Raw genomic sequence first — 89,036 nt, forward strand, 5'->3', positions numbered from 1 at the left:
TATTAGGCACCAATTCAACACCGGCTCGGTTAAGTCGAGAAATCACCACATCGTATTTTTCTTTTAATTCCAATTCGCGAATTTTTTTGCCTAATACAATTTCATTCGTGACCACTAAACGTTCAACGTGTAAATCAGTACCTTTTGTTGAAAGGGAGATATCGACAATATCGCCAATAACGAGTCGTGCTTTTTCAAGTGCTACTTTTGTACCCACTAAGTGCAAAACATCATTGAGTTCAATTGTGGTTGATTCTTTAGGTATTGAAAGTTGATTACCTCGCTTTAAGCGTGAACAAATAATAGCGCCTTCGGTGATTGCTGGAATTTGAATGAAGGTGAGGCCATTTAAATTAGGGTTACGAACGGCAACATTGAGTGTTTGTAAGCCTTCTTTTTTGTCGCCACTGTTAGAGTTGTAAACTGTTGCTTCTTGATCAATGTTAACTTTGAATATTAATCGTAATAGCCACATTGTAATAAGAATGCCACAAATACCAAAAGGATAAGCGACGGCGTAACCCATACCCGTTATATCTAATAAATCTGCAGATATGCCAAGCTCTGATAAAATTTGTTGTCCAGCACCTAATGCCGGAGTATTTGTGACAGCACCAGAATAGATCCCCAATAAAATAGGGAGTGGTACATCAAAAACAACATAAAGCATGATCGCGACTAAACAGCCTAATAATACGACCAGTGCAGCAAAACCATTGAGCTTTAAACCAGAGCTTCGTAATGATGCAAAAAAGCCTGGCCCGACTTGAATACCAATGGTGTAAACAAATAAAATCAAACCGAATTCTTGAATAAAATGTAAGGTATGTGCATTTAAAGTAACGCCCATTGTTTCGGTATAATGACCAACAATAATTCCGCCAAATAATACGCCACCAATACCTAGACCAACGCCTTTAATGCGCCAGTTTCCCATCCATAAACCGAGTACGGCTACCAGTGATAATATACTGATAGATAAAGCAATATCACTCATAACAAGCATCTCCTTGCTAATGTTAAAAATCCATTTATGTGTACTATAAATACGCGCGTATATTTGTACGACAAATTAGACTTAAATGTTATGCCTTTTTTATGGAAATGGGGTTGAGTTGGAATAATTTACTGCAAATAGAATGATGAGGGTGATGTTTGACTGATATTGATGGAAAGATGATTAAGATTGGGGTAATGCGGTTATAAAAGCTTAATATTGTAAATCCGTTATTGTTGGTGATTTAGTTAGAGATGAAAAAATACCTGTCATTGACAGGTATTTATAGCCGAATATTCAAATAATGATTATTTGTTTTTTAGATAATCAATAGTAGCAGCTAAATCTTGTATGTTTTTATGTGCACTGGTATTTACAAGGTATTTACCATTAATCAGGAATGCTGGCACTGATTCTAGCGCTGCGTTACGGACAATATCTTCTGATTGTTGGAACATCTTAAAGACTTCTTTTTGTTGAACTTCTGTTAGTTCATAAGGGCTCTTTAAGTTGTTATCATGGAATATTTTATCTACTGCGGTTTTACGTTGTTCAACACTCATATCTTTTGGTGAGTCTTGTACAAATGCAAATAATTGCTCAACTAATGCGTGGCTTGGTTTGTTATCTGTTTGTACCATTGCAGCATAGAAAATAAAGGCGGCTTTTTGAGCACTTTCATTAAAAATAACGTGAACTTGTTTAATATTGCTATTGGTTAGCTTCTTTATTTCAGGAAGAATGCTTTCCATTTTACGACAATGGCCACAAGACAGAGAAAAAATCTCAGTAATACCTTTCATTTCTGGCATTGGAGTCGGGATCACTGAATATTGATCACCTTCTTGTGGTGTTTTTGAATCAGAACATCCTGATAATGCAAACACAGTAAAGAGTAGAACAAAAAAAGCTTGATAAATACGTTTCATATTTCAGTACTTTTATTAAAAATAATCTTTCTATTATGTCTATAAATTGCTAAAAATGCATCGATAAAATAATAAAAACCATAAAAAATGTGCTACTTAATCCATTTAAGCATAAATAATAAACGTTTATTAATATTGCTTTGTTATCTCTAATTGAGAACAAATATCTCCGTGTATTACATTATATAATCAGCTATTATTAGCGGCTTTTTTGCCGCATGTGAGTGTTAATCGATGTACATTGGATTTGATTATGGAACCGCGAATTGTTCGGTTGCAGTGATGGAAGACAGTAAGCCTAAACTTTTACCATTAGAGAAAAATAATCAATATATTCCGTCGACCTTATGTGCACCGACACGAGAAGCCGTGTCTGAATATTTGTATCGTTTTATGGGAATTTCACCATCAAACAGTGTTGGTGAGCAGATTTTACGTCGTGCCATGGCTTTTAATCGTGAAGAAGATATAGAGGTTGTTGCGGGTGACCTACAATTTGGTCAGGCTGCGCTTGATCTCTATCTTGATGATCCTGAAGAAGTGTATTACGTCAAATCACCAAAGTCTTTCTTAGGTGCGAATGGTTTACGTGACGGCCAAATTAGTTTTTTTGAAGATCTTGTTTGTGCAATGATGGTGAATATTAAGCGAACGGCAGAGCAACATTTACAGAAAGATATTACCAGTACCGTTATTGGACGTCCGGTAAATTTTCAAGGGATTGGTGGCGAGAGTGCTAACCAACAAGCGGAAGGTATTTTATCACAAGCCGCTAAGCGAGCAGGTTTTAAAAATGTGTGCTTTCAGTTTGAGCCTGTTGCAGCCGGGCTTGAGTATGAATCAACATTAACCACCGATAAAACAGTGCTGGTGGTTGATATTGGTGGTGGTACAACTGACTGTTCATTAATTAAAATGGGACCGAGTTTTCGTAACCTTTCTGATCGAAGTTCAAGTTTATTGGCGCATAGTGGTCAGCGGGTTGGTGGTAACGATCTGGATATTCACTTAGCGTTTAAGCAATTAATGCCACAATTTGGTTTAGGTAGTAAAACGGTTCGTGGTATTGATATGCCGTTTAATCAGTTTTGGAACCCGATTGCGATTAATAATGTTGCAGCCCAAACTGAATTTTATGGTGATGCTAATTTACGAGCATTAGAAAGACTTCGGCATGATGCTGCTGATCCACAATTATTGTCGCGATTAATACATGTTTATCATGAAACCTTAGGGTATCAGATTATTCGCCACGCAGAAGAAGCCAAAATCGCGTTATCTAGTCAAGTACAACACACGGTTAATATGAAGGTAATGCAAGATTTGTTTAAAGTTGATATTTCAGCGCAACAACTGGCAGAAGCAATAGAAACGCCAAAAGAGAAAATGCGAGAGCTTGTTGTTGAAGCAATGGCGCAAAGTAAAATTGTGCCTGATGTTATTTTTATGACGGGTGGAACCGCTCGTTCACCTATTTTACGCCAATGTATTGAACAGCAATTACCTAATATTCCTATTGTAAGTGGCAATTATTTTGGTTCAGTCACTGCAGGTTTAGCGCGTTGGGGAGAACGTTGTTTCGGTTAATGGGTCTGATAATAATAAAAATGCCTGCATTTATAATGCAGGCATTTTTAAATAGAAAGATAAATAGATAATTGCTAGGTAGGCTTTGGAGCATAGGCTGAGCACCAACCGTTAATATTAACGGTTTTTCCTGGAAAGATAGCACAGGGTTGCCAGTTACTATTATTTGTATCATTACGAATTAGAAGGCAGTTTTTACATTGTTGGCCTTCAATATTTGATTCATTAACATATTTAAGTACGCTTGCTTGTGGATTGTTTTCTTCAAGGTGAGGAAGTTCAGCGGCAGAAACTGAGCGTATTAGATACTTATTATCGAGAGTCAGTCCGATTAACCCAGCAGCCGTTAATTGTAAAAAACGACGTCGTGATGATTTTTTCACCATAATACCTACCTTATTCGTTATATTGAATAACTACATTAGCTTTGCTCATTTGAACATAAATAAGTGTGCTAATAGTCTTGAGTAATATGCTCATTTTTTATTATTAAAGAGTAGTCTATAGAATATAAAATAGGCTAAAAAAAACAGTACTATCATGTTAATTTATTGAGTGATAATTATTATCATTTAAGCGATAATTATCTTTAAATAAATGATAATCATATGAAATAACAATCAAACGGTGTTTTAATGATTTAATTATATGTTTATAAAGAAATTAATAATAATGGATTATTGGCGGTATGTAATATTCCATTTTCGGTGTCTTTATTTATTGTTTTATTTCAGTCTTAATGTAGAAAATGCATAACTATAATTTGTAGCTGCTTTTTACTTTATATTCATTACTAATAAAACGGTATAGCGTCATTATTCTGGTTATTTCACATTGGGGCGAAATAACATTAAGAAATATACGTGTTTAGATTAGTTTTACCTGAAATCTTTCAAGGAGCAGCATATGTCTGACGGGAACGTATTTAAACAACCAAAACCGTTCTATTTGATATTTTCAATTGAATTCTGGGAACGTTTTGGTTTCTACGGTATGCAAGCAATTTTAACTGTTTATATGGTTAAAATTCTTGGCATGTCAGAAACCGCTTCTTTTACTTTATTTGGTGCTTTTTCAGCATTGGTATATGGCTCTGTTGCTATCGGTGGCTGGGTAGGGGATAAAGTTCTCGGAACAAAAAGAACCATTCGATTAGGCGCTATGGTGCTTGTTGTTGGTTATGCCTTATTAGGTTTATCTGCGACCAGTGGTTACGGTGGTTCAGATCTTATTTATATCGCAATGGGCTTTATTACTATGGGTAATGGCTTATTTAAAGCTAACCCATCAAGCTTATTAGCAAAAGTTTATGGTAAAGATGATCCTCGTCTAGATGGTGCATTTACAATGTACTATATGGCTATCAACTTAGGTTCGTTTTTCTCGATGCTATTATCACCATGGATCGCAGAAAGATTTGGTTATGATTTTGCCTTTGGTGTCAGTGCTGCAGGTCTTGTTATTACCCTTATCAATTTTTTTATTAGTGGTCATATTGTTAAAAATATCGGTTCTAAACCTGATATGAAACCTGTTAATAAAATATATTATATGGGTGTTGTTATTGGTGCCGTTGCGTTGAGTTTTGTTAGTTCTGTATTATTACAACATCTGTTTTATGCGCATGCTATTTTAATTGTTGTTGGTACGACTATTGTAGGGTTGTATTTTAAAGAACTCTTCTCAACATCAGGTCTTGAACGTGCAAAAATGTTTGTTGCGTTTGTACTGATGTTACAAGGTGTTGTATTTTTCGTTCTTTATTTCCAAATGCCAACGTCACTTAACTTCTTTGCGATCCATAATATCTCGCATGATTTATTTGGTATAAGAGTTGCTCCTGAACAGTTTCAAGCACTTAACCCATTATGGATCATGATTGCGAGTCCAGCACTTGCGATGATTTATAATAAATATGGTGATCGTTTCTCTATGCCATTTAAATTCGCATTGGGTATGGTGTTATGTAGCTTGTCATTCTTAGTATTAGTTCTTGGTGCGCATTTTGCCAATAGCGACGGTATTGTTGATTCAAATTGGCTTATTGTTTCTTATGGTTTCCAATCTATTGGCGAGTTGTTTGTGTCTGGTCTTGGTTTAGCCATGGTTGCTCAACTTGTACCACAACGAATGATGGGCTTTGCGATGGGTATGTGGTTCCTAACATCAGCAACAGCCGCTGTTATTGCTGGTTGGGTTGCGACGCTAACTGCAGCGCCTGCAAACGTTGTTGAACCGCATCAGACACTAATGTTATATAGTCATGTGTTTGGTATTATTGGTTACTCTACTGCGGGTATTGCAATTTTCACTATGATTATTGCACCTAAGCTAACGCGTGTTATGCGCGGTGAAGACACTTTATCAAAAGTGACTGCTGCATAATTATGAGCTAATGTTACTTAGTATCGATTAGTAAAATGTTCAAATGAAACGGGTGCCGACTGATAAAGTCATTGGCATCCGTTTTTTTTTGTCATAATGCGAGAGCAGAGCAGGAAGAATAACATTCATCGATATTTATGTTGGCAACATAGTAATGATTAAATCTCATTATTATCTAGTCAATGGTGTTGCTGTTGAAGAGACTAGAATGCGATATAGAAGGATTTGCGACAAGACTGTCGTTAGAGGGTAGAGAGATATGATGAACAGCTTACGGCAAGCGAGAGACGGTTTAATAAGTAATAGTATTAAGAAGAAACAAAAAAGCCTCAGTATCACGTTTGAAGTGATGAACTGAGGCTTTTTATTGCGCGTTAATAAATTAGCTTACTGAGATTGGATCGCTATTTTCACGCTGTGATTTTAGGTTTGCAAAGTATTGTTGGGTTTCATCAATAACAACATGGCGTAATACCACTAAACCAATCAGGTTTGGAATCGCCATTAAACCATTAACAATATCAGCAATAACCCAAATCATATCTAACTGCATGAATGCGCCACTGGCGATAAGCACTAAGAAAACTAATTTGTAAGGCATAATCGCTTTTACGCCAAATAAATAAGTAATACAGCGTTCACCGTAGTAGTTCCAACCCAAAATAGTAGTAAAGGCAAAGAACATTAAGCCAATGGATACCATTAATGGGCCATAATAAGCAGAATTCAAACCAGCAGCAAAGGCATGTGTCGTCATTGTTGCGCCAGCAAAATCACCTGTCCATGCACCAGTAACCACAAGGGTTAAACCCGTCATTGTACAAATGATGATAGTATCAAAGAACGTTCCCGTCATTGAGACTAAGCCTTGGCGTACACATGAATTTGTTTGCGCAGCAGCCGCAGCAATTGGCGCACTGCCTAATCCTGATTCGTTAGAGAACACACCTCGTGCAATACCCGATTGAATAGCTAACATCATTCCGGCACCTACAAAACCACCAGTAGCCGCATGACCAGTAAAAGCTGATTGAATAACGGTTTCAATTGCAGCGGGTAGTGCGTGGAAATTAGTACCTAAAACAATTAAGCAGGCCATAATATAAAAGCCAGCCATCAATGGTACAACCGTGCTTGCTACTTTTGAAATCGATTGAATACCACCTAATGTTACTGTCGCAACTAAAAGCGTTAATATAACAACGGTAATTTCTTTGGGTGCATTCAGTGAAATATGTGCAGCTTCCACAATCGCATTCGCTTGCGGAAAGGTACCTATACCAAAACAAGCAACACCGACGGCAAAAATAGCAAACAGTTTAGCAAGCCATTTACTACCAACGCCTTTTTCAAGGTAGTACATTGGACCACCAAGAATTTGACCATTGGCATCAATTTCACGGTATTTAACGGCTAATAAGCATTCTGCATATTTTGTTGCCATGCCAAACAAAGCAGCAAGCCACATCCAAAATAGCGCGCCTGGGCCACCTAATTTGATTGCAGTTGCAACACCAACAATATTACCTGTACCTATTGTGGCAGATAAAGCAGTACACAAAGCAGCAAAACTTGATACATCACCTTCACCGGAGCTATCTGGATCTTTTTTGCCACCAAACACATATTGCAATGCGAGTGGTAAATAGCGGATCTGGATAAAACCAAGTCGAATTGTGAGGTATAAACCTGTACCTACTAATAAAATTAATAGGGGAGGCCCCCAAATAAAGCTATCTAATGTGCGTAGAAAATTAAAAATTGTGTCATGTAGTGGATTCATTATTCCTCCTTCAACGTACAAAGGAAGAGATATAGAACAACAGGTAAGTGTTAGTTACAGAATGGCTTCTTGTTGCTGCTCTTATCTCCTCTGTCCTTTTGCCTGAGAGTTTCACCGTAATATGCTACGGTTTGCTCCTTCGGCGCTCGATTTAACGAGTCTCTCCAGAGGCTCCTCCAATAACAGTCCATACCTATTGCATTACTGCAACGTGGTGCCTGAAAGATTTACGAGTCAAAACATGATGGGATCATATCGTTTTTCGCTTACTTCTTCGGCGGGCCGACGTGTTATGCCATAATGGCATTCGTCAATGGCCGCTCTCCTGCTATCTTCATCGGAACTCATTTCGACCGTAATGTTAGGGGATAAAAATGTGATTGTCAGCAAAAAAGTAAAAAAAAAAGCGCTAGCTAAATAAAATAAGCCTCAGATGTAAATAAAAAGAATATTCCGTATAAAAATAAACCAGCCAAATAGGTATCAGTTATGTCAGCATAATTGATATTAGTAGCAAGTTATACTTGATAACTAAGGATTTAAATTATTATCGAGTATAGTGATCAGTTCGTTATTGGCGTCAGATGTAATTTCCCAACCAAATACTCCGCCAAGTTTGTGTTTCTTTGCGTAATCAGCTTTTGCTTTAAGGGACCGTTTATCTTCAAAGCTAATATATTCTTTATTTTTTTGATTATAGAGTACAGCGGCCTCTGCATGTTGGTCATAGAAATAGCGATAACCTAATTTGGGGTTGTTGATAAAATACTTACTGATATCACTGTAAGTAAAATATCCAGGATCTTTAATATCAGATCCTTTTTTTAATCCACCTTGGCTCTGTAAATTTTCAAGTTTGTCGGGAGATATAAGATCAACGCCTTGCCAGCCTCTGCCATAAAAAGAACTACCAATAATAATCTTATGTGGATCAACCTTTTTCCCTATTAGTGTTTTGATTAGATTATCGACAGAATTATTATTTGGTGTATTGGGGGTACTGTATAAATTACTGTGATGACCAACGATGTTATCCCAGTTACCTAAGAAATCAAAGCTCATTAAATAGAGTTGATCTAAATGATTAGTAACCTGCGCCCAATTGATACCCGGTAAGGTTTTTGTGTCAGCATTGATGGCTGCCGAAAGTTGGTATTGACGGTTATGCTGACGACCAAGATCGTCTAATTTATGGCGTAATCCTTCAATTAAAAGACTATAAGCTTGTCGTTCTTGGATGACTTGATTTTGTCCTTTACCGGATAAACCATGACCACCAGGATATTCCCAATCAATTTGGATACCATCAAAAAAATCATATTTAGTGATTAAATCTACAGCAGTATTGATAAATGTTTGTCGATAAACAGGATTAACAGCAACCGTATGAAAAGGCTCTGAAAGGGTCCAACCACCAAAACTTGGAAGAATATTTAAGTGAGGGTGTTTTTCTGATAACAGCTTTAACTGACCAAAATTTCCTTTATAGCTGACGTTAGTTGCAGTTTCACCTGTGAGTTTTATTTGTAATGCTGCATATTCATCGAGAATAATAGCGGTGCCAATAGGTTTATCTTTACATTGAGTTTTGATGATTTTTTTGATGTTATCTGGTGATGAATCCACAGGACCACAGACGGCTAGAAAAGCATAGATAAGATGAGTTAATTTTTCAGCTGGAATCATACTTGCGGAATACGGATTATTGGGTGTATAAATTTTCCAATCAGGATAATAAGCGGCAACGACATAAGGACGTTTATGCTCAGCAGCATGAGCAATATTTATTTGAAATAATAGGCTACAGGCTAACAGTAAAGATACATAAAAGGGGCGAATTGTAGCTAAAAATGGAATCATTTACATTTAATTAATTTATAAGATTAGGCTGCATTATTGACCATATTATAAAATACAGAAAATCGTTTGTTATTTTTATTCGATATGCGTCACAAAACAATGGTTAATTTTAATGGTTGTGTGAGTCAGGCTAAGTTATAGAATTTTAGATATTCTTTCTGATTATCGTTTTATTTTTCATTGGTATATTGATGTAATAATGCTGAAATCTAATATTTAGAACAACAGATACTGTGATATTCCATTACTTTATTAAGAGTATGTATTTATATTCTTATTTAAATGTATAAATACAGTTGTATATTTAAAGTGTAATGTTGGATAGCGAAATGCGTTAGTCGTCGTACTAGGGGGTAATGTGATTTGGGTTAATTGCTGCCATAAAGAAAAATATACTAGTGTTAAAAATAATCTTATTAAATATCATAATGTTTTAGATGTTTCACCGTATGAGTTATTATTAACAATGTCAGGAAATGAATTGATATTTATTGAAATTGAGAACTCACAATCTAATGGTTTTAAATTATTGAGGATTATTAAACAGCATTATTCTATTGTTAAAATTGTGATTGTTTACCATGAGTTAGATTCTGAATTAGCCATTGTGGCTTTACGTGCTGGTGCAGAAGATATTTTAGTTGCGAGTGCGAATAGGCAAAAAATTGATAGTTGTTTAAGTCGACTACATACCCATAGAGAAGATATCATTGTAGGTGATGATCTGTCACAACGTGAACGCTCAATATTACCAGCATTATCAATCATTGATAATGATATTAGTGCACCATTGCGTGAAGATGAGTTAGCGAAAGCGTGTGATTTTTCTGCCACTTATTTTTCTCGATTATTCCATACGACAATGGGTGTGACATTAAAACAATATATTATTCAAAAGCGGTTAGATTTAGCGTGTGGATTATTAAGTTCTGATCATGAAAAAATTGCATCAGTGGCTACTTCTGCAGGATTTAAAGATGTGTCTTATTTTTCTCGAGTATTTAAAAAACATATAGGCTGTTCACCAGGAAAATTTCGTTCAAATAATGATAAAGAATCATCGTAGATGGATGATTATTTACAGTTTATATTAGAGTTGTTTCTAATTAGAATAGACTTCTTTTGATGATTTGAGTAATGACAATATTTGATGAATTACTTGGTACTAACGATAGCTGCTCGAGAGTAGAAATAAAAAAGGCATCGACAATTGTCAATGAAATTACACCCTGATCAAGGTGGGTCTCAAGCATTAATCGCAGTATGCAATAATACAGAGCCTTTTCATCGTAAATACTATTATTAAAAATAGGGCATAATAATAAAATATATTGTATATCAGGAGTATTAAATGGATTTATCAGCGTATCAAGGGATTATATTTGATATGGATGGCACATTAGTTGATTCAATGCCTACTCATATTAAAGCATGGCAGCAGACATGTCATGATTTTGGATTGCCATTTGAATGTGATTGGTTTTATTCAATGGGTGGATCACCCACGATTAATACCGCGATAGCATTATTAAAAAAATATAATATTGATGCAGATCCTCAGTTATTGGTTATGAGTAAATTACGCCATTTTGATGATATCAACCATAAGGGCGATATTATTCCTGCGACATTTTCCATATTGAAACAACAAAAAGCAATAAACAAACGTATTGCTGTTGGTACAGGGTGTTATCGTTACCATGCTTTAGAAATACTAACGACATTAGGTATTCTGCCTTTACTTGATGTAGTCGTTACTGCAAATGATGTTCAGCGCCATAAACCATTACCTGATACCTTTTTGGAAGCGGCACGAGCATTAGGCATACCACCAGTACAATGTGTGGTATTTGAAGATACAGAATTAGGTTGCCAAGCGGCACATGCTGCAGGTATGGATTGTTACCGAGTCCGTGATGGGATAATTGGTGAATTTCGAGCTTTTAAACAGTAAGGTTTAGCCATATAGATAAATACGTTATGCTGGTGGCGTTTTTTTACTTACTAGTGATGTCATTATGACTAAACATTCATCGCCTGAACATCCTCAACATCAATTATCTGAAACTCGTTTTTGGATTCAACGTTTAAGCAAAACATCTATTCGCGCATTACATATCTTAGGTGTTGCCATATCGAGTGGCGGTTTTATTTATCATCTTGATAAAGCGCTATGGCTCAATTGGTGGTTATTAGCCATGTTCAGTGGTGTCTTAATGATGGTACAAGAAATTTATCGTTCAAAGTTGTGGTTAATTCAACTTAAGGGCGTATTAACCTTTATTAAATTAGGATTACTCGCTTCAATTGCTTTGCTTCCACAGCAACAACCCAATATTTATATTACAGTATTATTACTTTCAGTCTTTATTGCTCATGGACCTGCAGGATTACGGCATTACTCGATTTGGCATCGAAGGGTTATTGATGAACCTCGAAAGAGAAGGCGAAATAATCTGAATGGATAATAAAAAGCCGTTAGTTGATCTTGTCACTAACGGTTTTTATTACAATAGAATCAGCGAAAATACATCATAGTTAGTACACTAAAAGGAATGAGTTAATAAAGGTGTTAGGAATGATAAAATATGGAGTGTTGTATGTATTGTTAGCAGTTGTATGTGCTGGTGCGGTAATGATAGCTGATCGAGTTAATAATGATCATTCCTTGACGGGAACTAAAAACACATTGTCTTTAGATAATGATAAAGATCGTGCCGAATTTGCGGCGGAAATTGTACGTAAATATATATTAAAGCCAGATCAATCTTTACCGATAAGTGAAGATGGTTTGTTTCCTTATCTTTATGGGTATGCAGATTTAAATAATAACGGTAGTGATGAAGTTTTTATTCTTATGCAAACTGAAGAATATTGTACTAAAACAGGTTGTCAGGGATACCTGTTTAACCATACTCAGAAAAAATTAGCACAATGGGTAAATATCTACCAACCGATTTTATTGGCCGATGAATCACATAATGGCTGGCGTGATATTTTAATTGCTGACGATAATAAAATGTACCGTATTGAATATAATGCAGGTCATTACCTCACTGATATAAGCAAAGCACCTGAGTTTAATAATCGTCAGCAAGCATTAGTGGCTGTTGGGCTTGCACTTGATAGTCAATATTACCGCAAAGGTGGTAGTAATCTAGCGCTTAATTATTCGCAACGTATTTTTGATTGCCAACAATGTTTTTTATTTAGCTTTAATCGATATGATGAATCGGATAATGATTTTTATTTAATAGTTAATACGAAAGATAAAACGGTGAGTATGTATCCTTGATTTTTATTACGGCATAATAATCCACAGCTATTGCAATGCAAATATTGTATCTATATGTTACAAAGAGTAAATATATAATACGTTTATTTTCAGCAGGTTATAATAGTAAGGGCTTTTTTTTAGATTTGTTTATTTACCGCATATGACTATTGCTTATAGCGATAACTCAATATATATATACAGCTAATATTTATAATAAAAATAACTTATTGGACGTGTATTGTGGTAAATAAAAAATTGATTGTGTTGGCTATATCATCGGCTCTTTTGATGGGGTGTAATGGCGGTAGTGATTCAAGTGATCCTATTCCTCCACCACCGGTTGTTGATCCTGATACATCAGAACCACCACCCATTGTTGATCCTGATAAACCAGAGATTTTACCTCCCGTAGTTGATCCTGAAACGCCTGAGATTATCCCACCTGTTGATCCCGATAAACCAGAGATTTTACCACCCGTGGTTGATCCTGAAATACCTGAGATTATTCCCCCTATTGATCCTAATAAACCAGAGATTTTACCTCCAGTAGTTGACCCAGAAGATCCTGATGTTGTTCTGTCTGCAACAGGTGTGTTTTCACTTAATGGTGGTATGAATTTTGGTACGAGTGTCATTTGTAATGATTCACCCGCTACTGATTTTATTATCGAGCATAACGATACGATTAAATGTTCATTTGATAATATCGAATTAGCGACATTTACTGCGGTTCAATTGCAAACAACTAAGTCCGGCTCTAAAGAAAAAACTAAATTACTGACACTTGCTGAATCAGATCGCTTTGCTGCTTTTGCTGATGATGCCCAACGTCAAAATGCAGTTGCTAATACACAAGCATTATTGAATAAAATGGCTGTTGTAAGCGGTAAAGTGATTGATTTTAAATTGTCAGATATTGACCAAGTACGGTTTAATCTTTTCTATAATACTGATGATATATTGCTGCCAACCGCTGAATTTAATGCGTTGATTAGAGATAAAATTGACGAAAGTACAGAAACTGACAGCAAACCATCAACTCATGAACCTGAATCACAACCGGTTGTGTCACCAGGAACGAGTAATGATTTAAACAGTGGTTTTGTAAGTGCTAATGCCGAGCAAAATTTAAGTTACCAGCCAACCAAATTTATCTTAACGGAAGGCTTTTTACGTGATCTTGATGGTCAACCTATTGTCGGCGTTGATTATTACAGTCCATCAGGGCGAGGGCAAACTGATGCTGAAGGTAAATTTAGTTTTAGCTGGGGTGAAAGTGTTGCCTTTGGTGTTGATACCTTTGAGCTAGGTGAACTTAAAGCCAATAAAACCCAATTTACGGTGACAGATCTAGCTGAAGGGCATGCTGGGCGTAATATTGTTCGTTTATTACAGCGCTATTCTGACGCTACTGATCATATTCAGATTTCTGAGCGTGTTCATAACGTATTTGCTCAATACCCTAATGTGATTAATGAAGCGTTAAATATCGAGTTGTCTGAGTCAGTACAATTGAATGATGGTACTGGTGCGTTAAAACCTGTTGCTGGTGAGTTTGATAAGCAATTTGAATCAGGTTTAGCACAGCAGATTGATAGCGCAATTTGTGGTGATACTTGTAAGGCAAATGTGGCTTTCTCACCCTTGTCATTTCCGCGCACTGCAACAGTAACCGATAAGAATATCCAAGCGGATATTAATAAGCTTTGGGGTGCAGGGGCTGAGGCGATTACAGCTGGCTGGAAACCCGTTAATAAATTCCACGTGTTTACTGATTCAACATGGTTTTATGGTAGTTCTGGTGGTGCTCGAGGTCAAAGTTCGATCAATATATCTAATCGTGCTTTTCCTATTTTAATGGCGCGTAATGATAATAACTATTGGATCAAGTTTGGTGATAAAAAAGCGTGGGATGAAAAAAGCCTAGCGTATATTACTGAAGCACCATCAATAGTTGAGCCAGAAAAGGTTGGAGCAGAGACTGCAACGTTTAACTTACCGTTTATCAGTATTGGTGAGTTAGGAACCGGTAAAATTATGATGGTGGGTCATAATCGCTATAACAGCATTTTGGTCTGCCCTGATAGCTATAGTTGGAACGGCAGTGTTGATAAGAATGGTGTGTGTAGTCAGCGCGGTGCTGATTCAATGGATAGCCCTGATATGAGTAACTTCTTTACTAATACGTTCCGTTACTTATTAGGCGAGAGTTATAGTCATTCTGCGGATCCTATTACTGTTGGAACCAATATATCACATGTTTATTTCCGTCAAGCAGGGCAAAAGGTTGGTCGCTCCGCAGAATTTAAAGCAGATAAACGCTTTAAGTTAAATATTGAACAAGTGACTGATTTTAGTTCGATTGATCCGGAAACAATGCCATTAGTGATTCTTAATGGATATGAATTTAATACTATTACAAGTGGTTATACTATTCCGACTGTTGCTGATATCAGTAAGCCTAAACTAACAGAGCAAGATGTTTCTGGCTTACTCAGCTATGTTGAGCGTGGTGGCAATATACTTATTATGGAAAGTATTACTTCTCAACCTAAAGATGAGTTTGCTCGTTTATTAGATGGTGCGGGTTTAGCACTTAATGGACACTCAGTGATTAATAGTGGCCCTAATGGTTATCCTGATCGTGTACGTGAACAGCGTGAATATGGTTTTTGGGTCATTGAACGTTATGCGGCTATACAGGGTGAGGATAATAAACCCGCCTTGCCTTATACGATAAATGCAGATGGTTCTGTGAATTGGGATTTTATTACCAATAATAAACCCGATGATAAACCCAAATTAGAAGTTGCAAAGAAAACCATTACTAACGATGACGGTACAAATGTTGAATTATTAGCTTTTATTGATACATATAATAAAACACCAGCACAAATTAATATTGCAAAACAGCAGCTATTGGATGAATTTGGTTATTCGGAGTGCCAGCTCGGCGATTATCACTATGAGGTTAACTGCTTAGAATATCGACCAGGGACAGGTATTGCGACTGATGGTGGCATGTATACACCACGTTACCAAGAATTAGATCTTAATGAAGCCACAGCGAAAGCAATGGTAAAAGCGGCAGATCTTGGGACAAACATTGAACGTTTATATCAGCATGAATTGTATTTCCGCACTAAAGGCCATAAAGGTGAACGTCTAAACAGTGTTGATCTCAATCGTATTTACCAAAATATGACGGTATGGCTGTGGAATAAAATTGATTACCGTTATGAGTCTGGTCTTAATAATGATGAATTAGGTTTTGAACGTTTTACTGAATTCCTAAATTGTTATGGTGATACAGCCGATAGTCAAATGGCGTGTAGTGCAGAGTTAGGTCAAAGCCTTATTGATAACAACATGGTTTATGGTGCGAATAGCGATGTAAATGCAGAATACCAAGGCTGGATGAACCCAAGCTATCCGCTTAACTATATGGAAAAACCATTAACGCGCTTAATGCTGGGCCGTTCATATTTTGATTTAGATATTAAAGCCGATATTCGTCAATATCCGGGTGAAGCCAAAGGTTCATCGTCAGCCAATGTGGATGTTGATTTATCAAGTAATACCGTTGCATGGTACGCGGGTAATCGTCAATCAACAGGTCAATGGGCTGTGGCACATCAGCCATTTACTATTTCAGTACAAGGAAATAGTAACCCAGTGACGGTGACCGTTGCTTTAGCTGACGATCTAACTGGACGTGAAAAGCATGAGTTAGGTTTACAACGCCCACCGCGTGTATCTAAATCATTCACATTACCTGCTGGTGGCTCGAAAGAGTTTACTGCGCCGTACGGTGGTTTGATTTATGTCTCAGGTAATGAAACAGGAAATGTTACTGTTAACCTAAATGGAACCGTTGCTGCACCATGGTATAAAGATAATGCTTGGGTAAACCCTCAAGATTCAGTGGCTCCAATTGGTGAAATTGAATCGAATAGCTTTATTTATACTGCTGCGTCAAAAAATCTACAAGCGAGTAATTATGGTGGTAGTCCACAGCAATTCGCACAAGAGTTAGATGTTTTTGCCGAAGATTTAAATGATTTTTATGCGCGTGATGAAGTGAAGGGTGAAGGTACGGGGCATCATCGTAAAGTAACGGACACGGCATTACCAAATAATAAGCATCATGTAGTTAATGATGTCGCTATCTCTATTGGTGCGGCACACTCTGGTTATCCGGTTATGAATATCAGCTTTGATACTAAAAGTAGTGATATTAAAATGTCACCGCTAAACAGTTGGTTGTTATGGCATGAAGTCGGTCATAACGCAGCTGAAGCACCATTTAGTGTTGAAGGTTCAACTGAGGTTACTAACAATATTCTGGCACTTTATATGCAGGATAAACATCTTGGTAAAATGGCGCGTGTTGAACAAGATATTCGTATGGCACCTGATTTTGCTAAATTAGACTATGCTTGGGCAGCTGGTGGTAATGGCGAACGATTAGTGATGTTTGCTCAATTAAAAGAGTGGGCTGAAGCTGAGTTTGATATTACTAACGTTATTATTGGAAAGTTACCTAGTTATTACGTTACTGATGTTGATGGCATGAAGGGCTGGAATTTATTTAAACTAATGCACCGTCTAACGCGTGGTGGTTTAGAAGACAATATGCAATTACCAATACCGAATGCTTGTCACTCAACACCAGGTTTGAGTAAAGGTGATCAACTAATGGTATGTGCATCTTATGCAGTACAAGCTGATTTAAGTGGTTTCTTTGATGCTTGGTCTCCAGGTTCAAAAGCGTATATGGTCCCTGGGGCGACAGAACCTTCTTACGAAGGGGGCATTACACCTGCGGGTCGTGCAGCAGTCAAAGCATTAAAGCTTGATGCACCAAAGCATGATCCATTACAAATTAATTCAGTGACAGTACGTCAAATGAATTAAATAACGTCAATATATACATCAAAAAAATAAAACCGCGTATCTGAATGATGCGCGGTTTTTCTTTATTAATAACTAAATATTACGTTTTCTATACAACAAATGCCCGCTGATATAGCATCCATGCGGTAAGTTGTTGAATGTCTTTTTCGATTAGTGCGCATAGCATATCTTCAGGGATCGGTGCTGTTTCTGTATAAAACGGCGGCATCTCTCCATGCTTACAACGATCAGGAAATGTTTGTTTGATCCATTGTAATTGGTTGACCCAACGATCTGTAGATTGTGGTTTATCTGATTGAATACCTAATTTTGTCGCTAATAATAATGCATCATTTAAACGTTGAATTAATACTAATAAGCTTAGCCAGTCTTTCGATGTACGAGGACTTAAATTAGGTTCTTTAAGTAAATTCATCACTTCGCCATTTAATGAATAATAACGTTGCTGGCTTTGGTATAAGTTAATTTTTTGTTCCCATTGCGGTTTGTTTAGCACTGCAACATATAAGATTTGGGAATTTATCATGCTGGCAGTATGACGATCTAACCATGTCATTGTCCAACTTGGTGCAATGAAATAGTTCACTGAAAATGCAATAGTTACCCCAAATAAGGTGTCGATAATACGATAAAAAGACACATAAGTATTATCTGGGGATAACAAGCTAATCGCGAATACAATCATTGATGTTAGCCAAAACACATGGATGTCGTAACGTTCTTTGTGGTATGACGTAAAAGAAAAGAAGACGGAAATACTGGTTAGTAACAGAAGGTATTGTGGTGGCACAAAATATAAGCAGATAAAGCAATAAATCCCCCCTAAAGAGGTACCAGAAAAACGGCTCCAAATTCGGTGGTTAGTGACTGCCATTGATGATGTTAGTAATACAATAAATGCCGTTAGTGAAATCCAATAGCCTTGTGGGAGGTGGTAAAATTCAGTTAAAAATTGAGTTACCGCTAATGTAACCGCAATTTTACCAGCATGGCGCCATTCTTTAGAATTAAATTTGAGAGCAAGACGGAAATCACTGATAAATGCTTCACTGTCATTAGTAAATAAATAGATATTTTTACTGTTATCGGGTGATGCAAAAGTATCAAAGTTATAGCAGCGTTTGAATTTTTCTATTATATCAATAATATATATTGTATTTGTGTATTCATTCGTTGCAAATGTTGCGGTGATTTGTTGTTTGTTTTTTAATTGCTCGGAGGCTTTTTCTATCCACTCAAACAGTTTAATGCGTGTTGTTGTATGAATATCAAAGCTGAGTACTCGCTCTAAACAAATAATATATTCAGACATTTCTAATAAACGTTGTAGTTCTATTTTTATTTGTAGGGCGCGTTTAGATGATGATACAGAATTACTATAATACGCTAAATTGTGGGCACTTAGATAAAAGAACTGTCGTTTTGCCGCTAGCTGTGCTTCATTATTAGATAAACGTAATTCATTAAGCCAATCAGCCAATGCGTTGTGCACAGTTACTGTGTGTTGATGCAATATACGTCCTTTAAAAAAAGGCCATAGCATTAAAGATGAGAGCGTTACACAAAAGCCAGCAAAGACATTAGCCATAAGAACAATACTTAAACTATCGCCGACTGAGGCAAAGTGAATCGCCATAATGTAGATAAAGCCAAAGTTATAACCAAATAGACGAATGTGAGGGCGTTGGTTAGACATTAAGCCATAAAGGATAGCAATTGAGCATAATGTAATCGCACTTAACCACATATCACTAAAGACTAAAAAAGCTAAATAGGTTGCAATAACGGTGATTAGTATTGAAATAGACAGTATTTGTAATCGTTTTAAATAGGGTAGATTTCGCGCTTGGACCCCGAGTAACCATGCTGTAATTAGGCCAGAGATCCCGGCACTAGTGAAACCCAAGCTATAAAATACACCTAGGCTAACTAACATTGGAACAGTTATACGAATAGAATCGGGGATGTCTGCAGCATTGGAAAACCAGCGGCTAAACATAGTCGTTAACGTTGTTATTTTCATTATGGCGGCTTGTTAATAGTGAAATATGCAGATACGACAAAAATCAGTTGAGAAGTAAAACTAGATAAGTCATGAAATATAATAAATTGTGCAATACAAGTAATGCGTTGTTACAAAAGGTCATTAATGAAAAAGAGAGGCAGTGCATCGTGTGAAGCACTGCTTTTTTCATTTAATTAGGCTGATTGTAATAACAATTTGCCCAGGTAATTCATTGCAAATGCAGCATCTTGTGCTGCTGTATTTACTTTTTTGATTAATTGTTGTGCGCGTTCATCATCGTCTTTTAAACTGATTTGTATTTTTTTAACCAGTTGTTCTGCCATTTCTGTTTTTTGTTTACAGTCATTAAATAACGCAGAAATAACTGAAATATCGATGTCACCACCTTTATCGAATAAATCGGCAGCAATGTTATATACCGTATGAAATTGATTAGCTGTATCTTTTTTCCCAGCCTCAGCTTCTTTAGCCCACTCCGTAGACCATGTCTTAAAAATAACGGCAATTTGTGGGTTAGGTTGCACTTTTATTGGTTGCATTATGTAGTCCTTGAAGTGGTTATAACTAGCATAGTAATGCAGCTGATAACGGGTTTAAAGAGCAAATTTTAGAAAGTGACAGCATTGAGTGAATTTCATTGTTATTGATTTTTTTTTAATCAATAAGTGAGGGTTAACCATACAATATTGAGTGTGGTATCACATAATTTAGTTATATATACCGTTTTACATCAAGATCTTTGCGAAATGGCTTGCATGCGACACTGTAACGTTTTACGTTAAACATAGCCCTTGGCAGTAGTGATAGCCAATAGGTGCTAAGGAGAAACTCATGATTAATGTGAACTTCGAATTGGCAAACCAAGCATATGCTAAAGTGCTAATGTATCCTTATGGTGGCGAAATTGAACAACATGAATATACAGCACTGCGCGCCTTCCGTTGGGATTTAGCACGGGCTGGCAAGCCAATTGATCAAGTTTTTGATTTAAGACTACAAGCAAGCGGTTATCGAAAAATAGCCTCACAGCCTGCAAAAGCCCATCGTCCACTTCCTGCGTGTGTTTTAGCACAAATGAGTGAAAGCTGGAAAGGCCAACATGGTTACTTATAATGTTTGATTATACTTAAGGCTAAAGAATATATTTCTTTAGCCTTTTTATTTTTATTTAAAGAATATTGCTATATTTAAAATAAAGATAAAAAACCAGCCATTACTGACTGGTTTTAATATATAGATACTATTTGATTGTTTTATTTATTAAACGTATTGCCATTTGCTTCTCGTGCTTCTGCAATAGTGTCAGGGTGCCACGCTCCTTCAATATCTTTCAGTTCTTTAAACTTAGAGCGATCAAATTCTGGTGTTTTACCTGCTTTAAGCTGTTCTTCATAATCTTTGATGACTTTAATAGCCAATCCAGAAAGGAAGATAAGGGCAACAATATTGACTAATGCCATTAAGCCCATAGAAACGTCAGCTAGACTCCAAACAACAGGTAGTGAAGCAACAGCACCAAACATTACCATGCCTAATACACAAAGGCGGAACAACAATAGGCCTTTTTTTGTATTACCGTTTAAGAACATAATATTTGTTTCTGCGTAGGTATAGTTTGCAATAATCGATGAGAAACAAAATAGTAAGATAGCAGAAGCAATGAAATAAGTTGTCCAATCACCTAGTTGGTTGCTTAATGCTTGTTGAAGCAAACCAATGCCAGTTGCAGCATCAGGAGAGTTCATTACCCCTGAAAGCATGATCATTGCAGCTGATGCAGTACAGATAACAATAGTATCAACAAACACACCTAGCATTTGCACAAAGCCTTGCGATGCTGGGTGGTTAGGGTTTGGTGTTGCACTTGCTGCTACGTTCGCTGCAGAACCCATACCGGCTTCATTTGAAAACAGACCACGCGCAATACCACTTTGCATTGCTTGTGAAGCGGTGAAAGCGACACCACCAGCAACAGCTTCATGCCAACCAAATGCACTCTTTACAATCAGTGCTAGTACAGCAGGCAGCTCTGTAATATTCATTGCAACAATAACGAGTGCGATAGCTAAATAACCTACTGCCATAATCGGAACAATTTTTGTTGATGCTGTCGCAACGCGGCGTAAACCACCCATAATAAAGAAGGCAGTAAAGATAACAATCACAATACCTTGCGTCGTTTCATCCCAACCAAAAGAGTGGTGTAGTGCGTCTGTGATGGTATTTGCTTGAACGGCATTAAAGACAAAGCCAAAAGCAATAATAAGGCAAATTGAAAAAAGAGTACCCATCCAGCGCTTGCCAAGACCTTGCTCCATGTAATAAGCAGGTCCACCACGGTATTGACCGTCAACATCTTTGACTTTGTAAACTTGAGCAAGGGTTGATTCAATAAATGCAGTCGCCATTCCAAAAATAGCGATTAGCCACATCCAAAAAATAGCGCCTGGACCACCAATGGTCAGCGCAACTGCAACACCGGCCATATTACCGGTACCAACACGTGCTGCCATTGACGTACAAAAAACTTGATAAGAGCTAATGCCATTTTCTATTTCACGGCCGCTTTTTAATACTTCGATAGAGTGACGGAATTGACGTATTTGGATAAAACCAAGACGAACACTGAAGTAAATTCCTACACCAACTAATAAATAAACGAGAAGTTGGCCCCATAAAACGCCGTTTACTGAAGCAATAATCGCCATTAAGGTGTCATTGATTGATCCCAGTATATTTCCATTCGTAGAAGTCATATTTTTTCCTGTTAATAAAACTATGCAACCTTAAAAGGCTACTTAGTGAAGAGGAACATTCATTACTTGTGAGTGCTCTTGCTATCGGTTTCTATAATAGGTTTTTTATTGCTTATAATGTGTAATATATACATCCATAATTTATTACAATTATTAAACATGTAACCGATTTCATTGCCGTCTAAGACGATGCAAGGTAGCACAAAAAATCAGAAATCCAAGGAGACTTATATCACAAAAAAAGAATTATTACTATGTAACACGTTACATTGTTAATAGGGCTTTGTATTTTTATTATTTATAATCAATGGGTTATAAATATTTGTGAATGGGGTTAGATAAAGGGTATTGTACGGCGTGCATTATCGTATGTTGAGATTTTGCCATTAAAAAAAAGAGTATTTGAATTCTTAATCACTAGATTATTAATTATTTTTCGGTGAGATTGTTTATGAGGAGCATAGTAATAAAGGCATCTAGAATAGAAATAGGTACTAAAGTAAGTAGAGAGCAAGATAATACATTGCTCTCTTAATAATGTCATAAAAACCAAATATGAGAATAGTTACTTTCCAGCAGCTTCAATATGTATTTTCTTATGACAATTACCGTAGAAGGGACGTCCTTTAGGTCCTGATTCAAGTAGCTCTTGGAGGTTACTGTTAACATTAAATGATTTTCCGATATTCAACCGTACTTCATTTAAGTATTTACCTTGGCTACAAGCTAAGCTTATACGGTCAACGGCATTTGCACCAAAGTGAGAGATAAGATTTTTCTTAAAACTGGCGGTTGAGACATTTTTACCAATATTGGTTTTGATAAATTGACCAATCGCAGAGGCATCTACTTTTTCAACCAGTTTCGTTGCTGTTAAAAAGTAGTCATTAGCGTCGAGGTTTTGACAAACACCGTGTTTTTTCCACTCATATTCACCAAATTTTGTTTGGTAATAAAAATTGGGCATCCATGGCGCAATATCTTTTATTGTTGATGCTGAAAGATCTAAGCGAGCATAGCGGTCACAATAGCCATATTTTGTGCCACAACTGGCTTTATTTGGCCATAACCCATGTAGCGTTAAATTAGTAATGTTTAATTTACCGTCATTAATTGCCGTACATTCAGGCTTATTACCTTTGTAGTTAACATGTTCACAAAATCCAGGTTGCCATGTTAATGCTAATACATATGAATCAAAGTCATTACGGGTGTCACAACTTTTTGATGACGCCTTGAATGAAGTAGAAGTCGATGTAGAAGATTTAGAGAGATCATCACTATTAAACTGTGTTGTACCACATGATTTACTGACCCAGCGCATTGCTGGAGATGCATTAGGAATAAGTATTTGTACCCAATCAAAATCTTTTTTATTAATGGATTTTATTGCATATTGTTTATTGTTTACTAGTTGGGTGTTATCAGGATTAGTTTGTTTACGAAAAGATTGATAAGCCTCACATTGGCCATTTGAAGTAAAGTTACCTGATGAATGAATTGATGCATTGGCAGCAAAGCTAGATAAGGAAATGATATTACCGACAATAACGGTAACTAAAAGAGAATTAAGACGCACAATTTGCCTACGATTGAATGATAATTTAAGGCTAACTATAGTTGATTATTACATTTTTATTAAGGGGTATAAGGTAGGGCACAGAATAATTAGATGTGATGTTGTGCGAAAAATAGCGTCAAAAAAGAACATACATACGATTTAAAGTGAATAAATTGACGATTTTTTTAAATTAGTGTTCACAATAAAGCTAACTCAGAGTAATATTCACAGAAGTAGCGTCCCCTGTTACACGAAAATGAAAAGATCAATTATAATAAAAGAGTCTTTAATGTGAACATACTCACTTTAAAGAGTATTGGTAGGTAAACACCAATCTCATTTATTCATCTGAGGTTATTAATTTCATTTAGCTAAATATAGAACAATGTTAATTTTTATCATTAAGATTGTTTATTTTATCAATGCATGCTTAGCAATTTTCATGTTAAAGCAGATTTGTATTATTATCCGAGGTTATTAATGGACAGTTTCGCAGCTGCAGAAAAAGCGCTCAGTGCGATGTTAAAAAGTGTAGAAGCAGGCGGTGAAGTTAAAGAAGCCCGCGTTGACTACCGTCAAATTTTAATTGATTTTGCCGATGAAGTTCCAGGACGCCAAAAAGCAGTAATCAAGCGTATTCCCCTACAGAAAATAAATAACCTAATTGCTGTATTACACGAATTTAAGCAAGAATCTCGTCATTCTCGTATGATTGAGCTTTTAGCAATGATGGAAAAAGATGATGTATTACCACATGATCTTGTTATTAAAGAACTACCTAATCAAGCTTAATAGCGATATAAATCAATAATTAAGCCTTATATCTGATTATTTTAATATAATTATATTTATACTGGCAGGGTGTTTTAATACTATATTTATCGAGTAATTTCGATTACAGCCTTCTTATTTTAATATAGTAAATTGCATTTTTATATTGATCACTTATTCAGTATACAGAGTTCATTATATTGGCTCTGTATACTCTTGTCTGATCTAATGCTTTTAAATAAGCATATTATGCATGCTGTATTTTATCTTCAATATCTAGCCTTCCTATCATACATAGATCATAATTAAACGTTGTTTTATTTTAAATGTGCTATTTGGTAAGCCTTTAATTTATAAAGCGACTTGTTTATGTTATTAATAAATATTATTTCGATTAATTGATCATTAAGGATTTTATGTGGGTAATATAAACTGTGATGAACCTTTTATTAATGCTCAACACATTACTAAGTTTTATCGTAACAAAAAAGCATTCGAAAACATTAGTTTTAGTTTATCTAGTGGGCAAGTTATTGGTTTGCTTGGACATAATGGTGCTGGTAAATCAACGTTAATTAAAACGTTATTAGGAATGCATAGTTGCGCTGGTGAATTAAGTATTTTTGGTCTGTCACCTGAAAAACACCGTGACAAAATAGTTGAAAATCTTGCGTATATTTCTGATGCCGCCATGTTACCTGAATGGATGACGGTGAAGCAATTAATGACATATGCAACAGGTGTACATCTTCGCTTTGAACAACAAAAAATGCAGCAATATTTAGCTCAAACTAATATTAATATTCACAGTAAAATAAAAACATTATCGAAAGGTATGAAAGTACAGTTACATTTGGCGCTGGTAATGGCTACAAACGTCAATGTACTTATTTTAGATGAGCCGACTCTTGGACTCGACCTAATGTACCGCTCAACATTTTATCGAACGTTGATGGCGTGGTTTGCTGAAGGTGAGCGTGCATTAATTATCGCGAGTCATGAGGTTAATGAAATAGCCCATTTATTAACTGATGTTTTAGTGCTTAAAAATGGTCAAGCTGTATTACAAGCCTCTCTATCCTCATTGGAAGCGGAGTTTACGATATTATCTGTGAATGATGATCATATTGTTGCCGCAAAACAATTGAATCCATTAACGGTTAATTGTCAATTAGGTCAATATCGACTTTTATTTGAAGGTGCTGATGTTTCTCAATTGGCATTGTTAGGGGATATTAGTCAACCTAGTCTTGCTGATATATTTTTAGCGAAACAGCAGGAGTCAATATTATGAAACAAAGCTATACCTTAGTAAAAAATGAATTATTAGAACATACAATCCTTATACGATTGCCGTTGTTTTTAGCGTTATTTGCTGCTGTATTAGTTGTAATAGTATTGAGCAATATTAATAATTTATCTTTTAATATTCAAATGAATGGTATTGATGGTTGGCAACCACCGATGACATCATCATTTGCTGGTGTTATCGGCTCTGTGTCCTTTTTTATTGCTGGTATTGTGTCCTTACTGAGCTTTTTTACTTACTCTGCGAGAGCGCTCGCAAAGGAGCGTAAAGAGGGTAGTTTAGCTTTCTGGCATTCAATGCCGGTGAGTGATGGTAAAGCAATTGCCATTAAGATATTTGTGGCATTAATTATTATTCCATTATTGTCTTCATTACTATTGTTGTTTATCGATGTCACCGTATGGATAGTCGCTATGTGGGTTATGCCTGCCGATATGTTAGTAGAAAACTCACTTTCTTTGGCTGCGATGGGTTTACATTGGGGGCAGTTTATTTCAATGATGGCGGCGATGAGCTTAGCGTTATTGCCTATTGTTTGTATTATTTTTTGTGCTTCTCAGTTAACGGAACATCCATTATTAGTCTTGTTTGTTGCAATGACGCTGGTTAAGTTCATTAGTTACATGTTGTTTGACTCAATGGCGATAGGTGTTTGGTTAAACCGTGTCAGTAATTTGGCGTTTAATATTTTAACCAGTGAACACCCTTGGCAAACATTAGGAAGTGTAGGTTCGATAACATTATTTGGATTATTGATTATTGCGGTAGGGTTATTTAAGGTTAGTGTTTATCTGCGGAGTGGTGATTAATTGTAACGGCTTAATATTTGGTTATTTAAAAGAGAATGCAGAGCTACATTCTCTTTTATTTTACTTTTGATTGAGCCATGATTATTTTATTTCATATATACATTCATTCAGTATATCGGCTCAATGATAAAGTCTATGTTTAATAATTAAGCTGCAGAAACAGACTCAATGTATTGTACTTCATTTTTATATTTACGAACATTACGAGATAGCGTGCCTTTTGGTAGCTCGTAACGCTTCTCTGCTTCGTAGCTTGATAGCCCATCAAAAACCACGGCTGCAACAGCAACACGCTGATTTTCTGACTTGAAGATACGTTGTGCGATTAAATCATATTGTGTATTAGTCATAGTCTTGCCTATTTAAATTTTTTGGAGTGGGATTATGGTCGTTCCAATACGTCCACTCAATGCTTGAAAAACGGTCGACCTGTTATCTATTATAACAAGTAAACAAATGCTGTTAGCAAGACAATAGCAATATGAACCTTAACAGAAGATTAATAGAATTATTTTTATTACTTAATTTAGACGTTAAAATGAAAAATTTTAATTTAAAGCCTATTTTTTTAGGTAAAAGGCCAATAATTACGGCTTATTTTTAAATAGGGAATATTAGATTGAATATATGTGGTGAAATAAAGGGAGGTGCGACCTCCCTTTGTTAGGTTATTTTTAAATTAATTAGCCAATAAGACGTAATCCATTAGGCAATGCATCACCAAACACCCGTTTCGTTTCTTCCTCTGTCAATATTTTGACCTCAGATACCATTTCGATCCAACTGGCAGGTGCTTTGCTTTGTTTTAACTTAGTAATGACTTGTTGGCGTAGTTCATCATTAATGTCTAATGTGCGATCCCCCGTCATTCGTGTCATCATTACCGCCGCAAAGCCAATGTATGATTCTTTACGCCAATCATAATTCATTAGCTCTGGTAAGCAGTAAGAGACATGCTCCGCGGACAATAGGTTATGAGCACTGCCATAAAATGGTGAGCGGGTTGCAATACGACCAATAGCCCACCAATGCGCTTGTGCATATTGTGTTTTCTGTAGGCGACCAAATAACCACTCAATCAGCTGTAGCTTCTTATCAAATGGTAAGTGCTCTAAAGAGGCCGCTAAGCGTACCATGTCTTCGTAGCTACGCTCTTGTAGCTCTTTATTAAGCTTGGCGTTACGACTTGCGCCAGGCGTAATATACTTAGCAAGATCTTTATAGATAAGCAGTTGCTGCTCTTGGGTTAAACCGCCAGAGACGCGACGCCAGAATGTCCACCAATCACACCATGTTTGAGTATTGGTATCAAATTGAATGCCATGTTGGTATAGCGGCCAAATTTGTTCCATACGGTATTCATCAGCAGGGTAGCCAAAGCCAGGGCGCATAGTAAAGCCCGCGAGCTTTAACCAGTTACGTTCATGGAGATCCGAGCGGCGGCGGCGTTTTTTACTATCAAGTAATGCATTGGCAAGTTCACGTAAACATGGTGTTTCCCATGCATCACGTTTACCTAAGATTTTATCGAGATCATTACGCAGTGTTTTAACCGCTTTATTGTTATCGGTGGTTTTCGTCCCACCAAAGACTTTCTTAACGGCATCAATTGCTTCTGGCATTCTCGCTGGGAGTTCACTTTCAGCTAGCGTGCTATCACTGTCATCATTACCACGGTTTAAACGGGCTAAGTCTTTACGAATAGCAAATTCAACTTTCCAACGCTTGGCATTATCGGTAAGACTGACTGCTTCAATTTGCAGCGTACCCACTTCTGTTAGCTGGCAAGCGAGTGTTACTTCTTCACGATCTTTTTGGTTCGCAGCCAGTTGGTCACGGTCACGATCACTGTCTAAGGTCGCAATAAAAGGCGGTAGATTAATATAACCATCACCTAATATTTCAATCAGTTCACCGACATCGTGATGTTTATCATTGGTAGAAGAAACTAAGTTAAACCGTACTGGTTCACCTAATGTTAGTGCAAATTTGCGGTGGGTTAGCGTGACTTCAATCCCTTCTTCAATCCCTTTAGGTAATAAGCAGATACCTTGTTTGGTGCCTTTATTTTCACCAATAGTTAAGAAGAACGAACGGGCTGAGCCACCACCAATTTTGAGTTGTGCGCCATGACGGGCTTTGGCATAAGCGACAGCACCAAATGCAACGGCTAAATCAGGGTGTAAGTTTTTCAGTTCAGTGACGGGAGTGCCACGCCAGCGAGAGATAATATCTAGCGTACGCGCTGACAGTAGGGGGCTGTTAAACACACCACCATTGAGCAGTACGGCAACCGGAATTGCAGGTTGATCATCACTAATAACGATTGAATCTGGATGATGCAGGTTAAAATCATTAAACGCTTCACGGCATACATTGTCATGCAGATCAATAAACTGCGCGACATGCTTACTGATAGCAGGATCTGCCGCATAGGGAAGTCCAAACTCAACCATCGCCGCTTGGCGTTGATTAGGTTGATCTGTAAATGCTGTGATAGGGAAAAAGCCATCAAGGGCGATGCTATGCACTTCTTCACGGTTTAACTCAATACTTTTAGCACCACCAATCAAACGTGAGCCACTGCCTAGCATGGTTACTTTGGCGTTGTCTGGTGCATTGCCTGATAATAACTTTTCTTTTACTTTACGCGTTTGCTGAATCAGCTTTGATAACGCAGCTTGGCTGAGTTTTTTAGATTCGCCATGTAATCGTTGTTCGGCAACGTGTGCTAATGCTAAATCGAGATTATCGCCGCCTAACATTAAGTGATCGCCGACCCCAATACGATCAAGGGTCAATTTACCGTCATCAGTACCGACTTTGATTAAACTTAAATCGGTTGTACCACCGCCGACATCGCACACCATTAATAATGGAATGTCTTTTAATAATTCATCGGCATGTTGACGGTTTTGGGCATACCAGTCGTAACAAACCGCTTGTGGCTCTTCAAGGAGTAATACTTTTTGCAATCCAGCCAGTTCCGCAGCTTCTAATGTCAGTGTGCGTGCTGATTCATCAAAAGAGGCAGGAACAGTAATTACAACTTCTTGCTGTGCGAGTAAGTCATTTTTATGGTGGTAATCCCATGCTTGACGCACATGGTTAAGGTAACTAGCACTTGCAACGACCGGAGAGACTTTCTTTACATCAGACGTTGAGGCCGTTGATGACCACGGTAGAATGGCTTCGTTACGATCAACATGTTGATGAGATAACCAACTTTTAGCACTAACAACTTGGCGACCTTCCACTTTTGCACCTAATTCACGTGCAAATTCACCAATAATCACACTTGGAATTTCACCTGCGACAGGTTCAGCATTCCAAGGTAATACCAGTTGTGTTGAATCCATTTCGCCTTCCGCGGGATGATAACGGAATGACGGTAATAGTGGTTTACGCGCAACTTCACCCGGTGCAATTAATTGATCAATTTCAAAAATATGCATTGGACTTGTTTCTAACGTATCTGTGATTTCACAATAAGCGACAACGGTGTGTGTTGTACCAAGGTCAATACCAACGAGATAACGTGGAGAAGATGAAGACATGCTGGCTCCATAAAATAATTGAGATGAGAATATAGCCAGATGAGAAACGTTTGATGTGTCAGTGTGTTGTGGGTAAGAAATAGGTGAAAGCATACCCCTGACATGTTTCATTGGCTGGTGGATAGATAAATAAACGGCGCACTATAAAGTGCGCCGTTGTGCGAACAATTATGCTTCGCGGACGTCAAATTCAACTTGCCATTTCTGACCATTATCGGTCGCAATAGCTTCAAGACATAACATGCCTAATTCTGTCACATGTGACGCTAGTTTGACAGGGATCACTTCACCAGCAGTACGACCTTTAGATACAGGTAGTGTCATTTGAATTGCTGGTAATTGTTCCATTTCTTCTGGTTGCCACCAATCAAGGTGCGTACCTGCAACATCATCACGACGTACAGTTGAACCAAAGAACTTAAATTGTACTGGCTGGCCGATAATCAAACCAAATTCCTGGCTTGGTACATCAGCTTGACTGCCTTCTTCCATACCAAAAGGAGCAACACATAATGCTTCTAGTGGCGGTTCCATACCAGGAATAGCAGGCATTGCACTTTCAATACCAACGTAGTAACTACTTGCGATACCACCACGAATACGTACACCTTTACCACGACGTACAAAACCGTAGTATGAAGCACCACTTGCAACGGCAAGATCAAGATCAAGCCCTGAAAGTAGTTTAGCTTCTGTAGAACCAGCTGTTGTTAGCCAGCCATTAATCGTTGTTAAGAGACGATCTGACAATAATGAAGATTTAAGTACACCACCATTGAACAAAATAGCGGTTGGGCGAATAAAGCCTTCGTGCTGTTGTTCATATTGTGCAAATAGTTCTTCAACTGCTTGGCTTTGACGGCTTAAGAAACTTGCTACATGGCGTGATACCGCTGCATCTTGTGCATATGGTAGACCCATTTGGGTTAATGCGCCGCGAGCTGTTTGTACGGGTAATTCTTCAATAGCAGTTTGAGGGAAGAAACCTTCAACTAGCGTTTGTTGAACTTCTTCTTGGGTTAGTTCAGTTTGTAATGTACCACCCAATAATTTAGAACCACGGCTTGGAACAACAATCGGCATAGATTGTAATTTCGCATCGTTCAGTAATGCTTCTTTCGCATCACGACATGCATGCGTAATAGCCAATACTTGCCATGGTTGTAATTGTTTGCCTTCTTGCGCAAGCTTCATCTTTAAACGATAAGCGAGAGCAAGATCCATGTTGTCACCACCCAAAAGGATGTGATCGCCAACTGCAACACGGTTAAGGGTTAAATTACCGTCTTCTTCAGTAACAGCAACTAACGATAAATCTGTCGTACCACCACCGATATCGACCACTAGGATGATATCGCCAACAGCGACTTGGTCACGCCAGTTATCGTCGTTATTCTTGATCCAGCTATAAACCGCTGCTTGTGGTTCTTCAAGCAGAGTAAGGTGTTTAAAGCCAACGTTACGTGCCGCTTCTGCGGTTAATTCACGCGCAGCAGGATCGAACGATGCTGGTACCGTGAGTGTTACGTCTTGATCACAAATAGGCGTTTCAGGATGTTGGAAATTCCACGCATCAGCCATGTGCTCAAGGTATTTTTGGGTCGCCTCTAATGGCGAGACTTTAATGACTTCTTCTGGGCTATTCAGTGGTAAGAATGCGTCACGACGATTTACGCCACCGTGGCAAAGCCAACTTTTAGCACTGGAAATAAGACGAATAGGGGTCTTACTACCTAAGTTTCGCGCCATTGCACCAACAATAGCATTGGGTTTTGCATTCCAAGGAAGTGCAGTATCACCTTCAGCTAACTCTGATTCATGAGCTTGGTACATAAATGACGGTAATTGATTTTTTTCTTCCACATTACCAGGAGTGGTTAATTGTGGAATCGCCATTACGGTGACGTCAGCGTTTTCATTTTCAAGATCAACATAAGACAGCACACAGTGTGTTGTGCCTAAGTCAATACCCACGCTGTAGCGATGTTGTTGTGTTTCTTGCATTATAGTTCTACCTCAGCGGCTGCGATGATATGTACATCATGGCCTTCTGCCAATTTAGGCAATTTAACATTTGTCACTTTCCAACCGCGATGGATTAAAGTGCCATTAAATGGTGCTTCACCAACGACGTTACCCATTAGGCGTACTTCAGAGGCGTTAAATCCTTTGGGTAGGGTAATACGTGACTCTTCTTCTTCTGCACGAATAGGTGCGAAGCTAAAGTATTCATTAAGTACTTTTTGACCACCTTCATGAATAACACGAGCGGCAGCACCAATATCAGCATCAGCAAAGCCTTTAAGATCTTCTTTCATAAAATCAATAAAGCGTGCGTCTTGTTGCAAAAGTGACAGTAGCTGGAGTGCTGAATCTGGTGTTGATGTTTTTAGTTTTGGTTCAACTTCTACTTCAACAATTTTCTCAACAATTTTTTCTACTTCAACAATTTTTTCAACAGGTTTCTCGACGATCTTTTCAACGATTATCTCGACGGGTTTTTCAATCTCAACGATCTTTTCTACTTCAATCTCTTTTTCAACAATTTTTTCGATCTCAACAGGTTTACCTTTTTTCATTAGATACATTAACAAAAAGATCACTGCTAATGCGCCTAAGATTGCGTGCCCCATGTCGATACTCTTTGGCATCGCCGACAAATCTACGTGCATCGCTGATAATTCAGTGAGCATATTGGAAAAATCAAAAGCCATATTTGTTTACTCTTAGCGGTTAAAGGTCGATTCGTGAAACGTTCTGTTAGAATCAGCTTCAAATAATTGAATGAATCTTAGCATAGACCTTTTAAAAACGTGTTATCTATACAAGGTTTTATCTTCTAAAATCTTGAATAGAAGGTCTCTTCGCTTAAATTACAGTCAAAATATTAAGTTAAATACAATGAAGTTCTGCATGATTTTTAATGGAAAAGATTACCTGCTTTATATATGGAGGCAGTTAAAAACGATTTCAAGCTAACTGGTTGTATTAAAAGATCAACCGAGATTAAATTGTGATAGATACCTGAAGAGCTGAAACTTTACTTGAAATTTGTTGTTCGGTGATGGTTCAATACGGCAATTGGCAGTGAATTGCCTAAACGGTTAGAGAGACTAGCCGTTTATTTCTTTATAAAATAGGTCAAGATATGTCGTCTGATTATACTGGCAGCAGTGCCGCTTATGCTCGTCAAGAAGCGGGTTACCGTGAAAAAGCATTAAAAATTTATCCTTGGGTGTGTGGTCGTTGTTCGCGTGAGTTTGTTTATTCAAACCTACGTGAGTTAACCGTTCACCACGTCGATCATGATCATACTAATAACCCTCAAGATGGTAGTAACTGGGAGTTATTATGCTTATTTTGTCATGATCATGAGCATGAGAAATACACCGATGCTGATAATGGTCAGAGCAGTGTGATTCGTGCGGGTGAAGATGATCACCAAGCCGCAACGTTTAATCCGTTCGCTGATCTTAAAGCGATGATGGAAAAGAAGAAATAATATAATACGCGAATAAGAATTAGATGTTGTTATTGATTATAACAGCAAAGAAAAGCCAGCAATTATTATTTGAATGCTGGCTTTTTTATTGTTACTTTTTGTCGTGTTGCTCTATGTGGTTAAGCTAACGTAATTAAGTGCCTAAAATTTGTAGCGGCAAGCTAAGTAAGCTGTCACCTAAGCTCGCAAAATACGTAATAATACCCATAAAAGCAGCGACAAGGCTGACATACCATATCGTTGAGAAAATTTGACCGTAGCGATCTAACGGTAATAAATGACTTTGGTGACGTTGTCGCCATTCAAAGATGATTTCTAAACTGCCCATGATCAGTAGAAAACCAAATAATGTTAGCCCTAGGCGATAGCTTAAAATTACGCCTACAACAGCCGCTAATGCACAAGCAATAATACCTATCTTACTGTTCATTGAAAAACTAATGCTTTTTAGAACATGACCGCCATCGAGTGGTAAAATTGGCAATAAGTTAAACAAATTTAACAGCGCATTAAAGACGGCTAAGCCAGCAAAGAACATTTCCCCGGTGATCCAATAGGCAATCATGCACGCTAATGACATGATTAAACCAAATGCAGGCCCCATGATTGAAATCACCACATCTTGCCAGCGAGTATTAATTTTCTCGTCGCTTAATGCTAATCCACCCAAGAATGGAATTAAGTAAATACCTTTGGTTTTCATGCCAAAATATTTCATGGCACGAATATGACCGTATTCATGGAACACTAAACAAGCCAGTAATGCTAATGCAAATTGAATTGAAAACAGCCATGAATAAGCCGCGAGACTTGCAGAGGCGAGAACGACTTTAATTAATTTAGCACTTTTGAGTGCTTTCATGCCTAAGGATGCTAATCCAATTAAGCTGAATCGTTTCTCTGGGACGATCACTTGTTGTGGTTGCTGACGTTCAATATCTTTGTCATTACGCTCACCTTGTACAATCATTTGTTGATCTGCACTGGCTTGATAATGAATCAAAAATGGTTGCCAACTTAACGTACCATTAAGCTGACATTGAATAGTCTGTTCATTATTTGATAACTCAAACTGATGTGTAAATTGATCAGTATCCGTTGGCGCTGCTGCAATTTGAGAGACGAGGGTATTATCCCAAAATAATTGTTGCCATCCCGCCATTGAGCCTTCAAGTCGCAGGGGCTTACCTAAAAAATCGATAGCCAATAATTCCAATGCATTATCCATAAAGTAAAAAAAGATAAGAGGATTATACGGGAAAAAGCAGAATGGACGAGTCTATGTTACGGGTTGTTACATATTACACATTATAAGATGTTAGAATTTGGATTAGCCGTAAATAACTAATTGATAATCAATAAATTTAATTATGTAGTACATGTTGGTTGGTTGTTTTACGAACATTTCATTTAAGTGTTAAACATATTTATTTGTATTTTTAAAGGAAAGTTCGCTTTGCCTCTATTTTAGTAATAATTAGCAGTAAATTGACGAGTTTTACTTTTTACAATCATCGTTAGGCACTATTATAGGTACCTATCTAAATTATTATATTTTTTGTATTTTTTGGGATAAAAAATAACGAAAAAATAGGTCACAATATCGCATGAGTTCTAAAATTAAACCTGTATTTACACGATCATTACTTCACCCTCGTTATTGGGGTACATTAGCATTAGTAGGGTTAATGTATTCACTTAGTTTACTTCCTTATTCGGCTCAATTATTTTTAGGAAAGCATATTGGCCGTTTAGCGATTAAGTTAATGAAAAAGCGTCAACATATCATTCATCGTAATCTAGAATTATGCTTTCCATTAATGAGTGTGAGTGAACGAGAAAGTTTACTTAAAGAAAATATTGATAACACGGGATTAGCACTGTTCGAAACAGGAATGGCATGGTTTTGGTCTGATGCACGTGTTTGTCGTCATGTTACGATTAAGGGCATGGAGCATATGGAGCAATTAGAACGTGAAGGTAAAGGCGCGTTAATGGTTGCGGTGCATTCAATGAACCTTGAGCTTGGCGCACGTGCTTTTGGTATTAAAAAAACAGGTATGGGTGTTTACCGTCCTAATAATAATCCGTGTTTTGATTATTTCCAATATCAAGGTCGTTCACGATCTAATCGTACTTTAATCGATCGGAAAGACGTTAAAGGTATGCTGAGAGCATTAAAAACAGGTGAACGAGTATGGTATGCCCCTGATCATGATTATGGTTTACGTCGCTCAACATTTGTACCTTTATTTGCGGTTGAGCAAGCATGTACAACAACAGGAACCAGCTTATTAGTTGATGCCTCAAATTGTGCGGTGGTGCCATTTACCATGGTACGTGATGATGATTCAGGTCATTATACGTTAACAATATGCCCGCCAGTTGAAGGCTTTCCTCATAAAGATTCTGATGCAGCAGCAGCATTTATTAATAAGATTGTAGAGCAATCTATTATGGCGGCACCGAGTCAATATATGTGGTTACATCGTCGTTTTAAAAATCGTCCAGAAGGGCAGCCAAGCCTTTATTAATTAAGCGATATTATAATATAACCCAGCTTATATCATTTGTGATCAGGTGGTTGAGAGTGTTAGTTGAGCATAATAAAAAACCGAGCTTTTAGGGCTCGGTTTTTTTTTGATTTATTTTAGGTGCTGTCGTTATTGTGCTAGAGAATAAAAAATAGCAGAAATAGACATTAAACCAATAACGGTAACAAAAATATTACTGATAGCCCCTGAGTATTTTTTCATCGCGGGTACTTTCTTTATCGCATACATTGGCATAATAAACAGTAACATCGCAATAATTGGGCCACCTAAGTTTTCAATCATACCTAAAATACTTGGATTAAGCGTCGCAACGGCCCAAGTTGTAAGAAGCATGAATAAGGCAGTGAAGCGATTAAGTGTTTTATTTGAGATTGTTTTATTATTATCTCGTGCAACTTTATGAATAATGCCATTCAAACCTTCACTTGCACCTAAATAATGGCCTAAGAAAGATTTTGTTATCGCGATAATTGCCACAATAGGTGCAGCATAAGCAATAACTGGGGTATCGAAATGGTTCGCTAGGTAAGTCAAAATTGAGGCATTTTGTGCTTTAGCTTCGATAAGGTTGGCAGGCGTTAAGCTTAATACGCAACTACAAACAAAAAACATCACCGTAATAACCATCATAATATGGGCGCGTAATAAAATACGAGAGCCTTGACGTTCGGCGTTAGCACCATATTCTTTTTCTTTAGCTACTGCGAATGAAGAGATAACTGGTGAGTGGTTAAACGAAAATACCATTACAGGTAAAATTAGCCATACAGCCATTATTACCGTACTGCCACTGCCATTTTGAGGAATAATATCGGTAAAAATAGCATTGTTCCAATGAGGAACAAGATATAACGCGAGCATAAGTAAAACAGCAACAAAAGGGAAGACTAAAATACTCATCGCTTTTATGATCAGTTGCTCACCTAAACGAACAATAGCCATTAAAACTAAAATTAATATTAAAGCGAGAATTGCACGCGCTGGTGGTTCGATACCTAATTGAAATTTCATAAAACTTTCAACGGTATTGGTCAAAGCAACACTATAAACAAGCAAAATAGGGTAGATAGCAAAGAAATATAATAAGGTAATAATTTTACCCATATTTTTACCAAAGTGCTCTTCAACCACATCGGTAATATCGGCACCGGGAGTCGCACTTGATAATACAAAACGCATCATTGCTCGGTGAGCAAAAAAGGTCATTGGTAATGCTAAAATCATCATTACGATAAGGGGAATTAAGCCACCAATCCCAGCATTAATAGGTAAAAATAAAGTGCCAGCACCAACTGCTGTGCCATATAAACCGAGCATCCATACGGTATCACTTTTACTCCAGCCGAGTTTTTGGGTATTGTCGGTTGTTGTTGCAGTCGTTTTCTGTTGTGCGGTGCCCATTATGGACATCTCCTTTATTTCATTTTCAGTCAATGTGTACTGAATAAGTTGAGTCGCACAACAAGCGAATTAATAGTAATTTACAACAATCATTTTTGTTATAAAAAATGAACATTCCGTGATCGTATAAGCATATCCGTGCTAGTTATCGTTGTTGCTGCTCTTTATCCTATTATGTTAGTAACAAAGAATGAAAAGTAATTAACCATTATTGAAGTGCGTGGATTATAGAGTATAAGTATGCTTTGCAACAATTTTTGCAAATAAAAAAAATTCGTTTGCTTGAAAAGTATACTTTTGCGTAATGGTTATGTTGCTAGTGTTGTGATGTGGTTTTTAAGTGAGGTGTTTTTGAGTGTTTAATGTTTCACTTGTGTTTTGTTTTGTATTTGTATGACGTATTTGCGCATAACAGTAAAGTATAATTTTAATAATTACAGTTTAAATGTTATTACTATTTTTAAAGATATTCAAAAATAGTTGAATGAAAAGGTAAAAAAAAGAAGCGATAATACGCTTCCTTTATGCTGTTTACAGTGTTTAGTCACGGAAATTATCAAATTGGAATGGTTGACCAAGATCTTGTGCACGAACTAATGCCATTGTAGCTTGCAAGTCGTCACGCTTTTTAGCTGTTACACGTAGCTTTTCACCTTGAATTGCTACTTGCACTTTTAATTTAGCGTCTTTAATCGCTTTTACCAATTTTTTAGCATTAGTGGTTTCAACACCTTGCTTAAATTCAATGTTCTGTGATGCTGTTTTACCTGAGAAATTGATTGATTTACGCTCAAGAGCATTGGCATCAACACCACGTCTTGCAAGGTTACCACGTAAAATTGCCACAATTTGATCAAGTTGAAATTCTGATTCTGAGGTGATTTTTACGATTTCTTTGTTTAATTCTACGTTGGCTTCAACACCACGAAAATCAAAACGAGTGCTAATTTCTCGAATTGAATTATCTACCGCATTTTTGATTTCTACGGTATCTACTTCGGAAATAATATCAAAACATGGCATGTTATTGGCCTCTAATCTGAAGATGGGAAATATATCCCGTTATAAATTAACGTGTACATTATACCGTTAATTAACAATGAGGAAAGGAGCAACAATGTACTGGTGCTCCTTTATTGTATTAAGATGTTAAGCGGAAGATTATGCGTTGGCGTCTTTAATTGCACTAGCCAGCATATCAAGCATTACTAACGTATCATTCCAATCAATACATGGATCTGTAATTGATTGTCCATATACAAGTTCATTTTCTTTACCGCTGATTACCGTTTGATTACCTTCTTCAATAAAGCTTTCTGCCATAATGCCAGCAATAGATTGGCTACCATTACGAATTTGCTCACAAATATCAGCCGTTACATCAAGTTGACGTTTATGTTGTTTTTGGCAATTACCATGGCTAAAGTCGACAATTAACTTTGGTGTTAATGAAAATTCAGCTAACGTTTCGCAAGCTATTGCAACATCTTGTTGGTGATAATTGGGTATCTTGCCACCGCGAAGAATAATATGCCCATATGGATTGCCTGCAGTGCGATAAATTGTCATTTGACCATTTTTATCGGGTGAGCAAAACAAATGTGATGCACGTGTGGCACGAATAGCATCAATCGCAATTTTAATATTGCCATCAGTGCCATTTTTAAAGCCAACAGGGCAAGACAGTGCTGATGCCATTTCACGGTGAATTTGAGATTCAGTGGTGCGGGCACCAATGGCTCCCCATGTAATAAGGTCTGCAATATATTGACCGGTGATCATATCTAAAAATTCAGTCGCAGTGGGTAACCCTAACGCATTAATATCAATTAATAATTTACGCGCTTTGTGTAAACCTGTAGCGAGATCAAGACTTCCATCTAAATGTGGATCTGAGACCAAACCTTTCCAGCCAATAACGGTACGCGGTTTTTCAAAATAAGTGCGCATAACGATCAAAAGCTGGTCTTTATATATTTCTTGTACAGCAACAAGGCGTTTCGCATAGTCTATAGCAGCGTCGGTGTCATGAATTGAACATGGCCCTACAATCACCAAAAGACGTGAATCTTTACCTGATAGGATGGATTCTACTTGCTTACGTGCACTATCAACATGCACAGCAATAGCATCTGTCATTGGTGAGGCTGTTTCTACTTCTGCTGGGGTCGGCATAAGACCGAGACTTATTGTGCGAAGTTCATCTGTTTTCATTGGCATAATAGTGTGCCTACCTTGGTATCTCTGTAATAACCCCGTTAAGATAGCCCAAATCATCATTGGAATAAACCAAACTTGTGATAACAAATAGGTTTTTAATGAGTAATTGTGGAAATTGTTTACCGAAAGGGTGATTTTGCATGCAATTATTAATCAACATAAACCTGATGGCATATAGTTTGAAAATTGAATCATTGTTATTAAATAACGTTTTATTCTTGCTTGAAAATTAAACACACAGTAATGTCAATAATTGCCTATTTAATACATTAAGATTGATAGGTACTCGGCTTTTTAACATGGAGGTACAGGTGGAGTATGACAACACAAACTGAATTATTGTTGACAACAACAGCGGTGTTGCACAATGCGCAACAATTAGCGGCGCTAAATAGTGAGGGAATTGGGTTAGTATTATTAGATGATCTTATTGCCACCTCTGTGGCTATTCATCCATTAGTTTTTACCCAACAGAATTTTTTATCTGATGCGACTCAGCAAGCGTTACAACAAAAAATAGCCGAGCAATATGGTCAACAGACTGTCGCGTTGGCTGAATATTATGTTGCTATACTGACTGAGTTATTAGTATCAGCAGCAAGACAACAAGGATCTGCGCCACTAAAAGTACAATTAGCAGGGGCTAATGCCGAATGCCGATGCCAACTATTAGGTGCCGAACTAGAAGCCACTGAAATTAATCCACAATTAGGATTACGCGGTGTGAGTCTTTATGCTGACGTTAATTATAAGGCCAGTTTTGCGTTGCAATGTGAGGTAATTAAGCGTGCTCGGGCAGCTGTCGGTGGTGACACGATTGAATTGGTAGTACCGTTTGTACGTACTTTTAGTGAAGCGGCAACTATAATTGATTTGTTGGCTGAACAAGGTTTATGCCGAGGCGCTAACGGATTAAAAGTTCATATGCTTTGTTCTGTGCCTGCAAATGCATTATTAGCGGATACGTTTATTCATTATTTTGATGGTTTTGTCGTGGATGTTACGCAATTAGCACAATTGGCATTAGGACAAGACTTTGCCAATGCCAAGCTTCATTATCAAGTAGATACTCAAAATGATGCGATAATAACACTATTAAAAATGTTGTTAGTTGTTGCGGGGAATGCATCAAAAGATCATAATATTTATTATGATGCTATTTCACAAGCGCCACGTTTACAACAGTGGCTGATAGATCATGAAGTGACAACGGTTATTTGTTAAGAAGAGAAACCTGCGCTATTAATTAATAACGCGGGTTTATTATTTGTTCCCCTCTTATTATTACTATTATTTAACACACTAATTTAAAATAGTGCAAAATAACTATCGACAGCTGAGAAATTATTGGTTTTTGATGAGTCTCGGTGGTAATCAGGTAGAAATTAATACTTTTTTATTTTAATGAAAATCAGAATAAAACCGATTATTGGCAACTAAAAAAAACATCTAGAGTTTTTAATAAACAATGCATTTAAATCCTATTGACAAGTTAACAATATAAAATATCAACAGTGTTTGTTTCCTGATTTTTAAATATGATGACTTAATCGACATAATAAAAAAAAACGTGTTACTGTATTACCTTGTTATTTCATTTCTAATAACAATAAGAATATATTTTCGTATGTTGATTTTATGATTCTAATCCTTTCCATTTGAATTATGTGTTTATAACGTCACCTATTAATTTTGTTATAAAAAGGACACGACGACTAACATGAATACATTAAAAATAGGAGTCATTGGGACTTCAAGAAAAGAAGATGAACAACGATATCCAATTCATCCAGAACATTTACTTCGAATCCCTAAAAAACTTCGTCAACAACTTATTTTTGAAGAAGGTTATGGTGCTGCATTTGGTATTTCAGACTCAAAAATTGCAGATTTAACAGGAGGCATTGCTAGTCGTCACGACTTATTAGCTAACATTGGTACGGTTATCATTGCTAAGCCAGTATTACAAGATTTACAAGAACTACGCGAAGGTGGAACACTATGGGGATATGTACATTGTGTACAACAAGAAGATATAACTCAAATAGCATTAGAGCGTAAACAAACACTGATTGCCTTTGAAGATATGTACACCTGGTCTCCTGATGGTCAAGTAGGTCGTCATACATTCTATAAAAATAATGAAATGGCAGGCTATTGTGCCGTATTACACGCTCTACAATTGAAAGGTATTGATGGACATTATGGCGATCAGCGTAAAGCAATAGTGTTTGGTTTTGGTGCTGTTAGTCGTGGTGCTATACATGCACTAAAGGCGCATGGTTTTAGGGATGTCACTATCTGTACTCAGCGTTCACTCAATGAGGTGCGAGAAGAAATACTCGATTGTAACTATGTTAGAATCCGAGGAGGTAATGATACAGAAGAACGCATGGTTGTGATTGATTGTGATGGAATAATACGACCATTAAAAAATCTTATAAATGAAACCGATATTATCGTAAACGGCACATATCAAAATACAGAAAAACCCACAAACTTTATTCTTGAGTCTGAATGCAAATATCTCAAACCTAATAGTTTAATTATTGATGTCAGTTGTGATGAAGGCATGGGATTCTTTTTTGCGAAACCAACCACATTTAAAAATCTAACGTTTAAATATAAAACGATAGATTATTATGCAGTAGATCACACTCCGAGTTATTTATGGGAAAGTGCTACTCGTTCAATTTCTGCAGCATTAATTGTTTATTTACCTAATATATTAGCTGGCCGTGATAGTTGGTATGAGAATAATACTATTCAACAAGCAATCAACATTGATAATGGTGTAATTGTTAAGTCTTCTATTTTATCTTTTCAAAAACGTGAAAAAGAATACCCTCATAAATTTTTAAATACAGCTAAAGATTTAGCCTGATTTTCATAAAAAATACTGTATATATTATTAAAAATAAAATAAATGTTTATTATAATAAATAGATTTCAAATAAATCTATTTTAGATTAAACATTCAAGAAAATAGCCATAAAAAATATTTAAACAGTAGTGTTTTATTATTTAATTAGTACAGATGTCACATTAATAATAATACCTTTCTTTAGGCAGTGTTTACTCTGCCTTTTTTAATTGTTTTTTGTTATATTTTTTGTGAGGAAAAGGGTGGTAAATAAAAAATCGCATTATCTATACTTAAATAAGTAGATCTCACTCGCAATTTAATTTATTTAAAAAACGAATATATTATAAATAACATGTTTATTAATTATGATATCAATTTTTAAATTTCTGCGATGTTCGTTAACAAGCTAAATATTAGATCAATAAAAACATAACTATAATTAATCACTAAATAACAGGCATAAAAAATGCCGGCCATAGCCAGCATTTTTATTATTTATCAGCGAGGATAAATTATAAAGCTACAACGTTTGCAGCTAGAAGACCTTTAGGACCTTCTGATACTTCAAAAGATACTTTTTGGCCTTCAGCTAATGTTTTGAAGCCATCTGAAGAAATAGCAGCGAAGTGAACGAATACGTCAGCACCGCCATTGTCTTGAGAAAGAAAACCAAAACCTTTTGCTTCGTTAAACCATTTTACTAGACCAGTTGTTTGATTAGACATGTAATGTTCCTTATATAAATATGATTAATTAACCGCCAAAATGCGATGTGCTAAGTGGTTAAATTATTAATGTCGCTGCCAATACAAGGGAAACACTGAAGTACAAAACGATAACGTTGATGTAGCTGAAGGTTTAACTGTTACTTGGTGTTGCATTTAATAACTCTCTAAACAACAGAGCATGGCATATAATACCACCTGATTATTTCATGTACATCTATTTTTATTAATAAGGATATTATTCTTGATTAATTTTTTTTAACCCATTGAAGTATATGAGTAATATCAGACCTAAAAATTCAATCTAATTTCAAAAAATCTTCTCTATACTCAAATTTATGGAATTGAAAAACAAAATAGAGAACGTTTATTTAATTTGCGCTGGAAAAATGGTTAGCTTGTCTTGAATGTGGTGCCCAATTACCATCGATGCTCGAAAAATTATTAACATTGGTTGAGTATCGGTGGTAATCAGGTATTTTTTAAGATAGAGATAGTGGATTTACTGATTAATAATTCGCAATTGAATAATAAGTGCATCAAGTCGACTAATAAACTGACGAGTTAGCCAAAAATAGCCATAGATACCCAGCGAATTAGCCGCGTCATTAGGTGATATTTCTTCTGCCATTATTGGGAGAAGATCTATATTCGGTAATGTATCTATACCCGCTAAGCTACTATGATTAGCCGATGCCAGCTCTAATTGCGTTAAAATAGTAATAATATGTTGTTGATATTGTTTTAGATCTGTTTGAGCTAATAATTGACGTCGACTGATATCTGAACTCCAATGCGTTTCAATTAATTGTTCAGTAACACTAATTAATGAGCGTTGTACCGTAATAATAGTTCGATAATGACCCGAGAGTTTATGCCTTTCTTTTTGCACATTAGGTAATAGAATGATCATTTTCATGTGTCGTTCTAATACTTCACGTTTCATGACATTTAACTGCCTAAGACTCAACATATGAGCCGAAGCATGCGCTTGATAAAGTTGACGTAATGCGCGTAAATTTTGATTAAACAGTAAATTCCAGCCTGTTATCGCACGAATAGGCATTAACATTGAAAATGCAATAGCAATCAAACTGCCAATAAGAATATTAGCGACACGCCATAATGCGACGTTGACTTCTAAAGATGTGTTGCCCTGATAAGAAACAATAATTAACGTCATTACGGCTAAAAAGAAGAAATAAATATTCTTACCGTGAGATTTTAAAGAGAGTAAGAATACCCACGCTAACATCCATACCGGAATTAGGTAATCAAACTGATCGGGAAATAAGACGGTTAATAACCCTAATATTGCCCCTAATAATGTCCCACCAATACGTTGAAAACCTTTATAAACAATGGCTCCAGCATAAGGTTGCATCATAACGACAATTACAGTAACCGGTCCCCACATGGAATGAGGAACGGGTACGATGGAATAAAAGGCGAGCGTGAAAGCAATCGCTAATGTTACCCGTAAAGCATGAGAGAATTGTGCATGCGATATTAATAATGCTTTAAGACGTAAATACATGGTGGAGCCTATAACAACTTAGTAGAAAGAGATAAAAATAAGTAATCGTGTATTTTTTCATTATTGTTAATATTCTGCAATAGAATAATAACTATAGTATTAACGATGAATGACTTGACGAGGAATGACCTCAATATTCGGTTCATAGTTTCCTTTTATTGCTTCAAGTGCTAAAGCTAACGCCTTATCAGCAATAAGCTCAAATTGTTGCGGTAATGACTGTATTTTATTCGGTAAAAAATCCAATAGGCGGTTATCACCAAACGTTGCGAGATAAGTATGACTCATTAGTTGGGGATTTTTAAGCAGACAATCAAGCACACCTTCAAATAAAGTATAAGACGTCGCTAATATCGCATCAGGAAAACAATCATCATCAATCCATTGTTGAACCATACGTTGCCCATTTTGCTGACTAAAATGCTCCCCATAACTCATAATAGTCTTTACGGGGTGTGGATGACGTTTTACCGCAGCGGTAAAGCCTTGTTGACGTTCTTTTGATACCCCTAAATCAGGCACTGCGCCAATTAGACCAATACTATTAATCGGATGACTTAATAGTGATTGTGTTAGTTGATAGGCTCCTTCTAAATCTTCGCTAATAATAGATGCAAAGAATTCGTCATCTAATGCGCGGTCAATAGCAATTACAGGTACACCATGAGCTTGAATCTTTCTATAAAAATGATTATCTACCGCTAATGAACTCGCAACAATTAAAGCATCAGTACGACGACTGAGTAGCATATCGGCGACTTTCATCTCTGTTTCAGGATCATCATCAGAGCACGATATGATCATTTGATATCCCGCTTTGCGCGCATTACGCTCTAATAATTTAGCAATTTTGGCATAACTGCTATTTTCTAAATCAGGAATAATTAGCCCAAGGGAATGGCTATTTCCAAGACGAAGTGACGTCGCGGCATGATCGGGGCGATAGTCATGTTCTTTAACAATGGCCATAACCTTATGTTGGGTTTTTTCACTGATACGATATTGTTTCGCTTTACCGTTAATAACGTAGCTTGCTGTTGTTCGAGACACACCAGCGAGTTTTGCGATTTCATCTAATGTCATTGTTGTTGTCCATTGTCAGTGTATAGGAAAGCGCCAGCGTGTTAATAGGCTAGATTGTTATTTGTTAAATATAAGTTTGTGCGCTTGATCATATATTCACTTAATGCATACTTATCAATGTTTGCAATTCTAGCTGAAACGATTCAGTATGCAAGCTGAAAGGATTCAGCAAGGTGTTAAATGTATGTTCGAGTAGCGAGAGTATTATTTAATACAGGGCATTTTTATTTACCATTTTGCTGAAAGGATTCAGTTTATTATTAATACAGGCCAGAAAATATTAATAATAAGCTGATAGGGTTAACCCATAGTTTTAAATAAATAGAACCATAAATAGCAATGATCTCACAGAGCATTGAATTGGAGAGTTACATGTTATCACTGTCTAAAAATGATATAGCGATGCAACAAGTCGCATTGAATAAAGAAGATGCCATTAAAGCGTTGGCGGCTGATCTTGAAGCAACGGGATTAGTACAGACAGGGTATGTCAATGGCATGCTTGCCCGTGAGCAACAGAATTCAACATATTTAGGCAATGGTATTGCGATCCCACATGGTACGACTGAAACCCGTGATTTAGTTAACCATACCGGAGTGAAAATTCATCACTTTCCACACGGTGTGCCATGGGGTGATGATCATACGGCTTACATTGCGATAGGGATTGCCGCTAAATCAGATGAGCATTTAGGTATTCTAAAGCAATTAACCAAAGTGTTATCAGCAGATGGTGTTGAAGATAAATTACGTCATTGTGAATCTGAACAAGCGATCATTACCGTACTTCTTGGTGACGAACAACAAGAAGCTGAATGTAATGCTGAGCTCATTTTGAAGCAATTTCCTGCGCAAGATTTATTACAGTTAACCGCTGTTGCTGCGGGATTAATTAAATACCAAGGATTTGCAGAAACTGCCACCGTGACTGATGCGATTAGCCAAGGGGCAAGTTATTTAGGGCAAGGCTTATGGTTGGTTAAAAGTAATAAGCAGGTTAAACGTACTGCGATTTCAGTGGTAACACCGCAAATACCTTTTGAAGAATTAGGTCACCCTGTGGCGGGTATGATCATGATCGCGGCCAATAATACGGCCCAGAAAGCGAACCTTGAGTACCTCACATCTTTGATTTATCAAGGTAAGATTGCTCAATGGTTAGCATCATCAGCGCAAGAAATGGTAACCGCGCTGACGCAAGTCGCATTAGAAGGCAATCAAGCTATATTTACGATTCGTAATCCCCATGGTTTACATGCTCGTCCTGGTGCAATGTTAGTTAATACCACCAAGAAATTCGATGCGGATATTCAAGTGGTTAATATCACTAGCGACAGTAAGCCCGTTAATGCTAAAAGTTTAATGAAAGTGATTGGCCTTGGTGTGAAATGCGGTAATGAATTGCAATTTACCGCACATGGCAGTGATGCAGACGCGGCATTAACGGCAATCGGTCAAGCTATTGCTGATGGCTTAGGCGAAAAACTATAAGGATCGCAGCAATGACAATTTCAACCTTACAGATAGAGACACAAACCATGCACCATGTTGTTAAACCTAAAGTTGTCGCGGTAACACTCAACCCAGCATTAGATCTTACTGGCAGTTTAGCGACCATTTCGCTAGGCCGTGTCAATGTGGTTGAACACGGTAATTTACATCCTGCGGGTAAAGGCGTGAACGTTGCTAAAGTCTTAGCAGAGCTTGGTGCTGATGTGACAGTAACGGGTTTATTAGGTGCTGATAACCAAGAACCTTTTTGCCAATTGTTTGAGCAAATCGGCGCAACAGATAAGTTTATTCGCGTGGCGGGTGCAAGCCGAATTAACGTTAAATTAGTCGAAAAAAATGGTCAGGTGAGTGACATTAATTTTCCTGGCGTTGCCGTTACAGCTGCCAATATTTTAGCCTTTGAAAAAAAATTATTTGAATTAGCAGTAACCCATGATGTGTTTGTGATTGCAGGTAGCTTGCCACAAGGTATTACCCCGGATATGTGCGCTAATTGGTTAGAAAAATTACATCAATTGGGCAAAAAAGTATTGTTTGATAGCAGTAAATTAGCATTAGAAGCAGGTTTAGAAGCCCATCCGTGGTTGGTTAAACCGAATGATGAAGAACTGGCTGAATGGGCAGGACAAGCATTAGAAACGCAACAACAATGTATGGATGTTGCAGAACAAATTGCAGCTAAAGGGATCACGAATGTTGTGGTATCACTCGGTGCAAAAGGGGTGATGTGGCTTAACCATGAAGGCTGGTTACATGCTCAACCGCCAAAAATGGACGTAGTGAGCACCGTTGGCGCAGGCGATACTTTAGTTGCTGGTTTATGTTGGGGCGAACTTAATCAACATTCAAAAGCACAGTCATTACAATTTGCGACGGCATTATCAGCAGTAGCGGTGACACAAGTGGGTGTTGGTGTTGAGAATATCAATAAAGTTAATGATATTGCTAAACATGTCATTGTAACTCAATAGCTTAAGTACATAGAGCTTAATCTCATCATTGCTTAACGACAGAAGAACATGTGAAGCAACATTGACCAAGGTGTAAATATGAAAATAGCATTAGTAACAGCTTGTCCTAGCGGCATCGCAACCACCATTATCGCCGCGGGTTTATTAGAAAAAGCCGCCGCAGAACTACAATGGCAAGCAAGCATTGAATGCCAAACTGCATTTAATCCCACTAAAACGCTGACTCAACAACAGATTGATGATGCTGAAGTGATCATCATTGCGACGGGCACAGCGATTGATAATTCACGCTTTGTGGGTAAAAAAGTTTATCAAGCGGATATCACGACCTGTTTTGAAAATACCAAAGCATGGCTAACAGACGCAGTTACACAAGCACAATTATTAACAGCAGCAACGACTCAACCTGTCGTTGATGAAAGCGACAATACGGTTAAGAAAATTGTCGCGATCACCGCTTGCCCAACGGGTGTTGCTCATACGTTTATGGCAGCAGAAGCGTTGACAGAAGAAGGCCAGCGTCAGGGTTATGAGATTAAAGTTGAAACCCGTGGTTCCGTTGGCGCTAAAAACCAATTAACAGATGCGGAGATTGCAGCCGCTGATTTAGTGATTATTGCAGCAGATATTGAAGTAGATTTAGCCCGATTTAATGGTAAAAAACTCTATAAAACCAGCACAGGTTTAGCACTCAAGAAAACCAAACCAGAAATTGAAAAAGCCTTTACAACCGCCACTGTATATCAACATTCTGGTAATACTAACGCTCAAAACACAGATACAAAAACTGAAAAATCAGGGCCGTATAAACACCTAATGACAGGTGTATCTTACATGTTGCCATTAGTGGTAGCTGGTGGTTTATCCATTGCCTTATCGTTTGTATTTGGTATCGAAGCCTTTAAACAAGAAGGCACGTTAGCCGCAGCCTTAATGACCATCGGTGGTGGCTCAGCGTTTGCGTTAATGGTGCCAGTATTGGCGGGTTTCATTGCATTCTCAATTGCCGATCGCCCAGGTTTAGCGCCGGGTTTAATCGGCGGCATGTTGGCAAGTACCACGGGCGCTGGTTTCTTAGGTGGTATCGTTGCCGGTTTTCTTGCGGGTTACAGTGCTAAATTCTTGGTTGAAAAAATCAAATTGCCACAATCAATGGAAGCGCTAAAACCGATTTTGATTGTGCCATTATTAGCCAGCTTAATTACCGGCTTGGTAATGATTTACATCGTTGGTGGTCCAGTATCAGCAGCAATGGCAGGTTTAACCACATTCTTAAATAACATGGGTTCAGCCAACGCGGTATTACTGGGTATTATCCTTGGTTGCATGATGTGTTTCGACTTAGGTGGCCCTGTAAACAAAGCCGCATATACCTTTGGTGTTGGTTTACTTGCCTCACAAACTTATGCGCCAATGGCAGCAGTAATGGCTGCGGGTATGGTGCCAGCAATGGGTATGGGTTTAGCAACATTCCTTGCCAAACGTAAGTTCTCAGCCAGTGAAAATGAAGCAGGTAAAGCCTCATTTGTATTAGGTATGTGCTTTATCTCTGAAGGTGCGATTCCATTTGCAGCGCGCGATCCAATGCGTGTTATTCCAAGCTGTATGATTGGTGGCGCATTAACAGGTGGATTATCAATGTTGTTTGGCGCAAAACTAATGGCACCCCATGGTGGCTTGTTTGTTCTGCTAATTCCAAACGCAATATCACCAGCGTTACTTTACTTAGTCGCTATTGCTGCGGGTACGGTAGTTACTGGTGTATTGTACGCATTCTTAAAGCGCCCAGAAGAAGGCTCAGTTGCTGCTCAAACGGCACAAGCTAACGCGTAATTAATAGCAAAGACATCATCATTTAAAGCCGACTTAATTGTCGGCTTTTTTGTGGGAGAAAGGGAGGGAATAGGTTATAAGGGACGAGGGATCAGGAACCGTGCATGTTGTTATATTAAAGCCACAACACTCCGTCATTCCCTACAGTGAGGTTACGAACGCGATAGGGGACCTATTTATAGCGTTTTGTAGTGTTATTAATTTTGATATTTTTAAACGCTCACTGAAAATTCCAATTATAAATATAAGACCCACCCCGTCATTCCCTACAGTGAGGTTACAAACGCGATAGGGGACGTATTTATAGCGTGTTGTAGTGTTATTATTTTTTGATGTTTTTAAACGTTCATTGAAAATACTGAGAGTGAATACAAAAACCATCCCGTCATTCCCTACAGTGAGGTTACGAACGAGATAGGGAATCTATTTGCAGCGTGTTGTATCGTTATTATTTTTTATATATTTAAATGCTCACTGAAATTCTGATAGTGAATACAAAACTCACCCCGTCATTCCCTACAGTGAGGTTACGAACGAGATAGGGAATCTACTTATAGCGTGTTGTAGTGTTATTATTTTTTGATGTTTTGAAACGCTCACTGAAAATGCTGAGGGTGAATATAAAACCCACCCCGTCATTCCCTACAGTGAGGTTACGAACGGGATAGGGAATCTACTTACAGCGTGTTGAATCGTTATTAATTATTATTTTTTAAATGTGGTGATTGGTTATTTAAATAAGACATAAATTGTTCAACATCATCATTGTCTAATTTATCAGGATGTTTTTTATTATGGAATAAAATATAGTTTTTTATCCAATATAAGTAACTTTTAACGGTACGTTTTGCGTAGTTTTTTTGATTTATAATGTTTTTTGTATAATGACGAATTAAATACGGGCAAGTTGTTAATGTAATAAGTTGTTAGGGCGCTATCGAAATTTCTTAACTCACATCATTGTTTTACGTCCAATTTTCTTGTCAAATACCTCTAAACTAATCGATCTAAACCGAGTATCTAATGGCTAGAAAGGCTCCCAAAATTGATGTTATTAAAAGGCTATGTATTCTTTCAAAGAATCAGTGCGCTTTTCCTGGTTGTGACCACACTATCTTAAATGAGAATGGTGAATACATCGCGCAGCTTTGCCATATTGAAGCGGCTGAGAAAGGCGGTGAGCGATACAACGAAAACCAGACTGACGAAGAGCGTAGAGCAGAATCTAATTTGCTATTTTTATGTCATGCACATCATAAAGAAACAGACAATGTTGCCCAGTACACTGTCGATGTATTAAAAGAAATGAAGCGTCAACATGAGTCTCTAGCGGAAGTAGTGTTTAACGCTGATCTATTATTACAAAAAGTACAGTTAGTCTTAGAAGAGCAAGAAACAATACGAGAAGTTTTAAAGGGGTATACGAAAACTGGTGATTCTAATAATTACCCTATACATGGACCTGATTTTAAAGAGTCGTGGACGCCAGAAGATGGCAGGTTCTATGAATCTCTTGATTCAAAATTTAAATACATGATGAAAGATGGGTGGTTGCATGTAGACGTTACGCTAGATGATGGCGCAGTATTCTATTTTGAAGTTAATGAAAATGGTTCGGTTCGAAATTCAAGTACACCTTACCCAATTAATGAGTACCATGTTGAAATCCCAGAGTCGTCTATCTTACGTAAAGAGCGAATTGAGGTAGGCAATGGAAATTACGATATCAAGACTGAGCTTAAATGGTCAAAGGGAAGTGTGATTGAGCATTTTCGTTACGATGGCGTATTTATGGGAGCAAATTGTAATACGTGCTTCTCAATTAACCATCAGAAAAGAGTGATCACAGTCTTGTAGTTCGCGCCCTAACAGATAAGGATATGTGTCGCGCAGCCGACACCTATCCGAAGTGTTGGACAAGCCCGAGCGGCTTTATATAAGTAAATATTGGGAAGAAAACATAGGACACTCATAACTTTCGTAATCCATTACGATCAATTCTGACGGTGCTCCATGAATGGGTTTTAATCAGTTGAGCAAAGTATCGCTTGAGATCATTAGTGGTTAACGTATCAGGCGATTTATCTAAATGGTGAGTAATGCGACGAAGTGCACGACTATAACCATCAATCGTGGTTGGACGTTTACCTTGCAAGGTTAGGTGGGTAACATGTTGTCCATAAAGATAATCTGAACGTTGTTGTTTGTTATTCATCATAAACACTCCATTAAAAGGAGTATTAAAGGTAGCTTAATCGCTGTCTGCTTTACTCTGCCGCGCAGCAGCTTCGTTCAACAAACTGTTCAAGAGTGATTCGGCACGTGTGGTATTTTTACTATGCGTTGGTTTTAGTGGTTAAGTGTTATGCAGAGGCATCGGTGTTGCGTGCCTCACACCTTAACAGGACGTTAAATTTTTTTTGGAGGAGGCATGTTAAACGCTAAATTTTATGAAACGTATTATTTTTGTAATGTAATTAAAAATACCCTTCAAGATCAATTTGGATTGGCTAGAGTTTTAAATGAATTTTACGGTGATGGTAATGTCGCGTATTTAATAGAAACGTTTCCTAAGTTTTCACTTTTTCATAAATATTTATATTTCGTCATAGATCGCATTTACTATGAGAATTTAAATCAATTAGCTGAGAATAAAAGTAAACGACTACCTATTGAAGAAGCGCTAAAATTTCATTCTATCGCTCATATATCATTTCAAAGTTATATGGAAAAAAATGAAAATAAGACCGAGCATTATGATGACCTGATTCATAATTATATGGAAGATCTTAATGATGCTTATGAGCAATTATTAACTCATACAGTCGAAGAAGTTTTTTATATCCTCTTTCAAAATCGAGATCTGCTCATGGAATTTAATTTAATGATTTCGGGAGCACTTGAAAGAGAAGATATTAAAGAAATTGATACTGATCTTGTAACTAAACGGGGCAGATTAAAACGAGGTCATATACCGAAATGGGTTAAGAGGGCTGTATATTTTAGAGATCGAGGGCAATGTGTTCTTTGTAATAAAGATCTATCTGGTATTGTAAGTCTCGACAATAAAGAAAATTACGATCATATTGTAGCACTTGCTCAATATGGTTTTAATGATGTAACAAATATCCAGTTGCTGTGTAAAGAGTGCAACCAAAATGAGAAAAAAGCAGGAGAAGCTGTAACTTCTAACTCTTATCAAAAATGGTACACATAAAAAACTTAACAAGGCGTTTAAAAGGAACAAAAACAGTGGGTTACGTTTCGCTTCGTTTCGCTACACATTATAACCCACAATTTTTGTTCCGTTTAACGCGGCGTTAGCAAACTTATGCGGCGTTAGTTAGTTCGTGGTAAACTAAGCGATTGTTTTTTAATTATTTTTAGGTTTATGTCATTAGTGTCAGTCAAATCTTCAGAAAAAATGAATAGTTTTATAGAATCATTCAAGCTTCTATTACAAGCCAGCCCCTGGCTGAAGCTTGCCTTCATATCATTTATGGGTATGTTAGGTGGTTCTACTTTTGTTGCATTTATAAACAAGTATGCAATATATAATTACATGCTTTCATATGGCGCTAGGCTTCCTCTTGAAGGCGTGCAGTTCATAGATATCGCAGTTTCTGTGATGAGCTTTCTTGTTGTTTTTGCTTCATTAGTGAGTTTATTCTTTGTTTTCGGCTTAATGTCTGGGCTTTCAAATCTACTTCATCGTTTATTTGCAAAATTCTCGGTTCGACTAGCAAAAGTCCTTTCTAATGTAATTGTATCAGTAATCGCTGCTATCTTTTCTGCACTTGTATCTATTGCAGATCTTATCTCATCATTATTTGGTGTTGATTTAGGTAGCTCTATTAATCCATCTGGTAATCTGGGTGGTCAAGAATTTTTCTTCTATGCATTTGTTATAGTAAGTGTCATATCTCTACTTGTGTATAAAGAAGCTATTAAATATTTTTCTATTGCTGTGACAATTGCAGCAGTCTGTTTTATCTCTTTTTCTTTATTTGATGCCAATAAGTACAGCATGTTTCTGAAAGAAATCCAGTATGGTGGTGGAATCCCCGTGAAAATAGCGTTAACAGATAAGAGTGAAGTTAAAGGACATCTAATCCTTAATACTAAAGATTCGATGATTCTGTGGGATGAAAATAATGCTGAATATATTGATATTGCAAAGAGTAAAGTAAAAAATTATTACACTGAAACTCACAACCTTTCAAAGATGCCTCAACAAAATGGGCAGATACTCGATATGTTCAAGCACTTTATTTGGTGAGTTTGCTAACAGATAAGGATTTGTGTCGCGCAGCCGACACCTGAAAGCAGAGAAAACATGGAGAAAAAAAACATAGGACACCCACAACTTTCGTAAACCACTACAATCAATTCTGACGATGCTCCATGAATGGGTTTTAATCAGTTGAACAAAGTATCGCTTGAGATCATTAGTAGTTAACGTATCAGGCGATTTATTCAATAGTGAGTAATGCGACAAAGTGCACGACTATAACCATCAATAGTGGCTGGACGTTTACCTTATAAAGGTAGGTGGGTAATATGTTGTGTATGAAAATAATCTGAATGTTGCTGTTGTTCGTTATTCATTATCAACACCCCATTAAAAGGAGTATTAAAGGTAGCTTAATCGCTGTTTGCTTTATCCTGCCGCGCAACAGCTTCGTTCAACAAAGCTATCAACATGATGTTTATAATATTCGGCATTTTTGGTTTGAAGTATAATTGGTTTTGAAAGTTGCTCGTCAGCACGTGTTATGGTGGCGTTAACTGCTTCTTGGTTTAAATTAATTCACCGATACTAGCTCTAATGTCTGCAATTGTAATAAACAGTTTGTTATCAGCGTCTTTAAATGCGGTAAAACCGTATTTTTCATAGAAATACTCAGCGCCATCTTTTGCATCAACAATGACGACAGGGAAGGCGACCGTTTCACTTGCCATTAATAGTTTTCTAAGCGCATCAATCAAAAGCCATTCACCGAAACCCTGACCTTTGTATCTATGGTCAACGGCTAAGCGAGCAATTAAACCACCAGAAGTTACACTGTGATGTTTCTTCTGTAATTTAGGAGGTAAATCCTGAATATCAATCGGTGTCATTGTTAATGTGTAATAACCAATAATGTGCTCAGGACATTGCTTATCTTCAAGAACAAAAGTACGAGTATTGTCTTTCTTAGCTTGTTGGCTTGCCATAACTTTCAAGTAATTATTGAGTGCGGTAATACCACAATCAAAACGATTTCGGTTATGTTTAGCTTTTTCTAATTGGACAGTATTCATTATTGAGTTTTATCCATATAACGTGAAGCGGCTTTTTGTAATTTACTATTTGGTTTAGCTGGTTGGTCTAACGCAGTCATTAAAGTCATAGCATCTTGCTGGCTTAGTTGTAGGGTTCGTTCACGTTCCATAATAGTTTTTGCTTTTTCTACAGCTGCACTAAGCACAAATGAGTTAATGCTAGACATACCGGCAATAGCCGCAGCTTGAGATAGTAGTTCTTGTGTATCAATATCTACACGTGCTGTAATACGAGGTAATGTAGTAGCCATAATAATCTCCATTCAGTGTCAAAGTGGCACATGTGTATTGTAGTTTAATTATTATACGCTGACAAGTTTTGTGTCATTTTGGCACACTGTAAGAGATAGGACAGCCATAACTTTCGTAATCCATTACGATCAATTCTGACGGTGTCCCATGAATAGGTTTTAATCCGTTGAGCAAAGTATCGTTTTAGATCTTCAGTGGTTAACGTATCAGGTGATTTATCCAAATAAATGGTGAGTAATACGAGGAAGTGCACGACTATAGCCATCAATAGTGGCTGGACGTTTACCTTGTAAAATTAGGTGGGTAACATGTTGTTCATAAAGATAATCTGATTGTTGCTGTTGTTCGTTATTCATCATTAATACTCCATTATAAGGAGTATTAAAATTGGTGTGGTGCTTGCTATGCGACTGCAGCAATTAATCATATATTGCCTAATGAGTTAGAAATACAGTCAGAATTTTGTGTGCAAATCCTGGTGATGTTGAATCTGTTTTACCCTGAAATGTAAAAATCAACGTGTAGTTCTTCACACGCTTACAAAACAATAATAAAAAGCAGAATGAGATCAAGCTTCATTCTGCTGTTGTGTTTAAGTCAGATGATTATTATTGATTGAACTTAATGTTGCTCAATCAACTCAGGATATTCAGATTGTGAATTTGTCATCATGCGATTCAATTTTGGTACTGTGATCGCCATTACAATAGCAACCGCTAGAGTAATAAAACCAATGTTTTGGAATAACTCAGTGTAAACAGGCAGTGTATCTAGAGGATCAGTAAGATGCTCTGGTGTCACACTAAAAGTAGCAACATAGCCACCAATAATAAATGATGCCGCCTGAGTTAAGAACCATGCACCCATAGTAAAGCCCATCAAACGTTGTGGTACTAAGCTAGCAACCATCGCAAGGCCAAGACCACTGATCATTAGTTCACCTAAACTTTGGAATAAATAAACTAAAACCATCCACCAAATAGAGACCATACCTGCTTGGTCTGCAAACCAGTTTCCCGCAGCTGCTACTGATAAAAAACCGAATGCGCTCATAAACATACCAACCGTAAATTTACCGGGCATGGATAAGTCTTTATTTTTATTTCCATAATATGTATATAAGTAAGCCAAGATAGGGCTACAAAATACAACCCAAAATGGGTTTAGTGCTTGTAAACTAACTGGGTTAATATTGATACCAAATAATTCAGTATGAACGTTATTAATAGCAAAGAAGTTTAATGACGTTGGCATTTGTGCGTATAACACGTAGAAAATAATGGCTTGCAGCATAAGGATAAAGGCAACGATCATTTTGTTACGTTGTTCGCCCGTTTCTTTTAACGTTTCTTTTAAGAAAAAGCCAACAACCCCGATACCAATCGCACCAAGAGCCAAGTTAGCCATCATAATATTTTGCAGTAACCATGCACAAATTAAAGTAGAGGCAATAGTTCCAATTAGTACAATTAAGGCTTTAGTTTTATTTAGTGGTTGAGAATCCGGTTCTGAACCTATCCCTTGCACTGTGCTACGAAGATAAAAGTAGCTAAATAGGCTAGCGATTAATCCTAAACCACAAAGAAGAAAGGCATATTCATAACCGTAATTATTGGCAATAACAGGGCTTAAAGAAAGAGAAACAAGGGAGCCAATGTTGATAGACATATAATAAAGAGTAAATGCGCCATCTAAACGGGAATCATCTTTTTCATAACACTTGGCTAATAGGCTTGATGGGTTTGCTTTGAATAAGCCATTACCAACAGCTATAGCACCAAGAGCTAAATAGATAAAATCAGGATTAAGAATTGAAAATCCCATTAAGAAGTAGCCAAGTGCAAGAACTATTGCACCAAAGACCATCGTCCGCTTAGTTCCAAGAACATAATCTCCGACGTAGCCACCGACAGAGACAAGTCCATATACTAAAGCAGCAAAGGCACCAAAAGTAACAAAAGAGTCTTGCATACTAAAGCCGAGCTTATCGACAAAGTAGACAGCGAGGATCCCTTGAAGTCCGTAGTAACCAAATCGCTCCCATAATTCAATGAAAAATATCATTTTGAATGGTTTCGGTTGGTTTAATATACTTGATTTATTGTCCATATTAGTTATTTAACCTAGCAAGTAGATGTTGTAGTGGTATTAAACGTTAAGTTAGATCTTATTAACGTGATATTCATTTGCTTTGAGTTAGTTTTACTGTGAGGTAAGTCCCATTAGATCAAATAGTTTGTGAAATAAGAGGTAAGAAAAAGTAATGATAAAAATATCACATTGTTTCATTTTTATTTCTTAAGTGTTTTTTTTTATGTTTATATCTGATTATTTATGTGTCTGAATATCAAAAGTGATTGACTATATAGTTATGTTTTAGCCAGTATAAAGGGTTCTGTCAAAACATAAAATATAGGACACCCATAACTTTCATAATTGATTACGGTGAATTCTGACGGCGCTCGATGAATGGGTTTTAATTAGTTGATCAAAAAAAACATAGGACACCCATAACTTTCGCAATTCATTACGATTAATTCTGACGGTGCTCGATGAATGGTTTTTAATTCGTTCAATAAATGCATTAGCATGATTTGCTACACTCTTCGTTATTACTTTTCCTTTATTTTCAGTGAGTAAGGCTGTAAAATTTGGTGGGGTTTGTATGGCGATAAATGTGTTATACAGGCGTTATATTTCAAATGAAAATTAGTATAGGAAGTGAATTATGAGTCAGTTATTAAAAAATATACCTTCTGAGGTAAGTAAGTATCTAAAAAGTATGGATAGTTATGATGACCCATGTTTTATGTTGATAAATTTAGAAAAGGATATTACTCCATTTATTGATATGATCGAAACTGAGGTTGATTCTGAAAAACCTTATGATAAGACAAGTATTCAACTTACTGAAAAATTATACTTTATTTCGCTGGATTGTACGTATGAGACAATGTTTAATATATTAGCTAAGCTTCGTAAAGGTATGAACGAATTAAATATGAATATTCATATATCTGTTTTTCGTCATAACTGTTTAGGAGAGCCAGAACAAACCTTTTTATGGTGTGAAATGCTTTTAAATGAAGTAAAGGAAGAGTTTGGAGGCAATAGTGGGCATAAGGTTAATGATTTCCAAGACAGACAAAATTGGCCGGGTATAAAAAAATATATGGCATAAAAAATATAACAGATAAGGATCTGTATCATGCAGGTGACACCTGTCTTAATAAACATAGGACACCCACAACTTTGTATTTCAAAAAATAGATAATATTAATACGATTATCTGACTTGATAATCATCATTCTCTACAATAAATGTTTGTGAGGGCGATAAGGTGTCTATTTACCGTGAGTATAAATATGGTTTTTTCTATTATTACTCTAACAATCATTAAGATGCATTAGTAATATAGGATTGATGGTTTCATGAGATGGCGAAGTGAATAGTTAGAATGATTAAGTGAAGTTGTAAATGCAAGATTATGTTTTTATTGTATTTTTAAAATAAGAAAGTAATATTTAGCTTGTGATTGATCATGATAATAAATATATTAATATTATGGTATCGCTTAGTTGTGAATGTTTTTTATGATTATTAGTGTTGTATTTTCTACGCCATAAAATATTCACATTTGTTATAAATATAGGTTTCTTTCATAAAGAGTATAAAATGAGCAGTTATAAACAACTATTTACAGTGGCTACGTGTGGTTTAGTCGTATCTTTAAATGCATTTTCAGGTGAGATGCTGGATGTTAACAATATTAAATTTGAAGATAATAATTTTAAGAGCTGTGTTTTAGCACAAAAAAGCACAAATCCGAAAAATATAACTAAACTAGTGTGTCGTTAGGTAAATATAGATCATGCAAATGAAGTTAGTTATTTTCCTGCTCTTAAGGAGTTATGGTTATCAGGAGCACAATTGACGAACATAGATTTGAGTAAAAATACTGAGCTAACATCGGTATCTATAACTAAATCAAATCTAGCTAACTTGAATTTGAATAATAATCCTAAACTTACTGAGTTGAATGTTTCTTTTAACCATATTTCTAAGTTAGATCTTACAAAAAACCCACAATTAACAGATTTGAGCATCGTTTCTAATAAAATTGAAGATATTAATTTATCAGAAAATACTAAATTAATGTATTTGTGGGCAAAAGAGAATAATTTAAAAAAGATGGACTTTAGCCACAATCTTGAATTAATTCAAGCGGGGTTAACTGATAACCAGTTGTCTAAAATTAATATCAGCCATAATGGCCAACTTAATAAATTAAGCTTGATGTATAATCAATTATCTGAATTAGATATAAGTAAGAATATTAAATTAACAAAATTATATATTACAGATAATAAAATCACTAAGTTAGATATTAGCCATAATCCTAGATTAAGAGCATTATGGGCAACTGGGAACCCATTAGTTGAGTTGAATATCAGTTCTAATCCTTCTTTAAATGATTATGAGGTTGATGAGACTGTTTCTGTTAAAAAATAATTATTAAAACTTAATCGATAATATATGTGTCGAATTCTCGGCACTTATTTTACAGAAAAAATGTATCTATATGATTTTTTAACTATCAATATATGTTTTCTTAAAGACATATGATTCATCATTATCTATATGCCTTATTTTTTATTTCATATCCATCTTCTATTTCTAGATGATCAATGAGTTTATGTTTGAAATCAGGTAGAATTCTGTTTTAAAATCGTGGTGAAAATATTATGAATAAGTCTGTTGAACAAAAAATAGGTAACATTGCTTTAGTTGTTGAAAACTATGATGATGCGATTGATTTTTATACTAAGAAACTGCAGTTCGAGCTTATCGAAGACACAGATTTAGGCGGTGGTAAACGTTGGGTTCAAATTTCGCCACCAAACTCTACAGGAACTAATTTACTTCTCGCACAAGCAAGTAATGATGAGCAATTAAAGTCTGTTGGTCATCAAGCGGGTGGCCGTGTATTTCTGTTTCTTCAAACGAATGATTTCTGGCGTGACTATGAGTTTATGCAAGCGCAAGGTGTTGAATTTACAGAAGAGCCTCGTGTAGAAGAATACGGTACGGTTGTTGTGTTTAAAGACTTATATGGCACTAAGTGGGACTTGTTACAATTAAACCAAAAATAATTGGTTCGTTAAAAAGATGTTTGAACAGTATTACTATTTTTAGGAACCTATTTGATGAAACTAATATCTGAAACAGAACAACTAATAATAAGACAATTAACGCTAGATGATGTTGAATTTATTATACAGTTATTAAATGAAGAAGCGTTTATTCGTTATATAGCAGATAAAAATGTTCGAACACATGCGGATGCTGTGAATTATTTAACGAATGGACCATTAGCCAGCTATCGTGATTATGGCTTTGGATTGAATTTAGTGTTACTGAAAGAGACAGCAACGCCGATTGGGATCTGTGGTTTATTAAAAAGAGAAGAATTAGATTATCCTGACTTAGGCTATGCATTTTTGACCGAGTTTTGTAAAAAAGGATACGCAACTGAGGCGGCTTCTTCTGTGCTTAATGTCGGAATGAAAGATCACTCTTTAAACACAGTCTTAGCGGTTACATTACTTGATAATGAAGGCTCTAATCGGTTATTACAAAAAATAGGGTTTGAGCTTAAAGGAACAATGGCGTTGTACGGTTCTCAAAACAATTTATATGAGTATACGTCGGCATAAAGGTAGGACAGCCATAACAGTTCTATATCATTTTTTAAAGCATGGAGTGCAGTATGAAAACAATCGGAATGTTAGGTGGCATGAGTTGGGAATCGACGGCAAGTTACTACAAATCTATTAATGAAGGTATAAAAGCTGAACTCGGCGGGCTTAGTTCTGCAAAAATTTGTTTATATAGTGTGAACTTTGAAGAAATTGAAAAATTACAGCATCAAGGACTGTGGAATGAAACGGCTGTTATTCTTACACAGGCAGCAAAAGCGGTAGAGGCTGGCGGTGCTGATTTTTTAATTATCTGTACTAATACTATGCATAAAGTTGCTTCAGAAATTGAAGCCGAGATATCGATTCCTATTCTTCATATTGCAGACGCAACGGCGAAAAAATTAGTCAGTGATGGCGTTAAAAAAGTTGGGCTATTGGGTACACGTTTTACAATGGAACAAGATTTCTATAAAAGTCGGTTAACGAATAAGTTTGAAATTGATGTTATTGTTCCAAGTACTGAGAGTCGAGCTATTGTTCATAATGTTATTTATGATGAGCTCTGCAAAGGAATCATCAGTGCTGAATCTAGAGTGAAATATTTAAACATTATCAATGAATTATATAAAAGTGGTGCTGAAGCTGTGATTTTAGGTTGCACAGAAATAGCGTTATTGATTCAGCAACAACATACCGACATTCCGTTATATGACACCACTGAGATTCATGCGTTCGAAGCTGTTCAGTTAGCGCTCTTATTAAAATAGTTAGGACAGCCATAAAAGAAATATAGAAAGGAAATATAACAAAATACGGGACAGCCAAAACATTGCAGACTTTCGATAAGCTACTACACTTAAGCCTCGTATTGCTTATGGTGGAAGAAATGACAGTCTCAAGACGTAAATTGATCGAACCTCAAATTACTCCGTATTATCATATTATTAATCGCTGTGTTCGGCGGGCTTATTTGTGTGGTGAGGATCCGTATAGTGGTAAAAATTACCAACATCGACGTGGTTGGATCGTGAATAAAATCAAGCAATTGTCTGAGGTGTTTTGTATTGATGTTTGTGCCTATGCCGTCATGAATAACCACTATCATTTAGTCTTGAAAATTGATACACAACAACAGCAGGCATTATCACCTCAAGAGGTTATTTCGCGTTGGTTACAGTTATTTAATGGTCATCCGATTGCGGTAGATTTTGTTAATAATGGTGATGTTGGTGTAGATAAGAAACAAGCGTTATCAACATTGGTTGCTGAGTGGCAGTCACGATTAGGCAGTATTAGTTGGTTTATGCGGTGTTTAAATGAAGAAATCGCTCGTAAAGCCAATAAAGAAGATGATTGTACTGGTGCTTTTTGGGAAGGGCGTTTTAAATCTCAAGCGTTGTTAGATGAACAAGCATTACTTTCTTGCATGATGTATGTTGATTTAAATCCGATTCGAGCCGGACTGACAACATCGTTACAAGACTCTGATTTTACTTCAATTCAACAGCGAATAGCTGAATATAATCAAACGTCTATAGTAAAAAAATCAACCTTAAATTCATCATCAATTAAGCGCTCTAAAATTGGATTATTACCTTTTGTTGGCGCTGAGCATCAGGCTAAACAGGCAGGGATTCAGTTTGATTTTGTTGATTATTTAGAGCTGATTGATTGGACTGGACGTAGTATTCGCGATGATAAAAAAGGCTTTATTCCTGCCACTCAACCTAAACTGTTACAACAAATGGGCGTCAATGCAGAAGCGTGGTTAGATAATAGTAATGACTTTATGGAGCACTATACTAATGTGAGTGGTAAATGGTCGCGAATGTGTTCGTTTCAACAGCATTTTGGTGGCCGTTGGTGTAAAGGTAAGGTTGCGAGTCAAAGATTACACCCTCACTAAATTCATCTTTGTAATTACAGAAACTTATTACCGCAATAATCGTTTATTGTGGGATTTTGTGATCTTGTTAAACAGGAAAGAAGGTATTTTATTGTTGTGAGACTAGTTTTTTACATTCAAAACCGAAGTAAATGGTATTTGGTTGTTATTGTCTCAGTGTGTAGTGGTTTTGATGCTAGAAAGATATGGCTGTCCTATTTTAGTTATGGCTGTCCTATATTAAGTCCTATATTAAAGCGGTCTTACTGAATTGTTATTGCTTGGATTTGGAAAAGATATGCCTGTCCTGTCTTAGGGAGGGGAGGAAATATCGCCATAAACTGTATAACAGATCTTATGGCGATTTATATCAATTAAACGGATTTAGGCTTACGCGTTTCACGTGGAATGCCGGTATCACGATCAGTGATTGGCTTGCGGTTTCTCGGCTTCTTTGCCTTTGGTTTATCTGTGCTTGGTGAATTGCTACGCGGCTTATCGTTGCGACGTGGCTTGTCACCGTTACTATTATCATCTTCAGGTTTTTGATATTTAGGTTTGAAGTTTAAAATAGAAATAGGCACTTCTTTGGTTGGTACAAAGCCTTCAATTTCTTTACGTACGATTAGGTGACCTAATAAACGTTCAATCATGCATAAGTTTTTGAAGTTATCGCGTGATACAAATGAAATCGCTTCACCTTTAGAGCCCGCACGACCTGTACGACCGATGCGGTGAACATATTCTTCAGGAGGGAAGGGTAGATCATAGTTAACAACGCGGGTTAGCTCATCAATATCGAGACCACGAGCAGCAACGCCTGTCGCGATTAAGTATTTTACTTTACCTGCTTTAAAATCTTCTAATACTTGTGCACGAGAACCTTGGCTACGACCACTATGGATTGCTTCTGCGGCAATACCACGTTTTTCAAGTTGGCTAACTAATTTCGCAGCGCCGTGTTTGGTTTCGATGAAGATTAATGCTTGATCCCATTGTTGCTCATTAATTAAATGGCTCAATAGAGAAGACTTCATGTCTTTATCAACAGTGATCAAACATTGGTCAATTTTAGGTTGTGATGCTTCATCTTTAGCAACGCTAATTTCAACAGGATTGCGAACGGCTGTTTTTGCAAGAAGACGCACTTGAGATGATAGTGTTGCCGAGAACAACATGTTTTGGCGATCAAGCGGTAAACGTTCGATGATCTTATTAATATCTTCGATAAAGCCCATATCTAACATACGGTCAGCTTCATCAAGCACTAAAATTTCAATCGCATCAAAGTGGATAGCACGTTTGGTGTACATATCCAATAAACGACCAGGTGTCGCCACTAAAATATCAACACCTTCAATTAGGCGACGTTTTTGTGGTTCGTAATCAACACCACCGTACATTGCCATTGAAGTTAAATTAGTGTGTTTGCTGTATTGAACAATATTTGCTTCAACCTGAACCGCAAGTTCACGTGTAGGCGCAAGAATTAATGCACGAACGCGTTTAGCTCGCACTTGCTGGCCATCATCAAGCATTTGCAGAATAGGAAGAACAAAACTGGCCGTTTTACCGGTACCTGTTTGTGCTGCTGCAAGTAAGTTTTTGCCGGTTAGTGCCACCGGAATGGCTTTTTCTTGAATCGGCGTAGGAGTGGTGTAACCCATATCGGTTACTGCTTTAACGATAGCGTCGCTTAATCCAAGCTTAGAGAAAGGCATGTAGAATCTCAGATAAATAAATCAAATAACGGCTATCTCTAAAAGTTAAAGTAATAGCCGATGAACAATGTCGTGGATTATAGCACGGCTACCTTAGGTCATTATATTATTTCGCATTAAGCCGCGGCGGACGTTTTTACATAACTTTCCAAACTGGCGAATTTCATCAAATTGTGGCGTTACACCACGCTCAATCGCATGTTCCCAGTAACTGACTTCGGTATCGACTAGTTCTAATAATTTCTTAGGGCAGCCAATACATTTATTATCTGGTCCACAAACAAAGGTTTCAGGTTCATAAAGTGGAAATGCCTGTTTAACCTCAGTCAGAAGTTGGCGCATTGCCGTTTGACGATCAGGTTTTTTATTCATGGTATCAAGTGTATCTGGGCTAAATTGGTATTCTAATTAAGCATAGTTAAAATAACCATGTTTATCTTATGCAAAGGTATTATTGGAAGGTATTGTTGGTAAATATTATTGGAAAGATGAATTGATTGGTATCAGGGCTAAAAAGTTGATTTTGTCATCATAAAAAAACCAGCAATAAGTTATTGACTTACCGCTGGCTTATTATTAATTACCCATAGTTATTTGGATAATTATAATTTATCCCAAGCATCAGCCCAGTATTGGCTTGTTGCTGGTGCGTATGATGCACTTGCACACCAACCTGTGTATGGCCATGGTTTACATTGGTATACATTGCCATCAGACGCTAATACTTTATCACCTGCAAGATAAGCTTTACCTGCTTCATAGGCTGGCGCATCTGTGACTGGTGGCTCAATAGTGCCTTTATTTTCTAAAGTGAAATGTGCTCGTTGTTCTACATTGTCATTGTTTGATTCAGCGATCATACGTAATGAGTATGTGCCAGTAACAACATTATCAAGCACCATATTAATGGTTTTGCTGTTATCGACCTTAGCCGTAAATTGACCACCTGAAACAGGGTAACCCATTGTATCAATAACATCGATTTGTACTGAAGCTGCTTTATTTGCGCTGTAATTAAGCGTTAATTTTGCAGTGCCATTAGTGATGGTGTAGTTGCTATTAATGCCCGTTAAACTCGCTATAAAATCAAGGTCAGGTTGCTCTGTATCACCATCACAATCTGCGTCACCAACTTCACGCCATACACCCCATTCGCCAGTGGTACCAGGTTCATGACCTTGTGTCCACCAACCGGCTTGCCACTCTTTATTGTTATGGCTGACAACATCGCCTTCAACATAAGTTGCATCTGCTTTCCATGCTGGCGTACATACGATAGAACCATCGTTAACCACCACAACACGTTTTACGGTTACTGTTTGGTTTGCACTATCAGTAATGCGGTAAATCAATTCATATGAACCTGCAATTGCTGTGTTTACTGTGCCAGAAACAGAAATGTTTGTTGTTAAATCGCCGTCTTCAGCATCTATTGCAGAAACGCCAGCGATTGGGTCAAAGATGTCACCCACTTTGATAACGCTATTAGCTACGCCAGCAAATGTTGGTAGGGCGCTAAAGACAGTGACTTTACGTGGTGATACGGTATCGTTGTCATTTGAATCTGTTACTGAGTAAGTCAGCACATAATCACCAACACGTTGAGTATCAACATTACCCGTTACCGCGATTGAATCGGTTAGATTGCCATCTTCTTTATCTGTTGCAGTAACACCTGCTAATGGGTTAAAAGTGGTTTTATGTTGAACGCGAGCATCAGTAATACCTGCAATGGTTGGTTTACCCGGCTGTACTACAGGGGGTGTTTGACTGTGAACAAATGGACCATAGGTTTCAATAAAGCTGCTGTTGTACGCTTTACCTGATGCGTCAGTACCGATATCCCAGTTAATTGACCATGTCATTATACCGCGAAGAGGTTGTGATTGTTTTTCAAGACGTGCAAAAGCATTAAATAGGTCTTGAGGATCTTTAATAAAACCAGTTGCTGCGGCGTCAATGTTAGTTGGAATACCAAACACTAATTTGTCGTGTGGAATAGTGGTAAAACCACGGGTGCCGTTAACCAATGAATCCGCAATGTAATAGATGAACTCTTCTTTTAATGTATCGTTGTTTTGTGCAATCCAGCCTGGGCCTTCAACGTAAACACCGTCGCCACCTTGGTTGTAAAATTGAGGGTTTATCCAATCGTAGTAACCATCAAGAGCGGTGATATAAGGAATATATTTACCCGCAGCGGTTAAGTATGGGAACTCAGGAGCCATAGTGATAAGGAAGTTTTTACCTTGTTCACGGTAGTGATCTTTTACGATGCGCAATGCAGCAGGAATAACAATTTGGTTATCTTTTGCATCAATAGCCGCTTGCTCAAGATCGATATCAAGGCCATCAAAGCCATAAACATCAGTGAGACGAATAATTTCAGCGGCAAAAGCATTTTCATCGCCTTTTTGTAGCTCAACGTGCGCATCTGCACCACCAAGCGCCAGTATAACGGCACGGCCTTGATCGTTCAGTAGCTTAATTTGGTCGATAAATTGTGATTCGCTTAAACCTGTTGCAGGATCTAAATGAAAAGTAGGGATACGACCTTCGGCAGTGTCATAAACCTTCATAAAAGAAACAGCAACCACATTATACATTGGGTTAGTGGCTTTAAGGCTCATAGCAGGAGCATTACCTGCTTTATAACCTCGACCGTCAGCCCAGTTATGCCAATAACCAACAACCACGCCATTTTCAGGGTTAACCATTTTTTCACCAGCATTGGCAGTGAAACTCATTGAGGTTAACGCAAGAGCAATAGCGTTTAATGTGAGGAATGTTGTTTTTTTATTCATTTATTTGACCCTGAAAGAGGTAAGAATGGTAATGATAGATCGAATAAATGCTATCACAATGGTTATTGATTAGAAGCGTGATTGTGTAACAAAAAACCTTGAAATCAGTCGGTTATTTGTCAATTAATTGTCGGGTAAGTATCATTTTTAGACTAAAAATTGTCATGTTTTACTTATAATTGAACAATGAGTTATTAGGTGATGTTTTTTTGGAATTAAGAATGAATAAAGTAAGCGGAAATATGAAAAATCAGATGAAAAAAGGAAATATGTTGTAAGGGATGGTTGTGATTATATTATGAACAAATATTAATAAAACAGTTCTTTTTATTATAATTAAACCATTGGATTAGATTCACTTATTGAATTAATTGTTATTATCAATTGTTGCTGAAGCCATTTTTTAGGTAAAATAGCGCTATCAACAGAAAACATGTAGGGGTTGTGATCCCTAACGTGAATCTGATAAGTTACCGCAAAGTAACCTAAATACTAGATTAAGTAAGAGATAAAATGGCAATTTTACAAGTAATAACCGCACCAGACCCACGACTAAATATTCAAGCTGAAGCAGTAACTGATGTTAAATCTGAATCTGTTCAACAACTTGTAGATGATTTACTTGAAACTCTATACGGTACAAGTAATGGTGTTGGTCTTGCTGCTACTCAAATTGGCCGTAAAGAAGCGATTGTTGTTATTGATATTTCAGATGAGCGCGATCAGCCGTTAGTGTTAATCAACCCTGTTGTTGAAAGCGGCGAGAATAAAGTAATGGGGCAGGAAGGTTGTCTTTCAGTGCCTGATTATTATGCTGATGTTGAGCGCTTTGAAGCTGTGGTTGTAACGGCATTGGATCGTGAAGGCAATGAATTACGTTTTGAGCGTGATGACTTCCTTGCCATTGTTATGCAACACGAAATCGATCATCTTAAAGGTACATTATTCATTGATTACCTATCACCGCTAAAGCGTCAGATAGCGATGAAGAAAGTGAAAAAATACATTAAGATGATGGCTAATTAATAACGCGATCTGATTTGATAAGAAGGCTGTTGAGTTAATCTCAGCAGCCTTTTTTGTTTATTGGAATAATAACGCAGTTTACCGTTAGATTTGGCGTAATGTTACGTATTCGGTAGCATCAAGCAAAGTGAGATATTGGTTACGCTGTAACGTAATGTTATTACCTAATATAAAAGGCTGGTTGTATTTACCGTGGCCGAAGAATGGGAAATAATAGACAGGCTTATCATATTGCTCGGCAAAGTGTTGTAATACTGCTTTATACATTATGCGTTCTTGGTCTGTTGGTTCTGTGGAGTAATATTGACCAAAAATAATCGCTTCTACATTGAAATCATTTAAAAATAATAATTGCTGTAAGTAACGATCTAACTGGCGGAAGGTTACACCGATATCTTCGAGTAAGACTACCTTACCTGTGAATTCTGGCTGATATTGAGTACCAAACGTTGCGGCAACAAGAGTGTGATTACCACCAACTAAAGTCCCATTTATTGCCGTCGCTTGGTGTGCTAATGCATTAAGTGGCAATACGTTATTATAGGAAACACCGTTGTTCATTATCTCTGATATATCAGGTAACGGTTGCTGATTTGTTGTGCCCATATCAAGGTGGTTATTCGCATTAACACCATGAATTGAACGCCATCCTAGTTCATTATTTAGAAAACTATGAATAGCAGTAACATCACTGAACCCAACAATTACTTTTGCTGGAATGGCTAATAGCTGCTGTTTATAACGTTGTAGATATGGCAATAGGTTTAATGCACCACCACCGCCACGATAAAACCACAACACATCAATTGTTGAATCAAGTAATGCTTTAATTAAGTTATGGGCTCGCGCTTGATCGGTATCAACATAGCCAAAATCTGAAATATTTTGCTGTAAATAATGGCAATTTACGTGATAGCCATGACTTTCGAAAACGTCAATCACTTGTGGTACTTGTGCTGGATCAAATTGAGTTGAACAAGCAATTAAGGCAACGTTTTTATAGGGCGTGTTTGTAACAGGTGTGTTCATGGATAATTCTCATCAAAGCTAAATAATCATCAAGGCACAATATATTGTTAATCCGCGGGATAAATTGCCCCTAATTGCGCTAAACGACTGGCTCCAGTCACTTCGGGTAAATTACCTGATTGATGATGCATGGTGCGATACGCAAGCCATGCAAACGCCATTGCTTCCATGTTATCAATATCTACACCACGATCTGCGGTTGTCATAACCTGCCAGCTTGGTAGCAATTCTGCAAGTCGCTGCATTAAAATCGGGTTATGAGCGCCACCACCACAGACTAATAGTTCATTTGGTGTAACGGCAGGGGTTAGGCCTGTTTTTTTAACGTCATTAGCAATAGTTTGCGCAGTATATTCAGTGAGTGTTGCTTGAATATCACAAGCAGAGAGTTGCAGCTCAGCAATAGTGGGATCTGCTAAATACTGTTGTAACCATGTTAGGTTAAATAATTCTCGGCCAGTACTTTTAGGGGCTGATAGCTGCAAATATGGTTCAGACAATAAGCGAGTTAATAATACGGAACTCACCGTCCCTAAACGGGCCCAATTACCATTGTCATCATAACTTTTTTGCTGGTGGAGGTTGATCCATGCATCCATCAACATATTACCAGGGCCAGTATCAAAGCCTGTTACCGCTTTATTGGGTTCTAATACGGTAATGTTAGCAATGCCGCCAATATTTAAAATAACCCGAGTACATTGGGTTGTACTAAAAAGTTGTTGATGGAAAGCGGGTACTAGCGGTGCACCTTGACCACCTAATGCCATGTCTTTGCGGCGAAAATCAGCCACCGTTGTAATACCTGTTTTGGCGGCAATAATATTGGCATCACCAATTTGCATCGTAAACGCATATTCTGTATGGGGAGAATGAAAGACGGTTTGACCGTGGCTACCGATGGCGGTGATATCTGTTGCAGCAGTCTTGGTTTTATTCAGTAGTGCTAATACAGCATCAGCAAAAAGATGACCTAAACGGTGGTCTAGCTCACCTAATGTTTGTAAATTTGTTGGTTGGCCTAAACAAATGTCTAATAACGATTGTTTAAGATTATTACTCATAGCAAAGGGATGCGAACCAAGTAATCGAATATTATTGTTGTCAATTTCTACGAGAACAGCATCAACGCCATCCATGCTAGTGCCTGACATTAAACCAATATATTTTTCCATCGCAGTTCCCACTGTATTTCAATTTAACGGAAGGTGTGTGTTATTCCCGTTAAGCAGTTAATTATACTGTTCGAAGTATAAGCTATGCAGTCACTCTAATCAGAAGTGACTGAGAAATAAAGTAGCGATGGAATATTTAAGCTAATTGTTTTAGTGCATTACACTGCGAGAGGCTGCAAGACTATTAGATCCTTGCTGTTGAACAACACTGTTCATTTTATTCGCAAATTCAGCTAATTCATGGCTCACCGCAGAGCTAGCAATAATCGCATCATCAAGATCGAAAATTTCAATCATATGGCCAGTTGTACCGTCATCATAAGTGCCTGAAACAAAATGAATGGCAGTATCAGTTAGAATTGAACGGCCATAGGTATTCTCGACTAAACGCATCCAGTGGATTAATTCATCATGATTTTCTATGATTTTTGAGTGCATTAACACTGATCCTTTTGCATTGGAGGCATACATTGAGGGGACCGATTGTCCTTTATTTTGTGATGACCTTTTATGCGTTAAGTGTATCAGTACTGTTCAAATGATAACTTTAGCGCTATTGCAAAAATAAAGGCTAAAAAAATCAAAAAGTGACAAAAACGCACATTTTCTTAAAATTTCCTAATTAATCAATACTTTAAGAGTTAAAATTTGCTATTACGTAGTCAATAAATGCTCTTAATCGGGCTGGCATAAATTTAGTTTGGGCATATTGAAGCGCAATATCGCCGTGATAATTACCACGAATCGTCCATGCAGGTAATACTTGTATAACCGCACCTGTGAGCAAAGCATCTTTGATCACAAAATCAGGGAAAATACCAATCCCTAAGTTATCTTTTACACCATTAAGTCGCATTTGAGAGTGATTAACCGCATAACGACCACTTACGGTAACGCGATGGCGTGTATGTTGTTGTTCAAAATCCCAAATATTGTCAGTATTGGTTTCCCCTAAATACAAACAATCATGATGGACAAGATCTAGTGGTGTTTTGGGCGTGCCACGTTGTGCTAAGTATTCAGGGCTGGCACATAGCATTAGATCGACTTTACCTATTTGCTTTAAAACTAAATCCTCACTGGGCTTTTCAGTGAGCCTAAATACCACATCAATCCCTTCTTTTATAATATCAATATCGCCATCACGGGCTTTAAGCTTTAATTGAATATCAGGGTATTGGGTTAAAAATGGCGTTACTAAAGGTTGCAATACAATCGCTAAAAACGCTTTGGGAGCCGCGACGGTAATCATGCCCGCAGGCACAATTGGCTCTGAATGTGAGATTTCAATCGCTTGTTTAGCGGCATCAAACATTATCGTACATTGGTTATAAATACGTTTACCCGACTCACTGATCATTAATGTACGCGTAGTACGTTCTAATAATTTAACGGAAAGTGCAGTCTCTAAGCGTGATATTTGTTTACTCAACGCAGAAGGGGTGACATTGAGCTTTTTAGCTGCCGCAGTATAACTGCCTTCATCAACCACCACGATAAATACCGCCAGATCTGGCATTAGTGCGATTAGCTTATTAGTTTCCATTCATTTGTGCCTGAGAGTCAATAATCATTTTCCATGGTATGGGATAATACTGTGGTTAGGTTTGAATTAGAATGCTGAAAAGTGACCAATTAAGTTCTAGTTCAAAGTGTTGATAAAAAGCACCAAATAGTTAGCGATTTTCAAATAAAAAAGGTGTAAAAGGAAAGTTACTCCCTAGACTTCGATATTTAATGCTGCTGTTGCAGGATGTTATTGGTCTGAAAGAGTAGCTTTTAGGTTTTATTAGCAATTGCGCTTAGTTACCATCCAATAAATCTGTGAGGAACACATGTCTTCTGCATTCTATAAGCAAATTAATCAGCAAATTGAAGATGTTAAAGCTGAAGGACTATACAAATCTGAGCGTATTATTACATCTGCACAACAAGCAGCCGTAACGATCCAATCGGGTGAAGAAGTATTAAACTTCTGTGCAAATAATTACTTAGGTTTAGCTAACCACCCTGAATTGATTGCTGCTGCAAAAGCAGGTATGGATCAACACGGTTTTGGTATGGCATCGGTACGTTTTATTTGTGGTACACAAGACGCGCATAAAGAATTAGAGCAAAAACTATCGAATTTCCTAGGAATGGAAGACACCATTCTTTATACCTCATGTTTTGATGCGAATACGGGTCTATTTGAAACGATTTTAGATGCTGAAGATGCCATCATTTCAGATGCACTAAACCACGCCTCTATTATTGATGGTGTACGTTTATGTAAAACCATGCGATTCCGTTACTCAAATAACAATATGGAAGAGCTTGAGCAACAATTGATCGCAGCCAAAGAAGCGGGCGCACGTAATACATTGATCGTAACTGACGGTGTGTTTTCAATGGACGGCGTAGTGGCTAACTTGCCTGCTATCTGTGATTTAGCCGAGAAATATGGCGCACTTGTGATGGTTGATGACTCACACGCTGTCGGCTTTATGGGTGCTAATGGTCGTGGTACACACGAGCACCATAATGTAATGGATCGTATTGATATCATTACAGGTACGCTGGGTAAAGCAATGGGTGGCGCATCAGGCGGTTACACGTCGGGTAAGAAAGAAGTGATTGATTGGTTACGCCAACGTTCACGTCCATACTTGTTCTCAAATTCTGTTGCGCCAGCGATTGTTGCCGCATCAAACCGTGTTATTGATCTATTGGCTGAAAGTGGTGATTTACGCGATAACCTATGGATTAACGCAGCGCATTTCCGTACCCGTATGACAGATGCTGGCTTTACTATGGCAGGTGCTGATCACGCTATCATTCCAATTATGTTAGGTGATGCAAAAGTAGCAGCAGAATTTGCTGAGCGCGCACTCGCAAAAGGTATTTACGTCGTCGGGTTCTCATTCCCAGTAGTACCAAACGGTAAAGCGCGTATTCGTACTCAAATGTCAGCAGCACACACTCGTGAGCAACTTGATAAAGCGATTGATGTCTTTATTGAAGTGGGTAAAGAGATGGCGATTATTTAATTCGTTTTTCGTTATTAACATCGGTACGGCCTTAATAATTCGTTAAGGTCATTGTATAGAACATCATTAAACGGTTGTTCTAGCTTTATGGAATAAGTGTTATGAAAATCAAAGCTCTGTCTAAATTAAAGCCTGAAGAAGGTATCTGGATGACTGAAGTAGATAAGCCGCAAATGGGGCATAATGATCTACTTATTCGTATTAAGAAAACAGCTATTTGTGGTACAGACGTACATATCTACAACTGGGATGAGTGGTCACAAAAAACCATTCCTGTACCTATGGTTGTGGGTCATGAATATGTGGGCGAAGTTGTAGGCATGGGACAAGAAGTCCGTGGCTTTAACTTAGGCGACCGTGTTTCTGGTGAAGGCCATATTACCTGTGGACATTGCCGTAACTGTCGTGGCGGCCGTACCCATTTATGTCGTAATACTGTTGGTGTTGGCGTTAACCGTGAAGGTGCGTTTGCAGAGTTTTTGGTTATTCCAGCATTTAATGCGTTTAAAATTCCAGATGATATCTCAGATGATTTAGCTTCGATTTTCGACCCATTTGGCAACGCGGTTCATACTGCATTATCGTTTGATCTTGTGGGTGAAGATGTATTGATCACCGGTGCTGGCCCAATTGGTATTATGGCAGCCGCGGTTGCAAAACATGTTGGTGCTCGCCATGTTGTGATCACCGATGTTAACGAATACCGCTTAGATCTTGCACGTAAAATGGGTGTAACTCGCGCCGTTAACGTTGCCAATGAAAACCTAACTGATGTTATGGATGAGTTAGGCATGAAAGAAGGCTTTGATGTTGGTTTAGAAATGTCAGGCAATCCAATGGCATTTAACAGCATGTTATCGAGCATGAACCACGGTGGTAAGGTTGCATTACTTGGCATTCCACCATCAGACATGAGCATTGACTGGACACAAGTTATCTTTAAAGGCTTAATTATTAAAGGTATCTACGGTCGCGAAATGTTTGAAACATGGTACAAAATGGCAAGCTTGATTCAATCAGGCCTAGATCTAACGCCAATCATTACTCACCATTATAAGATTGACGATTTCCAGCAAGGCTTTGACGTTATGCGTTCAGGCATGTCAGGTAAAGTTATTCTTGATTGGGAATAAGTTAAACTATCAGAAAGGTGTTATCGATCTGATTACTTTATAATGTTCTAATTAAATGCCCCAAGAGTATCTTGGGGCATTTTTTATTCCAGCATATATATAATTATATTTTATAAGGGTATAGTCTGATAAGGATAATCATTCCCCTATGATTATTACTCCAGCTTTAGTTAGAATGTTATAACCAGAAAAATAGTGAGTATCAATAAAAAGTTATCAGGTATTTTTAGTTTTGTGTTGATCAACGGTTAATAGCGCAAACCCTTTCTTTTAAGGAATGGATAGCAACCATCATTCGCTTGCGAATGATATTGTACTATGTGGAAGCCCCTTCATTTATGGAGGGGAGGATGTCCACTAAACATCGATAACTTAGTTATAAATAATTCACCTTTAACTATTTACTAATGACTGGAAATATAAATAATGCTATTTTTAATTAATGTATTTATTGGTACCTTGTTTAGGCTAAATGTTACTGTATTGCTGATTTTTTATCTTTATTCTAATGTGAAGGTAGTTGTTAGTAATATATTTATAATATAAATATTTTTCTATTTCTCCTAAACGTGACTTAACTTTATTCACCTATTTATAGCGTTTTTTTAATGATTTTCCATTGGTGTGATATCTGTTAAATACATATTAAAAGATAGTACCAAATAATACGAGCATTTTTTTGTGACTACAGTCACATAACAAGCTGATATAATGGGTATTTTATATGAAATGGCCGTTAATTGTTATACATTTGGTCTAATGGTTCTTAAGTGAGTCTAATCGTCGTTAAACCTTATAATAGTTGCTTAAGTTTATATTGTTAAGTGTATGAAATTGAACAACTATCTTTGGTGTTGTTGGATTGCAGTATCTGATTTATTTGGTACGGATTACTTTAGTTTCTTGGATGAATTAATATTTGGAATAATAGATATTCGTTTGTTTATTACAATATTTTTATTCTTAATAGGTATCCATGTGTTTGGAAGTAAAAGTATTCTAATTTGGTATGTGTATTAAATGATCTGTTGGTCAATAATATAAATAGGGTGTATTGATATGATTTTTTATTATTTTAAAGTTGATGTGTTAATAGATTTCTATATTTTTAAGGGTGAATAAAATGGAACAATATATCCTCGAACATCTTATCAACTCTGATTCATTAATATTCGAAGTTATAATGATTTTTTTTCAACTTATCCTTGAAATGAAATCTACGGGGAAACTTTTTTATATCAGTATTCCAGTTGCAATATTTTTCTCAACCGCAGTTGTTTGGTTAATTAAAGTTATTGCAAGAAATATTAATAATACTTATGAAGCTGGAGTTGGTTTCGTTATTGGGTCATTTTTTTCATTCGTAACAACATTCGCTGCAGTTCTATTTTTATTTTCTCTTCAGTTTACAGAGCCCGTAGTGAAAGTAGTTATTAAGGGGTGGGAATTATCACTTATGGCTAATACTGATTGGAGAGATAAAACCTTTCGTGAAGCATACGAAAATGTAGCAGATTTAAAAACAGAAAATGGACGCCAGCTTGAGAACTTTGACAGTTATCCTCACCCAGAACAAGGTGGGTCTAGTATTCCAACGCATTCAGAAAAAGCTCAATTAGTCGCGACTAATACTTATCTTATTGCCGCTGAGAATAATTTTGAAAAAACAATGCCATTTTTAAGCTGGATTCTTACGGCTAAATCAGGCACAGCCAAATCTGATATTTTGAACGATATGAAGCAACATTTTTCTAAAAATAATTCAAGTTATCTAGTGAGTGATGCATATAAAATCGCAAGCGATCGTATTTCAAAAGCACTATTATAACAGTCTGGAAGAATTATGATTGTTGGTTCAATTTTAGTTTTTATTACTTGGCTATTAATACAAATAATTGTTATCGGTCTTATTTCATGGATAGCACTTAGAAGTATAAAAGAAAACTTTAGCGTCGTTAAAGTAGTATAAAACGTTAGATATTAATAAATAAAAAGCATGGCTTATATAGGCCGTATAGGGATTTAAGATGGCTCAAAAGAATACGTTGTTGGTTGGTATCGGTGGAACCGGTTGTGAAGTTGTTCGCGATTTAAAGAAAAAACTTCATGTTGAATGGAGAGCCCGCGGAGCTGAAGATAAACAAATACCTGATATGTTCGAGTTCAAGGAAAATATTGGGGTTGAGCATATTTCACGTATTGCAACATTGAGTATCGATTCTCATGCTGATGATTTAGCCGGACAAGGTAAACGTAGTGAGTGGGTTAGCCTTGGTGATGATATTACCTTAATGGGGCGTGAACAAGTATTGTTAAAAAGTGCTTCTGTTATGGATACTGCGCAAAATCTTGATCTCTATTCTGGCGTGTCTCCGTGGTTACGCAGAGAAGATGAAAAGAAACATTTAACAAATATTACCGTCGGTCTTGAGCCTGACTGTGGTTGTAATCAATTACGTCGATTAGGTCGTTTAGCACTTGCGAGTGGAGATAATATAGACAATATCATTAGTGGTGTTGCAAATCGTCTCGAACGTCTTTCTGGCAATGGTGGCGAGTTTGTTGTTGATATTCATGTGGCTGGCAGTATTGCTACTGGTACTGGCGGTGGCACAATGCTTGATATTGTTGCCCAACTCCAGTCGTACTTAAGTAATACGTCATGGCGTTCGAATATTTATATTCATGCTTTTACAACAGCTGCCGATGTAGGTGATAAGAATACAGGTCGATTTTATATTAACCAATATGCGGCTTTAAAAGAATATAACGCTTTTAATCGTTCGCTATACAAGCCATGGGATATCAGGAACCCACCGCAGCCAAAACGTTTGTCAATCAAGCCTGTTGATGCTGGTGCCGATGATACGAATTATTACGATCTTAAACAAACATACAAGTCGTTATTCTTAGTAACGGATACGACAGATCGTGGCACGAAAGCGAGTTTACCTGAACAAATTGATAGTACCGCTGAATTACTTTTCCAGTTGTCTGTTCGACAGTTGGGTGATTTACCTAACTCTATTCGCCAAGCTTTATCAAACGAAGATAATCCGGAAACAACGGATGAAGGTTTTACAGGTACGCGCTCGATGAAAAATGGTGCCTATGGCGTCCATCGCGTATCTATCCCTGAAACTAAAATTCGCCAGCGTTTATCGTCTTCTTTAGGCTTGCAGTTTAGTTTACAGCTTTTACATAATAATTGGGTTAAATCTTTCCTAGATAATCCATTAGCATTCAATGCTACTGCATTTGTCGGAGATTCAATTAAAGTCCTTGATGTAAGCAAAAACGACTTATGGTTAGATAAAACTGTTGGTAATACCAAAGACGACAATGAAATTGATTTTGCATCTTATCAACAAGATTGGCGATCTACGCTTGAAAAAATAGAGCAAGAAGCAATAGCTGCAAAATCGTATAAAGAAATGCAGCAGTGGATAACAGTATTTAACCGTGAAGCAGACAAACACTGGAATGAAACGTTTCGTCCGTTAGGTGATAACGGTGGAGTTGAGCGTTATTTTAGTCATCATGGTAAAAATATAGAAATAGATAAGCGTGCTGCACGTGTAAAAAAACATATTGAAGCAATAATACTCAATGGATTAGAAGATAACCTTGAAAATTATACTGTTAATAATCTCCCTGATATTGTAGATACGCTTATTAAGCGAATTGAAGAAGATGCTGCTGGATTTACCAAGAAACGTTCTGGTTATGAAAAGATGGCTGACATTGCACAAAACAAACGTAGTGCAATACATGACGAGATTAGAAAAATAGGAAAAATTGCTTATGCGGTAAGCGGTGGTGCAATTCGACTATTCTCGCAATATCAGGCAGAGTCAGTTAATTATTATGCTAACCGTACTTATGAACGTGCTGCTGCTTATGGTTCTGATTTTTGTATGGAATTATTAGATAATTTACGTTTACTGCGTAAAGATGTCGGTCAATTTAAGCTCAACATGGTGACGTTAAGGGACAACCTTGTTACTGAACTTATGATTGAGAAAGAGGAAAAAATAGGTATTGAAGATTGGATTAGCTGGGAAGAAATTAATGATTCTATCCAACAATACTTTGTGACCGATAAATCATTATTGGAGAAAAACAGCACTTCTATTTGGGAGAAACTTAAAGAATTACGTGGAGATAAAAAGACATTTCAAGCTTATAACCACTTTATGACGATTGATGATAAGACTAACGTTGTTCGTGGTGTTTTCCCAGACACAATAAGAAAAGAATCGTTACAATATAGTCATGTTTTTCATGCTGCTATTGTTGAGAAAAGTCCTAATTTCAAACCATTCTTTGGTCGAAATATCATCAAGGAGCTTTATGAAGAGTTTCATGAAGTTACACCTGCATTGGAAGAAATTGTTCGAGGATGGATTAAAAAATCAAGCCCGATGGTTGCTTTTGATAGTGGACAGCCACGTCCTAATGTACCAAAACCAGGACCAAGAAAACGTCGTCTATTGTTAATACCTGCATGTAAAGACGTACCCGCATCGTTCAGTGAAGCATTGCAGTACTGTGCAATAGGTATGATATCTAATAGTGATGGTGAGATATTGGTTAAAGTTATTCCTGAAGAGCGTTGTCCTAATGAAATTAGTGCAATGACAGTTGCATTCTTTTTTCCTATTCGCCAAGCAGCAGTCACGTCAGCATTGAAGACGCATTATGATAAAGCTATGCTTAGTAATGATGGAAAATTTATTTTTTATCAATGTCATAGTGAATCAAGTCAATTTTCTGATTTGATGTTGCCAAGTCGTGCTGAAGAGTTGGAATTACAGCTGCCTTCGGTATTAGTTGCAGCGGCCATGGGTTTTATGCAATTACCTGATGATGTAGATTTACCTATTTATTTTGGTACTCGACAAGATACTTTTAGTCCAATTGATAATCGAATTGATACTGGCTTTAAATTGACGAATGCGAATAAAGATATTGTATCACGTATGACCGAGCAATATGCCGTTGATGTTAGCCTTGAACTGGCTATTTTGTATTCTAATTATCATGAACAATTTGTTCGTGATAGTGGTTCTAAAACCAATGAACTCTTTAGTAAGGTTCAGATACAAACAGAAGATATCGTCCGCGCTGAAGCTAATATGAGTAACTACCAGAAATGGATCTTCCTTTTAGCAAAACGTAACGAAGAAGATGAAAAATATGGGAAATTCAAAGCCGCTATTCAAGATGCACTGAATCGAGTAATCCCTGAATTAAAAGAAAATCTATAAAAGGAGTTTATGATTATGACGACTGACGCTTTATATCGTTGTAAAAATACAGGCGGTCCTGATGGCGATTGTGAACATGCAGCACAAAATGAAGCTATTCCTGCATCTCTTGTAACCATCAATAATAATGGCGAAGCTATTTGCCCGGGTCAGACGGTTTTTGATGAGCCTTGTGGTGCTGTTTTAGAAGAAGTTATTCCGCCGAAGAAGGTCCCTTGGATGATGATCGCTTTTTCAAGTATTGCTGTACTTGTCGTTGCGGTTGCTATGTGGCTATTTTTGTTCAGAGGTGATGCGTTATTACGTGTAGATCAAACCTCTTTTGTACTTTCTCCAGGAGAGTCTACTAAAGTTGAGGTTTTTAATGATGGTGAAGTGAACTTACAACTAGGTGATATGAAGTTTTCTAGTAATAATTTTAGTACTGAGAAAACAGACGATAGCTTAGATATTGCACCTGGTAATAGTGGATACTTTTACGTTAAATTTGCTCAAAATGCTCAGGATAGTATTAAAGGTTCGATGACCATTTATTCTAATAGCTCAGGCGAGCCTGTTTCGATTGAACTTATTGGTAATGCTAAGCCTTGGCGTATATCTGAAAAGCTTAATAGTACTTCAACAATTTTGGATAAGGAATAAGGCTAATGAACAAGAATAAAATTTCTTTATCCAAATGTATTTCGTTAGGTATAGCAGGATTATTTACCCTTTCAGGGGAAGCATATGCGAGCAGTTACTCTGATTTGTTATCGACAATGCAGGTACGTCAAGTTGCGTTAGAAAAAGAGCAGATATCAAGTGATTCTTGTTTAGGTGAACGCTTAGATGGTCTTTTGAAGATTAACTATAACTGTTCATCAGAAGTCAGTGCGTTAGCGGAGTCTGAAAATAACGATCGAACTGCGCTTTATACTTTGATGGCAGCCTCTTTGAAAACAGATAAGCAAACTGTTGGTATTCAGTGGGCTAAACAGCGACATCCTAAATATATACAGGGTGTTGTTCGGGAAGTTCGGTTGGAGGATGGTACCACGACATTTTGGAATGGTATCGGTGAGCATCCTGATGAAAATAACATTGATAGAGTTCTTACTAAGCAGTTTGCTAAATTATATGCAAGCCCAACGAAGTCAGCTGACGTTTTAAGAGATAACCTTCCTTTATATGAAGCTTTTGGTGTTATTAAGCAAGAGAATAAAAATGGAAAGCGTTGGTATCAGGTGACTGAAGAGTATGTTCCTAAGCAGAAACCAAGTAATTGGGAACCAAAAACTATTGGTTGGATTTCTGAAGAAGATGCTATTTCATGGAAACGCGCATTGGTGATGCGTTTTACTAACTCTTTAAATAGAGATCCGTCTGTTATTTTTGAAACGGCAGAGGATGCTGTTGCCTTGATGAAAGCGAATAAAATGGAGAGAAACAAGCAACTTGATAAGTTATATGCTGATTTTGAATCAGGTAATGTAAATCGAACTAGTGGTGCTTTAGCCATAGAGCCGACGGTTGGTCAAAGCCAAGATCAAATCGTGATGTATCCGCTACTTGATTTCTATAAATCAAACTCAGAAGAGTTGTATATGGATGGTCAATTTGCTCATTTGTTAGAGGTCGCGGCACAAACACGGAATGGCGCAAATCAAGATAGCATGGGTAATGTTCCGATTGATATTGTGTTCGTTATGGACTTGACCAGTTCAATGCAACCTTATTTAGATCAGTTACTTTCTGTTGTTAAGAAGTTTGTACTTGATACGAATGGGCAAGATATTCGTTTTGGTTTTATTGGCTATCAAGACAAAGATAAAGAGAGAAAGTTTGCCTTTTCACAAAAAGATTTTACGCACAGCGGTGTTCTTAGCCCATCAGACTTTGTGACAATATTAAGTAAAGTAGAGGCTCAGAAAATACCGGTTAAATCAGATGATATTCCAGAGGCGGTATTGGATGGTGTAAACCTTGCGCTTGATTCTAAGCAATGGCGAGATAAAAGTGCAAAGACAATTATTCTGATCGGGGATGCTCCGGGACGAGAAGACAATATCAGTATTAAGGAATTAAGAGATAAATCTTATACTCGTAAAATTCCTATTTACTCACTATATATTGATGCATCTAAAGGTGCTGTTAAATATTCAAAGATAGGTAAAAAACAGTATAAGCAACTTTCATCAACTTATGAAGGGGCATATGGAACCAGTCGTGAAATTCCACACTTATCAGTGATTGATGGCGGCTCTCCTGTAGCGTTTGCTAATACTGTCGCGAGTGGGTTGAATGATGCCAAAGAAATCTTTGATACGTTTGGAACTCAAAAAACGGGCGAAATGAAAACCAAAGAAGGTTCTGTTGCTGAATTGCTTTTCCAGCAGGCAGATTTGTTACTTGCAGATCCTACAATGCCAGATAACGCAGTTGTTGGCTGGGTTGCAGATAAAGTGATGAATGCACCTGGCCGTGAAGCGTTAGCTCCAATGATTTTACTTAATGAAGTTGAGTTAGATGAACTGGAACAACGTGTGCAAGAGTTGAAAAATATTGGTGAGATGGCAATGCGAGGTGATAGCGGTACGACTCTTGATTTCTTCGATCTTGTCAGTGATAACACCCGTTTTACGATGGTTGATCCTTCAGCAGTTAATTTCCGAGATGCGTTCTCTGCACCATTAGGAATGAATAATCTTCCTTATGATAGTGACATCATGGCAACGACGAGAGAAGAGTTTCAGAGTATGGATCGAGTGCAAGCATTTGTTCGTTCTATGAACAATAAATTACGTCATTATGAAGATCTTAAACGTCAGCAGGGTAACTCAAACGTTTGGAAGAAGCTAAGTATGGGGACGAGCGAGCGAGATCGTGTCGTTGGTGTTGAGTTGAATCAGTTGCCATAACGATGAAAAAACTAAGTAAGAGATTGATTCTTACTGGAGTAGAAAAAAAACTGGGGGATTTGGATCATAATATCACGATCCAAATTCCCAGTTTTGAACTACGTCAGAAAGAGATTGTTGCTATTGTTGGTTCCAATGGATGTGGGAAGTCAACAATGCTCGATATAATAGCAATGCTGTGTAAGCCAGATAAGGCTGAGAAGTTTATTATTTGTTCGGATGACAGCGATGTTAGAGATGTACAATTATTGAACGAAAAGGATATAAATAAACTTCGACGTAATAATATCGCTTATATTTTACAAAGTGGTGGCTTATTAGAGTTTTTAACGTTACGGCAGAATATATCGCTTGTAACAAGACTAAAAAAAGGAAAACAAGCCGACTTTAACGAAATTGTAGATAGTCTAGGGATAGAGAAACTTCTTAATAAAAAACCGTTACAACTTTCAGGTGGGCAACGACAAAAAGGGGCCGTTGCAAGAGCTCTGATTCAACAGCCAGATATTATCTTGGCAGATGAACCAACTTCGGCAATGGATTCTTTGAGCGCGGTTCGGTTGATGGAAAATTTAACGACACGAGTCCGAAATTCTGGTTCGAGCTTGATCCTCGTTAGCCATGATAGTTCATTGGTTCAAGATTTTGCCAATAGAATTTATCGTTTTTCTGTAAGACAAGTGAATGATGAAACTATCTCAACTCTTCATGAAGAAGGGAATTTGGGTGATTGAGGTTAGCGATGTTAAAAGATTACTTATATATCACGATATTAGCGTTTAGGGATATTAGCCATGAACGTATTTTATCGTTGTGTATGGTATGTTCACTCGGTGCTATTTTTACACCAATAATTATTTTATTAGGGTTACAACAAGGGATTATTGGCAATATGTTGGATACGCTTGAAAGCGATCCGGCTAGCCGACTTGTTCGACCTAAGTTTATGTCACAAAGTCCTATTCCGTTAGATATGTTAGAAGTTATTCGCCAATCTGGAATAGCATTTATTCCTTCTGAGACATCACATTTACTCTTAGATGTTAAAGGACTACATGATTCTATTAATGTAGTGCCTAGTTCAAAGCAAGATCCTTTTGTTATTCAATCAAATCCTATTGGTATTGGCGATGATATTCAATGGGTAGTTATATCGGAACCACTGAGTAAAAAAGTAGGGAAGTTTAAAGGGGATAAATTAACCTTGTTGTTAAGACGAACGACAAATGCGAATTATCCTGAAGAAGTTCCGATGGATTTTACAATAGTCGGTGTTTTAGATTCTGAAATGATGCCTGATGTGAAAATTTATCTTCCGGTTGCTGTCTTTAATGATATTTATCATTGGCGCAAAGGGTATGAGATATCAGATCTCGGTTTAATGGGAAATCGAGAAAATAATTTTCATCCAGAATATGATGGTGTGATAACTGGATTTTCTTTTAAAAAACCGAAAGATGAAGATTTTCGACAGATGCTTGCTGGTAGATTACCTTTTAGTTCTATGCCTAAAGTTTATACAGAGTTAATGAGTACTCAGAAAAATAGTGATTGGCGACTTTGGCAAACTGTTAATAATACGATCACAGCATCAGATATACAGGTACTTAATAATGCGCTGTTAAATTATGGTTATGATCCTCAACTTGTTCCTTATATTAAAGATATAGAACTTGAACTAAATAAATTAGATATATCGAAAAAATGGCAGATATATATGCTGCCAGAAATGTTGTCTCCTCGTTGGGATGAAGATTCTAAACCAATACTTTATATTTCTAATGAGGATCGAAGTTTTTCAGGAGAGCAACAATTACTATTAAAAACAGGTGTAAAAGAGAACAAGATAACTATTCCTGTTTTTTTAGAAGTTTCAGAGAAAGTGCCGTCAGGATATATTGTCGCCAGCCATTATTTTTCGGGTTTGTTGCGCACTGCTGAGCGGCTAGGCGCAAATTATAACCGTGACCAACATGCTTTTTCTTTAAGTGGTACAGAACAAGTACGTTATTTTCGAGTGTACTCAGAATCAATAGAACAGCTTGATGCATTAGTTCAAACGGTCAAGCATGTTGGTGATGATCTTGGCCTTAACGCTCTAAAAGAACCTGTTTCACGGTTATATGAAGTACAGAAAATACGTACATTATCAGATTATATGAAAAAGATTTATTTTCTTATTGCAACGATTTCTGGTGTATCTACTGTTTTTGCTGTGAGTGCTTCTGTTTATGCGACTGTACAGAGAAGACGAAAGGATTTGGCCTATTTAAATATGTTGGGAGTAGATAAGAGTACGATTATCTTTTTTCCATTTATTAAGAGCATGATTTTAATTTCTATTGGGTTGGTGATTTCATTTATGGCATATTGGATATTTGGAGTATTAGCATCTCATTGGTTTGTTGATCTATTAGGTGAAACAGAGTCATTAACTCGATTAAAAGTAGATCATATATTATCTCTTATTGTCATTATTCTTTCTTTAGGCGGAATAAGTTCTTTATTAGCTGGTGGTTTTATTAACCGAATGGACTCGCAAAGGTATATTCATGAATAAATACATACCCGTATTAACTGCTTTATTATTTTTTATTGTGTCTTTTTTAAGTTCTAAATTATATGCAAATGAAACTATTGAATTTAAATTACCCGATGATATATCACTTAAATTCCAACCTATTTATTTAGGGCTTGATGGAAATAAAGTGTTTTCTTCAAAAAGAGTCAAGCTTGGTTCTCGAGATGGTAATGATGTCAGCTATAAAGAACGACTTTCAACGACAAATTTAGGTGGTTCATTCATTGGTGTGAGTGATAATGGTAAAAAAGAATGGTTGTATTATCTGGGACAAACCGAGGTATCAGAACAGCAATGGAATGCAGTTATGCGTTGGTGGCAACATGAGAATCAACTTATAGTTGATCCTATAATTAATTCTAAGTTGCCGCAAACAGGAAAAACAGCAGCTGAAATATTTGCGTTTATTGAAGCTCTTAATGTTTTAATGCTGAAAACTGACAGAGAATCTTTGCCAAAAAATGGTAATGCGATTGCTTATTTTCGTTTACCAACAGAAGTCGAGTGGGCATTTGCTGCACGTGGAGGTAATAAAGTATCGTCAAGTGTGTTTGACCGACCGTATCCATATGTTGATGAAAACCAGAGCATGACGCTTGCGGGCTATGAATGGCATAGGGGGTCTTCTGGTAAAAAGATGAAAGAAATTGGTTCTGAGCATATTAAGCCAAACCCTTTGGGGCTTTACGATATGCTAGGTAATGCTGAAGAGCTTACTTTTGGTGTTTTTGGACATGATTTCCTTTTTGCACGATTTGGTGGATTAGTTATTCGTGGTGGGAATTACACTACAGATCCAAGAGATCTAAAGGTATCAAGTCGTACAGAGTATGATGGTTATAATGCTAATGGAGACTTAATTCGTTTATCTAAAGTTGGTTTCCGTTTAGCTTTAGGAACATTAGTAAGCGAAACTGGATATTCAAATGAAGAATTAGATGGCGGTTATGACGACTATCTAAGTAGTGATAGTGGCGTTAGCCAACCAACGGCATCTGGTAATACTAGTCTTTCACAACAAGCTATTAATGATCAAATTAGTCATTACAATACTGAAAGTGAGCGCTTAGTAGAAGAAAACAACAGTCTTCGGCAGCAAAATTCGCAGGTTGAATCTGACTTTATTGTATTAAAAGGGAATTTAGAGCAAAAAAAAGTTGATATAGATGCTATATCTAGAGAACTTGACGCAGAGAGAGCTAAAAATGTTGATTTGGCTAAGTTAGCGGATATAAGTTCACTTGAGAATAAGTTTGATATTCTTATAGACAGTAAAGATTCCGAAATATCTCGATTACATTCTGAAATAGACAAATTAAAACAGAACGTTAGTCAGCAAACTATTGTACTTAGTAATGCTGAGTTATCAAAAAAACAAATGATTAGCTTGCAGCAACGAGTTAATGATGCTGAACGCAGGGATAGCACTGCAAATTTTGAAATTGAAAAGAATAAAAAGCGAATTGTTGTTGCTGAAAAACGTCTTTTAGAAGCCCTAACTCGCGTTGCAGGTTATAACTTATATAGTGCCTGGCGGAATTTAGAAACAATAGAGAAAAAACGGAAAGTATCAAAAGACCCAAAAATTTGGAGAATTAACAAACTTGAAGCTGAAAATATGCTGAAAGAATATCGCAGATATATTATTCAAATTGTTGATAATACTGATCATACTCTTTTTCCTGAAGTAAAAGATGAACTTGTTCATTGGTTGAAAGAAAATAAGGTAAGTAATCAACAGATCAAGGGTATGGATCTATTAGAAAGGCATCTTCATGAAGTTCGCGAAGGTAAGTACTTACAGGTAGACGAATTATATAAAAATCTTCGTTATGAGCCTGAAATGGGAGTGTAATAATGAATTGTAATGGAATAACTAAATTATCTGTACTTTGTGTCTCTTTGTTTATGATTGGAGGTTGTACTTATCATAAGGCGATGAATGAGCAAGGAAGAAGGCAAGCGATAATAGAAGTTAATTTAGCTCAAGAAAAGCAGGTTACGACAAAACAAGAGATAGAAAAGTTAAAATTAGAAAAAGATCTTGTATTATTAAAATCAGAGATTTTATCTATCGATCAAGAGATTGCGAAGATAAAAGCTAAAACAGAAAAAATAAAACTTGATAATAAGAAGAATGCTCAAAAGTATTACAAAAATCAACTATCGATGTTAGAAAAGACAAAAGTTGCCCTTAAGAAGGATATTAGCGAGAAGGAAAAAATATTAGCTGTATTATAATATATGCATTTAAAGGTATTAATTTTTTCAGTTCATAAGTATCCTTTAAGTAAACTGGATGCTTATGGACATATAAATATAGCAAATGTTATATAATATTTACAGGGTTGTTGTGGCTTAATGAACTTGTACACCTAAATAGGATAAAATATTCTTAATGTCAAAATGGTGTACATAATGAAAAAAGCTCGAACAACTTATTCAGTCGCATTCAAGCATGATGCTGCCAATTTAGTC

Annotated in this window: 69 protein-coding genes, 2 pseudogenes and 1 riboswitch (1 of these 72 running past the window's edge); of the genes and pseudogenes, 38 read left to right on the top strand and 33 right to left on the bottom strand. The window is 37.0% G+C overall.

All coding sequences use genetic code 11. The annotated features are described in order from the left end of the window. Both GLP24_RS07355 and GLP24_RS07360 read right to left on the bottom strand, forming a co-directional pair. A protein-coding gene (locus GLP24_RS07355) for a putative transporter (RefSeq protein ID WP_232615784.1) crosses the window boundary here: on the bottom strand, nt 1–997 show its 5' portion. Its footprint begins 659 nt before the window's first position; only the first 997 of its 1,656 coding nucleotides appear in the window; it begins with the start codon at nt 995–997; the stop codon falls past the left edge of the window. Between the two features lie 308 nt (nt 998–1,305). Beyond that, the gene (locus tag GLP24_RS07360; RefSeq protein WP_101766929.1) at nt 1,306–1,926 is read right to left on the bottom strand and encodes a thiol:disulfide interchange protein DsbA/DsbL; all 621 of its coding nucleotides are present in this window, start codon (nt 1,924–1,926) and stop codon (nt 1,306–1,308) included. Between the two features lie 234 nt (nt 1,927–2,160). On the opposite strand from GLP24_RS07360, the gene yegD reads away from it, so the two are divergent. Beyond that, the gene (gene yegD, locus GLP24_RS07365; RefSeq protein WP_232615785.1) at nt 2,161–3,513 is read left to right on the top strand and encodes a molecular chaperone; all 1,353 of its coding nucleotides are present in this window, start codon (nt 2,161–2,163) and stop codon (nt 3,511–3,513) included. Nucleotides 3,514–3,587: 74 nt separating this feature from the next. Here yegD and GLP24_RS07370 read toward each other — a convergent pair whose 3' ends face one another. Then, nucleotides 3,588–3,899, bottom strand: a complete 312-nt coding sequence (locus tag GLP24_RS07370; protein WP_101766927.1) for a high-potential iron-sulfur protein — start codon at nt 3,897–3,899, stop codon at nt 3,588–3,590. A gap of 520 nt (nt 3,900–4,419) precedes the next feature. Between GLP24_RS07370 and dtpA the strand changes: the two genes are divergently transcribed. Next, the gene (gene dtpA, locus GLP24_RS07375) at nt 4,420–5,898 is read left to right on the top strand and encodes a dipeptide/tripeptide permease DtpA (protein ID WP_101766926.1); all 1,479 of its coding nucleotides are present in this window, start codon (nt 4,420–4,422) and stop codon (nt 5,896–5,898) included. 382 nt (nt 5,899–6,280) lie between these two features. Here dtpA and GLP24_RS07380 read toward each other — a convergent pair whose 3' ends face one another. Both GLP24_RS07380 and GLP24_RS07385 read right to left on the bottom strand, forming a co-directional pair. Continuing rightward, the gene (locus GLP24_RS07380; RefSeq protein WP_101766925.1) at nt 6,281–7,681 is read right to left on the bottom strand and encodes an alanine/glycine:cation symporter family protein; all 1,401 of its coding nucleotides are present in this window, start codon (nt 7,679–7,681) and stop codon (nt 6,281–6,283) included. Between the two features lie 80 nt (nt 7,682–7,761). Beyond that, a riboswitch (glycine riboswitch) is annotated at nt 7,762–7,859 on the bottom strand. A 353-nt stretch (nt 7,860–8,212) separates the two neighbouring features. Then, on the bottom strand, nt 8,213–9,541 hold the full coding sequence (locus GLP24_RS07385) for a glycoside hydrolase family 18 protein (RefSeq protein ID WP_232615786.1): 1,329 nt from the start codon (nt 9,539–9,541) through the stop codon (nt 8,213–8,215). A gap of 358 nt (nt 9,542–9,899) precedes the next feature. On the opposite strand from GLP24_RS07385, the gene GLP24_RS07390 reads away from it, so the two are divergent. The 5 genes from GLP24_RS07390 (at nt 9,900) to GLP24_RS07410 (ending at nt 17,735) form a co-directional block, all read left to right on the top strand. After that, the gene (locus tag GLP24_RS07390) at nt 9,900–10,607 is read left to right on the top strand and encodes a response regulator transcription factor (protein ID WP_221942517.1); all 708 of its coding nucleotides are present in this window, start codon (nt 9,900–9,902) and stop codon (nt 10,605–10,607) included. Between the two features lie 285 nt (nt 10,608–10,892). After that, nucleotides 10,893–11,495: an HAD family hydrolase gene (locus tag GLP24_RS07395; RefSeq protein WP_232574972.1), complete on the top strand. Its 603-nt coding sequence runs from the start codon at nt 10,893–10,895 to the stop codon at nt 11,493–11,495. Between the two features lie 64 nt (nt 11,496–11,559). Then, nucleotides 11,560–12,009 carry a hypothetical protein gene (locus GLP24_RS07400; protein ID WP_232574973.1) on the top strand — a complete coding sequence of 150 codons (450 nt, stop codon included), beginning with the start codon at nt 11,560–11,562 and terminating at the stop codon, nt 12,007–12,009. Between the two features lie 110 nt (nt 12,010–12,119). Beyond that, complete coding sequence (locus GLP24_RS07405) at nt 12,120–12,836, top strand: hypothetical protein (protein WP_232615787.1); 717 nt, start codon at nt 12,120–12,122, stop codon at nt 12,834–12,836. A gap of 222 nt (nt 12,837–13,058) precedes the next feature. Further along, nucleotides 13,059–17,735 carry an SslE/AcfD family lipoprotein zinc metalloprotease gene (locus GLP24_RS07410; protein WP_232615788.1) on the top strand — a complete coding sequence of 1,559 codons (4,677 nt, stop codon included), beginning with the start codon at nt 13,059–13,061 and terminating at the stop codon, nt 17,733–17,735. 88 nt (nt 17,736–17,823) lie between these two features. Here the strand turns inward: GLP24_RS07410 and GLP24_RS07415 are convergent, their stop codons facing one another. Both GLP24_RS07415 and GLP24_RS07420 read right to left on the bottom strand, forming a co-directional pair. After that, on the bottom strand, nt 17,824–19,758 hold the full coding sequence (locus GLP24_RS07415) for an FUSC family protein (RefSeq protein WP_221942509.1): 1,935 nt from the start codon (nt 19,756–19,758) through the stop codon (nt 17,824–17,826). A gap of 176 nt (nt 19,759–19,934) precedes the next feature. After that, a complete protein-coding gene (locus GLP24_RS07420; RefSeq protein ID WP_101766917.1) occupies nt 19,935–20,300 on the bottom strand; it encodes a hypothetical protein in 366 nt (121 codons plus the stop codon). Between the two features lie 292 nt (nt 20,301–20,592). Between GLP24_RS07420 and GLP24_RS07425 the strand changes: the two genes are divergently transcribed. Further along, entirely contained in the window at nt 20,593–20,874 is a 282-nt protein-coding gene (locus GLP24_RS07425; protein WP_101766916.1) for a hypothetical protein, read from the top strand. A gap of 140 nt (nt 20,875–21,014) precedes the next feature. Here GLP24_RS07425 and GLP24_RS07430 read toward each other — a convergent pair whose 3' ends face one another. Together GLP24_RS07430 and GLP24_RS07435 are read right to left on the bottom strand one after the other, a co-directional pair. Next, a complete protein-coding gene (locus GLP24_RS07430) occupies nt 21,015–22,517 on the bottom strand; it encodes an alanine/glycine:cation symporter family protein (protein ID WP_232575698.1) in 1,503 nt (500 codons plus the stop codon). Between the two features lie 565 nt (nt 22,518–23,082). Then, nucleotides 23,083–24,096 (bottom strand): ribonuclease T2 family protein, encoded by a 1,014-nt coding sequence (locus GLP24_RS07435; RefSeq protein ID WP_232575697.1) that lies wholly within the window; start codon nt 24,094–24,096, stop codon nt 23,083–23,085. A gap of 462 nt (nt 24,097–24,558) precedes the next feature. On the opposite strand from GLP24_RS07435, the gene GLP24_RS07440 reads away from it, so the two are divergent. The 3 genes from GLP24_RS07440 to GLP24_RS07450 all read left to right on the top strand — a co-directional run bounded on the left by GLP24_RS07440 (nt 24,559) and on the right by GLP24_RS07450 (nt 26,967). Next, on the top strand, nt 24,559–24,870 hold the full coding sequence (locus GLP24_RS07440) for a hypothetical protein (protein WP_101766913.1): 312 nt from the start codon (nt 24,559–24,561) through the stop codon (nt 24,868–24,870). A 397-nt stretch (nt 24,871–25,267) separates the two neighbouring features. Beyond that, on the top strand, nt 25,268–26,143 hold the full coding sequence (locus tag GLP24_RS07445) for an ABC transporter ATP-binding protein (protein WP_407951496.1): 876 nt from the start codon (nt 25,268–25,270) through the stop codon (nt 26,141–26,143). Beyond that, nucleotides 26,140–26,967: an ABC transporter gene (locus tag GLP24_RS07450; protein WP_232599084.1), complete on the top strand. Its 828-nt coding sequence runs from the start codon at nt 26,140–26,142 to the stop codon at nt 26,965–26,967. Before GLP24_RS07445 ends, GLP24_RS07450 begins: the two co-directional genes overlap by 4 nt. A gap of 146 nt (nt 26,968–27,113) precedes the next feature. On the opposite strand, the gene GLP24_RS07455 is transcribed toward GLP24_RS07450, so the two are convergent. The 4 genes from GLP24_RS07455 to GLP24_RS07470 all read right to left on the bottom strand — a co-directional run bounded on the left by GLP24_RS07455 (nt 27,114) and on the right by GLP24_RS07470 (nt 33,196). Next, entirely contained in the window at nt 27,114–27,317 is a 204-nt protein-coding gene (locus GLP24_RS07455) for a hypothetical protein (RefSeq protein WP_036795050.1), read from the bottom strand. A 333-nt stretch (nt 27,318–27,650) separates the two neighbouring features. Next, nucleotides 27,651–30,524 carry an Hsp70 family protein gene (locus GLP24_RS07460; RefSeq protein WP_232615789.1) on the bottom strand — a complete coding sequence of 958 codons (2,874 nt, stop codon included), beginning with the start codon at nt 30,522–30,524 and terminating at the stop codon, nt 27,651–27,653. 168 nt (nt 30,525–30,692) lie between these two features. Beyond that, nucleotides 30,693–32,528, bottom strand: a complete 1,836-nt coding sequence (locus GLP24_RS07465; protein ID WP_101766909.1) for an Hsp70 family protein — start codon at nt 32,526–32,528, stop codon at nt 30,693–30,695. Then, a complete protein-coding gene (locus tag GLP24_RS07470) occupies nt 32,528–33,196 on the bottom strand; it encodes a DUF2760 domain-containing protein (RefSeq protein WP_167388492.1) in 669 nt (222 codons plus the stop codon). Before GLP24_RS07470 ends, GLP24_RS07465 begins: the two co-directional genes overlap by 1 nt. A gap of 476 nt (nt 33,197–33,672) precedes the next feature. Here GLP24_RS07470 and GLP24_RS07475 point away from each other — a divergent pair, with 476 nt between their 5' ends. Then, nucleotides 33,673–34,026 (top strand): YajD family HNH nuclease, encoded by a 354-nt coding sequence (locus GLP24_RS07475; RefSeq protein ID WP_232615790.1) that lies wholly within the window; start codon nt 33,673–33,675, stop codon nt 34,024–34,026. Between the two features lie 133 nt (nt 34,027–34,159). Here GLP24_RS07475 and GLP24_RS07480 read toward each other — a convergent pair whose 3' ends face one another. Continuing rightward, nucleotides 34,160–35,242 carry a site-2 protease family protein gene (locus GLP24_RS07480; RefSeq protein ID WP_232615791.1) on the bottom strand — a complete coding sequence of 361 codons (1,083 nt, stop codon included), beginning with the start codon at nt 35,240–35,242 and terminating at the stop codon, nt 34,160–34,162. A 391-nt stretch (nt 35,243–35,633) separates the two neighbouring features. Here GLP24_RS07480 and GLP24_RS07485 point away from each other — a divergent pair, with 391 nt between their 5' ends. After that, nucleotides 35,634–36,560, top strand: coding sequence for an LpxL/LpxP family Kdo(2)-lipid IV(A) lauroyl/palmitoleoyl acyltransferase (locus GLP24_RS07485; RefSeq protein WP_232577812.1), 927 nt, complete (start codon nt 35,634–35,636; stop codon nt 36,558–36,560). Between the two features lie 129 nt (nt 36,561–36,689). Here GLP24_RS07485 and GLP24_RS07490 read toward each other — a convergent pair whose 3' ends face one another. The 3 genes from GLP24_RS07490 to GLP24_RS07500 all read right to left on the bottom strand — a co-directional run bounded on the left by GLP24_RS07490 (nt 36,690) and on the right by GLP24_RS07500 (nt 40,202). Continuing rightward, entirely contained in the window at nt 36,690–37,982 is a 1,293-nt protein-coding gene (locus GLP24_RS07490; protein WP_152652755.1) for a serine/threonine transporter, read from the bottom strand. A gap of 540 nt (nt 37,983–38,522) precedes the next feature. Next, complete coding sequence (locus tag GLP24_RS07495; protein ID WP_101766903.1) at nt 38,523–39,005, bottom strand: YajQ family cyclic di-GMP-binding protein; 483 nt, start codon at nt 39,003–39,005, stop codon at nt 38,523–38,525. 138 nt (nt 39,006–39,143) lie between these two features. Next, on the bottom strand, nt 39,144–40,202 hold the full coding sequence (locus GLP24_RS07500) for a 3-deoxy-7-phosphoheptulonate synthase (protein WP_152652754.1): 1,059 nt from the start codon (nt 40,200–40,202) through the stop codon (nt 39,144–39,146). Between the two features lie 318 nt (nt 40,203–40,520). Between GLP24_RS07500 and GLP24_RS07505 the strand changes: the two genes are divergently transcribed. Together GLP24_RS07505 and GLP24_RS07510 are read left to right on the top strand one after the other, a co-directional pair. Then, nucleotides 40,521–41,426, top strand: a complete 906-nt coding sequence (locus GLP24_RS07505) for a putative PEP-binding protein (protein WP_232615792.1) — start codon at nt 40,521–40,523, stop codon at nt 41,424–41,426. 496 nt (nt 41,427–41,922) lie between these two features. After that, nucleotides 41,923–43,086, top strand: coding sequence for a N(5)-(carboxyethyl)ornithine synthase (locus GLP24_RS07510; RefSeq protein WP_232615793.1), 1,164 nt, complete (start codon nt 41,923–41,925; stop codon nt 43,084–43,086). Between the two features lie 494 nt (nt 43,087–43,580). Here the strand turns inward: GLP24_RS07510 and GLP24_RS07515 are convergent, their stop codons facing one another. The 3 genes from GLP24_RS07515 to cra form a co-directional block, all read right to left on the bottom strand. After that, nucleotides 43,581–43,793 carry a cold-shock protein gene (locus tag GLP24_RS07515; protein WP_101766900.1) on the bottom strand — a complete coding sequence of 71 codons (213 nt, stop codon included), beginning with the start codon at nt 43,791–43,793 and terminating at the stop codon, nt 43,581–43,583. Nucleotides 43,794–44,295: 502 nt separating this feature from the next. Continuing rightward, nucleotides 44,296–45,330: an FUSC family protein gene (locus GLP24_RS07520; protein WP_232615794.1), complete on the bottom strand. Its 1,035-nt coding sequence runs from the start codon at nt 45,328–45,330 to the stop codon at nt 44,296–44,298. Between the two features lie 99 nt (nt 45,331–45,429). Then, nucleotides 45,430–46,413: a catabolite repressor/activator gene (cra, locus tag GLP24_RS07525; RefSeq protein WP_232615795.1), complete on the bottom strand. Its 984-nt coding sequence runs from the start codon at nt 46,411–46,413 to the stop codon at nt 45,430–45,432. Between the two features lie 372 nt (nt 46,414–46,785). Here cra and fruB point away from each other — a divergent pair, with 372 nt between their 5' ends. From fruB to fruA, 3 genes are all read left to right on the top strand, one after another. Further along, entirely contained in the window at nt 46,786–47,904 is a 1,119-nt protein-coding gene (fruB, locus tag GLP24_RS07530) for a fused PTS fructose transporter subunit IIA/HPr protein (protein ID WP_101766897.1), read from the top strand. 47 nt (nt 47,905–47,951) lie between these two features. Continuing rightward, nucleotides 47,952–48,896: a 1-phosphofructokinase gene (pfkB, locus tag GLP24_RS07535; protein ID WP_232615814.1), complete on the top strand. Its 945-nt coding sequence runs from the start codon at nt 47,952–47,954 to the stop codon at nt 48,894–48,896. A gap of 78 nt (nt 48,897–48,974) precedes the next feature. Next, complete coding sequence (fruA, locus tag GLP24_RS07540; RefSeq protein WP_232615796.1) at nt 48,975–50,729, top strand: PTS fructose transporter subunit IIBC; 1,755 nt, start codon at nt 48,975–48,977, stop codon at nt 50,727–50,729. A 698-nt stretch (nt 50,730–51,427) separates the two neighbouring features. Here fruA and GLP24_RS19945 read toward each other — a convergent pair. Next, nucleotides 51,428–51,649: a phage integrase N-terminal SAM-like domain-containing protein gene (locus GLP24_RS19945; RefSeq protein WP_407951497.1), complete on the bottom strand. Its 222-nt coding sequence runs from the start codon at nt 51,647–51,649 to the stop codon at nt 51,428–51,430. Nucleotides 51,650–51,752: 103 nt separating this feature from the next. On the opposite strand from GLP24_RS19945, the gene GLP24_RS07545 reads away from it, so the two are divergent. Beyond that, complete coding sequence (locus GLP24_RS07545; RefSeq protein WP_232615797.1) at nt 51,753–52,586, top strand: hypothetical protein; 834 nt, start codon at nt 51,753–51,755, stop codon at nt 52,584–52,586. Nucleotides 52,587–52,707: 121 nt separating this feature from the next. On the opposite strand, the pseudogene GLP24_RS07550 reads toward GLP24_RS07545, so the two are convergent. Next, nucleotides 52,708–52,944: pseudogene (locus GLP24_RS07550) on the bottom strand (phage integrase N-terminal SAM-like domain-containing protein); the annotation flags it as partial. A gap of 216 nt (nt 52,945–53,160) precedes the next feature. On the opposite strand from GLP24_RS07550, the gene GLP24_RS07555 reads away from it, so the two are divergent. Further along, nucleotides 53,161–53,946, top strand: a complete 786-nt coding sequence (locus GLP24_RS07555; protein ID WP_232615798.1) for an HNH endonuclease — start codon at nt 53,161–53,163, stop codon at nt 53,944–53,946. Nucleotides 53,947–54,129: 183 nt separating this feature from the next. Further along, nucleotides 54,130–55,008, top strand: coding sequence for a hypothetical protein (locus GLP24_RS07560; protein ID WP_232615799.1), 879 nt, complete (start codon nt 54,130–54,132; stop codon nt 55,006–55,008). A 521-nt stretch (nt 55,009–55,529) separates the two neighbouring features. Here the strand turns inward: GLP24_RS07560 and GLP24_RS07565 are convergent. The 4 genes and pseudogenes from GLP24_RS07565 to GLP24_RS07580 all read right to left on the bottom strand — a co-directional run bounded on the left by GLP24_RS07565 (nt 55,530) and on the right by GLP24_RS07580 (nt 58,415). After that, entirely contained in the window at nt 55,530–56,036 is a 507-nt protein-coding gene (locus tag GLP24_RS07565) for a GNAT family N-acetyltransferase (RefSeq protein ID WP_207216171.1), read from the bottom strand. Further along, nucleotides 56,033–56,305 carry a type II toxin-antitoxin system TacA family antitoxin gene (locus GLP24_RS07570; protein ID WP_080157230.1) on the bottom strand — a complete coding sequence of 91 codons (273 nt, stop codon included), beginning with the start codon at nt 56,303–56,305 and terminating at the stop codon, nt 56,033–56,035. Before GLP24_RS07570 ends, GLP24_RS07565 begins: the two co-directional genes overlap by 4 nt. A 113-nt stretch (nt 56,306–56,418) precedes the next feature. Continuing rightward, nucleotides 56,419–56,662: pseudogene (locus GLP24_RS07575) on the bottom strand (phage integrase N-terminal SAM-like domain-containing protein); the annotation flags it as partial. A gap of 265 nt (nt 56,663–56,927) precedes the next feature. Beyond that, nucleotides 56,928–58,415, bottom strand: coding sequence for an oligopeptide:H+ symporter (locus GLP24_RS07580; RefSeq protein ID WP_232615800.1), 1,488 nt, complete (start codon nt 58,413–58,415; stop codon nt 56,928–56,930). A 619-nt stretch (nt 58,416–59,034) separates the two neighbouring features. Here GLP24_RS07580 and GLP24_RS07585 point away from each other — a divergent pair. The 6 genes from GLP24_RS07585 (at nt 59,035) to GLP24_RS07610 (ending at nt 63,914) form a co-directional block, all read left to right on the top strand. Then, the gene (locus GLP24_RS07585; protein ID WP_101770285.1) at nt 59,035–59,487 is read left to right on the top strand and encodes a hypothetical protein; all 453 of its coding nucleotides are present in this window, start codon (nt 59,035–59,037) and stop codon (nt 59,485–59,487) included. 749 nt (nt 59,488–60,236) lie between these two features. Then, the gene (locus GLP24_RS07590; protein WP_232615801.1) at nt 60,237–60,818 is read left to right on the top strand and encodes a leucine-rich repeat domain-containing protein; all 582 of its coding nucleotides are present in this window, start codon (nt 60,237–60,239) and stop codon (nt 60,816–60,818) included. 233 nt (nt 60,819–61,051) lie between these two features. Continuing rightward, nucleotides 61,052–61,459, top strand: coding sequence for a VOC family protein (locus tag GLP24_RS07595; protein ID WP_080157762.1), 408 nt, complete (start codon nt 61,052–61,054; stop codon nt 61,457–61,459). Between the two features lie 54 nt (nt 61,460–61,513). After that, nucleotides 61,514–62,023, top strand: a complete 510-nt coding sequence (locus tag GLP24_RS07600) for a GNAT family N-acetyltransferase (RefSeq protein ID WP_080157235.1) — start codon at nt 61,514–61,516, stop codon at nt 62,021–62,023. A 53-nt stretch (nt 62,024–62,076) separates the two neighbouring features. Beyond that, nucleotides 62,077–62,775: an aspartate/glutamate racemase family protein gene (locus GLP24_RS07605; RefSeq protein WP_232615802.1), complete on the top strand. Its 699-nt coding sequence runs from the start codon at nt 62,077–62,079 to the stop codon at nt 62,773–62,775. A gap of 119 nt (nt 62,776–62,894) precedes the next feature. Then, nucleotides 62,895–63,914 carry a transposase gene (locus GLP24_RS07610; RefSeq protein ID WP_232615803.1) on the top strand — a complete coding sequence of 340 codons (1,020 nt, stop codon included), beginning with the start codon at nt 62,895–62,897 and terminating at the stop codon, nt 63,912–63,914. Nucleotides 63,915–64,267: 353 nt separating this feature from the next. On the opposite strand, the gene GLP24_RS07615 is transcribed toward GLP24_RS07610, so the two are convergent. From GLP24_RS07615 to GLP24_RS07625, 3 genes are all read right to left on the bottom strand, one after another. Then, nucleotides 64,268–65,614 carry a DEAD/DEAH box helicase gene (locus GLP24_RS07615; RefSeq protein ID WP_152652739.1) on the bottom strand — a complete coding sequence of 449 codons (1,347 nt, stop codon included), beginning with the start codon at nt 65,612–65,614 and terminating at the stop codon, nt 64,268–64,270. Nucleotides 65,615–65,707: 93 nt separating this feature from the next. Next, nucleotides 65,708–65,986, bottom strand: a complete 279-nt coding sequence (locus tag GLP24_RS07620) for a hypothetical protein (RefSeq protein ID WP_045038647.1) — start codon at nt 65,984–65,986, stop codon at nt 65,708–65,710. A 230-nt stretch (nt 65,987–66,216) separates the two neighbouring features. Next, nucleotides 66,217–68,418 carry an immunoglobulin-like domain-containing protein gene (locus tag GLP24_RS07625; RefSeq protein WP_232615804.1) on the bottom strand — a complete coding sequence of 734 codons (2,202 nt, stop codon included), beginning with the start codon at nt 68,416–68,418 and terminating at the stop codon, nt 66,217–66,219. 513 nt (nt 68,419–68,931) lie between these two features. Here GLP24_RS07625 and def point away from each other — a divergent pair. Further along, nucleotides 68,932–69,444 carry a peptide deformylase gene (def, locus tag GLP24_RS07630; protein ID WP_101770291.1) on the top strand — a complete coding sequence of 171 codons (513 nt, stop codon included), beginning with the start codon at nt 68,932–68,934 and terminating at the stop codon, nt 69,442–69,444. Between the two features lie 84 nt (nt 69,445–69,528). Here def and GLP24_RS07635 read toward each other — a convergent pair whose 3' ends face one another. From GLP24_RS07635 to GLP24_RS07650, 4 genes are all read right to left on the bottom strand, one after another. Continuing rightward, complete coding sequence (locus tag GLP24_RS07635) at nt 69,529–70,473, bottom strand: LD-carboxypeptidase (RefSeq protein ID WP_232603607.1); 945 nt, start codon at nt 70,471–70,473, stop codon at nt 69,529–69,531. Between the two features lie 47 nt (nt 70,474–70,520). After that, entirely contained in the window at nt 70,521–71,648 is a 1,128-nt protein-coding gene (locus tag GLP24_RS07640; protein ID WP_221945608.1) for an anhydro-N-acetylmuramic acid kinase, read from the bottom strand. A gap of 150 nt (nt 71,649–71,798) precedes the next feature. Continuing rightward, nucleotides 71,799–72,086, bottom strand: a complete 288-nt coding sequence (locus GLP24_RS07645; protein WP_101770294.1) for a hypothetical protein — start codon at nt 72,084–72,086, stop codon at nt 71,799–71,801. A gap of 196 nt (nt 72,087–72,282) precedes the next feature. Continuing rightward, nucleotides 72,283–73,194 (bottom strand): LysR family transcriptional regulator, encoded by a 912-nt coding sequence (locus tag GLP24_RS07650; protein WP_045038660.1) that lies wholly within the window; start codon nt 73,192–73,194, stop codon nt 72,283–72,285. 289 nt (nt 73,195–73,483) lie between these two features. Here GLP24_RS07650 and GLP24_RS07655 point away from each other — a divergent pair, with 289 nt between their 5' ends. The 10 genes from GLP24_RS07655 to GLP24_RS07700 all read left to right on the top strand — a co-directional run bounded on the left by GLP24_RS07655 (nt 73,484) and on the right by GLP24_RS07700 (nt 88,799). Further along, a complete protein-coding gene (locus GLP24_RS07655; RefSeq protein WP_232615805.1) occupies nt 73,484–74,677 on the top strand; it encodes a glycine C-acetyltransferase in 1,194 nt (397 codons plus the stop codon). A 101-nt stretch (nt 74,678–74,778) separates the two neighbouring features. After that, nucleotides 74,779–75,810, top strand: coding sequence for an L-threonine 3-dehydrogenase (gene tdh / locus GLP24_RS07660; protein WP_232579565.1), 1,032 nt, complete (start codon nt 74,779–74,781; stop codon nt 75,808–75,810). 1,123 nt (nt 75,811–76,933) lie between these two features. Further along, on the top strand, nt 76,934–77,638 hold the full coding sequence (locus GLP24_RS07665; protein ID WP_232615806.1) for a hypothetical protein: 705 nt from the start codon (nt 76,934–76,936) through the stop codon (nt 77,636–77,638). Between the two features lie 199 nt (nt 77,639–77,837). Next, nucleotides 77,838–81,080: a tubulin-like doman-containing protein gene (locus GLP24_RS07670; RefSeq protein WP_232599066.1), complete on the top strand. Its 3,243-nt coding sequence runs from the start codon at nt 77,838–77,840 to the stop codon at nt 81,078–81,080. 15 nt (nt 81,081–81,095) lie between these two features. Next, a complete protein-coding gene (locus tag GLP24_RS07675) occupies nt 81,096–81,722 on the top strand; it encodes a hypothetical protein (RefSeq protein WP_232615807.1) in 627 nt (208 codons plus the stop codon). 5 nt (nt 81,723–81,727) lie between these two features. Then, a complete protein-coding gene (locus GLP24_RS07680) occupies nt 81,728–83,977 on the top strand; it encodes a DUF1318 domain-containing protein (protein ID WP_232615808.1) in 2,250 nt (749 codons plus the stop codon). A gap of 2 nt (nt 83,978–83,979) precedes the next feature. After that, entirely contained in the window at nt 83,980–84,711 is a 732-nt protein-coding gene (locus tag GLP24_RS07685) for an ABC transporter ATP-binding protein (protein WP_101770302.1), read from the top strand. 8 nt (nt 84,712–84,719) lie between these two features. Next, complete coding sequence (locus GLP24_RS07690) at nt 84,720–86,537, top strand: ABC transporter permease family protein (protein WP_232615809.1); 1,818 nt, start codon at nt 84,720–84,722, stop codon at nt 86,535–86,537. Beyond that, nucleotides 86,530–88,413 carry a formylglycine-generating enzyme family protein gene (locus GLP24_RS07695; protein ID WP_101770304.1) on the top strand — a complete coding sequence of 628 codons (1,884 nt, stop codon included), beginning with the start codon at nt 86,530–86,532 and terminating at the stop codon, nt 88,411–88,413. Before GLP24_RS07690 ends, GLP24_RS07695 begins: the two co-directional genes overlap by 8 nt. A 2-nt stretch (nt 88,414–88,415) precedes the next feature. Beyond that, nucleotides 88,416–88,799: a hypothetical protein gene (locus GLP24_RS07700; RefSeq protein WP_101770305.1), complete on the top strand. Its 384-nt coding sequence runs from the start codon at nt 88,416–88,418 to the stop codon at nt 88,797–88,799. Nucleotides 88,800–89,036: the final 237 nt, after the last annotated feature.

The sequence above is a fragment of the Photobacterium carnosum genome (assembly GCF_021236965.1).
In the GTDB taxonomy this organism is placed as follows: domain Bacteria; phylum Pseudomonadota; class Gammaproteobacteria; order Enterobacterales; family Vibrionaceae; genus Photobacterium; species Photobacterium carnosum.

Bases quoted from the DNA above. Each gene is read 5' to 3' on its own strand.
- GLP24_RS07580 (WP_232615800.1), bottom strand. From the start codon at position 58,415: ATGGACAATAAATCAAGTATATTAAACCAACCGAAACCATTCAAAATG.
- dtpA (WP_101766926.1), top strand. From the start codon at position 4,420: ATGTCTGACGGGAACGTATTTAAACAACCAAAACCGTTCTATTTGATA.
- GLP24_RS07615 (WP_152652739.1), bottom strand. From the start codon at position 65,614: ATGCCTTTCTCTAAGCTTGGATTAAGCGACGCTATCGTTAAAGCAGTA.
- GLP24_RS07650 (WP_045038660.1), bottom strand. From the start codon at position 73,194: ATGGAAACTAATAAGCTAATCGCACTAATGCCAGATCTGGCGGTATTT.
- GLP24_RS07405 (WP_232615787.1), top strand. From the start codon at position 12,120: ATGATAAAATATGGAGTGTTGTATGTATTGTTAGCAGTTGTATGTGCT.
- GLP24_RS07635 (WP_232603607.1), bottom strand. From the start codon at position 70,473: ATGAACACACCTGTTACAAACACGCCCTATAAAAACGTTGCCTTAATT.
- def (WP_101770291.1), top strand. From the start codon at position 68,932: ATGGCAATTTTACAAGTAATAACCGCACCAGACCCACGACTAAATATT.
- GLP24_RS07420 (WP_101766917.1), bottom strand. From the start codon at position 20,300: ATGCAACCAATAAAAGTGCAACCTAACCCACAAATTGCCGTTATTTTT.
- GLP24_RS07485 (WP_232577812.1), top strand. From the start codon at position 35,634: ATGAGTTCTAAAATTAAACCTGTATTTACACGATCATTACTTCACCCT.
- GLP24_RS07440 (WP_101766913.1), top strand. From the start codon at position 24,559: ATGGACAGTTTCGCAGCTGCAGAAAAAGCGCTCAGTGCGATGTTAAAA.
- GLP24_RS07595 (WP_080157762.1), top strand. From the start codon at position 61,052: ATGAATAAGTCTGTTGAACAAAAAATAGGTAACATTGCTTTAGTTGTT.
- GLP24_RS07685 (WP_101770302.1), top strand. From the start codon at position 83,980: ATGAAAAAACTAAGTAAGAGATTGATTCTTACTGGAGTAGAAAAAAAA.
- tdh (WP_232579565.1), top strand. From the start codon at position 74,779: ATGAAAATCAAAGCTCTGTCTAAATTAAAGCCTGAAGAAGGTATCTGG.
- GLP24_RS07450 (WP_232599084.1), top strand. From the start codon at position 26,140: ATGAAACAAAGCTATACCTTAGTAAAAAATGAATTATTAGAACATACA.
- yegD (WP_232615785.1), top strand. From the start codon at position 2,161: ATGTACATTGGATTTGATTATGGAACCGCGAATTGTTCGGTTGCAGTG.
- GLP24_RS07610 (WP_232615803.1), top strand. From the start codon at position 62,895: ATGACAGTCTCAAGACGTAAATTGATCGAACCTCAAATTACTCCGTAT.
- GLP24_RS07670 (WP_232599066.1), top strand. From the start codon at position 77,838: ATGGCTCAAAAGAATACGTTGTTGGTTGGTATCGGTGGAACCGGTTGT.
- GLP24_RS07625 (WP_232615804.1), bottom strand. From the start codon at position 68,418: ATGAATAAAAAAACAACATTCCTCACATTAAACGCTATTGCTCTTGCG.
- GLP24_RS07605 (WP_232615802.1), top strand. From the start codon at position 62,077: ATGAAAACAATCGGAATGTTAGGTGGCATGAGTTGGGAATCGACGGCA.
- GLP24_RS07555 (WP_232615798.1), top strand. From the start codon at position 53,161: ATGTTAAACGCTAAATTTTATGAAACGTATTATTTTTGTAATGTAATT.
- pfkB (WP_232615814.1), top strand. From the start codon at position 47,952: ATGCACCATGTTGTTAAACCTAAAGTTGTCGCGGTAACACTCAACCCA.
- GLP24_RS07415 (WP_221942509.1), bottom strand. From the start codon at position 19,758: ATGAAAATAACAACGTTAACGACTATGTTTAGCCGCTGGTTTTCCAAT.
- GLP24_RS07690 (WP_232615809.1), top strand. From the start codon at position 84,720: ATGTTAAAAGATTACTTATATATCACGATATTAGCGTTTAGGGATATT.
- GLP24_RS07495 (WP_101766903.1), bottom strand. From the start codon at position 39,005: ATGCCATGTTTTGATATTATTTCCGAAGTAGATACCGTAGAAATCAAA.
- GLP24_RS07645 (WP_101770294.1), bottom strand. From the start codon at position 72,086: ATGCACTCAAAAATCATAGAAAATCATGATGAATTAATCCACTGGATG.
- GLP24_RS07585 (WP_101770285.1), top strand. From the start codon at position 59,035: ATGAGTCAGTTATTAAAAAATATACCTTCTGAGGTAAGTAAGTATCTA.
- GLP24_RS07490 (WP_152652755.1), bottom strand. From the start codon at position 37,982: ATGGGCACCGCACAACAGAAAACGACTGCAACAACAACCGACAATACC.
- GLP24_RS07380 (WP_101766925.1), bottom strand. From the start codon at position 7,681: ATGAATCCACTACATGACACAATTTTTAATTTTCTACGCACATTAGAT.
- GLP24_RS07570 (WP_080157230.1), bottom strand. From the start codon at position 56,305: ATGGCTACTACATTACCTCGTATTACAGCACGTGTAGATATTGATACA.
- GLP24_RS07665 (WP_232615806.1), top strand. From the start codon at position 76,934: ATGGAACAATATATCCTCGAACATCTTATCAACTCTGATTCATTAATA.
- GLP24_RS07655 (WP_232615805.1), top strand. From the start codon at position 73,484: ATGTCTTCTGCATTCTATAAGCAAATTAATCAGCAAATTGAAGATGTT.
- GLP24_RS07600 (WP_080157235.1), top strand. From the start codon at position 61,514: ATGAAACTAATATCTGAAACAGAACAACTAATAATAAGACAATTAACG.
- GLP24_RS07545 (WP_232615797.1), top strand. From the start codon at position 51,753: ATGGCTAGAAAGGCTCCCAAAATTGATGTTATTAAAAGGCTATGTATT.
- fruA (WP_232615796.1), top strand. From the start codon at position 48,975: ATGAAAATAGCATTAGTAACAGCTTGTCCTAGCGGCATCGCAACCACC.
- GLP24_RS07510 (WP_232615793.1), top strand. From the start codon at position 41,923: ATGAATACATTAAAAATAGGAGTCATTGGGACTTCAAGAAAAGAAGAT.
- GLP24_RS07520 (WP_232615794.1), bottom strand. From the start codon at position 45,330: ATGTATTTACGTCTTAAAGCATTATTAATATCGCATGCACAATTCTCT.
- GLP24_RS07425 (WP_101766916.1), top strand. From the start codon at position 20,593: ATGATTAATGTGAACTTCGAATTGGCAAACCAAGCATATGCTAAAGTG.
- GLP24_RS07620 (WP_045038647.1), bottom strand. From the start codon at position 65,986: ATGAATAAAAAACCTGATCGTCAAACGGCAATGCGCCAACTTCTGACT.
- GLP24_RS07515 (WP_101766900.1), bottom strand. From the start codon at position 43,793: ATGTCTAATCAAACAACTGGTCTAGTAAAATGGTTTAACGAAGCAAAA.
- GLP24_RS07680 (WP_232615808.1), top strand. From the start codon at position 81,728: ATGAACAAGAATAAAATTTCTTTATCCAAATGTATTTCGTTAGGTATA.
- fruB (WP_101766897.1), top strand. From the start codon at position 46,786: ATGTTATCACTGTCTAAAAATGATATAGCGATGCAACAAGTCGCATTG.
- cra (WP_232615795.1), bottom strand. From the start codon at position 46,413: ATGACATTAGATGAAATCGCAAAACTCGCTGGTGTGTCTCGAACAACA.
- GLP24_RS07470 (WP_167388492.1), bottom strand. From the start codon at position 33,196: ATGCACGTAGATTTGTCGGCGATGCCAAAGAGTATCGACATGGGGCAC.
- GLP24_RS07695 (WP_101770304.1), top strand. From the start codon at position 86,530: ATGAATAAATACATACCCGTATTAACTGCTTTATTATTTTTTATTGTG.
- GLP24_RS07465 (WP_101766909.1), bottom strand. From the start codon at position 32,528: ATGCAAGAAACACAACAACATCGCTACAGCGTGGGTATTGACTTAGGC.
- GLP24_RS07500 (WP_152652754.1), bottom strand. From the start codon at position 40,202: ATGCCAATGAAAACAGATGAACTTCGCACAATAAGTCTCGGTCTTATG.
- GLP24_RS07430 (WP_232575698.1), bottom strand. From the start codon at position 22,517: ATGACTTCTACGAATGGAAATATACTGGGATCAATCAATGACACCTTA.
- GLP24_RS07700 (WP_101770305.1), top strand. From the start codon at position 88,416: ATGAATTGTAATGGAATAACTAAATTATCTGTACTTTGTGTCTCTTTG.
- GLP24_RS07385 (WP_232615786.1), bottom strand. From the start codon at position 9,541: ATGATTCCATTTTTAGCTACAATTCGCCCCTTTTATGTATCTTTACTG.
- GLP24_RS07395 (WP_232574972.1), top strand. From the start codon at position 10,893: ATGGATTTATCAGCGTATCAAGGGATTATATTTGATATGGATGGCACA.
- GLP24_RS07400 (WP_232574973.1), top strand. From the start codon at position 11,560: ATGACTAAACATTCATCGCCTGAACATCCTCAACATCAATTATCTGAA.
- GLP24_RS07370 (WP_101766927.1), bottom strand. From the start codon at position 3,899: ATGGTGAAAAAATCATCACGACGTCGTTTTTTACAATTAACGGCTGCT.
- GLP24_RS07455 (WP_036795050.1), bottom strand. From the start codon at position 27,317: ATGACTAATACACAATATGATTTAATCGCACAACGTATCTTCAAGTCA.
- GLP24_RS07505 (WP_232615792.1), top strand. From the start codon at position 40,521: ATGACAACACAAACTGAATTATTGTTGACAACAACAGCGGTGTTGCAC.
- GLP24_RS07460 (WP_232615789.1), bottom strand. From the start codon at position 30,524: ATGTCTTCATCTTCTCCACGTTATCTCGTTGGTATTGACCTTGGTACA.
- GLP24_RS07360 (WP_101766929.1), bottom strand. From the start codon at position 1,926: ATGAAACGTATTTATCAAGCTTTTTTTGTTCTACTCTTTACTGTGTTT.
- GLP24_RS07640 (WP_221945608.1), bottom strand. From the start codon at position 71,648: ATGGAAAAATATATTGGTTTAATGTCAGGCACTAGCATGGATGGCGTT.
- GLP24_RS07675 (WP_232615807.1), top strand. From the start codon at position 81,096: ATGACGACTGACGCTTTATATCGTTGTAAAAATACAGGCGGTCCTGAT.
- GLP24_RS07475 (WP_232615790.1), top strand. From the start codon at position 33,673: ATGTCGTCTGATTATACTGGCAGCAGTGCCGCTTATGCTCGTCAAGAA.